The 84028-nt window shown below is 59.1% G+C and carries 76 protein-coding genes, 4 tRNA genes and 1 pseudogene; 36 read left to right on the top strand and 45 right to left on the bottom strand.

All coding sequences use genetic code 11. The features are described 5' to 3' along the window. Nucleotides 1-467: 467 nt before the first annotated feature. The 6 genes from pgi (at nt 468) to AACY18_RS23860 (ending at nt 9613) form a co-directional block, all read left to right on the top strand. Nucleotides 468-2132, top strand: a complete 1665-nt coding sequence (gene pgi / locus AACY18_RS23885) for a glucose-6-phosphate isomerase (protein WP_339432794.1) — start codon at nt 468-470, stop codon at nt 2130-2132. Nucleotides 2133-2285: 153 nt separating this feature from the next. Next, nucleotides 2286-4223 (top strand): acetate--CoA ligase, encoded by a 1938-nt coding sequence (gene acs / locus AACY18_RS23880; RefSeq protein WP_339466288.1) that lies wholly within the window; start codon nt 2286-2288, stop codon nt 4221-4223. Nucleotides 4224-4274: 51 nt separating this feature from the next. After that, nucleotides 4275-5144 (top strand): oxygenase MpaB family protein, encoded by an 870-nt coding sequence (locus tag AACY18_RS23875; protein ID WP_339432792.1) that lies wholly within the window; start codon nt 4275-4277, stop codon nt 5142-5144. Between the two features lie 110 nt (nt 5145-5254). After that, nucleotides 5255-6271 (top strand): class I SAM-dependent rRNA methyltransferase, encoded by a 1017-nt coding sequence (locus tag AACY18_RS23870; protein ID WP_339466287.1) that lies wholly within the window; start codon nt 5255-5257, stop codon nt 6269-6271. A 94-nt stretch (nt 6272-6365) separates the two neighbouring features. Next, nucleotides 6366-9317: a DUF748 domain-containing protein gene (locus AACY18_RS23865; protein WP_339432790.1), complete on the top strand. Its 2952-nt coding sequence runs from the start codon at nt 6366-6368 to the stop codon at nt 9315-9317. Next, on the top strand, nt 9317-9613 hold the full coding sequence (locus tag AACY18_RS23860) for a DUF2845 domain-containing protein (protein WP_339466290.1): 297 nt from the start codon (nt 9317-9319) through the stop codon (nt 9611-9613). The genes AACY18_RS23865 and AACY18_RS23860 overlap by 1 nt, the downstream gene beginning before the upstream one ends. Nucleotides 9614-9793: 180 nt before the next feature. Here AACY18_RS23860 and AACY18_RS23855 read toward each other — a convergent pair whose 3' ends face one another. Together AACY18_RS23855 and AACY18_RS23850 are read right to left on the bottom strand one after the other, a co-directional pair. After that, on the bottom strand, nt 9794-10150 hold the full coding sequence (locus AACY18_RS23855) for a BON domain-containing protein (protein ID WP_339466285.1): 357 nt from the start codon (nt 10148-10150) through the stop codon (nt 9794-9796). 297 nt (nt 10151-10447) lie between these two features. Further along, on the bottom strand, nt 10448-10888 hold the full coding sequence (locus AACY18_RS23850) for a pilin (protein WP_339432788.1): 441 nt from the start codon (nt 10886-10888) through the stop codon (nt 10448-10450). 226 nt (nt 10889-11114) lie between these two features. On the opposite strand from AACY18_RS23850, the gene pilB reads away from it, so the two are divergent. Genes pilB through yacG form a run of 5 tightly spaced genes read left to right on the top strand, consistent with a single transcriptional unit; the run spans nt 11115 to nt 15726 of the window. After that, on the top strand, nt 11115-12815 hold the full coding sequence (gene pilB, locus AACY18_RS23845; RefSeq protein ID WP_339432787.1) for a type IV-A pilus assembly ATPase PilB: 1701 nt from the start codon (nt 11115-11117) through the stop codon (nt 12813-12815). Nucleotides 12816-12817: 2 nt separating this feature from the next. After that, nucleotides 12818-14035 carry a type II secretion system F family protein gene (locus AACY18_RS23840; RefSeq protein WP_339432786.1) on the top strand — a complete coding sequence of 406 codons (1218 nt, stop codon included), beginning with the start codon at nt 12818-12820 and terminating at the stop codon, nt 14033-14035. Nucleotide 14036: 1 nt separating this feature from the next. Then, nucleotides 14037-14909 (top strand): prepilin peptidase, encoded by an 873-nt coding sequence (locus AACY18_RS23835; RefSeq protein ID WP_339466283.1) that lies wholly within the window; start codon nt 14037-14039, stop codon nt 14907-14909. Next, nucleotides 14906-15529, top strand: a complete 624-nt coding sequence (gene coaE, locus AACY18_RS23830) for a dephospho-CoA kinase (RefSeq protein WP_339432784.1) — start codon at nt 14906-14908, stop codon at nt 15527-15529. The genes AACY18_RS23835 and coaE overlap by 4 nt, the downstream gene beginning before the upstream one ends. Next, nucleotides 15526-15726, top strand: a complete 201-nt coding sequence (gene yacG / locus AACY18_RS23825; RefSeq protein WP_221733559.1) for a DNA gyrase inhibitor YacG — start codon at nt 15526-15528, stop codon at nt 15724-15726. The genes coaE and yacG overlap by 4 nt, the downstream gene beginning before the upstream one ends. Nucleotides 15727-15732: 6 nt before the next feature. On the opposite strand, the gene AACY18_RS23820 is transcribed toward yacG, so the two are convergent. The 3 genes from AACY18_RS23820 to AACY18_RS23810 all read right to left on the bottom strand — a co-directional run bounded on the left by AACY18_RS23820 (nt 15733) and on the right by AACY18_RS23810 (nt 17167). Next, on the bottom strand, nt 15733-15948 hold the full coding sequence (locus AACY18_RS23820) for a hypothetical protein (protein WP_339432783.1): 216 nt from the start codon (nt 15946-15948) through the stop codon (nt 15733-15735). 65 nt (nt 15949-16013) lie between these two features. Continuing rightward, nucleotides 16014-16703 (bottom strand): energy-coupling factor ABC transporter permease, encoded by a 690-nt coding sequence (locus AACY18_RS23815; protein ID WP_339466282.1) that lies wholly within the window; start codon nt 16701-16703, stop codon nt 16014-16016. Next, the gene (locus AACY18_RS23810) at nt 16700-17167 is read right to left on the bottom strand and encodes an FAD/FMN-containing dehydrogenase (RefSeq protein WP_339466280.1); all 468 of its coding nucleotides are present in this window, start codon (nt 17165-17167) and stop codon (nt 16700-16702) included. Before AACY18_RS23810 ends, AACY18_RS23815 begins: the two co-directional genes overlap by 4 nt. A gap of 130 nt (nt 17168-17297) precedes the next feature. On the opposite strand from AACY18_RS23810, the gene AACY18_RS23805 reads away from it, so the two are divergent. From AACY18_RS23805 to AACY18_RS23790, 4 genes are all read left to right on the top strand, one after another. Next, nucleotides 17298-17924: a DUF1780 domain-containing protein gene (locus tag AACY18_RS23805; RefSeq protein ID WP_003228301.1), complete on the top strand. Its 627-nt coding sequence runs from the start codon at nt 17298-17300 to the stop codon at nt 17922-17924. Then, nucleotides 17921-18448, top strand: a complete 528-nt coding sequence (locus AACY18_RS23800; RefSeq protein WP_339466279.1) for an MOSC domain-containing protein — start codon at nt 17921-17923, stop codon at nt 18446-18448. The genes AACY18_RS23805 and AACY18_RS23800 overlap by 4 nt, the downstream gene beginning before the upstream one ends. Nucleotides 18449-18499: 51 nt before the next feature. After that, the gene (locus tag AACY18_RS23795; RefSeq protein ID WP_007909875.1) at nt 18500-18673 is read left to right on the top strand and encodes a DUF3094 domain-containing protein; all 174 of its coding nucleotides are present in this window, start codon (nt 18500-18502) and stop codon (nt 18671-18673) included. 63 nt (nt 18674-18736) lie between these two features. Next, nucleotides 18737-20035, top strand: a complete 1299-nt coding sequence (locus AACY18_RS23790) for an NAD(P)/FAD-dependent oxidoreductase (protein WP_221733554.1) — start codon at nt 18737-18739, stop codon at nt 20033-20035. 166 nt (nt 20036-20201) lie between these two features. Here the strand turns inward: AACY18_RS23790 and AACY18_RS28200 are convergent, their stop codons facing one another. From AACY18_RS28200 to rluD, 9 genes and pseudogenes are all read right to left on the bottom strand, one after another. After that, nucleotides 20202-21065: a methyl-accepting chemotaxis protein gene (locus AACY18_RS28200; RefSeq protein WP_445261965.1), complete on the bottom strand. Its 864-nt coding sequence runs from the start codon at nt 21063-21065 to the stop codon at nt 20202-20204. Further along, nucleotides 21057-21827: pseudogene (locus AACY18_RS28195) on the bottom strand (MCP four helix bundle domain-containing protein); the annotation flags it as partial. The gene AACY18_RS28200 and the pseudogene AACY18_RS28195, both read right to left, overlap by 9 nt. A 162-nt stretch (nt 21828-21989) precedes the next feature. Then, nucleotides 21990-22066: transfer RNA gene (locus AACY18_RS23780), tRNA-Pro, on the bottom strand. A gap of 98 nt (nt 22067-22164) precedes the next feature. After that, nucleotides 22165-22240 (bottom strand) — tRNA-Lys (locus tag AACY18_RS23775). A gap of 5 nt (nt 22241-22245) precedes the next feature. Beyond that, a tRNA-Pro gene (locus AACY18_RS23770) sits at nt 22246-22322 on the bottom strand. A gap of 9 nt (nt 22323-22331) precedes the next feature. Continuing rightward, nucleotides 22332-22407 (bottom strand) — tRNA-Asn (locus tag AACY18_RS23765). A 296-nt stretch (nt 22408-22703) separates the two neighbouring features. After that, nucleotides 22704-25268: an ATP-dependent chaperone ClpB gene (gene clpB, locus AACY18_RS23760; RefSeq protein ID WP_339432778.1), complete on the bottom strand. Its 2565-nt coding sequence runs from the start codon at nt 25266-25268 to the stop codon at nt 22704-22706. 130 nt (nt 25269-25398) lie between these two features. Further along, complete coding sequence (gene pgeF / locus AACY18_RS23755) at nt 25399-26121, bottom strand: peptidoglycan editing factor PgeF (protein WP_339432777.1); 723 nt, start codon at nt 26119-26121, stop codon at nt 25399-25401. Beyond that, nucleotides 26118-27080 (bottom strand): 23S rRNA pseudouridine(1911/1915/1917) synthase RluD, encoded by a 963-nt coding sequence (gene rluD / locus AACY18_RS23750; RefSeq protein ID WP_003228314.1) that lies wholly within the window; start codon nt 27078-27080, stop codon nt 26118-26120. Before rluD ends, pgeF begins: the two co-directional genes overlap by 4 nt. A 151-nt stretch (nt 27081-27231) precedes the next feature. On the opposite strand from rluD, the gene AACY18_RS23745 reads away from it, so the two are divergent. From AACY18_RS23745 to AACY18_RS23730, 4 genes are all read left to right on the top strand, one after another. Continuing rightward, nucleotides 27232-28248, top strand: a complete 1017-nt coding sequence (locus AACY18_RS23745; RefSeq protein WP_339466274.1) for an outer membrane protein assembly factor BamD — start codon at nt 27232-27234, stop codon at nt 28246-28248. A gap of 125 nt (nt 28249-28373) precedes the next feature. Beyond that, nucleotides 28374-28616 carry a PP0621 family protein gene (locus AACY18_RS23740; protein ID WP_339432775.1) on the top strand — a complete coding sequence of 81 codons (243 nt, stop codon included), beginning with the start codon at nt 28374-28376 and terminating at the stop codon, nt 28614-28616. Next, entirely contained in the window at nt 28606-30195 is a 1590-nt protein-coding gene (locus AACY18_RS23735) for a sensor histidine kinase (protein WP_339466289.1), read from the top strand. The genes AACY18_RS23740 and AACY18_RS23735 overlap by 11 nt, the downstream gene beginning before the upstream one ends. Further along, a complete protein-coding gene (locus AACY18_RS23730) occupies nt 30192-31538 on the top strand; it encodes a sigma-54-dependent transcriptional regulator (RefSeq protein ID WP_339466273.1) in 1347 nt (448 codons plus the stop codon). Before AACY18_RS23735 ends, AACY18_RS23730 begins: the two co-directional genes overlap by 4 nt. A 127-nt stretch (nt 31539-31665) precedes the next feature. Here the strand turns inward: AACY18_RS23730 and thiO are convergent, their stop codons facing one another. Genes thiO through AACY18_RS23695 form a run of 7 tightly spaced genes read right to left on the bottom strand, consistent with a single transcriptional unit; the run spans nt 31666 to nt 38428 of the window. Next, nucleotides 31666-32766, bottom strand: coding sequence for a glycine oxidase ThiO (gene thiO, locus AACY18_RS23725; protein ID WP_339432773.1), 1101 nt, complete (start codon nt 32764-32766; stop codon nt 31666-31668). Nucleotides 32767-32823: 57 nt separating this feature from the next. After that, nucleotides 32824-33225: a type IV pilin protein gene (locus tag AACY18_RS23720; RefSeq protein ID WP_221730090.1), complete on the bottom strand. Its 402-nt coding sequence runs from the start codon at nt 33223-33225 to the stop codon at nt 32824-32826. 15 nt (nt 33226-33240) lie between these two features. Continuing rightward, nucleotides 33241-36321, bottom strand: a complete 3081-nt coding sequence (locus AACY18_RS23715; protein WP_339466272.1) for a pilus assembly protein — start codon at nt 36319-36321, stop codon at nt 33241-33243. Further along, nucleotides 36308-36748 (bottom strand): pilus assembly PilX family protein, encoded by a 441-nt coding sequence (locus tag AACY18_RS23710; protein ID WP_339432819.1) that lies wholly within the window; start codon nt 36746-36748, stop codon nt 36308-36310. The genes AACY18_RS23715 and AACY18_RS23710 overlap by 14 nt, the downstream gene beginning before the upstream one ends. Nucleotides 36749-36798: 50 nt before the next feature. Further along, nucleotides 36799-37512 (bottom strand): PilW family protein, encoded by a 714-nt coding sequence (locus AACY18_RS23705; protein ID WP_221730093.1) that lies wholly within the window; start codon nt 37510-37512, stop codon nt 36799-36801. Continuing rightward, the gene (gene pilV, locus AACY18_RS23700; RefSeq protein WP_339432771.1) at nt 37509-37958 is read right to left on the bottom strand and encodes a type IV pilus modification protein PilV; all 450 of its coding nucleotides are present in this window, start codon (nt 37956-37958) and stop codon (nt 37509-37511) included. Before pilV ends, AACY18_RS23705 begins: the two co-directional genes overlap by 4 nt. Beyond that, nucleotides 37955-38428: a GspH/FimT family pseudopilin gene (locus tag AACY18_RS23695; protein WP_221730095.1), complete on the bottom strand. Its 474-nt coding sequence runs from the start codon at nt 38426-38428 to the stop codon at nt 37955-37957. The genes pilV and AACY18_RS23695 overlap by 4 nt, the downstream gene beginning before the upstream one ends. Nucleotides 38429-38558: 130 nt before the next feature. Here AACY18_RS23695 and AACY18_RS23690 point away from each other — a divergent pair, with 130 nt between their 5' ends. Beyond that, complete coding sequence (locus AACY18_RS23690; RefSeq protein WP_339466271.1) at nt 38559-39113, top strand: GspH/FimT family pseudopilin; 555 nt, start codon at nt 38559-38561, stop codon at nt 39111-39113. On the opposite strand, the gene ispH is transcribed toward AACY18_RS23690, so the two are convergent. The 6 genes from ispH to murJ form a co-directional block, all read right to left on the bottom strand. Next, on the bottom strand, nt 39085-40029 hold the full coding sequence (gene ispH, locus AACY18_RS23685) for a 4-hydroxy-3-methylbut-2-enyl diphosphate reductase (RefSeq protein WP_221730097.1): 945 nt from the start codon (nt 40027-40029) through the stop codon (nt 39085-39087). The genes AACY18_RS23690 and ispH overlap by 29 nt on opposite strands. Before the next feature lie 137 nt (nt 40030-40166). After that, complete coding sequence (fkpB, locus tag AACY18_RS23680; RefSeq protein ID WP_339432818.1) at nt 40167-40604, bottom strand: FKBP-type peptidyl-prolyl cis-trans isomerase; 438 nt, start codon at nt 40602-40604, stop codon at nt 40167-40169. Between the two features lie 7 nt (nt 40605-40611). Beyond that, the gene (lspA, locus tag AACY18_RS23675; protein ID WP_221730098.1) at nt 40612-41124 is read right to left on the bottom strand and encodes a signal peptidase II; all 513 of its coding nucleotides are present in this window, start codon (nt 41122-41124) and stop codon (nt 40612-40614) included. Continuing rightward, a complete protein-coding gene (ileS, locus tag AACY18_RS23670) occupies nt 41117-43948 on the bottom strand; it encodes an isoleucine--tRNA ligase (protein ID WP_339466270.1) in 2832 nt (943 codons plus the stop codon). Before ileS ends, lspA begins: the two co-directional genes overlap by 8 nt. A 13-nt stretch (nt 43949-43961) precedes the next feature. Continuing rightward, nucleotides 43962-44900 (bottom strand): bifunctional riboflavin kinase/FAD synthetase, encoded by a 939-nt coding sequence (ribF, locus tag AACY18_RS23665; protein ID WP_339432768.1) that lies wholly within the window; start codon nt 44898-44900, stop codon nt 43962-43964. Nucleotides 44901-45029: 129 nt separating this feature from the next. Beyond that, nucleotides 45030-46568, bottom strand: coding sequence for a murein biosynthesis integral membrane protein MurJ (gene murJ / locus AACY18_RS23660; RefSeq protein ID WP_339432767.1), 1539 nt, complete (start codon nt 46566-46568; stop codon nt 45030-45032). A 252-nt stretch (nt 46569-46820) separates the two neighbouring features. Here murJ and rpsT point away from each other — a divergent pair, with 252 nt between their 5' ends. After that, nucleotides 46821-47093, top strand: coding sequence for a 30S ribosomal protein S20 (gene rpsT, locus AACY18_RS23655; RefSeq protein ID WP_166216506.1), 273 nt, complete (start codon nt 46821-46823; stop codon nt 47091-47093). 178 nt (nt 47094-47271) lie between these two features. Here the strand turns inward: rpsT and AACY18_RS23650 are convergent, their stop codons facing one another. The 5 genes from AACY18_RS23650 to rplU form a co-directional block, all read right to left on the bottom strand. Next, nucleotides 47272-47739 (bottom strand): CreA family protein, encoded by a 468-nt coding sequence (locus tag AACY18_RS23650; protein WP_221730102.1) that lies wholly within the window; start codon nt 47737-47739, stop codon nt 47272-47274. A 9-nt stretch (nt 47740-47748) separates the two neighbouring features. Then, the gene (gene proB / locus AACY18_RS23645; protein WP_339432817.1) at nt 47749-48867 is read right to left on the bottom strand and encodes a glutamate 5-kinase; all 1119 of its coding nucleotides are present in this window, start codon (nt 48865-48867) and stop codon (nt 47749-47751) included. A 137-nt stretch (nt 48868-49004) separates the two neighbouring features. Next, nucleotides 49005-50228, bottom strand: coding sequence for an Obg family GTPase CgtA (cgtA, locus tag AACY18_RS23640; protein WP_339432766.1), 1224 nt, complete (start codon nt 50226-50228; stop codon nt 49005-49007). Between the two features lie 193 nt (nt 50229-50421). Beyond that, entirely contained in the window at nt 50422-50679 is a 258-nt protein-coding gene (gene rpmA, locus AACY18_RS23635; protein WP_016773121.1) for a 50S ribosomal protein L27, read from the bottom strand. Between the two features lie 35 nt (nt 50680-50714). Beyond that, nucleotides 50715-51026: a 50S ribosomal protein L21 gene (gene rplU, locus AACY18_RS23630; protein WP_007924746.1), complete on the bottom strand. Its 312-nt coding sequence runs from the start codon at nt 51024-51026 to the stop codon at nt 50715-50717. Nucleotides 51027-51267: 241 nt separating this feature from the next. On the opposite strand from rplU, the gene AACY18_RS23625 reads away from it, so the two are divergent. The 3 genes from AACY18_RS23625 (at nt 51268) to AACY18_RS23615 (ending at nt 53167) form a co-directional block, all read left to right on the top strand. Further along, nucleotides 51268-52236, top strand: coding sequence for a polyprenyl synthetase family protein (locus tag AACY18_RS23625; RefSeq protein WP_339432765.1), 969 nt, complete (start codon nt 51268-51270; stop codon nt 52234-52236). 126 nt (nt 52237-52362) lie between these two features. Then, nucleotides 52363-52704 (top strand): zinc ribbon domain-containing protein YjdM, encoded by a 342-nt coding sequence (locus AACY18_RS23620; protein WP_339432764.1) that lies wholly within the window; start codon nt 52363-52365, stop codon nt 52702-52704. Between the two features lie 205 nt (nt 52705-52909). Next, nucleotides 52910-53167, top strand: a complete 258-nt coding sequence (locus AACY18_RS23615; protein ID WP_221730106.1) for a PA4570 family protein — start codon at nt 52910-52912, stop codon at nt 53165-53167. Nucleotides 53168-53298: 131 nt separating this feature from the next. Here the strand turns inward: AACY18_RS23615 and AACY18_RS23610 are convergent, their stop codons facing one another. From AACY18_RS23610 to AACY18_RS23600, 3 genes are all read right to left on the bottom strand, one after another. Next, the gene (locus AACY18_RS23610; protein ID WP_221730107.1) at nt 53299-53916 is read right to left on the bottom strand and encodes an FKBP-type peptidyl-prolyl cis-trans isomerase; all 618 of its coding nucleotides are present in this window, start codon (nt 53914-53916) and stop codon (nt 53299-53301) included. Between the two features lie 122 nt (nt 53917-54038). Then, nucleotides 54039-54344 carry a DUF6482 family protein gene (locus AACY18_RS23605; protein WP_339432763.1) on the bottom strand — a complete coding sequence of 102 codons (306 nt, stop codon included), beginning with the start codon at nt 54342-54344 and terminating at the stop codon, nt 54039-54041. A 134-nt stretch (nt 54345-54478) separates the two neighbouring features. Then, nucleotides 54479-54967, bottom strand: coding sequence for a TIGR00645 family protein (locus AACY18_RS23600; RefSeq protein WP_339432762.1), 489 nt, complete (start codon nt 54965-54967; stop codon nt 54479-54481). 161 nt (nt 54968-55128) lie between these two features. Between AACY18_RS23600 and AACY18_RS23595 the strand changes: the two genes are divergently transcribed. Further along, entirely contained in the window at nt 55129-56958 is a 1830-nt protein-coding gene (locus AACY18_RS23595; RefSeq protein ID WP_339466269.1) for a hypothetical protein, read from the top strand. Here the strand turns inward: AACY18_RS23595 and AACY18_RS23590 are convergent. Both AACY18_RS23590 and AACY18_RS23585 read right to left on the bottom strand, forming a co-directional pair. Beyond that, nucleotides 56955-57275, bottom strand: a complete 321-nt coding sequence (locus AACY18_RS23590) for a PA4575 family protein (protein ID WP_339432761.1) — start codon at nt 57273-57275, stop codon at nt 56955-56957. The genes AACY18_RS23595 and AACY18_RS23590 overlap by 4 nt on opposite strands. A 327-nt stretch (nt 57276-57602) precedes the next feature. Further along, the gene (locus tag AACY18_RS23585; protein WP_339432760.1) at nt 57603-60041 is read right to left on the bottom strand and encodes a Lon protease family protein; all 2439 of its coding nucleotides are present in this window, start codon (nt 60039-60041) and stop codon (nt 57603-57605) included. A gap of 300 nt (nt 60042-60341) precedes the next feature. Between AACY18_RS23585 and AACY18_RS23580 the strand changes: the two genes are divergently transcribed. From AACY18_RS23580 to AACY18_RS23565, 4 genes are all read left to right on the top strand, one after another. After that, nucleotides 60342-60830 (top strand): DUF3015 domain-containing protein, encoded by a 489-nt coding sequence (locus tag AACY18_RS23580; RefSeq protein WP_221730112.1) that lies wholly within the window; start codon nt 60342-60344, stop codon nt 60828-60830. Between the two features lie 95 nt (nt 60831-60925). Then, entirely contained in the window at nt 60926-62779 is a 1854-nt protein-coding gene (locus AACY18_RS23575) for an Lnb N-terminal periplasmic domain-containing protein (RefSeq protein WP_339466268.1), read from the top strand. A 216-nt stretch (nt 62780-62995) separates the two neighbouring features. Next, nucleotides 62996-63352 (top strand): hypothetical protein, encoded by a 357-nt coding sequence (locus AACY18_RS23570; RefSeq protein ID WP_339432758.1) that lies wholly within the window; start codon nt 62996-62998, stop codon nt 63350-63352. 71 nt (nt 63353-63423) lie between these two features. Then, a complete protein-coding gene (locus AACY18_RS23565; protein ID WP_339466267.1) occupies nt 63424-63918 on the top strand; it encodes a GreA/GreB family elongation factor in 495 nt (164 codons plus the stop codon). A gap of 135 nt (nt 63919-64053) precedes the next feature. Here AACY18_RS23565 and ettA read toward each other — a convergent pair whose 3' ends face one another. Further along, nucleotides 64054-65718: an energy-dependent translational throttle protein EttA gene (gene ettA, locus AACY18_RS23560; RefSeq protein ID WP_339432816.1), complete on the bottom strand. Its 1665-nt coding sequence runs from the start codon at nt 65716-65718 to the stop codon at nt 64054-64056. Nucleotides 65719-66004: 286 nt separating this feature from the next. Between ettA and AACY18_RS23555 the strand changes: the two genes are divergently transcribed. From AACY18_RS23555 to AACY18_RS23535, 5 genes are all read left to right on the top strand, one after another. Further along, entirely contained in the window at nt 66005-69853 is a 3849-nt protein-coding gene (locus tag AACY18_RS23555; protein WP_339432756.1) for a sensor domain-containing protein, read from the top strand. Between the two features lie 237 nt (nt 69854-70090). Continuing rightward, nucleotides 70091-71344, top strand: a complete 1254-nt coding sequence (glyA, locus tag AACY18_RS23550; protein WP_221730117.1) for a serine hydroxymethyltransferase — start codon at nt 70091-70093, stop codon at nt 71342-71344. Nucleotides 71345-71620: 276 nt separating this feature from the next. Further along, on the top strand, nt 71621-72934 hold the full coding sequence (locus tag AACY18_RS23545; RefSeq protein WP_339466265.1) for a C4-dicarboxylate transporter DctA: 1314 nt from the start codon (nt 71621-71623) through the stop codon (nt 72932-72934). Nucleotides 72935-72984: 50 nt separating this feature from the next. Then, nucleotides 72985-73689 carry a FadR/GntR family transcriptional regulator gene (locus AACY18_RS23540; protein ID WP_339432754.1) on the top strand — a complete coding sequence of 235 codons (705 nt, stop codon included), beginning with the start codon at nt 72985-72987 and terminating at the stop codon, nt 73687-73689. A gap of 24 nt (nt 73690-73713) precedes the next feature. After that, nucleotides 73714-74424: a GntR family transcriptional regulator gene (locus AACY18_RS23535; RefSeq protein ID WP_339432753.1), complete on the top strand. Its 711-nt coding sequence runs from the start codon at nt 73714-73716 to the stop codon at nt 74422-74424. A gap of 118 nt (nt 74425-74542) precedes the next feature. Here the strand turns inward: AACY18_RS23535 and yjiA are convergent, their stop codons facing one another. From yjiA to AACY18_RS23520, 3 genes are all read right to left on the bottom strand, one after another. Next, entirely contained in the window at nt 74543-75517 is a 975-nt protein-coding gene (yjiA, locus tag AACY18_RS23530) for a GTPase (RefSeq protein ID WP_339466263.1), read from the bottom strand. Nucleotides 75518-75670: 153 nt separating this feature from the next. Further along, nucleotides 75671-75868: a YbdD/YjiX family protein gene (locus AACY18_RS23525; protein WP_201228575.1), complete on the bottom strand. Its 198-nt coding sequence runs from the start codon at nt 75866-75868 to the stop codon at nt 75671-75673. A gap of 15 nt (nt 75869-75883) precedes the next feature. Next, on the bottom strand, nt 75884-77950 hold the full coding sequence (locus tag AACY18_RS23520; protein WP_221730122.1) for a carbon starvation CstA family protein: 2067 nt from the start codon (nt 77948-77950) through the stop codon (nt 75884-75886). Nucleotides 77951-78109: 159 nt separating this feature from the next. On the opposite strand from AACY18_RS23520, the gene AACY18_RS23515 reads away from it, so the two are divergent. Further along, on the top strand, nt 78110-78478 hold the full coding sequence (locus AACY18_RS23515; RefSeq protein ID WP_339431417.1) for a PilZ domain-containing protein: 369 nt from the start codon (nt 78110-78112) through the stop codon (nt 78476-78478). A gap of 34 nt (nt 78479-78512) precedes the next feature. Here the strand turns inward: AACY18_RS23515 and radA are convergent, their stop codons facing one another. From radA to katB, 3 genes are all read right to left on the bottom strand, one after another. Continuing rightward, the gene (gene radA, locus AACY18_RS23510; protein WP_007909773.1) at nt 78513-79880 is read right to left on the bottom strand and encodes a DNA repair protein RadA; all 1368 of its coding nucleotides are present in this window, start codon (nt 79878-79880) and stop codon (nt 78513-78515) included. 46 nt (nt 79881-79926) lie between these two features. Further along, the gene (locus tag AACY18_RS23505; protein ID WP_339431416.1) at nt 79927-80472 is read right to left on the bottom strand and encodes an ankyrin repeat domain-containing protein; all 546 of its coding nucleotides are present in this window, start codon (nt 80470-80472) and stop codon (nt 79927-79929) included. A 61-nt stretch (nt 80473-80533) separates the two neighbouring features. Next, a complete protein-coding gene (katB, locus tag AACY18_RS23500) occupies nt 80534-82075 on the bottom strand; it encodes a catalase KatB (RefSeq protein ID WP_339431415.1) in 1542 nt (513 codons plus the stop codon). A 285-nt stretch (nt 82076-82360) separates the two neighbouring features. Here katB and mscL point away from each other — a divergent pair, with 285 nt between their 5' ends. Beyond that, nucleotides 82361-82774, top strand: coding sequence for a large-conductance mechanosensitive channel protein MscL (mscL, locus tag AACY18_RS23495; RefSeq protein ID WP_339431414.1), 414 nt, complete (start codon nt 82361-82363; stop codon nt 82772-82774). Between the two features lie 43 nt (nt 82775-82817). Here the strand turns inward: mscL and AACY18_RS23490 are convergent, their stop codons facing one another. Then, nucleotides 82818-83594: a ferredoxin--NADP reductase gene (locus AACY18_RS23490; protein WP_339431413.1), complete on the bottom strand. Its 777-nt coding sequence runs from the start codon at nt 83592-83594 to the stop codon at nt 82818-82820. Nucleotides 83595-84028 lie beyond the last annotated feature (434 nt).

Genomic DNA, 84028 nt, shown 5'->3' with positions numbered 1-84028 from the left:
GCCAGATGCATTCTTTATCGGCGCTTGGGTGAAAGGAGGAGGGTGAAATCTCCCACGGTCTGTACTGCGCTAACAGTCAGAATCGAGCCTTGTCCCTCCTCCTCCCTTCAAGTCCTACCATACAAGCAAGCCTGCTCCCACAGTTGTTTCAGGCCCCCTCGCGGCCTGCATTGCCGGCCTCAAAGCCTTGGGGCACACTGCCCGCCGTTCGCTTCCAACCCGAAAAAACACTCATGTGCGCCATTAAGTCGCCTGTGCTCTTCCGTTTGTCGGCCCATTGCCGGCATCAATGTTAAAAAAGTACAGGGAATGGGTCAGACAAAGTCAAGACAGAACGCAGCGCGAGGTTTACTGTATTCGCCCTGTGTCCAAAAACCGTGTCGACGCAGTTGGCCTGCGCCCAACCAAGGCGTGCTGGCCTGTTCAGTGTTCAAAAGGCCGTTCAAGTAAAAAGGAAAACCGCAGCGATGGCGTACTACCGCACTCCTCACGACGTTACCGCTCTGCCTGCCTGGCAAGCGTTGAAAGATCACCGCCAAGCCATGCAGGATTTCAGCATGCGCGAAGCCTTCAACGCCGATCCGCAGCGCTTCAATCAGTTCACCCTCAGCAGCTGCGGACTGTTTCTCGACTATTCAAAGAATTTGATCAACGCCCAGACCCGCGATCTGTTGGTGGGTCTGGCCAATGAAGTCGATCTGAAGGGCGCGATCAAAGCGCTGTTCGACGGCGAAATGGTCAACTCGTCCGAAGGCCGCCCGGCGCTGCACACAGCCCTGCGCCGCCCGGTGGGCGACAAGTTGTCGGTCAATGGCGTCAACGTGATGCCCGAAGTTCACAAGGTACTCAACCAGATCACCGATCTGGTCGGCCGCATCCACGACGGTCTGTGGCGCGGTTACACCGAGAAGCCGATCACCGACGTGGTGAACATCGGCATCGGCGGCTCGTTCCTCGGCCCCGAGCTGGTCTCCGAAGCCTTGCTGTCATACGCGCAGAAAGGCGTGCGTTGCCACTATCTGGCGAACATCGACGGCAGTGAGTTCCACGAACTGACGCAAAAGCTGCGCGCCGAAACCACGCTGTTCATCGTTTCGTCGAAATCGTTCAACACCCTCGAAACCCTCAAGAACGCTCAGGCTGCACGCGCCTGGTATCTGGCTCAGGGGGGTTCGGAAGCCGAGCTGTATCGTCACTTCATTGCCGTATCGAGCAACAATGCGGCAGCCGTGGCGTTCGGTATCCGTGAAGAAAACATCTTCCCGATGTGGGACTGGGTCGGCGGCCGTTACTCGCTGTGGTCGGCCATCGGTTTGCCGATCGCCCTGGCCATCGGCATGTCCAACTTCAAGGAGCTGCTGTCCGGGGCCTACACCATGGACCAGCACTTCCAGACCGCACCGTTCGAACAGAACATGCCGGTACTGCTGGCGTTGCTCGGCGTGTGGTACGGCAACTTCTGGGGCGCGCAAAGCCACGCGATCCTGCCGTACGATCACTACCTGCGTAACATCACCAAGCACTTGCAGCAGTTGGACATGGAATCCAACGGCAAGAGCGTTCGTCAGGACGGCACCCCGGTGTCGACTGACACGGGCCCGGTGATCTGGGGCGGCGTCGGCTGCAACGGTCAGCACGCTTACCACCAGTTGCTGCACCAAGGCACCCAACTGATCCCGGCCGATTTCATCGTGCCGATCGTCAGCTTCAACCCGGTCGCCGACCACCATCAGTGGCTGTACGCCAACTGCCTGTCGCAGAGTCAGGCGCTGATGCTCGGCAAAACCTTGCCGGAAGCCGAAGCTGAACTGCGCGACAAAGGCATGAGCGAGCAAGAGGTGCACAAACTCGCACCGCACAAGGTGATCCCGGGTAACCGTCCAAGCAACACGCTTGTGGTGGAACGCATCAGCCCTCGTCGCCTCGGCGCGCTGGTGGCGATGTATGAACACAAAGTGTTCGTGCAAAGCGTGGTCTGGGGCATCAACGCCTTCGACCAGTGGGGTGTGGAATTGGGCAAGGAGCTGGGCAAAGGCGTTTACAACCGTCTGGTCGGCAGCGATGAAACCACCGCTGACGATCCATCGACCCAAGGCCTGATCAACTACTTCCGCGGTCGTCACCGCGGTTGATTTGAACGCACCGCTGTAACCCTGTGGGAGGGAGCAAGCCCCCTCCCACAGTTGTTTCCGGTGCATTCAAAATCAGATTCCGAATCTGGCTTGAACCTGTTGACCGCTCGGCGCATCTTTATCCTTGTCGCACCACAAGAATAAGGAACCGTCATGTTCGATATCAGCACGTTCCCCAAAGCCGATGCCGTCCGCCGGGCTGCGCAGTTGAGTCAAGACGACTACCGACGCCTGTATCGCGAATCCATTGAACACCCCAGCGCCTTCTGGGCCGAACAGGCCACGCGGTTCCTCGACTGGAGCACGCCGTGGCAGACCGTTCAGCGTTATGACCTGAAAACAGGCGAAGCCTCCTGGTTTACCGGCGGCCAACTGAACGTCAGTTACAACTGCATCGACCGCCATCTCGAACAACGCGGCGATCAGACCGCCCTGCTCTGGGAAGGCGATGACCCCGCCGAATCAGTGCAAATCACCTACAAAAAGCTCCATCACCATGTCTGCCGACTGGCCAACGTGTTGAAAAGCCGTGGCGTCAAGAAAGGCGACCGCGTGTGCATTTACATGCCGATGATCCCCGAAGCCGCGTACGCCATGCTCGCCTGCGCGCGGATCGGCGCCATTCATTCGGTAGTGTTTGGCGGCTTCTCCCCGGACTCCCTGCGTGACCGCATCCTCGATGCTGATTGCCGCACGGTGATCACCGCCGATGAAGGCGTGCGCGGCGGTAAATTCGTGCCACTGAAAAACAACGTCGACAAAGCCCTGCAAAGTTGCCCCGACGTCAGCACCGTCCTCGTGGTCGAGCGCACTCAGGGCAAAGTCGATTGGGTCGAAGGCCGCGATCTCTGGTATCACCAGGCCGTGCGCGAGGTCAGCGACGATTGTCCGCCGCAGGCGATGGACGCCGAAGATCCGCTGTTCATCCTCTACACCTCCGGCAGCACCGGCAAACCCAAAGGCGTGCTGCACACCACTGGCGGCTACCTGCTGCAAGCGGCGATGACCTTCAAGTACGTGCTCGATTACCGCGACGGCGAAGTGTTCTGGTGCACCGCCGATGTCGGCTGGGTGACCGGTCACAGCTACATCGTCTACGGTCCGCTGGCCAATGGCGCGACGACGTTGATGTTCGAGGGCGTGCCGAGCTATCCGAACAGTTCGCGCTTCTGGCAGGTGATCGATAAGCACAAGGTCAACATCTTCTACACCGCCCCCACCGCCCTGCGTGCATTGATGCGCGAAGGTGCCGAGCCGTTGAAGGACACTTCTCGCCAGAGCCTCAGATTACTCGGCAGCGTCGGTGAGCCAATCAACCCGCAAGCGTGGGAATGGTATTTCAACGTGGTCGGCGAACAGCGCTGCCCCATCGTCGACACCTGGTGGCAGACCGAAACCGGCGGCATCATGCTCAGCCCGTTGGTCAGCGCACAACGGATCAAACCCGGCTGCGCCTCGCAACCCATGTTCGGCGTACAACCGGTGCTGCTTGATGAGCACGGCAAGGAAATCAAAGGCGCCGGCAGCGGCGTGCTTGCCATCAAATCGAGCTGGCCGGCGCAGATCCGCAGCGTCTACGGCGACCCGCAACGGATGGTCGACACTTATTTCAAACCCTACCCCGGCTACTACTTCACCGGCGACGGCGCCCGTCGCGACGAGGACGGCGATTACTGGATCACCGGGCGTATCGACGATGTGATCAACGTTTCCGGCCACCGCATCGGCACCGCCGAAGTGGAAAGTGCGCTGGTGTTGCACGACAGCATCGCCGAAGCCGCGGTGGTCGGTTATCCCCACGACGTCAAAGGTCAGGGCATCTACGCCTTCGTCACGCCCATTAACGGCACCGAGCCGACCGATGACCTGAAGAAAGAACTGCTGGCCCACGTCAGCAAGGAAATCGGCAGTTTCGCCAAACCGGACCTGATCCAGTGGGCGCCGGCCTTGCCGAAAACCCGCTCAGGCAAGATCATGCGGCGCATCCTGCGCAAGATCGCTTGCAACGAACTCGACAGCCTCGGTGACACCTCGACCCTGGCCGACCCGAGCGTGGTGCAAGGCCTGATCGACAAGCGCCTCAACCAGTAACATCCCGGGCGCGGTCACCCGAGCGCGCCCGCCCTTTATCAATGAGTGGTCATGGAATTCATCCGCCGCCGTATCGAAAACCAACTCATGAGCCTGACCGGTCTGTCTCTCGGTCAGCTCGATCTGGAAAACCCCAAGGGCGATCCCGGCCTGTTCGGTCCCGACTCAATCAGTTGGCAGGTGCACGGCGACTTCAGCAGCATGCTGATCGGCGGCATCAGCGCGTTGTTGCTGCAAGCACTGCATCCGCTGGCCCTGGCCGGGGTGTGGGATCACTCGAACTTTCGAGAAGACATGCTCGGGCGCTTGCGCCGCACCAGTCAATTCGTTTCCGGCACGACCTTCGGTTCGCGCCGGGACGCCGACTGGCTGATCGAGAAAGTGCGCACCATTCACCTGCAAGTGGTCGGCACCGCGCCCGATGGCCGGCCTTACGCGGCCAGCGATCCCGATCTGCTGACGTGGGTGCATGTGGCAGAAGTCAGCAACTTCCTTGCCGCGCATGTGCGTTACCGCAATCCGCAATTGTCGCTGGCGGATCAGGATCGTTATTACGCCGAAATCGCGGTGATTGCTGAGCGCCTTGGCGCCCGGGATGTGCCGAAATCGCGAGAAGCTGTGGCGCACTACCTGCAACGCATGCGCCCGCAGTTGTTGTGTGATGAACGCAGCCGTGAAGTCCTGCGCCTGCTGCTCGACGCGCCAGCGCCGAGCGCTCTGGCCCGCCCGTTTGGCGATCTGATGATGAAGGCCGGTATCGACCTGCTGCCGGACTGGGCCAGCGACATGCTCAATGTCCGGCAGAATCCGCTGCAACGGCAACTGATCCGCGCCAGCGTCAAGCGCAGCGCGCCGATGCTGCGCTGGGCGATGCGCAATGGTTCGGTGCAGCGGGCCAAACGACGGATGGGGCTCAGCTGACGCTCAGAGCGATAAGCTGCAAGCTCATAGCTCGTAGCTCGTAGCTCGTAGCTTCCCCCCCAGTAACTGCTAAACTCCCGCGCCCCAATTCCCTCCAGCAAGGCGCCCGCATGTCTTCCTTGAATCAGGCGCTGCGCGCCGCCCTCGATCAACGCCAGGACCTGCTCGCTGAGTTGCACAGCCAGGGCACCGATTGCTATCGGCTGTTCCACGGCAGCCAGGAAGGCGCCGGCGGCCTGACCATCGACCGCTACGGCCCGCAATTGCTGGTGCAAAGCTTCCACCAGACGCTGGAGCGTGACGATCTGCTGCAACTGCACGCCATGGTCAATCAAACCCTGGGCCTTGAGACGCTGCTGGTCTACAACGACCGCTCCCGTGGCAACTCGCGTATCGACCGCCAAGACCCTGTCTACCGCGCTGACGACGCCGCGCTGATCGATCTGGTCGGTCATGAATGGGGCCTGAACTATCGCGTCCGCGGACGTCACGCCGGGCAGGATCCGCTGCTGTTCCTCGACCTGCGCAACACCCGTGGCTGGGTCAAGGATCACGCCAAAGGCAAATCCGTCCTCAACCTGTTTGCCTACACCTGTGGCGTTGGCCTCAGTGCCGCTGCCGGTGGCGCGAGTGAGGTGTGCAATCTGGACTTCGCCGAAGGCAATCTGGCGGTCGGTCGCGAAAACGGCCTGCTCAACCCGACATTGCCGACGATGCAATTCATCCAGTCCGATTACTTCCCGGCGATCCGTCAACTCGCCGGCCTGCCGATCAGTCAGCGCCGAGGGCAGAAACTGCCCAGCTATCAGCGCCTCGAACAGCGCCAATACGATCTGGTGCTGCTCGATCCACCGGCCTGGGCCAAGAGCGCGTTCGGCACCGTCGACCTGCTGCGCGACTACCAAAGCCTGCTCAAACCGGCCCTGCTGACCACCGCCGACAACGGCGTGCTGATCTGCTGCAACAACCTGGCAAAAGTCAGCATGGACGACTGGCGCGAACAGGTTTTGCGCTGCGCCGAAAAGGCCGGGCGCCCGGTGCGTGAATGGAGCGCAATGACCCCGGGCCGGGACTTTCCGTCGCAGGATCAACAGCCGCCATTGAAAACGCTGATCCTGCAATTCTGAGCCTCACTCACAACTTTCAGACACTTGCTGCAAGGCGTGAGCACTTCGGAACCAGAATCGCGTGCCATACTCCAAGGCACTCCGATTCAGACAGATGAAGCCGCACATGCACAAAGGATTGATTCGCGCGATTGGCGCCTTGTTGACCGCCCTGGCCCTCTACAGCCTGCTGGGGTTTCTGATTTTGCCGGGCATCGCCCTGCGCGTGGCCAATCAGCAACTGGCCAACTACGCGACGGTGCCTGCGCATATTCAGCGCATCGAACTCAATCCGTTCAGCCTTGAGGTCACCCTGTGGGGGTTGGGCATCGGCGAACCGGGCAAGGAACAGGTCGGCTTCGAGCGCCTGTATGCCAACCTGCAACTCGACAGCCTGTGGACAAAAGCGCTGCACCTGTCCGACATCGAACTCGACAAGCCCAAGACCGAAATCCTCTTCGCCAAGGACGGCAAGCTTAATCTGCTTGGGTTATTCAACATTCCCGCCAGCGAACCGACCCCGGCAGATCCAGATGCCAAGCCGTTTCCACTGCGCATAGAACGAATCAAGCTGGCCGACGGCTATGTCCACTTTGAAGACGCGCGGCCCAGCGAGCCCATCGAATTTCTCTACGACAAACTCGACTTCGAACTGAAAAACCTCAGCACCCTGCCCGAAGACAACGCCGACATGACACTGGTGGCCGCCGGCCCGGCCGGTGGGCAAATCGACTGGAAAGGCAACCTCAGCCTGATTCCATTCACCTCCCAAGGCACATTGAAAGTCACCGATGGCCAGATGAAATCCTTCTGGCCCTATGTGCGGGACGCGGTGCCGTTGGTATTGGAAAACGGCGTGGTCAGCCTCAGTACCGACTACAAACTCAATCTGTCGAAAGAAACCGAATTGCTGCTCAACAATGTCGCGGTGAGCATTGCGCCATTCGCGATCAAAGCGCCGGACGGACGCCCGCTGGCGAAACTCGAACGCCTCGATGTCAGCGAAACCACGGTCGATCTGGCCAAACAGCAGGTGGTGGTCGGCAAGATCCGCAGCCAGAAACTCGAAACCTGGGCCGCCCTTGAAGCCGACGGCCAACTGGACTGGCAGAAACTGTTCGCCAGCCAACCCTCGAAACCCGCCGCCCAAGCCGCCGCCGAACCCAAGGCTACCCCGGCCGCCGCCGACTCGCCGAAACCCGAGCCCAGCGCACCGAGCAAGCCGTGGCAAGTGCTGCTCAAAGACGTGCAATTGCGCAACTACCAAGTGCATCTGGCCGACCGCTCGGCCAATCCACCGGTGGCGCTGGACGTCGGCCCGCTGAACGCGGACCTGCAGGATTTCGACAGCCTCAACGGCTCGCCTTTCAAGGTCAAACTCGACACCGGACTGGGCAAGCAAGGCAAGATCATGGCCGACGGCGTGGTCAACCTCGCCCCGGTCACTGCCCAGCTCAACGTGAAAACCCGGGACATCGACCTGCGTGTCGCGCAGTCCTACATCAACCCGTTCATTCGCCTGGAACTGCGTAGCGGCATGCTCGGCAGTGACTTGAAGGTCAACCTCAAGAGCACCGAGCCTTTGGCACTCAGCGTCACGGGGCGCGCCCAGATCGATCAACTGCACACCCTGGACACCCTGAAAACCCGCGATTTCCTCAAGTGGCAGCAAGTGGTCGTCGAGGGCCTGAACTATCAGCACGGCGACAGCCTGTCGATCGACAAGGTCAATCTGTTCCAACCGTATGTGCGGTTCATGATCAACGATGACCGCACCACCAACATCGATGACTTGCTGATCCCGCAGCCTGCCGACAGTGGCGCCAAAACCGCAGCAGCCAAACCGGCCAGCAAAGACAAACCGCTGGGCATTCACATCGGCGCCATCGCCATCAATGACGGCTCGGCCAACTTCGCCGACTTCAGCCTGACCCCGAACTTCGCCACCGCCGTCCAGCAACTCAACGGCCAGATCGGCACCATCGACAGTCGCGAGGCGAAACCAGCCAGCGTCGACATCAAGGGCAAGGTCGACCGCTATGCGCCAGTGACCATCAAGGGCGCGGTCAACCCATTCGACCCGATGGCCAGCCTCGACATCGCCACCCGTTTCCAACGGGTTGAACTGACCACGCTGACGCCCTACTCCGGCAAGTTCGCCGGTTACCGCATCCGCAAGGGCCGCCTCAATCTCGACCTGCATTACCTGATCACCAAAGGCCAGTTGAAAGCCGAGAACAAAGTGGTGGTCGAACAGTTGCAGCTAGGCGAGAAAGTCGACAGTCCCGACGCCGTGAGCCTGCCGCTGAAACTGGCGATTGCCTTGCTCAAGGACGTCGACGGCAAGATCTCCATCGAATTGCCGGTAACGGGCGACTTGAACAACCCGCAGTTCAGCGTGATGCCAATTGTCTGGCAGACCCTGCGCAACCTGATCGTCAAAGCCGCCGCTGCGCCGTTCAAACTGATTGGCGGGCTGGTCAGCGGCGGTGGTTCGCAAGACCTCGGCACCGTGTCCTTTGCCCCCGGCTCCAGCGAACTGAACAAGGACGCTGAAGCGGCGCTGATCAAGCTGTCACAAGCGCTGAAGGAGCGTCCGGCCCTGCGCCTGGAAATCGAAGGCACCGCCGCGAAAAGCAGCGACGGCCCATTGCTTGCCGAACAGCGTCTGGAGCGTGAATACCAGTACAACTACTACAAGATGCTCCAGCGTCGTGGCGACAAAGTCCCGGCCCAAGCGTCCTTGATCAACGTCCCCGATGGCGAGAAAGGCCCGCTGCTTGAAGGCATCTACCGCACCCGTCTGAAAACCCAGCCACCGGCTCAATGGAAGGATCTGGGCAAGGAAGAGCGCACCGCGAAAATGCGCGAAGGCGTGATCAAGTTCTGGAGCGGCAGCGATGTGTTGCTGCGCCAGTTGGGCCAGGATCGCGCCAGCAGCATCAAGGATTATCTGGTGGACAAGGGCCAGTTGGCGGACGACCGCGTGTACTTCATCGACGCCAACCTTGGCGAGGCACAAAGCGACGGTCGAGTGGTCACGCAAATGCACCTGGATGCCGAATGATGAAGCGACAATGGCTGGCCGCGATGGCCCTGACACTCATTGCCGGAAACACTTGGGCGTCCGATACGCTGCGCTGCGGCAGCCAACTGGTCAGCATCGGTGACCGCGCAAGCGAAGTACTTCACAAGTGCGGTGAGCCGGTCAATCGTGACCTGTTGGGCTACAAGCGCAGCGCCAATCGCCGCGAAGAGTTTCAGGTCGAGGAATGGACTTACGGCCCGAACAACGGCATGTACCAATACCTGCACTTTGAGGGCAACCGCCTGCGCCAGATCAACAGCGAACGCGGGCATTAACCCCAGCCCCCCGCAGTTGTTTTTTGTGGCACCGCGAAATAGAACAGGCCCCGACACAAGTGTCGGGGCCTGTAATGGTCACATCCATGTGACCAGTCGCATGAACTCTAAAGTGGCGACAGACGTATGGCTCGGCCCGTCTGTCGCGCCTTCTCCCGGTCCAGGCGAGAAGCCTTTGCCTTACTCGGCTTTCAGGCCAGCAGCGGACACCGCTTTGACGCCTTCGATTTTCTCGGTGATGCTCACAGCCATTTCTTTTTGAGCATCGGTCACTGCAACAGTGGAGGACAGGGAAACGACGCCTTTGTTGGTTTCAACTTTGATGTCGGTGCCTGGGATGCCTTTTTCGGTCACCAGATCGCTTTTCACTTTGGTAGTGATCCAGGTATCGGAAGTAACTTCTTTAGCCTTGGTCATTTCACCGGCAGCCAGCGTCATGGGTGCCTGAGTAGCCTGGGTGGATTGTGCGAATGCACCGCAGGACATGGTCAGGGTCAGCGCGGTAGCAGCAGCGGCAGTGATAGCGAACTTCTTCATACGAGTAACTCCTGTTTTTCTGGAAAGTCTGCTGGATGTCTTGTCAGCAGGGTTACTGGAGATATTGCGAACGCTGTGCCAACTTTCATGAAGCAATAAAAACGATATGAATCAATAACTTACAATTAAGGCAAATTTTCGGATTCATGCAAATTGCATGACTTGCGCAATATGCACATGCAAGTTGCGGCTTTTGGAAAAGTTCCTAAGATGCTGAAATTATTGAGGCTTTTATAAAGCGCCGCGCCATGAAAAATGCCCCGCTGTGCGGGGCATTCCGTGACGCCGTTGAACGCCTCAGGCACCGCTGCCCGGGCAACCTTTAGGCGCGTAGTCGGGATTGACCGTGGACGCACAACTCCAAGTGCCAGAGGTACTGCCCGTTGCAGCGCCAGTGCGGGTCAATGTGATGGTTTTACCCAACACGGGCCCTGGCGCGTTCACCAAAGTACAGGTGATGGTGCCAGCGCCTGTGGACGCTGTACCCGAAGCGGCCAGCGTGCAGTTGGAGGTGGTGGCCGTGGCACTGCCGGCGACGTTCGTCAGTGACGGATCAGTACCTTGATTGATGGTGTCTTCGAAAGGGACTTTCAGAGCACTGATTTCCGCCAACCCCGCCGTCACTTTCGACCGTGCCTGATATTTCGAATACTGCGGCAACGCGATGGTCGCCAGAATCCCGATGATCGCCACCACGATCAGCAGTTCGATCAGCGTAAAACCTTGTTGTTTTTTCATAGACACGCTCCATGCATGAGTCGAAATCTCATGATCTGAGAAGGACCGAGCATAGCTCATGCCAATCGCCATAAAGCCCTGCTGACTGGGCGCGAGCAGCGGGCGGCGCGGTTTCCTACAACCTGTAACCGCACTATCTGACACTTTTTGTCACCTGCATGGGCCGTGTTTGGCGCTGTCACTTGACTAGGCTATAAGTCATGAACGGCAAGTGCGCGGAATCCCCATGAATGACATCGCTCTGAGCGGTCTGGCCAAGCAATTGGTGCAGGCCGAACTGCTGACGGAAAAAAGCGCCCAGCAAGCCTGGCAACAGGCCCAGCGCGACAGGCTGTCGCTGGTCACTTATCTGGTACAGAACAAACTGCTGAAAAGCGCTCAGGTGGCCGAGATCGCCTCGGAGCACTTCGGCATGGCGTTCCTTGATCTCAATTGCCTGGACTTGGAAACCCAGCCCAAAGATCTGGTCAGTGAAAAACTGGTGCGCCAGCACCACGCCCTGCCCTTGTGGCGTCGCGGCAACAAACTGTTCGTGGGCATTTGCGACCCGAGCAATCATCAAGCGATCAATGACATCCAGTTCAGCACCGGCCTGAGCACCGAAGCCATTCTGGTGGAGGACGACAAGCTCACCGACGCCATCGAAAAATTCTTCGACACCCACACCTCAGGCCTTGAAGACATGGCCGATGTCGATCTCGACGGTCTCGATGTCGAAGCCATCGACGACAGCAATCAGGACGCCATCGGCGGACTCGATGTCGACGATGCGCCAGTGGTGCGTTTCGTCCACAAGATGCTGCTCGATGCGATCAAGAGCGGCTCTTCCGACTTGCACTTCGAGCCCTACGAGAAAACCTATCGGGTACGGGTACGCACCGACGGCATTCTGCGCGAAGTGGCCAAACCACCCATTCAACTGGCCGGGCGCATCGCCGCACGCCTGAAAGTCATGGCCAGCCTCGATATCTCGGAGCGCCGTAAACCCCAGGACGGGCGAATCAAAATGCGCCTGTCGAAGAGCAAGTCGATCGATTTCCGGGTCAACACCCTGCCCACTCTGTGGGGCGAAAAAGTGGTGATCCGGATTCTCGACCCGTCCAGCGCGCAGATCGGGATCGATGCCCTGGGCTATGAGCCAGCGCAAAAAGACCTGTACATGGCCGCGCTCAAACAGCCGCAAGGGATGATTCTGGTCACCGGCCCTACCGGCTCGGGTAAAACCGTATCGCTGTATACCGGCCTGAACATCCTCAACACCGTCGACATCAATATTTCCACCGCCGAAGACCCGGTGGAGATCAACATGGAAGGCATCAATCAGGTCAACGTCAACCCCAAACAAGGGCTCGACTTTGCTCAGGCATTGCGTTCGTTTCTGCGCCAGGACCCGGACGTGATCATGGTCGGCGAGATCCGCGATCTGGAAACCGCCGAAATCGCGATCAAGGCAGCGCAAACCGGCCACCTCGTGTTGTCCACGCTGCACACCAACAGCGCAGCCGAAACCCTGACCCGCCTGCACAACATGGGCATCCCCGGTTTCAACATCGCCACCTCGGTCAGCCTGATCATCGCGCAACGGCTGGCGCGCAAGTTGTGCAGCCACTGCAAGAAACCCATCGAGATCCCGCGCGAAACGCTGATCAAGGAAGGCTTCCCCGAGGAACGCATTGGCAGTTTCACGATCTACGAGCCGGTCGGTTGCGATCATTGCAACGGCGGTTACAAGGGGCGTGTGGGGATTTATGAAGTGGTGAAAAACACACCGGAACTGCAACGGCTGATCATGGCCGAAGGCAACTCGCTGGAAATCGACAGCCAGATGCGCCGTGACGGCTTCGACGACCTGCGCACCTCAGGCTTGCACAAGGCCATGCAAGGCATCACCAGCCTTGAAGAAATCAACCGGGTCACCAAGGACTGAACATGGCGGGCAAGGCAGCGAAAATCAGCGTCTACGCCTGGGAAGGCACGGACAGGAAAGGCAGCAAGATCACTGGCGAATTGAGTGGACAGAATCCCGCGCTGATCAAGGCGCAATTGCGCAAGCAAGGTATCAACCCCGGTAAGGTGCGCAAGAAATCAGCTGTCCTGCTGAGTTTCGGCAACCGCATCAAGGCCCGGGACATCGCCCTGTTCACCCGGCAAATGGCAACCATGATGAAGGCCGGCGTCCCTCTGCTGCAGTCGTTCGACATCATCGGCGAGGGCTTTGAAAACCCGGCCATGCGCAAACTGGTCGACGACGTGAAACAGGAAGTCGCTGCGGGCAACAGTTTCGCCAACGCCCTGCGCAAAAAGCCGCAATATTTTGACGAGTTGTATTGCAACCTGGTGGACGCCGGCGAGCAGTCCGGCGCCCTCGACACCTTGCTCGAACGCGTCGCGACCTATAAAGAAAAAAGCGAAAGCCTGAAAGCCAAGATCAAGAAGGCCATGACCTATCCGACCGCCGTGGTGTTGGTGGCTGGGGTCGTGACCGGGATTCTGCTGGTGAAGGTGGTGCCGCAATTTCAGTCGGTGTTCGCAGGCTTCGGCGCCGAACTGCCGGCCTTCACCCTGATGGTGATCAGCCTCTCGGAATTCATGCAGCAATGGTGGTGGGCGGTACTCGGCGCACTGGTGGCGGCGGTGTTCGGCACCCGCCATGCGCTGAAAAAATCCCAGGGTTTGCGTGACCGTCGAGACACCTGGCTGCTGAAGCTGCCCTTGGTCGGCACGATGATGTACAAATCCGCCGTTGCGCGTTTCGCCCGAACCCTGTCAACCACATTCGCTGCCGGTGTACCGCTGGTGGAAGCCCTCGAATCGGTGGCAGGTGCCACCGGCAACGTGGTGTTCAAGCGTGCGGTGCTGCGGATTCGCCAGGACGTTTCTACCGGCATGCAGCTGAATTTTTCGATGCGCGCCACGGGCGTCTTTCCAAGCATGGCGGTGCAGATGACGGCGATCGGCGAAGAGTCCGGCGCACTGGACGACATGCTCGCCAAGGTCGCGGGGTTTTACGAGGACGAAGTGGACAACATGGTCGACAACCTCACCAGCCTCATGGAGCCGTTCATCATGGTGGTGCTCGGGGTAATCGTCGGCGGTCTGGTGGTGGCCATGTACTTGCCAATTTTCCAACTCGGCTCAGCGATCTGACATGCCTATCGACGAACTGTTTGCCCTGTATCCGCCGGCCTTTGTTTTCACTGCGCTGCTGCTCGGGCTGGTGGTCGGCAGCTTCCTCAATGTGCTGATCTGGCGCCTGCCGAAAATGCTCGAGCGTGATTGGCGCCAGCAGGCTCAGGATGTACTTGGCCTGCCCGGCGAAACGTCACGGCCGGCCTACAACCTCATGCTGCCTCACTCCGAGTGCCCGCATTGCGCTCATCGAATTCGCCCGTGGGAGAACATTCCGCTGCTCAGCTATCTGTGGCTGCGCGGACGCTGTTCTGCGTGCGCCGCGCCGATCAGCAAACGCTATCCGCTGACCGAACTGGCCTGCGGCCTGCTCTCGGCGTTCATCGCCTGGCATCTGGGTTTTGGCTGGCCGGCGTGCCTGTTGATCTTTCTGACCTGGGGCTTGCTGGCGATGAGTCTGATCGACACCGAGCACCAATTGCTGCCCGATGTGCTGGTACTTCCGCTGCTGTGGCTTGGGTTGATCGTCAACAGCTTCGGGCTGTTCGTGCCGTTGCACGACGCACTGTGGGGCGCGGTGGCCGGGTATATGGCGCTGTGGTCGGTGTTCTGGCTGTTCAAGCTGATCACCGGCAAGGACGGTATCGGTCACGGTGATTTCAAGCTGTTGGCGTTGCTCGGAGCGTGGGGGGGCTGGCAGATTCTGCCGCTGACAATTCTGCTGTCATCGCTGGTGGGCGCAATCATCGGCGTGATTTTGCTGCGTCTGCGTCAGCAGAAAACCTCGACGCCGATCCCCTTCGGCCCCTATCTGGCAATTGCCGGCTGGATTGCCTTGCTCTGGGGTGGTCAAATAACCGACTTCTATTGGCAGTTTGTCGGTTTGAAATGAATACCCCTGTGGAAAAACCCTGGATTCTCGGCCTGACCGGTGGCATCGGCAGCGGTAAAAGCGCCGCGGCGCAGCACTTCATCGACCTCGGCATCCATGTGGTCGACGCCGATCACGCGGCGCGCTGGGTGGTTGAACCGGGGCGCCCGGCGCTGGCCAAGATCGCCGAGCACTTCGGGGCAGGCGTGCTGCAGGCTGACGGAACGCTGGACCGCGCCGCCCTGCGCAAGCTGATCTTCGAAGTCCCCGAAGAACGCCGCTGGCTCGAATCCCTGCTCCATCCGTTGATCGCCGAGGAAATCGCCCATCATCTAGCGCTGGCAAAATCGCCCTACGCGATTCTGGTTTCGCCGTTGTTGATCGAATCCGGGCAATACGCGATGACTCAGCGCATTCTGGTGATCGACGCCCCGCAACAACTGCAAATCGAACGCACCTTGCAGCGTGACCAGACCAGCGAACAGCAGGTCCAGGCGATCCTCAAGGCCCAGTCGAGCCGCGAAGACCGCGTGAGCCGTGCCGACGACGTGGTGGTCAACGACCGCGACCTCGCCTGGCTGCACAGCGAGGTCGAGCGTCTGCATGACTTTTACCTGACTTTAAGTGGAGGCCAATCATGAGCCAGATCCCAACCGTAGAATGCCCAACTTGCGGCGCGCCCGTTGAATTCACGCCTGAGAACACCTTTCGGCCGTTCTGTTCCGATCGCTGCAAACTGATCGACCTCGGCGCCTGGGCATCCGAAGAACACAAGATTCCGGTCGCCCCGGATGCCGAAGATGAACTGTTTTCCGGCGACTTCGACCCGCGTCACTGATCCCGCTCAGGGCCGCATGAAACCGTAGTCCTGATCGTCGTCGAGGTTCTGCGCCAAAAAGCGCAACTCGTCGGCCAGGTCTTCGGCGTTGCGCACGGTCTTGCTCTGTTGCACCACTGCGCTGAGCAAGGCGCGCAGGCTCAAACCCGGATCGAACCCCACCTCCTGCGCCATCTCCAGACTCTGCCGGGTCTCCTGTCTTGCCCACTCGTAAACACTCATGCTGCTGCTCCTGAAGGGATTTGCACGAGCATGAAATTTCCCGCGTGTGGCGGGTTTGATATGGATCAAGATTTGGGATCGTCGTCCTTCCACGGCGCCGAAAGGTAGCGGGTGCGGTTGAATGTCTCCAGCCATTCCGGGCAGAACACCACCAGCGCACTGATGACCATGCCGTTGATGAATGCTTCGGGGAAGATGATCAGCCACACGTAGCCAATGAAGTCCTCCAGCCACTCTGGCATGGCAAAGAGGCCGTCATACCAGAGCAACGTCAGACTGAACAGCAGGCACATCAACGCCGACAACGCAGCCGCCAGAAACCCGGAACAGAAGATGTAAACAAATGGATTACGCGGCTGCGCACGCTCGACGAGGATCGCCACGCACTCAGTGACCAGCACGGGCAGCACTATGAACAATGCGCCGTTGACCCCAAGCGCTGCGAGGTCCTGACGTCCGAGCAGCACCAAGCCGACTTGCGCCACTAGCCCGCCGACAACCGCCAGCGGCCAGTCCAACAGCAACGTCACCGCTGTCATGCCGATGAAGTGATAAGACACTCCCGTGTCAAAATCCCTGCGCACCAGCCACAACAGAAACAGCGCGAACACGGTGCCGAACAGCAAATGCTGACGGCGGCGATCGCTGAACAATTCGACCCAAGGTGCGCGAAAGATCGCCCAGAGCAGCACCGGCGAATAAATCAGCCAGCCCAGTACCAGGCTTCCAGTGGACAGCACCTCGGCGCCGATCATGGCCGCGCGTTCTCCAGTGCCTCACGCAGTCCGGCGGCGTCGGCATATTCATGCTGTTCAAGCAATCGGCCATCCTTGAGTTGCAGCCACAACACCTGACCTTCTGCGCCGGGGTAGCGTGACGTGACGCGACCCTCGCGATCGAGCATGACCCGATAGCTGTAGTCACGCATGGCGGGCACAGCGAACATCCTGGCAATCAGCGTCGGCATACGCTGGATGTCGGCAACGAATACCGCGTGACGCGCCTCCAGATAGCCCTTGGGCTGATCCTTCAGCGCTTCCTTGATCAGTTTGGCGCCCTCCATGTCCCGGGCCACCAGCAGCGTCGTGGTTGTGTTGTCGAGCGTGTATGCCTGATCGTTCTGATCCAGCAACGTCCAGGGGGCGAGTTGCTCGCCGGTCTCAAGCGCATGAGCCAACAGCGGAACAAGAGCGAACAACAGTAACCAGCGTGATTTCACGTTCAATCCCCTCGGTTTACGTTCAATGGACGATTTCCGTCAGTCTACACCGCCCATCCAGACTGCCCACTGACGCACTTTGCCACGCAAGGCTTTCTGCTTGTCGCATTTGAACGCTAAGCTTGGGCCTATGGATGACTCAGATTATTTACGCCTGCTGACCATCGCGGCCGAGCAAGCCAACGCGTTCCTGTCCAATGCCCGCAAATGGGAGCGTGAGCGTTGGGTTTGCCAGCGCCTGCTGCAAGGCCTGAACATTCCCTACCGCGCCGACGAGTTCGCCCCGGCCGGCGAACCACCGGACGTGCTGTTTCGTGATGCCAATTTCGAGGTGTTCTTCGTTCTGGATGAAGGCCGGCGACTCAACGATGAATGGCGCGATGAATTGCAGCGTCGACGCAGTGCGTTCTCCCTCAGCCAACTGGTGCGCCGCGAGGCCAAGCCGCGACGAATTCCAGCCAATGAATTTCTGCTCAGACTGGCGCCGACCTTGCGCAAGAAAGCCCACAACTACAAGGAGCGCGGCATGGATCTGGGCGAACTGGACATCATCGCTTTCGCCAGCCTCAAGCGTGAGGTTCTGGACCTCAACAGCCACTTTCCGCCCCCCACCGAATATTTGCGCCAAGGCTGGCGCTCGTTGTCCCTCGTCGGCCCGACATTCGCCCGCGTGCTGTTCGCGCACCCCGATGCTCCGGATTTTCTGCGCAGCAACCTGGGCCGTAGCATCGTTTTCGACGTAGGAATCAGCCTGTGACGCCACTTCAACAATTGATCGCCGACGTACCGCAAACCGGCCGTGTGCGCTGGATCGGCGTGCGACCGGAATCCCGTGGGCCGATGATCGAACTCGATGCCGTGGAAGCGCGACTGGAGGCCGGACTGACTGGCGATCACGCTCGCCCCGGCATCCGCAACGCGCGGCAGGTGACGTTGATCCAGTGGGAGCACCTGGCGGTGATCAGTGCCTTGATGGGCCGCCCGGCGGAGCAACCGGTCAAGCCTGAAGATCTTCGGCGCAATCTCGTTATCAGCGGGATCAACCTGTTCAGCCTCAAGGGTCGGCGTTTTCGCATGGGTCAGGCGATTTTCGAAACCACTGGCTGGTGCCAGCCCTGCGCGCGCCTGCAGACCAACCTCGGCCCGGGCACCTTTCAAGCGGTGCGCGGGCATGGCGGAATCACCGCACGAGTGTTACAAAGCGGAATCATTCGCCTCGACGATGGCGTGTCCGTCGAACCGGTTCCGGACAGCGGCTATGCTGCGTTCAACCCCGGTTGAAAACCGCTGTAGCTTCTGCACATTCAGCAACGTCTATCTGACGAGGCCATTATGACCAGCCGCCTGAACCCCGAAGACCAGAAACATGTCGAAGAGTACCTGCAACTGTCCCAACACCGAGTCGAGCGCCGGCCTTTCCGGCCGTGGATGCTCCTGGTGCTGGTATTGGCAGTGACCATTGGTCTGGGCCTGCTGAGCCGATTTATCAGTTACCTGACGCTATGAGCTGCATCGCGCTCGCTCGGGTAACCGCACCGATTTCCTTTAAAAACCTTGCGAGTTATCCCCATGTCCCATCGTATTGTTATTGTCGGCGGCGGCGCCGGCGGTCTGGAGTTGGCTACCCGTCTGGGTAAGACGCTGGGCAAGCGCGGCACGGCCAGTGTGATGCTGGTCGACGCGAACCTGACGCACATCTGGAAACCGCTGTTGCACGAAGTGGCCGCCGGATCGCTGAACTCTTCCGAAGACGAACTCAACTATGTCGCCCAAGCCAAATGGAACCACTTCGAGTTCCAGTTGGGCCGCATGAGCGGGCTTGATCGCACACAGAAGAAAATCCAGCTGGCCGCGACCTACGACGAAAACGGCATCGAACTCGTGCCTGCGCGCGAAGTGCAGTACGACTCGCTGGTGATCAGCGTCGGCAGCACCACCAACGATTTCGGCACTGAGGGCGCAGCGCAGCACTGCCTGTTCCTCGACACCCGCAAACAAGCCGAGCGTTTCCACCAGCAACTGCTCAACCACTATTTGCGTGCGCACGCCGGGCAAACCGATGTGGTCGAGCAGATCAGCGTGGCGATCGTCGGCGCTGGCGCCACGGGCGTCGAACTGGCGGCAGAACTGCACAACGCCGCCCATGAACTGGCAGCCTACGGGCTGGACCGGATCAAACCGGAAAACATGCACATCACCCTGATCGAGGCTGGGCCACGGGTGTTGCCGGCCCTGCCGGAACGCATCAGCGGGCCAGTGCACAAGACCCTGGAGAAACTCGGGGTCAATGTGATGACCAACGCCGCAGTCAGCGAAGTGACGGCGGACAGCCTGATCACCGCCGACGGCAACGTGATCAACGCCAGCCTGAAAGTCTGGGCAGCCGGCATTCGTGCACCGGGCTTCCTCAAGGACATCGACGGCCTGGAAACCAATCGCATCAATCAACTGCAGGTGCTGCCAACCCTGCAGACCACCCGCGACGAGAACATCTTCGCCTTCGGTGACTGCGCCGCGTGCCCGCAACCGGGCTCCGACCGCAACGTACCGCCACGCGCGCAAGCCGCGCACCAACAAGCGTCGCTGCTGGCCAAATCGCTGAAACTGCGCATCGAAGGCAAGACCCTGCCGGAGTACAAATACACCGACTACGGCTCGCTGATCTCGCTGTCGCGTTTTTCGGCTGTGGGTAACTTGATGGGCAATCTGACCGGCAGCGTGATGCTCGAAGGCTGGCTGGCGCGGATGTTTTACGTGTCGCTGTATCGCATGCACCAGATGGCGCTGTACGGGCCGTTTCGCACGGCGATGCTGATGCTGGGCAGCAAGATTGGCCGCGGGACCGAGCCTCGCCTGAAACTGCATTGATATAAAAACCTGTGGGAGCGGGCATGCTCGCGAAGGCAGTGGATCAGTCGGCCAATGTGCTGGCTAATAGACCGCTTTCGCGAGCAAGCCCGCTCCCACGGGGTTTGTGTTGAGCGAAAGATGAGGTGCGTGACTGAGCTCACCACCGTTCTTTGCGCCGGCCAACTTACAACTGGAATCGCCGCACCATGCCCTGCAAGGCATTGGCCAGTTGCGACAACTCAAGACTGGCAGCGCTGGTCTGGTCGGCTCCGGCAGCGGAACGTACAGAAAGGTCGCGAATATTCACCAGGTTGCGATCCACCTCCCGCGCCACCTGAGCCTGTTCTTCGGCGGCACTGGCAATCACCAGGTTGCGCTCATGGATCTCATGCACCGAAGACGTGATGGTTTGTAGCGCCTCACCCGCACGCTCAGCCAATGTCAGCGTGGTCGTGGCTCTCGCGGCACTGGCCTGCATCGAATCGAGCGCCTGGCTCGAACCGTTGCGCATGCCTTGCACCATCTGCTCGATCTCTTGGGTCGATTGCTGCGTACGATAAGCCAGCGCTCGCACCTCATCGGCGACGACAGCAAAACCTCTACCGCTCTCGCCTGCCCGTGCCGCCTCAATGGCCGCATTGAGCGCCAGCAGGTTGGTCTGCTCGGCAATCGCCCGGATCACGTCCAGCACTTTGCCAATGTCCTGCGATTGGTTGGCCAATGACAACACCAGATCCCCCGTGTGTTGCACATCGCCGACCAGCGCATTGATGGCACTGGCAGTTTCACTGACCCGCTCTTGCCCCAGATGCGCCGATTCACTGGATTGCCGGGTGGCGTCAGACGTCGACACCGCGTTGCGTGCAACCTCTTCCACGGCCGTGGTCATCTCATTCACAGCCGTCGCTGCCTGCTCAATTTCGTTGTTTTGCTGTTGCAGGCCTTGTGTGCTGTCGAGCGTCACCGCACTGAGCTCGTCGGCAGCGGTCGCTAACTGCGTGGCCGAACCGCTGATCCCTTGCAGGGTTTCGCGCAGGTTCTGCTGCATGGTCGCCAACGCTTTGAGCAAGCGGCTGACTTCGTCGTTGCCGTGGGTCTCGATGGGGCGGGTCAGGTCCCCTTGCGCCACACTCTCCGCGGCGCTGACGGCGCTACTTAGCGGGCGCACGATGCTGCGGGTGAGCAACATCGCCAACGCAACGGTCGCCAGTGCCGCCAGAGCGATGAACACGCTAACGATCATTCGCGACGCTTCATAGTGCGCTGCAGAGTTCTGGCTTTCGACGGCAACTTGTTTGGCGAACAGATCCGCCAGGTCATTGAGTTGTTTGCCGGAGCCGTCGACCACGGTTTTCATATCGACCAGCAGCAGCTTGGTCAACTCGTCCCGCTTGCCCTGTTCTGCAAAGGTGAAGGATTGTGCAATGCCGGTACGGTAAGCCGCGAAGGTCTTTTTGAACTGCTCATAAATCTGCTGGCCTTCAGGGGTGGTGACCAGTTTGTCGTAGGCGGCGATTTTCTCGCTCAACTCTTTGTCACGGATGTCCATCTGGCCGCGGTAAGTGGCGATGTTCTTCGGATCCTGATCCAGCGCCATGCGCAAAGAAATGGTGCGAATACGCAACATCAGCTCGCGAATTTCGTCCCCGCCACGAATGCTCGGCAACCACTGATTTTCTACCGCAACCTCACTGTCGCGAATACTCGACATCTGTCCGAGCGCAAACACCCCAAGCAATGCCACCAGTACCGCGATCAGGGCAAAGCCCAATGCTGCTCGAGGAGCAATATTCAACTGACGAAGCAACATGACGAGCGCCCTTATTCTTGTAGTGGTCAGAATCAAGGGGCAAAGCAATGGCAGCCCCTCTTGTTAGCGGGCTATCGGCAAGTTGTACGATGACTTGAAGGGATTTGTCTTTCGTGAAGGCAAAAAAAATCCCCGTATCTTTCGATACGAGGATTTTTAATATGGTCGGGGTAAGGGGATTCGAACTCCTGACATCCTGCTCCCAAAGCAGGCGCGCTACCGGACTGCGCTATACCCCGGTAAAAAAAAGGCGATCCTTTCAAAGATCGCCTTCTTCGATCAGCGCTTTTGGCCTCTGATCTTAAGATTCGATCCCAGCGCTAACTGGTTTCAAAAATGGTGGGTCGTGTGGGATTCGAACCTACGACCAATTGGTTAAAAGCCAACTGCTCTACCAACTGAGCTAACGACCCAAAAATGGTCGGGGTAAGGGGATTCGAACTCCTGACATCCTGCTCCCAAAGCAGGCGCGCTACCGGACTGCGCTATACCCCGGTTTGAAATTGGCTCCGTGACCAGGACTCGAACCTGGGACCCAATGATTAACAGTCATTTGCTCTACCGACTGAGCTATCACGGAACTACATATTTCAATTTACAACGGTGAAACTTACAGCTCTTAGACCCTTGTTCGCATCGCTGCGTTCGTGTGTCTGAGGCGCGCTATTCTACAACCTAGATCACCTCTGTCAACCCCCTAAATCGCTTTCAAGTTAATGATTTGCAACTTATTTCAGATTTCTGCTCAGTGAGCTGAAACCTTGTGGGTGACTGACTGCGGGGCGCACTTTACAAGCCTTTTCCTTTGAGTTCAACAGCCTGGCGAAAAAAAGGCCTCGCAAAGCGAGGCCTTCCTTATTTCATTGACGCTGCGGCTCAGTTGAAAACGATTTCGTCGTCCGCAACGGTACCGGTTGCCGTGTCCCCCGGCATGAAATGCCCCGAGAGGATCAATTGTGCCAGCGGGTTTTCGATCCAGCGCTGGATCGCCCGTTTCAAAGGTCGCGCGCCGTAGACCGGGTCGTAACCGACGGCAATCAGCTTATCCATCGCTTGCGGACTCAGCTCCAGCTTCAATTCGCGCTCGGCCAGACGACTGCGCAGACGGCCCAACTGAATCTCGGTAATGCCCGCGATCTGATCCCGCGCCAAAGGCTCGAAGATCACCACTTCGTCAACCCGGTTGATGAACTCCGGACGGAAGTGACTGGTCAGCGCATCCATCACCGCCGCACGTTGCGCCTCACGATCACCGACCAGTTCCTGGATCTGCACTGACCCCAGGTTCGACGTCATGACGATCACGGTATTACGGAAGTCCACCGTACGACCGTGGCTGTCGGTCAGGCGACCATCCTCAAGCACTTGCAGGAGGATGTTGAACACATCCGGGTGCGCTTTCTCGACTTCGTCCAACAGGATCACCGAGTAAGGCTTGCGCCGTACCGCTTCGGTCAGATAACCGCCCTCTTCGTAACCGACGTATCCCGGTGGCGCACCGATCAATCGTGCCACGGAATGTTTCTCCATGAACTCGGACATGTCGATCCGCACCATCGCCTCTTCGGTATCAAAGAGGAATTCAGCCAGCGCCTTGCACAGCTCGGTTTTACCGACACCGGTCGGGCCGAGGAACATGAACGAGCCACTCGGGCGATTCGGATCCGACAACCCGGCGCGGGAACGCCGAACGGCATTGGCCACCGCCACGACCGCTTCGTCCTGGCCGATCACACGCTGGTGCAACAGGCTTTCCATCTTCATCAGCTTGTCGCGCTCGCCTTCGAGCATTTTCGACACGGGAATGCCGGTCCACTTCGACACGACTTCAGCGATTTCTTCCTCAGTCACCTTGCTGCGCAGCAACTGGTTTTCGCTCTTGCCGTGCTGATCGACCATTTGCAGGCTGCGCTCCAGATCCGGGATCACCCCGTACTGCAACTCGGCCATGCGGTTCAGGTCGCCTTTACGGCGCGCCGCTTCCAACTCCTGACGGGACTGTTCGATCTTCTGCTGAATCTGTGCAGAACCCTGTACCTCGGCTTTTTCCGAGTTCCAGATTTCTTCCAGATCCGAATACTCACGCTCGAGACGGACAATTTCCTCCTGAAGTTTTTCCAGGCGTTTCATCGCGGCTTCGTCGCTTTCTTTCTTCAGTGCCTGCGATTCCACCTTCAACTGAATCAGGCGGCGCTCCAGACGATCCAGCACTTCCGGCTTGGAGTCGATCTCCATACGGATACGGCTGGCGGCCTCGTCGATCAGGTCGATGGCCTTGTCCGGCAGTTGCCGATCAGTGATGTAGCGATGGCTCAGCTTGGCCGCTGCGATGATTGCACCGTCAGTGATCGCGACCTTGTGGTGAACCTCGTAACGCTCCTTGAGGCCACGCAGGATCGCGATGGTGTCTTCTTCGCTTGGCTCATCCACCAATACTTTCTGGAAGCGCCGTTCGAGGGCTGCGTCCTTCTCTATATATTGGCGGTACTCGTTGAGCGTGGTCGCGCCGACGCAGTGCAACTCGCCGCGAGCCAGCGCTGGCTTGAGCATGTTGCCAGCATCCATTGAGCCTTCGCCTTTACCGGCGCCGACCATGGTGTGCAGTTCGTCGATGAACAGAATGATCTGCCCTTCCTGCTTCGACAGCTCGTTAAGCAGCGATTTCAGGCGCTCTTCGAACTCACCGCGGTACTTGGCACCGGCAATCAATGCGCCCATATCCAGCGAGAGCAGACGCTTGCCCTTGAGGCCGTCCGGCACTTCGCCGTTGATGATGCGCTGGGCCAGGCCCTCGGCAATCGCGGTTTTACCCACACCGGGTTCACCGATCAGCACCGGGTTGTTCTTGGTACGGCGTTGCAGAACCTGAATGGTGCGACGAATTTCATCGTCACGACCGATCACCGGATCGAGCTTGCCTTCTTCGGCACGTTTGGTCAGGTCGACAGTGTATTTATCCAGCGCTTGACGCGACTCTTCATGGTTGGCGTCGTTGACCGCGTCGCCACCGCGCAGGTTGTTGATCGCGTTCTCCAGCGCTTTCTTGCTCACGCCTTGGCCAAGCAACAACTTGCCGAGTTTGCTGTTCTCATCCATCGAGGCGAGCAGCACCAGCTCGCTGGAGATGAACTGGTCGCCCTTCTGCTGAGCCAGACGGTCAGCCTGGTTGAGCAGACGCGCCAGGTCCTGCGACATGTTGACGTCGCCGGTGGGGTTCTGGATTTTCGGTAATTGGTCGAGCTCTTTGGTCAGCTCTTTACGCAAGCTATTGATGTCAAAGCCCACCTGCATCAGCAGAGGTTTGATCGAACCGCCCTGCTGCTCAAGCATGGCTTGCATCAAGTGCGCCGGCTCGATGGCCGGATGATCATGGCCGACAGCCAACGATTGGGCGTCGGACAAGGCCAACTGTAATTTGCTGGTTAAACGGTCTATACGCATGGGTCACCTTCCTTTTGAGCAGGCCGGACCTGAAAACCATCCTGAATGAAGAAACCTGCCAGATACCACTGTAGATGCGGTCGATTCTGCGAGATTCAAGCGGCGGAGAGTTGATGCAGGTCAGGCAAGTCTAGCGGGTGAGCCAAACCAGGGAGGCAAAGCGACCCGTGCGCGACGCACGGCGGTAAGAAAAGAAACGCGGATCGGTCACGGTGCAGAAATCGCCGCCGTAAACCGCAGTGACACCACGAACTGCAAGACGCAGGCGGGCCAGCTTATAGATGTCAGCCATGAACTTGCCCGCATTGTGGCTCGGGACAAAGGCTGTCGCCGCTTCGGGCAGTTGATCGATAAAGACCTCCCGCACTTCCGGGCCAACTTCAAACGCTTGCGGGCCGATGGCCGGACCGAGCCAGACCAGCACCTCTTGTGCCGGGACATCGAGCGTATCCAGCGTGGCTTCGAGCACACCGGCCGCCAGACCACGCCAACCGGCATGGGCCGCTGCAACGCGGGTGCCGGCGCGATCACAGAAAAGCGCCGGCAAACAATCGGCCGTCATTGCCGTGCAGGCAATACCGGGGGTTGCCGACCAACTGGCATCAGCCGTTGCAACCACGCCCGGATCAGCATGCGCCACGCAAATGCCGTGAACTTGCTGCAACCAGGCAGGCTTTATAGAGAAGTGATCAGTCAGACGCCGACGATTTTCGGCAACAGCCTCCGGGCGATCATCAACATGATCGCCCAGATTGAGGCTGTCGAACGGTGCCTCGCTGACACCACCCTCGCGGGTGGTGACACAGGCCCTGACGCTGGCCGGCGCAGGCCAGTCCGGCGTCAGCCAGTTCATCCGACGAAAGCCTCGCGATCCTGCTTGAGCAGGGTCAGCAACCAGACGAAGTCTTCCGGCAGCGGCGATTCCCAGCTCATGCGCTCACCGCTCGTCGGATGATCCAGTTCAAGGAAGCGCGCATGCAGGGCCTGACGCGGGAAGTGCTTGAGCGACTCGACCATGGTCGGGTTTGCGGCTGGCGGAATGCGGAAACGACCGCCGTACGCCGGGTCGCCGACCAACGGGAAGTTGATGTGCGACATGTGCACGCGGATCTGGTGGGTACGGCCGGTTTCCAGTTTCACCCGAACGTGGGTGTGGGAACGGAAACGCTCCAGCACGCGGTAGTGGCTGACGGCAGGCTTGCCGCCTTCCATCACCGCCATGCGCTGGCGCTGCTGGCCGTGACGGCCGATCGGGGCGTTGATCTTGCCACCGGCGGTCACCACGCCAATCACGATGCACTCGTAGATGCGGCTAACGCTGCGGCTCTGCAATTGTGCAACAAGCTTTGTCTGCGCCTGAATGGTCTTGGCCACCACCATCAAACCGGTGGTGTCCTTGTCCAGACGATGCACGATACCGGCGCGCGGGACATTGATGATGTCCGGCACGTGGTGCAGCAAAGCGTTGAGCAAAGTGCCGTCGGCGTGACCGGCAGCCGGGTGCACCACCAGGCCCGCAGGCTTGTTGATCACCAGAATGTCGTCGTCTTCATAGACGATGTCGAGTTCGATGTCCTGGGCGATCCACTCGCCCTGGGCTTCCTGCTCGGCAGTCAGCTCAAGGATGGCACCGCCATGCACGATGTCGCGAGGGCGGATGACCGCCCCGTCCACAGTCAGGCGACCTTCTTTGATCCAGGCGGATAGGCGCGAGCGTGAGTGCTCAGCGAAGAGTTGGGCGGCGACTTGATCGAGGCGTTGGCCGCCCAAATCGGACGGCACCTCTGCGCGAAGTTCAATTTTATCGGACATGCTCTGACTGGGCGTCGGCACAGCCTTTGGTTTCGGCTGCGCGCTTGTGGTTAAATACGGCGTCTTTTGCCCCGAGGCTTTTCAACGGGGCGCTCATCATAACAGGACGGCCCCGCCCAAGACAGCGGCCGTCATAGGGACGCAAGCCGCCATGCAAGTGAAACACCTGCTGCTGATCGCCATCCTCGCATTGACCGCTGCTTGCTCATCGAAGGAAGTCGTAGACGAAAACCTCAGCGAAGCCGAGCTGTATCAGCAGGCTCAGACTGACCTGGACAACAACAGCTACACCAGCGCCACAGCCAAGCTGAAGGCTCTGGAGTCGCGGTATCCGTTCGGTCGCTACGCCGATCAGGCACAGCTGGAGCTGATCTACGCCAACTATAAAAACGCCGAGCCGGAAGCTGCAAAGTCCGCTGCCGAGCGTTTCATTCGTTTGCATCCGCAGCACCCGAACGTGGATTACGCCTACTACCTGAAAGGTCTGACGTCTTTCGACCAGGACGTCGGCCTGCTGGCGCGCTTCCTGCCGCTGGACATGACCAAGCGTGACCCGGGCGCTGCCCGCGACTCCTACAACGAGTTCGCCCAGCTCACCAGCCGCTACCCGAACAGCCGCTACGCGCCGGACGCCAAGCAGCGCATGATTTACCTGCGCAACCTGCTGGCGGCCTACGAAATCCACGTCGCCGACTACTACCTGACCCGTCAGGCCTACGTTGCTGCGGCCAACCGTGGCCGTTATGTCGTGGAGAACTTCCAGGAAACCCCATCGGTCGGTGACGGCCTGGCGGTGATGACCGAAGCCTATCAGCGTCTGCACCTGGACGAACTGGCGGCCACCAGCCTGGAAACCCTGAAGCTCAACTACCCGAACCACCCGAGCCTGCAAGACGGTCAGTTCGTGCCATCGGTCGCCGAAGCCGACAACCGTTCGTTCCTGAGCAAGGCGACCCTCGGTCTGATCGAGTCGCGTCCACCGCTGCCGCCAGGCGAGACCCGCGCCAACCAGGACGTACAGAAGCAGTTCCTGGACGCCAAAGACGCGATCCCGAACGAGCTCAAGCCTAAAGACGAAAACGGCGACGTGATTGAAGAGCCGGAACCTGAGTCGAGCAACAGCGACCGTTCGTGGTTCAGCTACATGACTTTCGGCGTGTTCGACTGATCACACCGGATGGACAAAAAGGGAGATCTTCGGATCTCCCTTTTTCATTACCGCGCTTTAATAGGCTGTGCGCTTGTCAGGTCCTTGGCTAAACTGCCGGATCATCAGTCGGAAAGCCGCTCATCATGTTTCGTTTATTGTTCTGGATCGTCCTGATATTTGCTGCGGTATGGCTGTGGCGCAAATTCAAGGCATCCGCCTCGTCCACACAATCTCCACGCTCGCCTCGCGAACAGGATGCCGCACCAATGGTGCGTTGCGCCCATTGTGGCGTGCACCTGCCCCGCGACCGCGCGCTGAGCGTTCAACAACAGTGGTATTGCAGCCAGGCTCACCTTGAGCAAGGCCCAGGCCCCAGTGATCGCTGAGGCCGCCAACGCCAACAGCAAACAGGCTCAGCGTCTGCTGCGCCTCTATCATCTCTACCGTTTAAGTGTCGGCATCACGTTGGTGCTGTTGATCTCCAGCAACATGGACAACCGTCTGCTGACGTCGGCCAACGACGATCTGCTGCGCGGTGGCAGTTGGCTGTACCTGATCCTCAACATTCTGCTCGTGGTGTTTCTGGAAAACATCCGCCGCCCCGCGCAACTGTTCAGTCTCGCGCTGGTCGACGTATTACTGCTGTGCGGCCTGTTCTATGCAGCAGGTGGCGTTGCCAGCGCCCTGGGAAATTTGCTGATTGTCTCGGTGGCCATCAGCAATACCTTGCTACGACGACGCATCGGTCTGCTGATCGCCGCCATTGGGGCTCTCGGTATTGTCGGCCTGAGTTTTGTGCTGAATTTCAGCCATCCCCTGAGCGCCAACGAATACCTGCAGGCCGGCACTCTCGGCGCCCTGTGTTTTGCCGCGTCTCTGTTGGTGCAAGGACTGGCCCGGCGCTTGGAAGTCAGCGAAACACTGGCCGAACAGCGCGCCAGCGAAGTGGTAGGGCTGGAAGCCCTCAACGCGTTGATCCTGCAACGCATGCGCACCGGGATTCTGGTGCTCGACGAGCAACGGCGGGTACAACTGGCCAACCACAGCGCCCAGACGTTGCTCGCGCAAGCCCGTCTTCAAGGCCATTTGATCGACGACTACTCGCCGGCGCTGGTCGATCGCCTGCAACTGTGGATGAATAACCCGACCCTGCGCCCGCAGAGTCTGAAAATTCCCGGCAACGGTCTGGAGTTGCAACCGAACTTCATTGCACTCGAGCAAAGTCCGAACCAGCAAACCCTGGTGTTCCTCGAGGATCTGGCGCAGATCGCCCAACAGGCCCAGCAACTCAAACTCGCCGCCCTCGGGCGCTTGACTGCCGGCATCTCCCACGAGATTCGCAATCCGCTGGGCGCCATCAGTCATGCCGCGCAGCTATTGGGTGAATCCGAGGAACTCGACAGCGCGGATCGGCGTCTGACGCAGATTATTCAAGATCACTCCCAGCGCATGAACCGAGTCATCGAAAACGTCCTGCAACTGTCCCGCCGCCAGCAAAGCGCCCCCCAACGGCTGGAACTCAAGCCGTGGCTGGAAAACTTCGTCGCCGAAAGCCGCGAACAGGCCACCGAGCGCCAGCAGATTCATCTGCGAATCAACTCGGGTGACTTCACCACCCTGATGGACCCCAACCAACTCACGCAAATTCTCGACAATCTGTTACGCAACGGTTGGCGTCATAGCGCCTTGCTGCATGATCAGGCCGAGGTCTGGCTGGCACTGTTCATCGACGCCGATAGCCAGTTGGCGACACTCGAAGTGCAGGACAACGGCCCCGGCGTGCCGCCCGATGAACAGGCGCACCTGTTCGAACCCTTCTTCACCACCAGCAGCCAAGGCACCGGCCTTGGGCTTTATCTGTCCCGTGAGCTGTGCGAAAGCAACCAAGCGCGCCTAGACTTCAAACCACGCCAAGGCGGCGGCTGCTTTCGCATTACCTTTGCTCACGGACGGAAACAAAGTTGAACACGAGCCCACGGCAAAAAATCCTGATCGTCGACGACGAACCGGATATCCGCGAACTCCTGGAAATCACCTTGGGACGGATGAAACTCGACACCCTCAGCGCACGCAACTTCAGCGAAGCCCGGACGCTGTTACACAGCGAGTCGTTCGACCTGTGCCTGACCGACATGCGCTTGCCCGACGGTACGGGGCTGGAACTGGTGCAGCACATCCAGCAACGTTACCCGCAACTGCCGGTGGCGATGATTACCGCCTACGGCAGCCTGGAAACGGCGATCAACGCGCTCAAAGCCGGGGCGTTCGACTTTCTCACCAAACCTGTCGATCTCACTCGCCTGCGCGAACTGGTCGGCACGGCCCTGCGCATGCCTGCCTCTGGCGGACTCGGCACATCGATTGATCGACGCTTGCTGGGCGAATCGCCACCGATGCGCAACTTGCGCAAACAGATCGACAAACTCGCCCGCAGCCAGGCGCCGGTGTACATCAGTGGCGAGTCCGGTAGCGGCAAGGAATTGGTCGCAAGACTGATTCACGAACAAGGACCACGCGCCAGTCAGCCATTCGTGCCGGTGAACTGTGGGGCGATTCCTTCGGAGCTGATGGAAAGCGAATTCTTCGGTCATCGCAGAGGCAGCTTTACCGGCGCCGTCGAGGACAAACCCGGGTTGTTTCAAGCTGCGAATCGCGGCACGTTGTTCCTTGATGAAGTGGCGGACTTGCCTCTGTCGATGCAGGTAAAACTGCTGCGGGCGATTCAGGAAAAAGCCGTGCGCAGTGTTGGCGGCCAGCAGGAAAGCGTGGTCGACGTGCGGGTTCTTTGCGCCACACACAAAGATCTGGAGGCGCAGGTTACGGCCGAGCGTTTTCGTCAGGATCTCTATTACCGGCTAAACGTGATTGAACTGCGCGTACCGTCCCTGCGCGAACGACGCGATGACATTGAAGTGCTGGCCAGTCATATGCTCAAGCGCCTGGCCAGCGGCAGCGGCCAACCGGCGGCACGCTTGCACCCACAGGCCTTGGAAGCACTAAAAAGTTACCGGTTTCCGGGGAATGTCAGGGAACTGGAAAACGTCCTCGAACGCGCGCACACATTGTGCGAAAACCGAGTGATCGAGGTGGGGGACTTGCGACTGAGCGAAGGGAATTGCGCGGCCGAGAGCGGCCTTGCCGACCTCACGCAGATCGACAATCTTGAGGATTATCTGGAGAACGTCGAGCGCAAACTGATTTTGCAGGCGCTGGAGGAAACCCGCTGGAACCGCACGGCGGCGGCGCAGCGCTTGAGTCTGTCGTTTCGTTCGATGCGCTATCGCCTGAAGAAGCTCGGTCTGGATTGAGGCCCCTTCGCGAGCAGGCTCGCTTCCACAGGTTTAGAGGGTGTACATGAATAGTGTGGACAGCAAGCCCCCTGTGGGAGCGGGCTTGCTCGCGAAAGCGGTAACGCAAACGCCAACGAATACCTGACTAGATACGGCCTTCAGGTGCATACGGCGCCGGATCAATAATCGGCGTCCGTCCCAGCATTACATCGGCAAACAACTGGCACGACGCCGGTGCCAGCACCAGTCCGTTGCGGTAATGACCGCAGTTGAGCCACAACCGATCAAACCCCGGCACCCGGCCAATATAGGGAATACCTTCCGGCGATCCCGGACGCAACCCTGCCCAATGCCCGACCACTTCGGCATCCGCCAGCGCCGGCAACAACTCAACCGCCGAAGCCTTGAGGCTTTCGAGCGCCACGTCGGTCGGTGTCTTGTCGTAGCCCTCGTGCTCCAGCGTACTGCCGATCAGGATATGCCCGTCGCGGCGCGGAATCGCATAGCGCCCTTTGGCCAGCACCATGCTTGGCAGAAAATCCGCTGCGCACTTGTACAGAATCATCTGGCCTTTGACCGGCTCGACCGGCAGCGTCAGGTCCAGCGTCTTGAGCAAATCACCGCTCCATGCGCCCGCCGTCAGAACCACTTGATCGCCCGCGATCAGCCCATTGGATGTCTCGACACCCACGACGCGCTCACCCTCGCGAACAAATCCGCTGACTTCACATTGTTCGTGAATGGTCACGTTTGGCAGCGCCAGCAGCGCCGCTTTCAGCGACTTGACCAGCCGTGGGTTCCTGACATTGGCTACATCAGCCATGTAGATCGCCCGTGAGAAACCTTCACCGAGCACCGGCACCGCTTCGTGGGCAGCCGAGATATCCACAGCCTGCAGCGGACGGTTTTCCCGTTTGGCCCACGCCAGCGCTTCGGCCTCGTCATCGAGATCCAGCCAGTACAAGCCCGTGGTATGCACCTGGGGATCAACCCCGGTATCGGCAAACAAGCGCTCGCCCAGCTGTGGATAAAAATCCTGCGACCAATGCGCCAGCGCGGTAACGGCCGGGCTGTAGCGCCACGGATACAGCGGAGAAACAATGCCGCCGCCAGCCCAGGACGATTCCTGGCCGACGTTCGAGCGATCCAGCAGCACCACGCTGCGCACTTCGGAGGCGAGATTGTAGGCGGTTAGCAGGCCAATTACCCCGCCACCAACAATCACCACTTGCTGTTGCCTGGTCATGTTTGATCCAACCGTAAAAAAGACAGTGGGCGCAAAAGGCACCCTGAGAAAAGCGCTTCAGCGGCCCCAGCAATCCTTGGTGGTCAGCCCGGTAGTCGCGTTGTTCATGCTTCTGACACCGGTGTTGGTGAGGGTGAAGTCCCCGCACTTGTCGGTGGCCATGGCCGTGCCCGTTTTACGGGTGGCGGTCAGCAGGAAGGTCTGGTCAGCAATGGTCGGCGTGACGGTGTAGAAATCGTTGCCTGTGCTGAGCCCGGTAATGCCGGTGTAGACATTGTTCTTGGTGTAGAAACGCTCGAGGGTCTGCGCCTGCTCCGACAACAGCGATACCACCTCGGCACGGCGGCCCTTTTTAACGTACTCGGTGAGGCTTGGATAGCCGATGGTGATGACGATCCCGATGATCGCAATCACGATCATGATTTCGATCAGGGTAAAACCTCGGTTGAATCTGCGCATGCCTCAAACTCTCACTTACTGTATTTGTCGCCACATGATACGACGGCTGCCGCCGCCGGATTTTTCCACCAGGGTAGTCACGCCACCACTGGAGTCACTCACGATCTTGCGCGTTGCACCGTTGACGATGGCATTCAGGGTCGGGATACCGCCGGTAAACACAACGCCACTGGAAATCGTGTCGTTGCTGTCGACCACACCATCGGCGTTGGTATCGAGTACCGCGTAGTTAAGCATCTTACCGCTGAACGCATCGAGTTCGACCAGTTTGCCAGTGCCGAAACTGGCACAGGGATCGGAGGTATCGACGCTCGCCGTGGTGAAGATGATCCGACCGAGCACCAGGCTGGCCTGATTGATCACCCGCTCACCGGTCAGCGCGTTGTTATACACCAATGGCAGATACCAGCCCTTCTCCCCCGGATAAGTCGTGTCGTTCTGGGTGGTGGTAATGAATTGCCCGGAACTGCCGGAGAATACGCCCGTGACGGCCTGCGCCCGCAAACTGCTGACAGTGAGTTGCCCCGAGCCACCATCGGCATCCCACACCGAGTAGAACGCCTGCAAATCCTTGTTGGTCTTATCTGCCGTTTCGTTGAATTTACCGGTACCGACGAAAATCTGTTTGCCGCCCAGCGCGTTGTCTGCCAGCAACGGTTGCGCGGTAATCGGCTGAGTCGATCCACCTGCCGTGGTGAACAACGGTTTGCCGGAAAATGCTACACCCCAACTGCTGGTCGACGTCGCGCTCAAATCGAACTTCCACAATCGCCCTTTCAAGTCGCCGCCATAGGCAGCCTGTACCACATTGGACGAGTTGACCTTGAGTTTCACCGAGGACAGACCGTTAGTGGTTTCTGTACTGTCGATCACGATTTTCCTGATCAACGATCCATCACGTACATCCAGTACATACAAGGCGGCCACCCCGGAGTTGCTGCCATAACCGTTGGCAATGAACGCCGCCCAGCGCCCATCGGCCAAGCGTGCCACTTCCGGTCGGGCATAGGCGTAACCCAGATCATTAAAAGCGTTGGCGGTGCTGGCGGTGGCCGGTGCGCTGACTTCCCACAGAGCGCGTAAAACGTTGCCCGCAGACGCGTCAAACAGTTGCAGCGCATAGAACGTCTTGCCACCGGCACCGGTGCCACCGATGGCCAGGGTTTTCCAGGCGCTGTTGAGTTGGGCGTCATACACGCCGACCTGACCGTCGACCAGAAACTTGTGGCTGACACCGTTGATGTACGTCGGATCGGCAATAAAGCGCAGCGACGGCAACACACTGGACGGCATGTAGGCGTAGCGCCGAGTGCCGTTGGCCGAGTTGATGACGTTGACGAAACCGTCGTTGGCATTCACCACAAGGCTGGCGTTCATGTTCGCCGCTTTGGTGGTCAGGTAGGCGCTGTAAGTGGTGTCGCCGGACAGGTCTGAGGCGGTTTTATCTGTTGGCGACGCCAGCACCAGTGGCGAGTTGATGATGTCGCCCAACAACACACTGCGAACCTTGAACCCGGCCTTGTTGGTCCCTTTGCTCCATTCCACCAGATCGTTACCCGTCATGCCGGTGGGCAGGCCCTGACTGAGTGTCGTCTGTTGTGTGGCGGAAAAGTTACCGTAGGACAGCGTTACAGCGGCATTGCTGGATGTGTTCCAGGATTGGTAGATCGGCGCCGTAGCCCCCGGCACGATGGTCGTGTCAGTGGTCCAGAGTGTCGCCGACGTGTTCACCGCCCCGGCCGCTGTGAAGCCAAAGGACTTGATCGTGCCGCGCCAGTCCTTGGGGTCGTAGCTGGTCTGGAAATAGCTGGTGCCGCTGGCGAGTGTAGTGCCGCTGGTGACACCGCTGCCGCCGGAGCCGGCCTTGGACGTAATATCGCTGAGCGCCGACGACAATGCCGCGTTCAGCCCAGTGCTGTCGGTCGCTTGATAGTACTTGCCCTGTCCGTAACTGGCCGCATCGGAGAGCATCTCGTTGTCAGCGGTGAACCCCACGGTGTAGGTGTTCATGTTCTGTTTGGGAAAATCCACTGCATTCCAGCTCTTGCCCGCCGCGTCCGTACCGGTTGAACGCATGTCGATGTCAAAAGCGAATTTGGCGATGTCATCCAGATAGAGTGTGTCGCCCTCATCGTCGCCATTGAGGTTATTGCCGTCATTGTTGACGCCATCCCAGTTCGGTAAACGGCTGCCGCCTAACGGATCGTTGGTCGGGAAGGTACGGTCGAATGTCGGCAACCCGTCAGTGATCACCACACCGTAATTTTTCTGGCAGCGATAGTGGATCGGGCTGGTGTAGGTGCTCGGCGAATTGTTGTAGTACGGCGTCATACCGCGCATGTAGCGGGTGACTTCGTAATAGGTTTCCGCCAGCGGCGTGTTCGCCACAGCGCTCAGTCCGTTGATCGAGGAGATCAGAGCGTTGTAGTTGCTGTCGGCCTGGGCCTGGGTAACGCTGCCGGTCACCGGTGACAGATCGCTGATGGTGCGGGCGATGTAACCGCCATTGCCTGAGTTGTTGCTGGTGACCGGGTTGAACGTCGACAGGCCAATGCGCAGTGTACGATTGCTGGTCACCAGAGCTGTCGATACGTTGCGCGCGACGTTGATCCGGTAGTCGTTGGGAATCGCTCCGGTGGTGAAGTCACGGTTACTGCCGCTGGCCAGGCCGACCACGTAGGAAATGTAGTCTGCTGAGTATCGCGTGTTGCCACCACCCACCGGATCCGGCAATTTCAGGCAAAGCGGCGTCAGACTGTTGTTGTAAAACGCATACGCTCCGCCGGAGCACCCGGATGTCGACAGGCTCGACAAAAATACTGTGTTACCGCTGATCTCCGTCGAACTGAAGCACAACCCGAAAAAACCGTTGCACTGTCGTGCCGGTGTGCGGTCAACGGCAGGATCGAATCCCGGCGCATAAATGATGCTGTTCATGCTTCCCGAGTCGTCGATAAGCAGCATCACATTCGGCGCTACTGCTGCAGCGCTCAACAGCGGCGAGTCGGATGGTGTGAACGCATAGACCGGTGTTGCCAAATAGAAACCCAGCAGCATGCCGAACAGCAGCGATGCGCAGCGCTTAATACTTCGCATAGACACTCTCCACCACACTGCGCGAAGTGCCGGCAATGCCGACCGCGGTCACCCGATAAAGCGTTGCCGAGGTGTTGCTCGGCACGTTGACGGCGGTCAGCGTCGTGCCGATGTTCTGCACGCCATAGAAGCCGTTACCGGCGGTGATCCAGGTCACGCCCGATGTCGAATTGAACCCGGCCGCACTGACCACCGATGACTCTGCCGGCGGCGCACATTGTGTCGTGCCGCTGCACACTGCCAGCGTATAGGTATCGAGTTGCACCGCACTCTCACCCACCCGCAACGCGGCTTCAGCGGTCTGGAACGATTGATTGCGCAGGCTCACACTGCCCGCCATTTTTTCCTGAAGGGTGGCGCTTTGCATCGACGAAAGGCCGATCATCGTCAGCAACAACAGAAACACCAGGCTGACCAGCAGCACCATGCCGCGTTGCGCCTGACGTTGATGGAAAGAAATCCTCACAGGAGCAGCCCTCACTGCAAGCGGTTGCGGACAGCCGCAACCACGTTGAAGGTTTGATCGGCCACCCGTTTGCTCGGGTCGTTGAGGGTCAGGCTCAAGCGCACGCTGCGGATCCGTGCTGGATCACCGGGGTTGGTACTGTAAGTCGAAGCCGCCACATCGGTGGCTGAACTGGCCAGACCGAAAGTCACGTTGAAAGCGCTGACGTTATTCACCAACACTTGCTGAGCAGGTGTGCCGCTGCCGGTGCCCATCAGAATCTGATTGTTGCTGAAACTGTAGAGCAGACGGCGAATCGGGAAAGCGATCTGCCCGGTCGCCGGGCTTCGCAAACCGGTGTAAGCCGTTGCGCTGTTGCGGCAATCGGAGAGCACTGTCCAGGTCGGTGTGCCGCCGCTGCCGCCGATGTCGGCCGTGACCAGCGTCAGTTTCAGGTTCGCGTTGTCCCAACTGATCGGCGTGATCTGCGCCGCACTGAAATCCCCTGACGTGCTGGCGTCGGTGATCGTGCCAAGGCAGCCAAACATCCCGACCATACGGATTTCCTGAATCATTTTGCTCAACACGAAACGCGCATCTTCCTGCATGGCAGCGGCACTGTTCTGGCTGACGTAGGTATTCTTCGCGGCAATGAAAGTCTGAACCACGCCCAACACCACAATCAGCCCCAGTGCCAGGGCGACCAGCATCTCGATCAGGCCAAAACCGCGGTTGTGACGCTTCATGGCGTGGCCACCGGATCGACCGCAGCGCGACTGGTCAGCACGAAACTGCGTTGAGCGCTGGCCGTGTTGGCTGCCCGCGCGTCACTCCAGGTGATGGTGATGGTGTAAACCCGCTGGTTGAGCGTGATGCTGCCGGTCGCCGTCGGCCCGCCGAAACCGACGATGTTGGTGGTGAAATCGTAGAGATCCTGATCGCGGGCGACGCTGAGGTTGCCCGACGTCGGTGGCGTGACGGTGTAGTCGGCGCCGGAATTGGCGCGGATACGGTCCATCATGTCGTAGGCAATGAAACTGGCCTGACTGGTCATGCGCGAGCTGTCGGTGTACTTCAGGGCATTGAGTTGCACGGCCGCCGCCCCCAACAGCCCGACCGTAAGAATCAACAACGCGACCAGCACTTCGATCAGCGTCATGCCTTCCTGTGCGTTTTTACTCCCTGCCCTCATCCGCAACTTCCACCCAATTGAATTCGTCCGTTCAAACACACATTCAGCGTCCTGCTTTGCGTTCCCAAGGTGTAACTGAAGACCACCGCCGTCGATGGCGCGGCCAGACCGCCGAGATTGTTGAAGTCCAGTGCGGTCACCCCAGAGGTTAGCGCCAGAGTTGCGCCGCTGCTCATGGCTGGAACAACCCGCAACACATTGGCCGAAGTGCCAGTACTGTCGTAGACCGACAGTTCGCCGGTCCAGGCATTGCCCCCGGCCGTCGGCCGCAGCCGCGTCGTCACGCCCCGATCAATCGCTTCCAGTCGTGCGAAATTGATCGCTCGTTGCAGGTCGCCCATTTCGGTATCGGCCCTGCTGCCCTGTATCGAACGGGTAAACGCAGGCACCGCCAAAGTGATCAGGGTTACGAATATCGCGACCGCAACCAGCAACTCGATCAGCGTGAAACCTTTTGTACGAAGATCCATCGTTGCCCTCCGTTGCCGTCAGCTATACCTGCTTCTACACGCTAGAACATTCAACCGACCTGTGTCGGTTGATTTGCCCTGTGCGGCGCACGGATCGCCCCGCACATCACACGCCATGGAGGGAATTTTCATGCCGCAACGAGGCTTCAGCCTGATTGAACTGCTTATGGGACTGGCGATTGGCGCAATTGTTCTGCTGCTGGTCAGTCCGGCGTTTGCCACGCTCAGGGAGTCAAACCATCGGGATCAGGCCGCACAGTCGTTGCTCGACGGCATCCGCAATGCCCGCACAATGGCGATCACACGCAATCAAAGCGTGGTAATCCATGGCATCAATGGCGACTGGAGTCAGGGCTGGCGGATCATTCTGGATATCAGCGGCAAGGGGCCGGAGGACAGCAGCAATCCGCTGCTGGTGGAGCGTGCGAGTGACGCGAAGGTGCCGATTGTCGGCAACTGGTTGGTGAGCCGTTATGTGCGCTTCAGCAGCCTGGGGCAACCGCTGATGCCCGGTCGAGCCTTTCAGGCTGGGACATTACACATCTGTTCGACTCGTGAGCCGGTCAGCCAGCGCCAGGTGGTGCTGGCGGCGACCGGTCGAGTGCGCCTGAGCAGCAAAAACGCTGAACAGGCGTTGTGTCAGAAAACAAATACGCTTAAATCGAACGTACGCGCAGCTCTTTAGGCATCGAGAACGTGATGTTCTCTTCGCGGCCCGCCAGCTCATCGGCACCGGTAGCGCCCCAGGCCTGCAACTGTTGGATCACGCCACGCACCAGCACTTCAGGTGCGGAAGCACCGGCGGTGATGCCAATGCGCTCGACGCCATCGAACCAGCTCTTTTGCAGGTCTTCGGCACCGTCGATCAGGTAGGCCGGAGTGGACATGCGTTCGGCCAGTTCACGCAGGCGGTTGGAGTTGGAGCTGTTCGGGCTGCCGACCACCAGGACCACGTCGCATTCGTCGGCCAGTTGCTTGACCGCGTCTTGTCGGTTTTGCGTGGCATAGCAGATGTCGTCCTTGCGCGGGCCACCGATGGCAGGGAAACGCGTGCGCAAAGCATCGATAACGCGGCTGGTATCGTCCATCGACAGCGTGGTCTGTGTGACGAACGCCAGTTTTTCCGGGTCATGTACCTGCAACTCGGCCACGTCTTTCTCGTCTTCGACGAGGTAGATTGCACCGCCATTGCTGGCATCGTACTGGCCCATGGTGCCTTCAACTTCCGGGTGACCGGCGTGGCCGATGAGGATGCATTCGCGACCGTCGCGGCTGTATTTGGCGACTTCGATATGCACCTTGGTGACCAACGGGCAGGTGGCGTCGAAGACTTTCAGGCCACGGCCAGCGGCTTCGGTACGCACGGCTTGCGAAACACCGTGGGCACTGAAGATCACGATGACATCATCCGGAACCTGATCCAGTTCTTCGACGAAAATGGCGCCACGGCTGCGCAAATCCTCAACGACGAATTTGTTGTGCACTACTTCATGACGCACGTAGATCGGCGGCCCGAAGACCTCCAGGGCGCGGTTGACGATTTCTATCGCCCGGTCCACGCCGGCGCAGAAGCCACGGGGGTTGGCGAGTTTGATTTGCATGCTGTGCCTCGTGTCTTGCGCGCGAAAAAACAGTGAATAACGACTGTGGGAGCGGGCTTGCTCGCGAATGCTGACTGACATTCAACCTATAAGTTGCCTGACACACCGCTTTGGCGAGCAAGCCCGCGCCCACATTTTTACAACGCCTTGACGCTGATGATTTCCACGTCAAAGGCCAGCGTCTTGCCCGCCAGCGGGTGATTGAAGTCGATGGTCACTTGCGCGTCGTCGAACTCTTTCACCACACCCGGCAGCTCAGTATTGGCCGCATCGTTGAAGATCACCAGCAAACCCGGCGACAGCTCCATATCAGCAAACTGCGAACGTGGGATGATCTGCACATTCTGCGGATTCGGTTGACCGAAAGCGTTCTCCGGCTCGACGCTCAGCGTACGCTTGTCCCCGGCCTTGAAGCCAAACAAAGCAGCCTCGAAACCCGGCAGCAGGTTGCCGTCGCCGACCTTGAAAGTCGCTGGGGCCTTATCGAAGGTGCTATCGACCGTGTCGCCGTTCTCCAGGCGCAATGCAAAGTGCAAGGTGACTTCCGTGTTCTGGCCGATGCGTTGCTCAGCCAATACCTGTTCAGTCATGAACGGTTTCTCCGGTTTTCTTGGTTTTGAACATGTCCAGTGCCAGCATCACCGCGCCAACGGAGATGGCGCTGTCGGCGAAGTTGAACGCCGGGAAGTACCAGCGGTTCTGCCAGTGCACCAGAATGAAGTCGATCACATGGCCCAGGGCAATGCGGTCATACAGATTGCCCAACGCACCACCCAGCACCAGCGCCAAAGCGATGGCCAACCAGGTTTCGTTGCGCCCCAGTCGCTTGAGCCAGACCACCAGCACCGCGCTGACCACGATCGCGATCAGGGCGAACAGCCAGCGCTGCCAGCCGGAACCGTCAGCGAGAAAGCTGAACGCAGCACCGGTGTTGTAAGCCAGGGTCCAGCTGAAGTAATCGGGAATGATCACGATCTGCTGGAACATTTCGAGCTTGTTTTCGAAGTAGAACTTGCTGGCCTGGTCAATGACCAGAACCAGCAAACTCAACCAGAGCCAGCTCAACCGTCCGAAACGGCCAACGGCATTAGGCATAGTGACGAACCTCGCCGGCGCCGCTGATGTTATCAACGCAGCGACCGCAGATTTCCGGATGCTCCGGGTTTACGCCAACGTCTTCGCGGCAGTGCCAGCAACGGGCGCACTTGGCGAAGGCCGATTTGACGATCTTCAGCTTCAGGCCGCTGACTTCGGTCGCTACCGCGTCGGCCGGAGCCTGGACAAACGGTGCAACGCTGGCGGTCGAAGTGATCAGGACAAAGCGCAGTTCGTTGCTCAGCTTGGCCAGATCGGCGCTCAAGGCGTCTTCGGCGAACAGCGTCACTTCGGCTTGCAGGTTGCCACCGACGGCTTTCGCCGCGCGCTGGATTTCCATTTCTTTGTTGACCGCGACCTTCACTTGCATGATGCGATCCCAGTACTCGCGACCCAGCTCGAAGCCTTCCGGCAGCTCGGTCAGACCTTCGTACCAGGTGTTGAGCATGACCGATTCGTTACGCTCGCCCGGCAGGTATTGCCACAGCTCGTCGGCGGTGAACGCCAGGATCGGTGCGATCCAGCGCACCAGCGCTTCGGAGATGTGGAACAACGCGGTTTGCGCCGAACGGCGGGCCTTGCTGTTGGCGCCAGTGGTGTACTGACGATCCTTGATGATGTCGAGGTAGAAACCACCCAACTCCTGCACGCAGAAGTTGTGGATCTTGGAGTAGACGTTCCAGAAACGGTACTCACCGTAGTGCTCTTGCAACTCGCGTTGCAGCAGCAGCGTGCGATCCACCGCCCAGCGATCCAGTGCCAGCATCTCTTCGGCCGGCAGCAGGTCGGTGGCCGGGTTGAAACCGGTCAGGTTCGAGAGCAGGAAGCGCGCGGTGTTACGGATACGCCGGTAGGCGTCCGCGCTGCGCTGCAGGATCTGCTCGGACACGGCCATCTCGCCGGAGTAGTCGGTCGAAGCGACCCACAGACGCATGATGTCGGCGCCCAGGGTGTCGTTGACTTTCTGCGGTGCGATCACGTTGCCCAAAGACTTGGACATTTTGCGGCCGGACTCGTCGACGGTGAAGCCGTGGGTCAGCAACTCGCGGTACGGCGCGTGGTTATCGATGGCACAACCGGTCAGCAGCGACGAGTGGAACCAGCCACGGTGCTGATCGGAACCTTCCAGGTACAGGTCGGCACGCGGGCCGGTCTCGTGCCCCATCGGGTGCGAACCGCGCAGAACGTGCCAGTGAGTGGTACCCGAATCGAACCAGACGTCGAGGGTGTCGCTGATCTTGTCGTACAGCGGCGCATCGTCGCCAAGCAGTTCGGCAGCGTCCATCTTGAACCAGGCTTCGATGCCTTCGACTTCAACGCGCTTGGCGACTTCTTCCATCAGTTCAACGGTGCGTGGGTGCAGCTCGCCGCTTTCCTTGTTGAGGAAGAACGGGATCGGCACGCCCCAGTTGCGCTGACGGGAGATGCACCAGTCCGGACGGTTGGCGATCATCGAGTGCAGACGCGCCTGGCCCCAGGCCGGGACGAACTGGGTGTCTTCGATGGCTTTGAGCGAGCGTACACGCAGGGTGTCGCCGCTGACCGGCTCTTTGTCCATGCCGATGAACCACTGCGCGGTGGCGCGGTAGATCAATGGAGTCTTGTGGCGCCAGCAGTGCATGTAGCTGTGCTCGATGACGGTGGTGTGCATCAGCGCACCGACTTCGGTCAGCTTCTCGACGATGGCCGGGTTGGCCTTCCAGATGAACTGGCCGCCGAAGAGTTCCAGCGACGGCACGTACACACCGTTGCTCTGCACGGGATTGAGGATGTCGTCGTTGACCATGCCGTACTTCTTGCAGGTCACGAAGTCGTCCACGCCGTAGGCCGGAGCGGAGTGAACCACGCCGGTGCCAGCGCCCAGTTCGACGTAGTCGGCCAGATATACCGGCGACAGACGGTCGTAGAACGGGTGACGGAAGTTGATCAGCTCCAGCTCTTTGCCGGTAGTGGTGGCGATGACCGAACCTTCAACGCCGTAGCGAGCCAGGCAGGCTTCAACCAGCTCTTCAGCCAGCACCAGCAGCTTGTCGCCGACATCGACCAGGGCGTAGTTGAATTCCGGGTGAACGTTCAGCGCCTGGTTGGCCGGGATGGTCCACGGGGTGGTGGTCCAGATCACGATCGAGGCTGGTTTGCTCAGCGACGGCAAACCAAACGCGGCAGCCAGTTTGGCTTCGTCAGCGATCGGGAAGGCAACGTCGATGGTCGAGGACTTCTTGTTTTCGTACTCGACTTCGGCTTCAGCCAGGGCCGAGCCGCAATCGAAGCACCAGTTCACAGGCTTGAGGCCCTTGAACACGAAGCCGCCCTTGACGATTTCGGCGAGGGCACGTATTTCACCGGCCTCGTTCTTGAAATCCATGGTTTTGTACGGGTTGGCGAAGTCGCCCAGCACGCCGAGGCGGATGAACTCGGACTTCTGCCCTTCGATCTGCTCGGTGGCGTAGGCACGGCACAGCTCGCGGGTCTTGTCCGCGCCCAGGTTCTTGCCGTGGGTCACTTCAACCTTGTGCTCGATCGGCAGGCCGTGGCAGTCCCAGCCCGGAACGTACGGCGCGTCGAAACCCGACAGGGTTTTCGAGCGGATGATCATGTCCTTGAGAATCTTGTTCAGTGCGTGACCGATGTGGATCGTGCCGTTGGCATACGGAGGGCCGTCGTGCAGAACGAACTTCGGACGATCCTTGCCAATCTCGCGCAACTTTCCGTACAGGCCAATACTGTCCCAGCGCTGCAGGATCTGCGGTTCGCGCTGTGGCAGGCCGGCCTTCATTGGGAAGGCGGTGTCCGGAAGGTTTAGCGTGGCTTTATAGTCGGTCATTTAAGGCTCTTCATTAGCGATGGGCGCTAGGTGCGGCTAGTGCACGGGCGGTGGCGACATCCGCATTGATCGCCGTTTTCAGCGCCTCCAGGGAGGCAAATCGCTGCTCTTCACGCAGCTTTTGGTGGAAAACCACCGTCAAACGCCGGTCATACAGATCGCCGGCAAAATCTAAAAGATGGACTTCAAGGTGGGCCTTGCCATCACCTTGCACCGTGGGCCGCACGCCGATATTGGCGACGCCGGGCCAGGTCTTGCCGTCGATATCCACATCCACCAGATACACCCCGGTAAACGGCACGCGACGACGCTTGAGTTGAATATTGGCAGTGGGCGTCCCCAGTTGCCGGGCCAGTTTCTGGCCATGCAGCACGCGACCGACGATGCGGTAAGGGCGGCCGAGCAAGCGTTCGGCCAGGGCAAAATCGGCGGCGGCCAATGCGTTGCGCACCTGAGTGCTGCTGACGCGAATGCCGTCCAGCTCGACGGTTTGTGCAGCTTCGACGCTAAAACCGTGGACCTGCCCGGCCTGCAACAGGAAATCGAAATCACCGAGGCGGTCGCAGCCGAAGCGGAAGTCATCACCGACCTCCAGATGCTGTACGCCGAGGCCGTCTACCAGAATGGTGTCGACGAACTCACTGGCGCTGAGCTTGCTCAGACGCTGGTTGAAGGCCAGGCATAACACCCGGTCAACACCTTCGGCCGCCAGCAGTTGCAGCTTGTCGCGTAGCCGGGCCAGACGCGCCGGCGCGGTCTCGGGCGCAAAAAATTCCCGTGGCTGCGGCTCGAAAATCACCACGCAGCTGGGTACGCCCAACTCGAGCGCACGCTCACGCAGTCGGGCCAGGATAGCCTGGTGACCACGGTGAACACCGTCAAAGTTGCCAATAGTGGCGACGCAGCCCCGATGCTGGGGGCGCAAGTTGTGGAGGCCTCGAACCAGCTGCATAACGCGCTTCTTGCTCATAAAGTGGTCGATTATAACCACACCCGACGGCCGACGACAGGCAACACCGTAACGCAAAGTGATCGAGCCGACAAAACTGCCGGCCCGTGCCCACTCATAAAGGGTAAAACCTCAGCTCAAGGCTTTGCGATTGAAGTCGCGCAGACGAAAACCGAGCAGCAGCAACATACCAAAATACGCAACTACGCCGGCTGCCACCAAGGCCCCCAGACGCAGGAAGCGTTCAAGCATGTGCCCCTGATCCCAGGCTGGCATGAAATGCATGCCAATCAACAACACCGCCGACATCACCGCCACCGCCACCACCAGTTTGAAGCCGAACCTGGCCCAGCCTGGCTGCGGCTGGTACATCTGCTGTTTGCGCAGTTGATAGAACAGCAACCCGGCATTCAGGCAGGCGCCGGCACTGATCGCCAACGCCAGGCCGGCGTGAGCCAACGGACCAATCAAAACAAGGTTGAACAGTTGCGTGACGATCAGCGTGAAAATTGCGATTTTCACCGGAGTGCGAATGTTCTGTTGCGCATAAAAACCCGGGGCCAGCACTTTGATCACGATGATCCCGAGCAGGCCCACCGAATAGGCAATCAACGCGCGCTGGGTCATTTCAGCATCAAAGCCACTGAACTGGCCGTACTGGAACAACGAAACGGTCAACGGCTCGGCGAGAATCCCCAGCGCCAGCGAGCACGGCAGCACCAGCACAAAGCACAGACGAAGCCCCCAGTCGAGAATCCGCGAATATTCGTGGCGATCCTTGCTGGCGTAGGTTTTGGCCAAGGTCGGCAGCAGGATGGTACCCAGCGCCACACCCAGCACGCCGGACGGCAACTCCATCAAACGGTCAGCGTAATACATCCACGACACCGAACCTGCGACCAGAAACGAGGCGAAGATCGTGTTGATGATCAGCGAAATCTGACTGACCGACACCCCCAGGATCGCCGGCAGCATCTGCTTCATCACTCGCCAGACGCCGGTATCGCGCAGATTCAGGCGCGGCAGGACCAACATGCCGATCTTCTTCAGGTGCGGCAGTTGATAAAGCAACTGCGCCAGACCGCCCACCAGCACCGCCCAGCCCAAGGCCATGACTGGCGGATCGAAGTATGGCGTCAGGAACAGCGCAAACACGATCATGCTGACGTTGAGCAGGGTCGGTACGAATGCCGGCACCGAGAAACGGTTCCAGGTATTGAGGATCGCACCAGCCAGCGAGGACAGGGAGATCAGCAATATGTAAGGAAAGGTCACCCGCAAAAGGTCGGAGGTCAGCTGGAATTTTTCCGGCGTGTCGGTAAAACCGGGAGCTGTCGCCCAGATCACCCACGGCGCGGCGATCATGCCCAGCGCCGTTACCAGCGCCAGCACCAAGGTCAGCAACCCCGACACGTAAGCAATAAAGGTGCGCGTCGCCTCCTCGCCTTTCTGGCTTTTGTATTCGGCCAGAATCGGCACAAAAGCCTGAGAGAACGCACCCTCCGCGAAGATTCGCCGAAGCAGATTAGGCAGCTTGAAGGCAATAAAGAAGGCGTCCGTCGCCATCCCGGCCCCGAATATACGGGCGATGAGCGTGTCACGGACGAACCCGAGAACCCGCGAAAGCATCGTGATAGAGCTGACGGCGGCCAACGATTTGAGCAGATTCATTGAGGGAATTTGTGCCTGTCGATAAACAGCAGGCGAACAATGCGCCTACTTGTGCGATACTCTGCGCCGCAACAGCACAGAGCCAAAGCTCGCGAGTTTACAGGTCAAGCGCCGGAAATAAATATCCCGCCTCTTTATACCTACCACTTAGCGGAACGTTTCAAGCGCCCTTGACAAGACATCTCTTCATCGGCATGATTCGCGGCCTATTTTGTTTGCTATTTCCTAAAAAGTCTTTCGAGGAGCTCGACGGTGGCCAACTCACCTTCCGCCAAAAAACGTGCAAAACAGGCTGAGAAGCGTCGCAGCCACAACGCCAGCCTGCGTTCCATGGTTCGTACCTACATCAAGAATGTAGTTAAAGCCATCGACGCAAAAGACGCTGAAAAAGCTCAAGCTGCATACGTTCTGGCTGTGCCAGTTATCGACCGTATGGCCGATAAAGGCATCATCCACAAGAACAAGGCTGCTCGTCATAAGAGCCGTCTGAATGGCCACGTCAAAGCACTGAAAACTGCTGCTTAATCGACGTAGTCATTAAAAAGCCGACCTTAGGGTCGGTTTTTTATTGCCTGTAATTTGATAAAGGCAGAAAAAATGTGGGAGCAGGCTTGTTCGCGAATGCAATCTGTCAGCTGACATACCCAGCAACTGACACGACATCTTCGTGAGCAAGCCCGCCCCCACATTTAGATTGACGCTTTTACTGCCCGGCCGGCATCCACGGCAAAATCGGGATCGCCGTCACCGCATTCTGCGGACTGCCCTCGATCAAGCGATCGCTATAGACCAGGTACACCAGCGTATTGCGCTTCTTATCGAGGAAACGCACCACTTGCATGGTTTTGAATACCAGCGAAGTGCGCTCCTTGAACACCTCTTCGCCATCCTTAAGCTCGCCCTTGAACTTGATCGAACCGACCTGACGACAAGCAATCGATGCCTCGGCACGATCTTCAGCCAGCCCCAAGCCACCCTTCACGCCACCCGTCTTGGCGCGCGAGAGGTAACAGGTCACACCCTCGACTTTCGGATCATCGAAAGCCTCGACCACGATCCGGTCGTTCGGACCGACAAACTTGAACACTGTCGACACCTGACCAATTTCTTCAGCCGAAGCCAGCAATGGCAACACCATCAACAGACCCAACAATCCTTTTGCTACGCGCATGAGTTTTCCTTACACCAAAATCAGATTGTCACGGTGAACCAGTTCAGGTTCAGCCATGTAACCGAGCAAACCGACAATCGCATCCGACGATTGACCGATGATTTTTTGCGCCTCCAGCGCACTGTAGTTGGCCAGGCCACGAGCGATCTCACGACCATCCGGCGCCACGCAAACCACCATTTCACCGCGCCGGAAACTCCCCTGCACCAGTTTCACACCCACCGGCAACAGACTCTTGTTACCCCGGGACAGCGCCGACACCGCACCATCATCCAACACCAACGTACCACGGGTTTGCAGGTGCCCTGCCAACCACTGCTTACGCGCCGCCAGCATGCCGCGCTCAGGCGACAACAACGTGCCGATACGCTCACCCGCCTTCAAGCGATCAAGCACACGCTCAAGACGCCCACCCACGATGATGGTGTGTGCGCCGGAACGAGCCGCCAGACGCGCCGCACGCAGCTTGGTTTGCATACCACCACGCCCAAGCGCGCCACCTGTACCGCCCGCCACCGCATCCAGGCCCGGATCATCGGCACGCGCCTCGTAAATCAACTGAGCATCGGGATTGTTGCGCGGATCAGCATCGAACATGCCATCGCGATCCGTCAGGATCACCAGCAGATCAGCCTCGACCAGGTTGGCCACCAACGCCGCCAGCGTGTCGTTGTCGCCAAAACGGATTTCATCAGTGACCACGGTGTCGTTCTCGTTGATCACCGGAATGACTTTCAGCTCGACCAGCGCACGCAAGGTGCTGCGGGCATTCAGATAGCGCTTGCGGTCAGAGAGGTCGTCGTGAGTCAGGAGAATCTGCGCGGTGTGCCGACCATGCTCGGCAAAGCTTGATTCCCAAGCCTGCACCAAGCCCATCTGACCGATTGCCGCCGCAGCCTGAAGCTCGTGCATCGCACTGGGTCGTGCGGTCCAGCCCAGACGGCTCATGCCGGCCGCCACCGCCCCGGAAGACACCAGCACCAACTCGACACCCGCCTCATGCAGGGCCACCATCTGCTCGACCCAGACACTCATTGCCGCGCGATCCAGCCCTTTGCCATCAGCTGTCAGCAAAGCGCTGCCGATCTTCACGACCCAACGCTGCGCACCTGTCACCTTGCTCCGCATCATCTTCAACCTTAGCTTGAGGACAGCGCGACCTGGCACTGCCCGTGACGTTAATCGTGGCTATTGGTGACCAACGATCGATTTCCAGATACTAAAACGCCGCTCGATTGAGCGGCGCTTAAGTTTACTGCAACGAATCAGTCACGCACGTAAATGATTTCCGGACCGTCTTCGTCATCCACGTCTTCTTCATCCCAATCATCGTCGCCGATGTCGTGGACCGACTTCACGCCACTGCGACGCAGGGCACGCTTGTCATCCAGCGCCTGCAACTGCGCGCGGGCTTCGTCTTCAATGCGCTGATCGAGATCGGCCAGTTCTTCCTTGTAAGACGGGTCGGCAGCAAGGCGATCGGCACGATCTTCCATGTAACGCATGATGTCGTGGCACAGACGCTCCGTACCGATCTTGGCAATTGCCGAGATCACGTAGACCGGACCTGTCCACTCCAGACGATCAACGATCTCCTTGACGCGAGCATCGTGCTCCTCCTCAAGGATCTGGTCGCACTTGTTCAGCACCAACCAACGGTCACGCTCAGCCAGGGACGGACTGAACTTGATCAGCTCATTGACGATGACCTCAGCCGCATCCGGCGCACTGGTGTCATCCAGCGGCGCCATGTCCACGAGGTGCAGCAACAGACGCGTACGCGCCAAGTGCTTGAGGAAGCGAATCCCCAGGCCGGCACCGTCGGAAGCGCCTTCGATCAAGCCCGGGATGTCGGCAATGACGAAGCTCTTCCAGCGATCGACGCTGACCACACCCAGGTTCGGGACCAACGTGGTGAACGGGTAATCGGCGACCTTCGGCTTGGCGGCCGAAACCGAACGGATAAAGGTACTTTTACCGGCATTCGGCAAGCCCAGCAGACCTACGTCGGCCAACACTTTCATTTCCAGCTTCAGGTCGCGCTGCTCGCCCGGCTTGCCCGGCGTGGTCTGGCGCGGCGCACGGTTGGTACTGGATTTGAAACGGGTATTGCCCAGACCGTGCCAACCGCCCTGCACGACCATCAACTTCTGGCCAGCCTTGGTCAGGTCACCAATGACCTCCTGAGTCCCGGAGTCGATCACGGTCGTACCGACCGGAACACGCAGGATCAGGTCTTCACCCTTTTTGCCGGTGCAGTCGGTGCTGCCACCATTGGAGCCACGCTCAGCATCGAAATGCCGGGTGTAACGGTAGTCCACCAGGGTGTTGAGGTTTTCGTCGGCCATCATGTAGATGGAACCACCATCACCACCATCACCACCGTTCGGACCACCGTTCTCGATGAACTTTTCCCGACGGAAACTCATGGCGCCATTACCGCCATCACCAGCCTTTACGCGAATCGATACTTCATCAACAAACTTCATAACCAACGCCTCTCGCCGTACGGACGAGCCGAAAAACAATCAAGACATAAGACTCTTGCAAAAATGAGCGCAGCGACCCCAAAACACGACCTGCTTCGCACGCCGACAGCCCATACAAACAGCTTTGCAAGAGACTCACCCCACAAACGAAAAAGCCCCGTCGCAAGACAGGGCTCTTCCAGCGATCTCGCGATTAGGCCGCGATTACGCTCACGTAACGACGACCGAAGGCGCCTTTTACTTCAAACTTGATCACGCCTTCGATTTTGGCGAAGAGGGTGTGATCTTTACCCATGCCAACGCCGTAACCGGCGTGGAATTGGGTGCCGCGCTGACGCACGATGATGTTGCCGGCCTTGATGACCTGGCCGCCATACATCTTCACGCCAAGGCGTTTGGCTTCTGAGTCGCGACCGTTACGGGTACTACCACCAGCTTTTTTGTGTGCCATGAGTTCAATTCTCCTAGTGAGGAATTAGGCTGTAATTAAGCCTGAATACCGGTGATTTTGATCTCGGTGAACCACTGGCGGTGGCCCATACGCTTCATGTGGTGCTTACGGCGACGGAACTTGATGATGCGGACTTTATCGTGACGACCTTGGGAGATCACTTCAGCCTTGACGGTTGCGCCAGCAACAACAGGTGCGCCGATGTTCACGTCGTCGCCATTGGCGACCAGCAGAACGCGGTCAAAAGTCACGGACTCGCCAGTAGCGATTTCCAGTTTTTCGATCTTCAGGTATTCACCCTCAGCGACCTTGTATTGCTTACCGCCGGTAACGATTACTGCGTACATGGTATTTCTCCGATAATCCTGCTCACCCAGCTCTTTATAAGAAGAGGTATTGGCTGGCATGGCTGCATGGGGCTGGAACGGCCCAAGTGCAATTGCGTAAGGCAGGTGCTGCCCAGGAAGTTCAGGGTGCGCGATTGTACGCAAGCTACCGCGGTCATGCAAGTAGCCGTCCATCGTGCCTTGACAGGTCTGGATGGGGGTCCTAGCATGCCGCGCAACCCTTCTGGAGCGACTCTCGCTGATGCAACCCCAAGCTTTCTACCGCGCGGTGGCGGACGATTTTAGCGCCGTCGACGGCATCATCAAGAAGCAGCTGACTTCCCGAGTACCGCTGGTATCGAAAATCGGCGACTACATCACGTCGGCCGGCGGCAAACGTCTGCGTCCTTTATTGGTGTTGCTGTGTGGCAAGGCACTGGGTCGCGAAGGCGACGATATGCGTCTACTGGCCGCCACCATCGAATTCCTGCACACCGCCACCCTGCTGCATGACGACGTCGTCGACATGTCCGGCATGCGCCGCGGCCGCTCAACCGCCAACGCCATGTGGGGCAATGCTCCGAGCGTGCTGGTCGGCGACTTCCTGTACTCGCGCTCGTTCGAAATGATGGTTGAACTGGGCTCGATGCCAGTGATGAAGATCCTGTCCCAGGCCACCCGCATCATCGCCGAAGGCGAAGTGTTGCAGCTGTCCAAGGTGCGCGACGCCAGCACCACCGAAGAAACCTACATGGAAGTCATTCGCGGCAAAACCGCAATGCTCTTCGAAGCCTCGACCCACAGCGCCGCCGCGCTGGCCGGTGCCAGCGCCGGGCAGAGCGAAGCCCTGCGCACCTTCGGTGATCATCTGGGCGTGGCATTCCAACTGGTCGACGACTTGCTCGATTACAAGGGTGATGCTGAAACCCTGGGCAAGAACGTCGGTGACGATCTGGCCGAAGGCAAGCCGACCCTGCCGCTGATCTACACCATGCGTGAAGGCACGCCCGAGCAGGCTGCACTGGTGCGTCAGGCGATCCAGAAAGGCGGAATCGAAGATCTGGAAAGCATCCGCGCGGCCGTGCAAGCTTCCGGCTCGCTGGAGTACACCGCGCAACTGGCCCGCGATTACGTGGCCCGCGCGATCAAGTGCCTCGATGCACTGCCCGCCAGCGAATACCGCGACGCACTGGTTGAACTGAGCGAGTTTGCGGTCGCCCGCACACACTGATCGCCACGTAATCAAAGAGCCGCAGCCTTCCTTCGAAGCCTGCGGCTTTTTGTTGTCTGCCCTATCTCGGTTAAAACCCTATACAATGTGCGACTTTTAGCGAACCACATCCCTCAAGGAGCCTTAGTGAGCACGTTGCCACCCTGCCCGAAATGCAATTCCGAATACACCTACGAAGACGGCACTCAACTGGTTTGCCCCGAGTGCGCCCATGAATGGTCGGCCAGCGGCGATACCGAAGTGGCCTCTGATGATGCCGTGAAGAAAGATTCGGTCGGCAACGTCCTGCAGGACGGCGACACCATCACCGTGATCAAGGACTTGAAGGTCAAGGGCACCTCGCTGGTGGTCAAGGTCGGCACCAAGGTCAAGAACATCCGCCTGTGCGATGGCGACCATGACATCGACTGCAAGATCGACGGCATTGGCCCGATGAAGCTCAAATCCGAGTTCGTCAGAAAAGTCTGAATCCGCTGTCATCCATCCCGCGCCAGCCGTGGGATGGAGTCTCTCCCTCCCCGCCCTGCCCCAATCAATCCAAGCAATAGCCATACGCCAGCCGTTTTGACCTTACACAACCTTTACCCGGAAAAAACCAGAAACAGCCAATAGCCCCTTGCTATTTGACGAATAAGAATTATTCTCATTGAAACCCTTCAAGGAGATTAGAACCATGACTTATTTGATCGACGCTTGGCTGGATCGCCCACATCCGTACCTCAGAATCCTGCATCGGGAAACCGGTGAAGTCTGTGCAGTGCTTGAGGAGGAAGCCCTGCATGAGTTGCAGGATCAGGGGGATTTGGATGTCAGCAGCCTGAACTCCAGCGAGCCGCTGGTATTAAAGGAGCTGGTGCGTAATCTGTTCCTGTTCTGCTACGCCCGGGCCTTGCGCCCGACCGGTGAGATGCACAACAAGATTGAAGTATGAAACGCGATAAAACCGTGGGAGCGAGCTTGCCCGCGAAAATGGAGTCTCAGGCAACACCAGGTGTGACTCAAAGAACGCCTTCGCGAGCAGGCCCGCTCCCACATTAGCTTGTCATAAGGACAGGCCAGGTCTTACAGAACGTCCAGCAGCTCGACGTCGAATACCAGAACGCTGTGCGGCGGGATGCTGCCAACGCCTTGAGCGCCGTAAGCCAGTTCGCTCGGCACGTACAGACGCCATTTGCTGCCGGCATTCATCAGTTGCAGGGCCTCGGTCCAACCAGCGATCACGCCGCCGACCGGGAATTCGGCTGGCTGACCACGCTCGTAGGAGCTGTCGAACACAGTGCCGTCGATCAGCGTGCCGTGGTAGTGCGTACGCACTTGATCTTCACGGGATGGCTTGGCGCCTTCACCCTGAGTCAGTACTTCGAATTGCAGGCCGGAAGCCAGAGTGGTGATGCCGTCGCGCTTGGCGTTTTCAGCCAGGAACGCCAGGCCTTCGCCAGCAGCCGCTTCAGCTTTTGCAGCCGCTTCGGCTTGCATGATTTCGCGGATCACCTTGAAGCTGGCGGACATTTCTTCCTGACCCACACGGCTTGGCTTACCGGCGAAAGCGTCGGTCAGACCGGCCAGGATGGCATCCAGGCTAACGCCCGGTGGCGGGTTGTCACGCAACTGGTCACCCAACTGACGGCCGATGCCGTAGCTGACGCGGGTTTCGTCGGTGGACAGATTTACTTCGGACATGACACTGCTCCGCTGTGCGGACGGCCACAAGACTTGCCGTGCGTGCACAGCGCGTCCCGGCGCGCCCGGAACCAAAAGGGCGAGCAGACTAGCACAGATGCTCAGGCGATGGGACGCAGTGCCTACAGGACCGAGCGCCAGGCGATCGGCACCTTGAGGCTTTCCTCGCCACTGGCGCCAAGGCCACACATTTCATCGTGTACCGAGGTGTGGACGAGGTTGAACGGCAACACCGGGAAGTTATGCAACATATCCCGCGCATGCTCCACCGATCGCAGCGTCAACAGGTTGCCCTTGAGATCACTTAACGGATACGCCGCCCCATGCATCCGTGCTTCGAGCAGATAGATTCCGCCCTCCATGGAAATCAGGTTCAGTTCATCGACCTTCCTGGCGATAGCAAACGCATTCAACTCTTGCAGGTTCATGAACACACCTCACGCAATGGCGAGCCGGGATCTATACAGGGATAGGCCCACGCGCATCAAAGCACAAGCCACAAACGACACCGCCCGTCTGTTTCGCAACAGACGGGCGGTGTTTTGCAGCGCTCAAACCTTGATCAGTGTTTGGTGACCTTGTCGAGGTAGCCCATGGCGAACGCCGAGACGACAAACGTCATGTGGATGATCACGTACCACATCAGATGTTCGGGATCGACGTTCTTGGCGTCCATGAAGATCCGTAGCAAGTGGATCGAGGAAATCGCCACGATCGAGGCTGCCACTTTCATCTTCAACGAGGAAGAGTCCATGGTTCCCAGCCAACTGAGCTTTTCCTTGCCTTCGTCGATGTCCAGTTCAGAGACGAAGTTCTCGTAGCCGGAAATCATCACCATCACCAAGAGGCCGCCCACCAGCGCCATGTCGATCAGCGACAGCAGCACCAGTATCAGCTCCGACTCGGCCATCGAGAACACGTTGGGCAGGATATGGATGACTTCCTGGAAAAATTTCAACGCCAAGGCCAGCAGCCCGAGGGACAACCCGATATAGATCGGCGCCAGCAGCCAGCGCGAGGCGTACATTGCGTTTTCGATAAAGCGTTCCATTGAATCTCACACAAGGGGCTGGAAAATGGCGGCGAGTATACCAGCCACCGAGGACAGCCAGAAACTGCCCGCAAGTCCGGCACCTGCGTGTGTGTGCCAAAGTTTTTCTGCTAGTGTCCAAGCCAATGACAGCCCCGTGACAGTGGACAGGACGCGTGGAAATGGATGTGCGATTGCCGATAACGATTGCCGGAATGTGCCTTGTGCTATTGATGAGCGGTTGCTCGCCCGGCGACAAGAAGCACGCAGTCAGCCTTGAGGAAAAGACGGCAACGTTCGAACAGGCACTCGACGCCATCACTGATCCGAAGCTCAAGGACGCCGTCACCGAGCTCGGCGGCTCGCTGCTGTTGCTTGAACGGGCACAGCTCAAACTCGAAGGCAATCCACTGCGCACCGAATATGGCGAGGACGCCCTCGGCGTGCTCAAGCACTACCCGACCCCGCAGGCGCTGGTCGATACCTTCATCAGTGGCCTGTTCGTGCTGCACAAGGACGCGAGCTCCGATTACCTCACCGACCTGCAGCCAGTATTCCCGTTCAACCTCAACATTCCCGGCGGCTTCCTGTTTCCCCATCGTGTGGAATGGCAATCGGTGACGTTGAGCAACAAACGCGTCATCCCCTACCAGCCCGAGTGGTCGGAAACCGATCCCGGTATTCAGCTCAGCCCGTCCAGTTCCAACGTCACCAACCCCGATGACCTGACCGTAACCTACCCGTTCATCGAAGGTCTGGATGTGGACAAGAAAAGTCAGCCGCAACCGGTGAGCCTGCAGGGCAAGGTTGAAGTCATCGCGCCGCGACGCTTGTACAGCTTCGACCTGACGCAAAAGGACGTCGGCCAGACTCGCACCAACGACAACCTGAGCGTCAAACTGCTGAAGCTTGGAAAGAACTACGCCGAAGTCGAATTCAGCAACAACCTGCCCTTGCCAGCGCAAGTCGCCGATTCGCAACTCAATCCTTTGATCGTTCAGGCCCGCGACGCCACCGGGCAATACCTGGTGCGCGCCGGTTCAATCAATGAAAGTCCGGAACAAGTAGCCTTCTACGAAAAACAACTGGCGCACCTGCAACAACAGAAAACCTGGAGCGACGCGCTGGAAAAGCAACTCAGCGCCCATCAGCAAGCCTTCGAGCAACAACACCCGCAGCGCTATAACAAGGTCTATTTCAATGGCCCGATCGAGACGCTGGAGGTCAGCGCGCTGGACTTCTCATCCGCCACCGTCACCCGCCAGTCGCTCGATCTCCCCATTCGCGCCTTTCATCAGCACACCACGGACAAAGCCATCAAGCCGCTGGATCTGCCAGTGGTGGTGTATGACGATCTGGCCGAGAACTGGCTCAAGGGCGCGAGCCTGACTGAAGAACAGTTGAAAGCCGGCATCCGTGTCCACCAATCCGTGGAAGACCCGAGCGCCGCGCGCATCGAGTTTTCCCATCGCCGCACCTTCAACGACGAGTTGCTCGGCGACGACTTCAACCCCGGCGACAGCCCGGTGACGTTCTTCACCGAGAAACACAACGGCAAACTCGATGAGCCGATCGAACTGCCGCCCGAGGCCTATCAGGTCGATCCGCTGCGAGCGACGATCACTTACGATCTGAATCTGTTCCCGCAAACCCCAGCGATCGCCGTAGGCTCGATGCCGTTGTTCCTGGCAACGGTGGCCAAGCAAGCGTACGACGCCAAGTCCTTGCCCAAGGGGCTGGAGATCAAGAACAACATGCTGGTGGTAGACCTGAAACAGTTTCCGGCCAACGAATGGCGCTTCTTCGTCAAGGACGACAGCGGCAACTATCTCAAGCAGATTCTCTCGGTCAGCCACGATGCGAGCGCAGAGGGCCCGGCGTTGTTCGGCGTGCATTACTTCTATGGCCGCCCAACCCACGTGGAAACCTATCAGCGAACTGACCTCACCACCCTGCAATACGGCTTCGAGGTCAAACTCGACCCAGCACAGTTGACCGACCCTGCGCTCTAACTGTTGAGACTTCGTCCGCGCCCCCCGTTGATCTGCCGAAGCTGGGCTTGCAGGTGCAGGCTCCAGATCTGCGGATCGTCGGCCAGCTCATAGCCGTGCAGCGTCAGACTTTCGACGATGGTGTCGAGGATCGACTCGGCGGCGACTGGCCCGTGGAACGGGCCTTGGGCTTTGATAGCGGAAGGTTGTTCACCGGCCATGCCGGCAGCGAAGAGCAGCGTCCACATGCCGGTATCGCCGGCCAACGGTTTGATGACACATTCGATACGGGTCACGAGACCCAGGCATTGACGGGTGAGGCAGAGGTTGCGCGACATGGCGGCGACCCTCGGTGAAGCCGGTATTCAGCCCTCACGGGAGGACTGGCTCGATCCAGTGATACTGTCGATATCCTTGAGCTGAGAATAGAAGAAAAGTTCGCCGCGCAAGCCGCACGAAACCAAAATGCGCCGAATGGTCATTGTGTGAATATTGGCGCCAGAGTAGTGGCGCTTTCTATTGGCTGCACCCTGAAAAATATGGGAAGGGGCTTGCTCCCGAAGGCAGTGTGTCAGGCAACAGATTCGTTGGCTGATACTGCGCCTCCGGGAGCAAGCCCCCTCCCATTGTTTTGATGCCGTTGCAGTTTTTGACCTGGTTAAGGTTTACGCCGGTTTGGCTTCTACCAACGCCTCTTGCGCCAGTTCCTTCTCAGCCTCCTTCAAATCCTCTTCGCTGATCATCTCGGCAATCACCCGCAGACGCTCAACCACCCGCGCATTGACGCTGCCTTCAGGGAACTGACCGTCTGCATCCGGTTCACCGGCCGGCTCGCCGACCAGCAGGCTCAGCGCCTCGTCGGCCTGACGCACCGCGTAAACGTGGAACTGCCCGGCGCGCACCGCCGCCAGTACTTTTTCGTCGAGCATCAAGGTGGCGACGTTGGCCTGGGGAATGATCGCGCCCTGCTCGCCGGTCAGCCCGCGTGCCTCGCAGAGGCGGAAGAAGCCTTCGATCTTCTCGTTGACCCCACCGACCGCTTGCACTTCGCCGAACTGGTTGATGGAGCCGGTGATCGCAAAGCATTGCTTGAGCGGTGTTTTCGACAGCGCCGAAATCAACGTACAGGCCTCGCCCAACGAAGCACTGTCGCCATCGACGTAACCGTAGGACTGCTCCAGCGCGATGCTCGCGGAAATCGCCAACGGGAATTCCTGCGCATAACGGCTGCCCAGATAGCCGGTGAGGATCATCACGCCCTTGGAGTGAATCGGCTGGCCGAGGTTGACCTCGCGCTCGATGTCGACGATCCCGCTGCCGCCCGGATACACCGTGGCGGAAATCCGCGCCGGCACACCGAACGCCGAGTCGCCGACTTCCAGCACGGTCAAACCGTTACACTTGCCGACCGCCGCCCCGTCGGTGTCGATCAGGATGATCCCGGCGAGCATGTCGTCGAGAATTCGCGCCGACACACGCCCGGTGCGAGTGGCCTTGGCTTTCAGCGCACGCTCGATATGCCCGGCATCGGTCATTTCATCGCCGGCCAGATGACGGATGAAATCCGCCTCGCTGACCAACTGGAACAAATCACCGATTCGCGCCGACAAACGCCCCTGATGCTCGGCCAGACGGGCGCTGTACGTCGCCAGACGCGCGACCGCATCGGCGGTCAAAGGCGCCATGCCTTCTTCAGAAGTGCGGGTTTTGAGCAACTGGGCGAATTGCTCCAGGCTCTCGTCGACCATCGGAATGTCTTCGTCGAAGTCGACCAGGACGCGGAACATCTCCTGAAAGTCCGGATCGAGGTCTTGCAGCGTGTAATACAGCGAACGTGCGCCGATGATGATGACTTTGACCTGCAACGGAATGTGCTGCGGGTTGAGGGTCACGGTGGCGAAGCGGCCCATCTCGCCCAAAGGCGATTCCATTTTCAGCTTGCGCGATTGCAGAGCGCGCTTGAGCGCATCCCACACGAATGGCTCGCTGAGCATTTTTTCCGCTTCAAGAATCAGGAAGCCGCCATTGGCACGGTGCAGCGCGCCTGGACGCAACTGGCGATAAGTGGTGTAGAGCGCGCCCTGATCGGTGGTGTATTCGATACGACCGAACAGGTTTTCGTAAGTCGGGTGCGGTTCGAATACCACTGGCGCGCCGCCGCTGGCCGGATGCCCGACCACCAGACTCGGTGCGTATTGCTCCTCCAGCAGTTTGCGCGCAACGGCGTCAGTCTTGCTGTCATCGACCAGTTGCTCGACCACGGTTTTGAGCAGGTACACCTGCATCGCTTGCAGGTAACCGCAGACGGCGGCGTTCTCCGCGTATTTTTCCGACAGCGGCGACAACAGCGGCTGCAAGGCCAGGGTGATGGTTTCTTCGTTGAGCTGACGCAGCTGGTTGTTCGACTCACGCTTCCACTGCGGCAGGCTGGCGAGTTCTTCGTTCAGGCGTTCTTCGAGACCGGAGATGTCATCGTGAAAACGTTCGCGATCGGCTTCCGGCAATTGCGAAAACTCAGCCTCATCCAGCGCCTTGCCGTCGAGCATCGGCGTGAAGGCGATGTTGCTGCTGTCGCGGTACAGGGCGACGTCTTTTTCCAGAGCCAGTCGCTCGATGATGTCGAGGGCCTTGTCGTAGCGCTGGTTGAAAGCCCGGTCGATGGCGCTTTTCTTTTGCTGGTAGGACGGATGCTCGAACACGGCCGGGAAGGTCGCCAGCAGGTTGTCGATCAAGCCGTTGATGTCACCGATAAACGAGCCGGCCGTACCCGATGGCAGTTCCAGAACGCGAGGCTCGCGAGGCTCGTCGAAATTATTGACATAGACCCAGTCCGCCGGGGTCTGCAGGCGTTTGCCTTCGGCTTTCAGGTAGCGTTTGACGAACGAGAAACGACCGGTGCCGGGCTCGCCCATCACGAATACGTTGTAACCGGGGCGTGGCATGGCCACACCGAACTGCAAGGCTTCGACCGCACGTTCCTGGCCGAGCACACCGCGAAAGGGCTCCAGATCATTGGTGGTAGTGAAGCTGAACTGTTCAGCGGAAAACGGACGGGTCAGCGCTTCGGGCGCTATACGCAGGCTGGCAGCAACAGGATCAGGCATCGGGCTTCCTTAACAATCAGGCGGGGCAGATAGCGGCATTCTGGCGCTGCCCGTACCCCACTGGCAAGGCGCGCCCTATGACAAAGCATAGACAACCGGTCGCCCCCGCCCCCTCCCCTGTGAAATCGGGGTTATCGCCAAATCTTTTGTAAAAAATCACGGAACCCCAGGAACGTGCCTAAACTCCAAACTGCGCGGCTGGAACTAATACCGGCCCACTGGCTTCGTTTGGATCTGTTTCTACAGAGCTTGGGGGGCCAGAACCCTGTCCATTGGTATGCACACAAAGAGAACAAAGCTATGAAACGGATTCTTCTCGGTACTCTCTTCACCGCTGTATCCATCAACGCAATGGCGCAAGCCCCGGGCGGCCCGGATTGCGGTTGGGGCAACATGCTGTTCGAAGGTCAGCGTGGCACCCCGGCTCACTTCCTCGCTTCCACCACCAACGGCACGTCCGGTAACGCTACCTTCGGCATGACGTCCGGCACCAACGGTTGCTCGACCAACGCATCGCTGACCTACGGCGGCAAATCCTGGATTGCCATGAATGGCATGATGAACGAGCTGTCCGAAGACATGGCCAAAGGCAACGGCGAAGCGCTGACGACTTATGCCGTGGTGCTGGGCGTGGCGCCGCAAGACCGTGCGCACTTCGCGGCCGTCACTCACGAGCACTTCCAGCAGATCTTCAGCAAGGCTGACGTGACCGCTGAAGACGTGCACACCAACACCCTGGCCGTTCTGAAGTCAGACCCACGTCTGGCCAAGTACGCCACTCAGGCTTAAGCTCGACCCCACCCGCTTCTTTCGGGAAGCGGGTTTTGTTTTTTCGGCCCGTCCCTCCTTGGGTCTTTTTTTCTTTCCTGTTTAAGTTGCCGACTATGCTCAAACGCCTTGCCTGGCTGGCGCTCTGTGTCTGCGCCCCGCTGTCCGCCGCGCCAACCATCGATCCTCAACGTTTGCAGCAACTGGCCAATGACCGCTTCTGGATTTCCCTCGGCCACTACGAAACCGCCAAGCTCGGCGGCTGGCGCAGCTATGTCAGCGACAAGAAATTCTTCCTCGCGCCCGATGGCAATGAACATCCCGACCATGAACTGGCCGCCACGGTACAAGCGCTGTACGCCCCGGCCAGCCTCGGCGAGCAGCACGCGCAATGCGTCTACCCCGCCCGCACGCGCTGGCTCAAAACGCAACTCAACCTGAGCGACCTGCCAACGCCTGCGTGTGCCGAGTACAAAAAGTGGTTCAAGGACGTTTCGCCGCACAGCGCGGTGATGATCTTCCCCGCGGCTTATCTCAACAGCCCGTCATCGATGTTCGGCCACACGTTGCTGCGCATCGATCAGGCTGACGTGCAGACCGACAAGACCTCGCTGCTCAGTTACGCCATCAACTTCGGCGCCTACATCGAAGGTTCGGACAACAGCATTCTGTACGCCTGGAAAGGCTTGATGGGGGGCTACCCGGGGCTGTTTGCGCTGGTGCCGTATCAGGAAAAACTCTCCGAATACCGCAGCCTGGAAAACCGCGATCTGTGGGAGTACCGGCTCAATCTGACGCAAGAAGAAACCGCGCGCATGGTCGAGCATGTGTGGGAACTGAAACAGATCCAGTTCGACTATTTCTTCTTCGACGAAAACTGCTCCTACCGCTTGCTCGAATTGCTGCAGGTCGCGCGACCGAGTTTGCGCCTGACCGAACAATTCCCGCTGACGGCAATTCCCACCGACACGGTCAAAGCGGTGAAAGAAGCCGGGTTGGTGGAAAGCATTCAATACCGCCCCTCTCGTGAACGTGAACTGCTCAGTCGCGCCGAGCCTTTGACCGATGACGAACAGGCGTGGGTACTGAACGTCAGCGCCGATCAACAGCAACTGCAAGAGCCGACATTCAAAGCGCTGCCTCGCGAGCGCCAAGCGCTGATCATCGATGCGGCTTATCGCCTGGAACGCTACCGCGCCAACGGCCAGGAGCGCGATCCGCAACGAGCGCAACGCAGTTTCGAACTGCTGCGGGCAATCAACAAGAACCCCGCCCCCGAACTGGACATTGCGCAACCGGGCCTGCCTGAAGACGGCCACGAATCGCGCACCTGGCAGGCCGGTCTCGGCACCCGTGGTGATCGTGCGTTCGGCGAATACGGCTTGCGCATGGCCTATCACGACCTCAACGACAACGCCGAAAGTTTCCCGCTCGGCGCGCAGATCGAAATCCTGCAAATGAAGCTGCGCCAGTACGAAGGCAACCACTGGCAATTCCAGCAACTGGATCTGGCGACCATTCGCTCGCTGACGCCGCGCAATGAGTTGTTGCAGCCATTGTCGTGGCAAGTCACCGGCGGCCTTGAGCGTGTGCCGGGCAAGCATGATGACGAAACCCTGGTCAGCCACGTCAACGGTGGCGGCGGTGGTACGTGGCAGTTGGGCGAAGATGTGCTCGGGTTTGCCCTGGGCACGGTACGTGTCGAACACAACAATGACTTCGCCGGTTTCATTGCGCCAGCCGCAGGCTTCAACAGCGGCGTACTGTGGAAAAACCCGCTGGGCAACCTGAGCCTGGAGGCCAAGGGTGATTACTTCACCAACGGCGAAGTGCGCCGTAGCCTGAGCCTGAATCAGCAGTGGGAATTGTCGCGCAACCTTGGTTTGCGCCTGAGTGCGCAACGCGAGTTCAGTCATCTGGCCACGCCTGAAACCGAAGTCATGCTCGAGGTGAAGTGGTATCACTACTGATCTGAAGCCCAGCAAATAACCCCTGTGGGAGCGGGCCTGCTCGCGAAGGCGTCGTGTCAGGCGATTCAAATGTCGGCTGACACACCGGTTTCGCGAGCAAGCCCGCCTACAGGAATCTCCAGTGTTCAACGAATTACTCACACGCCTTTCACCAACGCCCGACGAATCCCCTTCTAGACTTTCCCTATCAGCCGAGAACCGGCGCGGGAGAGTGCGATGTGGCGGTGTGCGGGTTTGCTGGGTGTTTTGCTGATGCTGGGCGGTTGCCAGACCACTCACGAAGATTTCATCGCCAAAGGTTACCCACCGGCCTTCGCCGACGGTTTTGATGACGGTTGTGTCAGCGGCCGGCAAGCGGCCGGCTCGATCAGCGGCGAATTCCGCAAGAACGTGCCGCGCTATCTCAAGGACAACCAATACGCCGAAGGCTGGACCGACGGCTTTCGCCAGTGTCAGGCGATGCTGGAAAACAAGGGTCGCGAAGAGTATCGCAACGAACACTGGGACGAACGCGAACGCGCCTGGCAGCGCCAGAAAGATCAGGGCGCCGGGCGGGCTTACCGCTCGCAGTAGGTCGCTTCCAGACATCCAGTGAAACCAAATGCCGGCGACCATGGCCCAAACTCTATGAAGAGGAGGACACCATGAGCCGCGCTTTCGTTAACGAAGACAATGCCGCCGCGCAAGCCGATCAGCCCGTCGAACGGCAGGTCAGCACGCAACCCAATTACGTCACACCGCTGGGGCTCGCCCAGTTGCAGGGGAAAGTCGCCGAGCTGCAAGCCCTGCACGCCGAGCAATCGGCCAAGGGTGAACAGGCTGACAAACAACGTCTGGCCGATCTTGAACGTGATCTGCGTTACTTCAATCAACGTCTGGGCAGTGCCCAAGTCGCCGTCGCCGCGACCTCTACCGACAAGGTGCAGATCGGCAGTTGGGTGACCTATGCCGACGAACACAACACCGAGCGCCGCGTGCAACTGGTGGGTGAAGACCAGGCCGACGCCGCCAAAGGCTTGATCAACTGGGGCTCACCACTGGGCCGGGCATTGCTCGGCGCCCAGCTTAACGACGAGGTGCTGTGGCAGCGCCCCGCCGGTGACCAACTGATTGAAGTGATCCGTGTCGAACCTTCGTAAACCACGCCTTGGGCCCACATCGCATCGGCGACCAATGTTGCCCACCTCACCTGCCGCCCATCAAAGCCCTGCTAAAAAACCAGGCACAAAAAAGCGGAGCCCGAAGGCTCCGCTTTTTATGCAACCCGCCCAGTATCAGGCCAGTTTCTTGTGGCGTACCCGGTGTGGCTGGGCCGCTGCTTCGCCGAGGCGCTTTTTGCGATCAGCTTCGTACTCGGTGTAGTTGCCTTCGAAGAACACCGCCTGGGAGTCGTCTTCGTACGCCAGAATGTGCGTCGCGACGCGGTCAAGGAACCACCGATCGTGAGAGATCACAATGGCGGCGCCCGGGAAGTCCAGCAGGGCTTCTTCCAGCGAACGCAGGGTTTCAACGTCGAGGTCGTTGGACGGTTCGTCGAGCAGCAGGACGTTGCCGCCCTCTTTCAGGGTCAGCGCCAGGTGCAGACGACCGCGCTCACCACCGGACAGGTCCTTGACGAACTTTTGCTGATCGCCGCCCTTGAAGTTGAAACGACCGACGTAGGTACGCGACGGAATCTCGTAGTTGCCGATGCGGATCTGGTCCGAACCGTCGGAGATCTGCTGGAACACCGTCTTGCTGCCGTCGAGATCTTCGCGGCTCTGATCCACACAAGCCAGTTGCACGGTTTCGCCGACTTCGATGCTGCCCGAGTCTGGCGTTTCCTTGCCCATCAGCATGCGGAACAGGGTCGACTTACCGGCACCGTTACCGCCAATCACGCCGACAATGGCGCCTTTAGGCATGGAGAACGACAGGTTGTCGATCAACACGCGATCGCCGTAGCCCTTGGTGACGTTCTTGAACTCGATGACTTTGTCGCCCAGGCGCGGACCGGCCGGGATGTAGATCTCGTTGGTTTCGCTGCGCTTCTGGAATTCCTGCGACTGCATTTCTTCGAAGCGTTGCAGACGAGCCTTGGATTTCGACTGGCGGGCCTTGGCGCCTTTGCGCACCCACTCCAGTTCTTCTTTCATGGCTTTTTCGTGAGCCGACTGCTGCTTGGATTCGGCCGCCAGACGATCGGACTTGGCTTCGAGCCAACCCGAGTAGTTGCCCTCGTAAGGAATGCCCGCGCCGCGGTCGAGTTCCAGAATCCAGCCCGCGACGTTGTCGAGGAAGTAACGGTCGTGCGTGATCGCAACCACGGTGCCCGGGAAGTCGTGCAGGAAGTGCTCCAGCCACGCCACGGAGTCAGCGTCCAAGTGGTTGGTCGGTTCGTCGAGCAGCAGCATGTCCGGGGCGGACAGCAGCAGACGGCACAGGGCCACACGGCGTTTTTCACCGCCGGACAAATGTTCGACCTTGGCATCCCACGCCGGCAGACGCAGCGCATCGGCGGCGACTTCCAGTTGGCGATCCAGGTTGTGACCGTCGCTGGCTTGCAGGATGGCTTCGAGCTTGGCCTGTTCTGCCGCCAGTTTGTCGAAGTCGGCATCTTCTTCAGCGTAAGCCGCGTAGACCTCGTCCAGGCGCGCCTGGGCGTTCTTGATCACGCTGACCGCTTCCTCGACCACTTCACGCACGGTCTTGGTGGGGTCAAGTTGTGGCTCTTGCGGCAGATAACCGATGTTCAGGTCCGGCATCGGACGGGCTTCGCCCTCGAACTCAGTGTCGACGCCGGCCATGATTTTCAGCAGCGTGGACTTACCCGAACCGTTGAGGCCGAGTACGCCGATCTTGGCGCCGGGGAAGAACGACAGAGAAATGTTTTTCAGGATTTCCCGCTTCGGCGGAACAACTTTGCCCAGCCGATGCATGGTGAAGACGTATTGAGCCATGGAGAACCTTGGGTCAGTGACAGATGAATGATTGGAGCGCAGGCGATGCCCGGCCAGACCGTGCGCGTCGTTCACTTGATGTTGATCAATGCGTGCGCGCTGAAAAAAGTCTGAGTCTAGGAGCTGGAACGCTCCCGCGTAACCGGCAAAGCTACCTGAATGACCGGTGGCAGTCCAGCCGCGCGGGGCTGGCACTTCGCCACGACTCAAGGCATGCTAGCCGCCCTTCGGGCGTCCGGCTTATAGTGCACGTCGCGCCAGTCCAGCCAAACCGCAGGATTACAGCTTGTCCAAAGTCACTCCGCCAGCCTCCGTGAGCAGCTCCCAACCGGCGCCAGGCTCCCCCCTGCGCGGAACATTAAAGGGTGCGCTGGCCACATTGGTGCTCTTGTTGCTGGCGTTGCTGTTCTGGCAATTGCTTGATCAATTGCACGAAACCCAGAAAAACCAGCGCCAATACACCATCGATTACACCGCCGACCTCGCCTCTCAGGTCAGCCTGAACATGGCGCTGAATGCGCAAATTGCCCTCAATCTGCTACCGATCGTCGAACAACCGCAATCAGCCGACGAACAGCAGGCGCTGTTACGCAAGCTTCAAAAATCACTGCCGGACCTGCGCAGCCTGGCGTTGCTCAGCCCCTCCGGGAGAATCCTCAGCGACAGCAGTGCCGAAAGCTCCGACGCCGACTACCTTAGCGAACTGGTACGCCGCAGCCGCGCCCAAGCGCACTACTTCAGCAATGCCGACGATGGCTCGGTGGTACACCTGTTATTGCATCAGGCCAGCGGCAACGTTCGTGGTTATTGGGCACTGCGCCTGACCCCGACATTCTTCGACTCGCTGACCAAGCAGAGTGAAACCGGCCTGCGTCCGCTGTGGCTGGTGGAAAACCGCCTCAACCACCAGATCATCAGTCGCGACGAAATACTGTCATCCGCCAAGCCAGGCGTGCTGAGTCCCGACGATCTGGCCAACACCGTGCTCACCGTTGCGCTGAGCAGCAGCGATTGGCAACTGCGTGGTTTGTTCGACCGCCAGCGCGTGCTCGAAGAATTGCTGCCCGCGTTCATCGGCAAATGCCTACTGGGCCTGGCCTTCTCGCTGCTGCCGGTGATCGCACTATTGAACATGCGTCGCCGTCAGCGCCAGGTTCATGAGGGGCGCCGGCGTTATCAGGACATCTTCGACGGCACCGGCGTCGCCTTGTGCGTGCTGGACCTCTCCGGCCTGAAACAGTTTTTCGACAAGGCGCAGATCCAGAGCAGCGATCAACTCAAGGCCTGGCTCGACCAGCCGCAACAGCGTCAGCAGGTGTTGCAGGAATTGCGCGTTACCGAAGTCAATCAGGTAGCGCTGCAATTGCTCAACGTCAACTCCTGCGACGACGCCTGGCAACTGTTGATCGACGGTCATCCGCACCCTCACTGCGCGATCGGCAATCAGGTACTCGACGCCGTACTTCAACAGCAAAGTCAGCTGGAACTGGAAATCAAACTGCCGGACACCAACGGTCGCGATCAACACCTGTGGATGGTTTTACGCCTGCCGCAGGAGCAGCACGACTATAAAGCGGTGATCCTGAGCATCAACGACATCACCAGCCGTAAACTCATCGAACTGTCGCTGCTGGAGCGCGAAGGTTTCTGGTCGGACGTGGTGCGTACCGTGCCGGATCATCTGTATGTGCAAGACGTGGTCAGCCAACGGATGATTTTCAGCAACCACCACCTCGGCCAAACGCTGGGCTACAACCGCACCGAACTGCATCAAATGGGGGAGTACTTCTGGGAAATACTCCTGCATCCGGAAGACGCCGACTATTACCATCGCTCGCGTCAGATGCAGCGTCACGCCGGTTACAGTCAACTGCTTCAGTGCCAGTTGCGCTTCCGGCACCGCGACGGCGAATGGCGGCGCTTCGATATTCGTGAACAAGCGCTGGCCCGCGACAAACATGATCAGGTCACGCGGATCATCGGTGTGGCCAAAGACATCACCGAGCAAATCGAGGCCAGCGAATCGCTGCGCGACAGCGAACAGCGCTACCGCATGCTCGCCGAAAGCATCAGCGACGTGATTTTTTCCACCGACAGCAAGCTCTCGCTGAACTACGTCAGCCCGTCGGTGCAAGCGGTGCTGGGTTACGACGCCGAGTGGATTTTCCAGAACGGCTGGCAATCGACCATCGCCAATCCGCAGCAACTGAGCGGTATTTACACCCTGATGGATCGGGTCAGCAAGGCGCTGGACAAACCCGAGCAACTGGCAATCTTGCGCAATCAAGTGCAGACGCAGTTATTCCTGTTCGACTGCCTGCGCGCCGATGGCCGCAAGATCCCGATCGAGTTGCGACTGGTGCTGGTGTGGGACGAGCACGGCGCGTTTGAAGGCGTGCTCGGCGTCGGACGCGACATCAGCCAACAGCGCCGCGCCGAGAAAGACCTGCGCATGGCGGCCACCGTATTCGAGCATTCTACGTCGGCGATCCTGATCACCGACCCGGCCGGGTACATCGTCCAGGCCAACGAAGCCTTCAGCCGCGTCAGTGGTTATGCGGTCAGCGAAGTGCTCGACCAGTTGCCGAACATGCTCACCGTCGACGAGCAACAGGATGCGCACCTGCGTTACGTGCTCAAGCAACTGCATCAGCACAACACCTGGGAAGGCGAGGTCTGGCTCAAGCGCCGTAACGGCGAACATTACCCGGCATGGGTCGGCATCACTGCCGTGCTCGATGACGAAGGCGACCTGGCCAGTTACGTGTGCTTCTTCAGCGACATCAGTGAGCGCAAGGCCAGCGAGCAACGGATTCATCGTCTCGCCTATTACGACGCCCTGACCCACCTGCCGAACCGCACACTGTTCCAGGATCGTCTGCACACCGCACTGCAATCGGCCGAGCGGCAGAAGTCCTGGGTGGTGTTGATGTTCCTCGACCTCGACCGCTTCAAGCCAATCAACGACTCCCTCGGCCACGCCGCCGGCGACCGCATGCTCAAGGACATGGCCACGCGCCTGCTGGCCTGCGTCGACGATGACGACACCGTGGCGCGGATGGGCGGCGACGAATTCACCCTGCTGCTGCAACATCGCTCCAGCCGCGAGATGGCGCTGAACCGCGCGATCCATGTGGCCGAGCAAATTCTTGCGAGTCTGGTGCGCCCGTTCGTGCTTGAAGGCCGCGAGTTCTTCGTCACGGCCAGTATCGGCATCGCCCTGAGCCCGCAGGATGGCAACGAGCTCAGCCAGTTGATGAAGAACGCCGACACCGCGATGTACCACGCCAAGGAACGCGGCAAGAACAACTTCCAGTTCTATCAGGCCGACATGAACGCCAGTGCGCTTGAGCGCCTGGAGCTGGAAAGCGACCTGCGCCATGCCTTGGAGCAGAACGAATTCGTCCTGTATTACCAGCCGCAATTCAGTGGCGACGGCAAACGCCTGACCGGCGCCGAAGCGCTGCTGCGCTGGCGTCATCCGCGTCGCGGACTGGTGCCGCCGGGAGATTTCATTCCGGTACTGGAAGAACTCGGGCTGGTGGTAGACGTCGGTGATTGGGTGATCGGCGAAGCATGTCGCCAACTCAAGACCTGGCACCAGAACCGCGTGCGTGTGCCCAAAGTGTCGGTGAACATCTCGGCGCGGCAGTTCTCCGACGGCCAACTTGGCACGCGAATCGCCAATATCCTCAAGGAAACCGGCCTGCCGCCGGCGTGCCTGGAGCTGGAACTGACCGAAAGCATCCTGATGCGCGAAGTCTGCGAGGCGATGCAGATTCTCGACGGGCTGAAAAACCTCGGCCTGAGCATTGCGGTCGACGACTTCGGCACCGGTTATTCATCGCTCAACTACCTCAAGCAATTCCCGATCGACGTGCTGAAGATCGACCGCACCTTCGTTGACGGCCTGCCGTCCGGCGAGCAGGACGCACAGATTGCCCGGGCGATCATCGCCATGGCCCACAGCCTGAACCTGGCGGTGATCGCCGAAGGTGTGGAAACCCATGAGCAATTGGACTTCCTGCGTGAGCATGGCTGCGATGAGGTGCAGGGGTATCTGTTTGGAAGGCCAATGCCGGCGAGCCGGTTCGAGGCGCAATTCAGTAACGATGCGCTCTTCATGTTCGACTGAAAATCTGTGGCGCGGCCTTCGCGAGCAGGCTCGCTTCCACAAGGATTGATGTCGATCACAAAATCGCAGGCTGGCCTCGGTTAGCGTGAGCGAGCCGGCTCGCGAAGCGGCCAGTAAAAACACCGCACATCTGTCATGAATGCCACTTGTCTGCGACATGATGTCGTTTCATATGCCATCCAAAACCCATTGGGTTAGAATGCCCCCCTTTTCTGCCCCCGATCCTTGAGGACCGCCATGTTCAGCCGTGATTTGACTATTGCCAAGTACGACGCCGATCTTTTTGCCGCCATGGAGCAAGAAGCTCAGCGCCAGGAAGAACACATCGAGCTGATCGCTTCGGAAAACTACACCAGCCCTGCGGTGATGGAGGCTCAAGGCTCGGTACTGACCAACAAGTACGCCGAAGGTTATCCGGGCAAGCGCTACTACGGTGGTTGCGAGTTCGTCGACGTGGTTGAGCAACTGGCCATCGACCGCGCCAAAGAACTGTTCGGCGCCGATTACGCCAACGTTCAGCCGCACGCCGGTTCCCAAGCCAACGCCGCTGTCTACCTGGCGCTGCTGCAAGGTGGCGACACCATTCTGGGCATGAGCCTGGCCCACGGTGGTCACCTGACCCACGGCGCCAGCGTTTCCTCCTCCGGCAAGCTGTACAACGCGGTGCAGTACGGCATCGACGCCAACGGCCTGATCGACTACGACGAAGTCGAGCGTCTGGCTGTTGAGCACAAGCCGAAAATGATCGTGGCCGGTTTCTCTGCCTACTCGCAGATTCTGGATTTCCCACGCTTTCGCGCGATCGCTGACAAGGTTGGCGCTTACCTGTTCGTCGACATGGCTCACGTGGCCGGTCTGGTCGCCGCGGGCGTCTACCCGAACCCGGTGCCTTTCGCTGACGTGGTGACCACCACCACCCACAAGACCCTGCGCGGTCCGCGTGGCGGCCTGATCCTGGCTCGCGCCAACGCCGACATCGAGAAGAAGCTGAACTCCGCCGTATTCCCGGGCGCCCAGGGTGGCCCGCTGGAGCACGTGATTGCCGCCAAAGCGATCTGCTTCAAGGAAGCGCTGCAGCCTGAGTTCAAGACTTACCAGCAACAAGTGGTGAAAAACGCCAAAGCCATGGCCGGCGTGTTCATCGAGCGCGGTTTCGACGTGGTCTCCGGCGGTACTGAAAACCACCTGTTCCTGCTGTCGCTGATCAAGCAGGACATCTCCGGTAAAGACGCCGACGCCGCGCTGGGCAAAGCGTTCATCACCGTGAACAAGAACTCCGTGCCTAACGATCCACGCTCGCCATTCGTCACCTCCGGCCTGCGCTTCGGTACGCCGGCTGTGACCACGCGTGGCTTCAAGGAAGCAGAGTGCAAAGAACTGGCCGGCTGGATCTGCGACATCCTGGCTGACCTGAACAACGAAGCGGTGATCGACGCCGTTCGTGAGAAAGTCAAAGCCATCTGCAAGAAACTGCCGGTCTACGGCGCTTAAGTGCGACGTTAAACCCGCAGCATGAAGAACCGGCCAGTGATGGCCGGTTTTTTTTCGCCTGCAAAAAAGTTTCGGGTCAACAACCGCTCAAGATCGGGGGATTGCGCACAACTGGTAAGACCGGTCATGCCAATTCGTCATTTTTAACTTGCGATCCGTAAAAAACAGCGCCTAGACTGCGCCTGCACTGGACATACCGGTAAGACCACAATAATTAAGTCCTGAATCTGATGTGCCCCGCACACGGCAGCCAGGACACCGACCAGGATTCCTCCCATGCTCAGATGGTGCTCGCGTTCAATCTTCCTCCAAGTGGTTCTCGGACTGGTGCTCGGCATCGTCTGCGGGCTGACCCTTCCCGAATATTCCGCCCAGCTCAAACCCCTAGGCGACGGTTTCATCAAACTGATCAAGATGCTCATCGGCCTGATCGTCTTCTGCGTAGTGGTCAGCGGCATCAGTGGCGCGGGCGACCTGAAGAAGGTCGGGCGCATCGGCCTCAAGTCAGTCATCTATTTTGAAGTGCTCACCACCATCGCCTTGGTGATCGGCCTGGTGTTTGCGTTCAGCACCGGGATCGGCAGCGGCGCCAATATCCATCTGGAGCAACTGTCCGCCGCCGACATCGGCGATATCGCCGAACGCGGCCAGCACATACACACCACTACGCAGTTCCTGATGGATCTGATCCCGACCTCCGTCATCGGTGCCTTTGCCAACAACAACATTTTGCAAGTGCTGTTGTTCTCGGTGCTGTTCGGCAGCGCATTGAATCTGGTCGGCGAAGCCGCCTCCGGGATCTCGCGGCTGATCAACGAGCTGAGCCATGTGATCTTCCGGATCATGGGCATGATCGTGCGTCTGGCGCCGATTGGCGTGTTCGGCGCCATCGCGTTTACCACCAGCAAATATGGCCTGGATTCGCTGCAGCATCTGGGCAGTCTGGTCGGTTTGTTCTATCTGACGTGCATGGCCTTTGTCGCTTTGATTCTTGGCTTGGTAATGCGCTTGTCCGGACTGCGCCTGTGGCCGCTGCTCAAGTACCTGCGTGAAGAAATGCTGATCGTCATGGGCACCGCGTCCTCCGACGCCGTATTGCCACAGATCATGCGCAAACTGGAACATCTGGGCATCGGCAGCTCGACCGTCGGGCTGGTGATTCCGACCGGTTACTCGTTCAACCTCGACGGTTTCTCGATCTACCTGACCCTGGCCATCGTGTTCATCGCCAACGCCACCGGCACACCGCTGGCCATGACCGATCTGCTGACCATTCTGCTGGTATCGCTGATCACCTCCAAAGGTGCCCACGGCATTCCCGGTTCGGCGCTGGTGATTCTCGCCGCAACGCTGACGGCGATTCCCGCCATCCCCGTGGTCGGTCTGGTGTTGGTGTTGGCGGTGGACTGGTTCATGGGCATCGGCCGAGCGCTGACCAACCTGATCGGCAACTGCGTCGCCACCGTCGCCATCGCGCGCTGGGAAAAGGACATCGATGTGCAACGCGCGAACAAGGTGCTCAGCGGTCAGCAGGGCTATACCTTTCAAGCGAGAAAACCGGTCGCTCAAGCAGCCGCCAAAGAATTTTGAATGACCGCCGTGCCTGCTGACCCGCAGGCACGGCTCATGGAGCAAGACAAGTGATTACCACCTCAACCGTCGTCAACTCAGTCGTAGAAAAACTCCGGGCCGCGCTGGCCCGTGGTCAGTGGCGCTCCGGCGACATGCTGCCCGGCCAGCGCGAACTGGCCGAACAACTGGGCATCAGCCGCCCGAGCCTGCGCGAAGCGGTGATCGTCCTGGAAACCCTCGGCCTGGTGCGCTCGATGCCGGGCAAAGGCGTGGTGGTGCTCGACGCGCAACGGAGTGACAGCCAAAGCCACGACAGCGCAGTGGCCGGCGCCAGCCTCGAAGACGTGCTGCAACTGCGCTACACCCTGGAGCCGTTCATTGTCGGCCTCGTGGCCCAATCGATCAGCAGCAAGGAAGTCGGCCAGTTGCGCCTGACCCTGATGGACATGCGCGAAGCCCTGGAGGCCGGCGACAGCGAAGCCGGGGTCAGCGCCTACATCGCCTTCCACGAAGAATTGTTCACCCTGACCTCAAACCCGATTTTCCAAAGCGTGGTGCAACAGACCAGCAACGCCCTCAAGCAAAGTGCCGACGTGCTGCGCAATTCCCCGGAACATCTGGCCGAACGCCTCGAAGAAAACGAAGCGGTGGTGCGCGCGATCCGCAGCAAAAACAGCGCTCAGGCCAGTGCCGAAATGCGTCGACACATCCTGCGCGAAGGCCAGCGGATGGGCATCGAGCTGAACATTCCGGAAGACCACTTGAACACCTGAATTTCTTCACACTGGAGACCGGCCATGAACAGTCTTGCCACGCCGTCGCACCCTCGCCAGACCTCGGCGGCCCTGCCCTTCTCCCGCCTGCAAGTGCCGGTGGGCGATCTGTATCCGCGACTGTTCGACGCGATCCTCGAACAGCGTCTCGATGCTGCCAGCCGTTTCACCGAAGACAGCCTCAGGCAGATGTTCGGTGTCAGCCGTGCGGACGTGCGGCGGGTGCTGACGCAGCTGTCCCATGAACACATCATTGTGTTGCGCGCCAATCATCGCCCGCGTGTCACCGCGCTGAATGCCGAACAAACGCGGCAAACCCTGCATGCACGGCGCCTGACCGAAAGCACGCTGGTGCGCCTGGCTTGTCAGCGGCCACAGGCCGAAGAATTGAAGCGCCTGCGAGCGTTGATCGAGCGTGAACGCCAGGCTGTCGAGCAGGATCGGCGGGCGATGGCGATTCGGTTGTCCGGGGAGTTCCACCTGCAACTGGCACACATGGCGGGGAATGCACCGCTGGCGCATTTTCTCGGCAGTCTGGTGCCGCTGACGTCATTGGCGATTGCGCGCAGCGCAGGGCTCACGCGAGGTTGTTGCGCGTGGCAGGAGCATTTGGCGATTGTTGAGGCAGTGGAATGTGGGGATGCTTGCAAAGCCGGGATGCTGATGAACCAACATCTGGATCATCTGGAAGACACTCTGTTGTATTGCGTCAATGAACAGTGCGCCACCGGATGATCGCCATCGCGGGCCCGCCCCCACAGTGATTGAGGGTGACCACAGATTTTGTGACCAACCCCATAACCTGTGGGAGCGGGCTTGTTCGCGAAGAGGCCCTTAATGCCTGCGCAAACATTTAGCCTTGCGCCGCCACCCTGGCAAACCCCGCCCGAATTTTCTCTTCCGGCAAATCATCGGCAATAAACACGATCACACTGTCCCGCGCCTCACCCTCGGCCCACTCCGTATCCCAGTCGAAACCGTAGAGTTTCAAAACGCCCTGAAACACCAACCGTCGATCTTCACCGGCAATGTGCAGCACGCCTTTGTAGCGCAGCAATTGCTTGCCGTGCGCCTCCAGCAATTCATTCATGAATTCACTGAGCTGATCGATATCCAGCGGTTGCTCAGTGCGCAGCACCAGACTGCAGATGCGGTCGATGGACGGCGCCTGGCTCACCGGCCGCAGACTCAGCCCGCCACCCAGGTCGGCATTGAGGTTGAAGCCGCGCACATCGAGCAACTCGGCCAGATCGATATTGCCGTGTTCGACCACACGAATCGGTGCACGACGGTTGATCCGCGTCAGCCGTTCGCTCAGCGCCGTGAATGCCGCTTCGTCGACCAGATCGGTCTTGCTCACCAGCAAGCGGTCGGCGAAACCAATCTGCGCCTGGGCGATGGTCTGGGTCAGGTGCTGCTCGGCGTGGGCCGCGTCGACCAGTGTGATGATGCCGTCGAGAATGTAGCGCTCACGCAATTCTTCATCAATGAAGAAGGTTTGCGCGACTGGCGCCGGATCGGCCAGACCGGTGCATTCGATCACCAGGCGGTCGAAAGCGATTTCGCCGCTATCCAACCGTTCGAGCAGCAGGTACAGCGCTTTGGTCAGATCGGTGTGGATGGTGCAGCAGACGCAGCCATTGGCCAGGGTCATGACTTGCACCGGCTCGTCGCCCAGCAACTGCGTGTCGATGCCGGCGTCGCTGAATTCGTTTTCGATCACGGCGATTTTCAGGCCGTGCTCGGCTTTCAATAGATGGCGCAGCAAGGTGGTTTTGCCGGCACCGAGGAAACCACTGAGTACCGTGACCGGAATGGGAGAGGACAAAACTCGATCTCCTTAAAAGAAACACAAAACAAATGTGGGAGCGGACTTGCTCGCGAAGACGGTGCATCAGTCAGAACAATCATCAACTGACACTGCGCTTTCGCGAGCAAGCCCGCTCCCACAGGGGGATTGCAGCAACCTCAGGCTGTCAGCTCAACAGCACTTGGGCCCACCCTTGCCACCGTAACGGGCCTCCTGACGTTCGCGGAAGAACATCTCGTAGCTCATCATCGGTTTGTCCGGGTGCTTGGTTTGCATATGCTCGACGTAGGTGTCGTAGTCGGGCATGCCGACCATCAAGCGCGCAGCCTGACCGAGGTATTTACCGAGGCGACTCAGGTCATTGAACATGGTGCAATCCTCTGGTTACGCATCCGGCAGAGCCTGGAATGGCGATTCTTTATCCGTACGCTCTTTTTTGCCCCAGGCGGCGATGCCGACTTTGAGCGCATAGAACAGGATGCTGAATACCACGAACAGGAACAGCGCGGTCAGCGTGGCATTGGTGTAAGCATTGAAAATGACGTGCTGCATCTGATCGATGCTCTTGGCCGGGGCAATAATCTGACCGTTGGCCAAGGCATCGCTGTACTTCTTGGCCAGCGACAGGAAACCGATTGCCGGGTTGGCGTCGAACAGTTTGATGAAACCCGCCGTCGTGGTGCAGATCAGCAGCCAGGTGGCTGGCAGCAGCGTGACCCAAATGTAGCGCTGACGCTTCATTTTGATCAGAACCACAGTGCCGAGCATCAGCGCGATACCGGCCAGCATCTGGTTGGAGATACCGAACAGCGGCCACAAGGTGTTGATGCCGCCCAGTGGATCGATCACGCCTTGGTACAGCAACCAGCCCCACATTGCCACACAACCGGCGGTGGCAATCAGGTTGGCCGTCCACGACTCGGTACGCTTGAGCGCCGGAACGAAAGAGCCGAGCAGATCCTGGAGCATGAAACGTCCGGCACGGGTGCCAGCGTCCACAGCGGTAAGGATGAACAGCGCTTCGAACAGGATCGCAAAGTGGTACCAGAACGCCATGGTGTTTTCACCCGGCAGGACACTGTGCAGGATTTGCGCGATCCCCACCGCCAGGGTCGGCGCACCACCGGCACGGGCCAGAATGGTGGTTTCACCGATGTCATGGGCGACGGCTTGCAGCGCCTCAGGCGTGATCGCAAAGCCCCAACTGCTGACCATCTGCGCCACTGACGCAACATCCCCACCCACCACGGCGGCCGGGCTGTTCATGGCGAAGTAGACGCCCGGTTCGATCACCGAAGCCGCCACCATGGCCATGATGGCGACGAACGATTCCATCAGCATGCCGCCGTAACCGATGTAACGGGCGTTGGTTTCGTTATCCAGCAGCTTCGGCGTGGTGCCGGAGGAGATCAGCGCGTGGAAACCCGACACCGCACCACAGGCAATGGTGATGAACAGGAACGGGAACAGACCGCCCTTCCACACAGGGCCGGTGCCGTCGACGAACTGGGTCAATGCCGGCATTTTCAGCTCAGGCATGGTCACCAGAATGCCAATCGCCAACGCGATGATCGTACCGATCTTGAGGAAGGTCGACAGGTAGTCACGCGGCGCAAGGATCAGCCATACCGGCAGAACCGCCGCCACGAAGCCGTAACCGATCAGCATCCAGGTGATTTGAATGCCGGTGAAACTGAAGGCCTTGGCCCACACCGGATCAGCGGCAATCTGCCCGCCCAGCCAGATCGAACCGAGCAGCAGCACCACGCCAATCACCGAAATCTCGCCGATGCGACCCGGACGGATGTAGCGCATGTAGATGCCCATGAACATCGCGATCGGGATGGTCGCCATCACGGTGAAGATGCCCCACGGGCTCTCCGCCAGCGCTTTCACCACGATCAGCGCCAGCACCGCAAGGATGATGATCATGATCAGGAAGCAGCCGAACAGTGCGATGGTGCCGGGAATGCGGCCCATTTCTTCACGCACCATGTCGCCCAGGGATCGGCCGTTGCGACGGGTCGACATGAACAGAACCATGAAGTCCTGCACCGCGCCCGCCAGCACCACACCGGCAATCAGCCAAAGCGTGCCAGGCAAATACCCCATCTGCGCTGCCAATACCGGGCCGACCAACGGCCCCGCGCCAGCAATGGCCGCGAAGTGGTGACCGAAGAGAATGTGTTTGTTGGTTGGAACGTAGTCCAGACCGTCGTTGTTGAGCACGGCGGGGGTGGCCCGACGCGCATCGAGTTGCATCACATTGTTCGCGATGAACAGGCTGTAGTAACGATACGCAACCAGATAAATGGCCACGGCAGCGACCACAATCCACAAGGCGTTGATCGCCTCGCCTCGGCGCAATGCCACTACGCCCAGGGCGCACGCTCCTACGATTGCCAGCACTAGCCAGGGTAAGTGGCGTAGCAGGCTATTATTATTTTTCATTTTTTTATTCCAGCCAGGGTGGACAAGAAAGACAGCCACCCCGAGTTTAGCGCTACTGGCGACAAAGGCCATACCCCGACGTTGGTCTAGACGCTTGTCTGCACTGGCACGGTTGAAGAATGCGGGTCTATAGTCAGCGAACATCCGGAGGATTGCGCCATGAGCGAACAACCTGACGAGCGTCGCCGTTTCAAACGCATCGCGTTCGATGCCAAAACCGAGCTGAGACAGGGTGAGTACATCTGGCCAGTGAAGTTGATCGACCTGTCGTTAAAGGGTCTGTTGATCGAAAAGCCTGAGCCGTGGCCAGGTGATCGGGAGCGGCATTTCCTGGTCGATATCCATCTCAACGATGAGGTCGTCATCAAGATGGATGCGCAACTGACCCATGACGACCATGGCCAGCTCGGCTTCGTCTGCAAGCACATCAACCTGGAGTCCATCGAACGCCTGCGGCGCTTGATTGAGTTCAACCTGGGCGATCCGCAGGAGCTGGAGCGCGAGTTGGGCGCTCTGATCGAAATCTAGAAGCCACTACCGCTCCCACCAAGGTGCTGAGTGTTTATTCGAAGAGCGCGTCGAGGGCCTGTTCCAGGCGGGTCACGGCGATGATCTGCAGCCCCGGCGGTGACTCCTTCGGCGCATTACCCTTGGGCACGATCGCCCGTTTGAAGCCATGCTTGGCCGCTTCCTTCAAACGTTCCTGCCCACTCGGCACCGGACGCACTTCGCCAGACAAGCCTACTTCACCAAACACCAGCAGATCATGGGGCAATGGCCGATTACGCAAGCTCGACATCACCGCCGCCATCAATGCCAGGTCAGAGGCCGTCTCCAGCACCTTCACCCCGCCGACCACATTGAGAAACACGTCCTGATCGTGAGTCGGAATACCGCCGTGCCGATGCAAAACCGCCAGTAACATCGCCAACCGGTTCTGATCCAGCCCCAACGTTACCCGGCGCGGGTTGGCCAAGTGGCTGTCATCGACCAACGCCTGCACTTCCACCAACATCGGCCGAGTGCCTTCCCACGTTGCCATCACCACGCTGCCCGGGACTTCTTCCTGAGCACGCGTCAGAAAAATCGCCGAAGGATTAGAGACTTCTTTCAACCCCTTGTCGGTCATGCCGAACACGCCCAACTCATTGACCGCGCCAAAACGGTTCTTCACCGCGCGCAACAACCGCAAGCGTCCGTCGGACTCGCCTTCGAAATACAGCACCGTATCGACCATGTGCTCCAGCACGCGAGGCCCGGCAAGCGCGCCCTCCTTGGTGACATGACCGACAAGGAAAATCGCCGTGCCGCTTTGCTTGGCATAACGCACCAGCAGCGCCGCACTCTCCCGCACCTGGGAGACACCACCAGGCGCCGACTGCAATTGTTCGGTGAAGATCGTCTGGATCGAGTCGATCACCATCACCTTGGGTTTTTCCTGACGGGCGGTGGCGATGATGGTTTCGATACAGGTTTCAGTCATCACCCGCAGTTGATCCTGGGGCAAGCCGAGACGGCGCGCGCGCATGGCCACTTGTTGCTGGGACTCTTCGCCGGTGACGTACAGCGCCGGCATGCTCTTGGCAAGGTTACACAGGGTCTGCAACAGAATTGTCGATTTGCCGATCCCCGGATCGCCGCCAATCAGCACCACCGAACCATCTACCAGACCGCCGCCGAGCACGCGATCGAGTTCGCCCGACGCGGTGGAAAACCGCGGAATCTCTTCAATGCTGACTTCGGCCAGCGTCTTGATCTGCGCCTGCTGCCCGGCCCAACCGGTACGACCGGTGGGCGCGGTGGCCCCGCCGCTTTCGATCATGGTTTCAGTCAGGGTGTTCCAGGCACCACACTCACCGCACTGGCCGGCCCATTTGGGAAAAGTGGCGCCGCACTCGGTGCAGCCGTACATGCGCTTGGCCTTGGCCATCTGAACCCCCGGGGCAAAACCGCGATGATAACGCAGCCATCACCGATCAGCGCGGCGCGGCGGTGCGGATTTCTCCGCCGGCCAGACGCGTGGGGCTGTTGCCCAGCGGATCTTCGGCATTCAGGTCGGCACCTTTGGCCTTGAGTGCGTCGAGCAACTCAAGGCGTTTGAACAATCCGGCGTACATGGCTGCCGTCTGCCCGGCGCCGTTACGCTGGTCGGGGCTGCAGTCGGTCGCCATCAGGCGGCGAGCAATCTGCAACTCGCCCTTGAAAATCGCCCCCATCAACGCCGTGTTACCGCGTTGATCCTGAGCACAGGCATCGGCCCCGGCGGCGAGCAACCTTTCAACCGCCGGCGCCTGACCGTGATACGCCGCCAGAATCAGCGCGGTGTAACCCTTGCTGTCGCGGGTATCGAGGGAGTAACCGGACTCGATGAAGGTGTCCAGCATCGGTACGTCGCCGCGTCGGGCCGCGTCGAAATAGTAATCCTGAAGTTGAGCCTTGATCGCGTCGGGCCCCTGTTCAGGGGAGGCCGCCCACGCGGCGAACGACAGACAACCCGATAGCCACAAAAGACAGATACGCATAAGCACTCTCCTTGAGCGAAACGAGGCCCGGATTCAGACCCCGCGTCGCATCAACGCTGAATCAGTCGACCAGTTTGGCCGCCAGCGCCTTGACTCGGCTCAGGTCGCCCATGGCCACTTTAGTCACGCCGGTGCCGTATTCGGGATCAGCCTTATAAAGGAAGGACAGGATGATGTGCTTGCTCTCGTCATCAGTGGTGGCCAGCGAGCCGCCAAAGCTGTCGATCAGATCACGACGTTCCTTTTTGCTGAACGAGCGATACAGATCGCCGGCCTGCCTGAAGTTCTGCTCACGCTGAATTTTCGCCTGCTGGGTGCTGCCCGATAGCGCCGATGGGCTGTAACGCGCGCTTTGCGTCTCTTCGCGCGGTTGCAAACGGCTCGGCTGATAGTTCACGCCGGAGTGGCTGGCACCCCCATTCATCGCACCGTCCTGATTGCCATTATTCACCGCAACTTTTGGCGCGTTGATCGGTAGTTGCAGGGCGTTGGCACCCAGGCGATACATTTGCGTGTCGGCATAAGAGAATACTCGGCCTTGCAATAAACGGTCTTCCGACGGCTCGATACCCGGCACAACATTGGCCGGCGCCATGGCAACTTGTTCGGTTTCCTGAAACACGTTTGCCGGATTACGGTTCAGTACCATTTGTCCAACTTTTCGCTCTGGAATACCCGGCCAGATCTTGGTTGCATCCAGCGGATCGAAATCAAACTTGGACAAGTCTTGCGGTTTCAGAACCTGAATGTACAAGTCCCACTTCGGAAAATTGCCTTTATTGATGTTTGTCACCAAGTCATTGGTCATATGACTGTAGTCCTGACCTTGAACTTTCGTCACTTCTTTAGGCGCCAGATTCTTTATGCCTTGCAAACTCTTCCAGTGAAACTTTACGTAATGCACTTCACCTTTTGAATTGATCAACTTATAAGCATGTACGCCGTTGCCGTCCATTTCCCGATAACTGGCTGGCGTGCCTGAGTTGGAATACAACTCGGTCAGCGTGCGCGTGGCTTCCGGTACATGGGAGAAGAAGTCGAACCGGCGAGAGTCGTCATCAAGGTTGGTACGCGGATCAGGTTTGAAGGCGTGCACCATGTCCGGGAACTTGATCGCATCGCGAATGAAGAACGTCGGGAAGTTGTTGCCCACCAGATCCCAGTTGCCATCGGCGGTGTAGAACTTGGTGGCGAAACCGCGCGGGTCGCGCAGGGTTTCCGGGGAGTGATTACCGTGCACCACGGCGGAAAAACGCACGAAAACCGGCGTGCTCTGGCCGGCGGCAAAGACCTTGGCCTTGCTCAGGTCACTGAGGTCATTGGTGACCGTGAAAGTGCCGTGGGCGCCAGCGCCGCGTGCATGTACCACACGCTCGGGAATGCGCTCGCGGTCGAAACGCTGCAGCTTCTGGATCAGTTGCACATCCTGCAGCAGCACCGGGCCATTGGCACCGGCAGTCTGCGAATTCTGATTGTCACCCACCGCTGCGCCGTTATCCCGGGTCAGGGGCGCGGCATGCACGGAGAAGGTCAGAAGGCTGGCGGTGAGTACGCCAAGGGTGCGGCGATGGGGAAAAGCCCCTAAGCCAAGCGTGGAAGTCATATCAGGTTCCTCTGGTTTTTTGGGCGCATCCAGGTGCGCCAAACAGAGGCTAGAGGGCAAAACCGGCGAACATAAATAGAAAGTTCGTAACTCGATGATTGATAGATTTTTCTTCCTTTTCATGGTGTTACGGCGTATTTCGCGCGCGATTAGTGGCACTTTGCAAACTAATCGTCGATTAGTGTGTCGATAAAAACGGGCATTGTAAGAAGGTGTTTCGCGCAGGACGCGTTTTGCTGATTTACACTGCGTACACCAAACTCATCTGTAACAAGGAAATAACCTATGGGCGTGCTAAGCGAGTTCAAGGCCTTCGCGGTCAAAGGCAATGTGGTCGACATGGCCGTCGGTATCATCATCGGTGCCGCCTTCGGCAAAATCGTTTCGTCGTTTGTCGGTGACGTGATCATGCCGCCGATCGGCCTGCTGATCGGTGGTGTCGACTTCAGTGACCTGACCATTACGCTGAAAGCCGCCGAGGGCAGCGCCCCTGCGGTAGTGATGGCTTACGGCAAATTCATTCAGACCGTGCTCGACTTCATAATCGTCGCCTTCGCGATCTTCATGGGCGTCAAAGCCATCAACCGCCTCAAACGCGAAGAAGCCGTGGCCCCGACCCTGCCTCCGGTGCCAACCAAAGAAGAAGAATTGCTGGGCGAGATCCGCGATCTGCTCAAGGCCCAGAACAATCAGCCCTGAACGTTGCACGCGATAAACAACGGCGCCTTCGGGCGCCGTTTGTTTACCAGTAGTTTTCCACGGCCACCTGGCCAGGGCGGCGAGTGAGGCTTAAGCTCATCCCCCGTTTTTTCAACAGTGCACGAGTGTCGTCGATCATCTGCGGATTGCCACACAACATGACCCGCGAGTGTTCTGCAGATAGCTCGACACCCGCGACACGCTCAAGCTCTCCGTTCTCGATCAGCGCAGTGATGCGACCGCTCAGCGCGCCGGGATGCGCTTGTCGCGTGACTGTCGGGATGAATTGCAACTTGTGTGCGTGCTCGCTCAGGTATTCACGTTGCGCCAGCCCGGCAATAAGCGGCTGATACGCTAACTCCCGCACTTCGCGCACGCTGTACACCAGAATGATCCGTTCGAATTTTTCCCAGACCTCGAAGTCCTGCAGAATCGACAGAAAAGGCGCCACCCCCGTGCCTGTGGATAACAACCACAGGTCCCGACCGTCGACGAAGCGATCAAGGGTCAGATAGCCGAATGCCTGCCGATCCACCAGCAAGCTATCGCCGATCTGCAGCCGACTTAATTCACTGGTGAATTCACCGCCCGGTACCACGATCGAAAAAAACTCAAGAAACTCGTCGAAGGGTGACGACACCATCGAATAAGCGCGCCACACGGTGCTGCCATCGGCCCTGGTTACGCCAAGCCTGGCAAACTGCCCCGCACGGAAGCGAAAGCCTGCATCACGACAGGTGCGCAAGGTGAATAGACTGGGGGTCAACGGCTGCACGTCGATCAATGTCTGAACCGTGTACTTCTCTGCACTGGCGGTCATGGAGCGCTCCGATAAACGATTGACACCAGTGTCCCGCAATTCCCCCCGTCTAAACACCGATGATTGGTAATGGCATTCGAAAAACCCACCCTTTAGTTAAAATCCAGAATGACCACATGAGTTAAAAATCTTTCGTCGCTAAGAACATTTACTGAACACACCGACATCTTCAAGAGCGAAATAATTTAAAACCACACGCAGGAAATATCCTACACTTCGACCCGTGCCGGGTTTTTGGATCCATTCGGCGCCCCCTATGCAACACCAACGGAGAGTTTCTAATGGAAACTTGGAAGGAGTCGCAGTTAACGGCGTTTTTCAAGGTTGTTGTCGCGTCGCCGTCTAACTATGCCGCTCTTTTCTCGGTCTGCTGCTGCCGATCCGGGTTCAACATCACAGTGCCCATCGGCTCCCAGTTTCTTGTCTGGCCAGAC

This window comes from Pseudomonas sp. EA_65y_Pfl2_P74, from assembly GCF_963970575.1.
GTDB lineage: Bacteria > Pseudomonadota > Gammaproteobacteria > Pseudomonadales > Pseudomonadaceae > Aquipseudomonas > Aquipseudomonas baetica_A.
This window is presented reverse-complemented; position numbering and strand designations above follow the sequence as displayed.

What these genes read in the sequence shown, in the direction of transcription:
- pgi (WP_339432794.1), top strand. Translation starts at nt 468, where the DNA reads ATGGCGTACTACCGCACTCCTCACGACGTTACCGCTCTGCCTGCCTGG.
- acs (WP_339466288.1), top strand. Translation starts at nt 2,286, where the DNA reads ATGTTCGATATCAGCACGTTCCCCAAAGCCGATGCCGTCCGCCGGGCT.
- AACY18_RS23875 (WP_339432792.1), top strand. Translation starts at nt 4,275, where the DNA reads ATGGAATTCATCCGCCGCCGTATCGAAAACCAACTCATGAGCCTGACC.
- AACY18_RS23870 (WP_339466287.1), top strand. Translation starts at nt 5,255, where the DNA reads ATGTCTTCCTTGAATCAGGCGCTGCGCGCCGCCCTCGATCAACGCCAG.
- AACY18_RS23865 (WP_339432790.1), top strand. Translation starts at nt 6,366, where the DNA reads ATGAAGCCGCACATGCACAAAGGATTGATTCGCGCGATTGGCGCCTTG.
- AACY18_RS23860 (WP_339466290.1), top strand. Translation starts at nt 9,317, where the DNA reads ATGAAGCGACAATGGCTGGCCGCGATGGCCCTGACACTCATTGCCGGA.
- AACY18_RS23855 (WP_339466285.1), bottom strand. Translation starts at nt 10,150, where the DNA reads ATGAAGAAGTTCGCTATCACTGCCGCTGCTGCTACCGCGCTGACCCTG.
- AACY18_RS23850 (WP_339432788.1), bottom strand. Translation starts at nt 10,888, where the DNA reads ATGAAAAAACAACAAGGTTTTACGCTGATCGAACTGCTGATCGTGGTG.
- pilB (WP_339432787.1), top strand. Translation starts at nt 11,115, where the DNA reads ATGAATGACATCGCTCTGAGCGGTCTGGCCAAGCAATTGGTGCAGGCC.
- AACY18_RS23840 (WP_339432786.1), top strand. Translation starts at nt 12,818, where the DNA reads ATGGCGGGCAAGGCAGCGAAAATCAGCGTCTACGCCTGGGAAGGCACG.
- AACY18_RS23835 (WP_339466283.1), top strand. Translation starts at nt 14,037, where the DNA reads ATGCCTATCGACGAACTGTTTGCCCTGTATCCGCCGGCCTTTGTTTTC.
- coaE (WP_339432784.1), top strand. Translation starts at nt 14,906, where the DNA reads ATGAATACCCCTGTGGAAAAACCCTGGATTCTCGGCCTGACCGGTGGC.
- yacG (WP_221733559.1), top strand. Translation starts at nt 15,526, where the DNA reads ATGAGCCAGATCCCAACCGTAGAATGCCCAACTTGCGGCGCGCCCGTT.
- AACY18_RS23820 (WP_339432783.1), bottom strand. Translation starts at nt 15,948, where the DNA reads ATGAGTGTTTACGAGTGGGCAAGACAGGAGACCCGGCAGAGTCTGGAG.
- AACY18_RS23815 (WP_339466282.1), bottom strand. Translation starts at nt 16,703, where the DNA reads ATGATCGGCGCCGAGGTGCTGTCCACTGGAAGCCTGGTACTGGGCTGG.
- AACY18_RS23805 (WP_003228301.1), top strand. Translation starts at nt 17,298, where the DNA reads ATGGATGACTCAGATTATTTACGCCTGCTGACCATCGCGGCCGAGCAA.
- AACY18_RS23795 (WP_007909875.1), top strand. Translation starts at nt 18,500, where the DNA reads ATGACCAGCCGCCTGAACCCCGAAGACCAGAAACATGTCGAAGAGTAC.
- AACY18_RS23790 (WP_221733554.1), top strand. Translation starts at nt 18,737, where the DNA reads ATGTCCCATCGTATTGTTATTGTCGGCGGCGGCGCCGGCGGTCTGGAG.
- AACY18_RS28200 (WP_445261965.1), bottom strand. Translation starts at nt 21,065, where the DNA reads ATGCAGCAGAACCTGCGCGAAACCCTGCAAGGGATCAGCGGTTCGGCC.
- clpB (WP_339432778.1), bottom strand. Translation starts at nt 25,268, where the DNA reads ATGCGTATAGACCGTTTAACCAGCAAATTACAGTTGGCCTTGTCCGAC.
- pgeF (WP_339432777.1), bottom strand. Translation starts at nt 26,121, where the DNA reads ATGAACTGGCTGACGCCGGACTGGCCTGCGCCGGCCAGCGTCAGGGCC.
- rluD (WP_003228314.1), bottom strand. Translation starts at nt 27,080, where the DNA reads ATGTCCGATAAAATTGAACTTCGCGCAGAGGTGCCGTCCGATTTGGGC.
- AACY18_RS23745 (WP_339466274.1), top strand. Translation starts at nt 27,232, where the DNA reads ATGCAAGTGAAACACCTGCTGCTGATCGCCATCCTCGCATTGACCGCT.
- AACY18_RS23740 (WP_339432775.1), top strand. Translation starts at nt 28,374, where the DNA reads ATGTTTCGTTTATTGTTCTGGATCGTCCTGATATTTGCTGCGGTATGG.
- thiO (WP_339432773.1), bottom strand. Translation starts at nt 32,766, where the DNA reads ATGACCAGGCAACAGCAAGTGGTGATTGTTGGTGGCGGGGTAATTGGC.
- AACY18_RS23720 (WP_221730090.1), bottom strand. Translation starts at nt 33,225, where the DNA reads ATGCGCAGATTCAACCGAGGTTTTACCCTGATCGAAATCATGATCGTG.
- AACY18_RS23715 (WP_339466272.1), bottom strand. Translation starts at nt 36,321, where the DNA reads ATGCGAAGTATTAAGCGCTGCGCATCGCTGCTGTTCGGCATGCTGCTG.
- AACY18_RS23710 (WP_339432819.1), bottom strand. Translation starts at nt 36,748, where the DNA reads ATGGTGCTGCTGGTCAGCCTGGTGTTTCTGTTGTTGCTGACGATGATC.
- AACY18_RS23705 (WP_221730093.1), bottom strand. Translation starts at nt 37,512, where the DNA reads ATGAAGCGTCACAACCGCGGTTTTGGCCTGATCGAGATGCTGGTCGCC.
- pilV (WP_339432771.1), bottom strand. Translation starts at nt 37,958, where the DNA reads ATGAGGGCAGGGAGTAAAAACGCACAGGAAGGCATGACGCTGATCGAA.
- AACY18_RS23695 (WP_221730095.1), bottom strand. Translation starts at nt 38,428, where the DNA reads ATGGATCTTCGTACAAAAGGTTTCACGCTGATCGAGTTGCTGGTTGCG.
- AACY18_RS23690 (WP_339466271.1), top strand. Translation starts at nt 38,559, where the DNA reads ATGCCGCAACGAGGCTTCAGCCTGATTGAACTGCTTATGGGACTGGCG.
- ispH (WP_221730097.1), bottom strand. Translation starts at nt 40,029, where the DNA reads ATGCAAATCAAACTCGCCAACCCCCGTGGCTTCTGCGCCGGCGTGGAC.
- lspA (WP_221730098.1), bottom strand. Translation starts at nt 41,124, where the DNA reads ATGCCTAATGCCGTTGGCCGTTTCGGACGGTTGAGCTGGCTCTGGTTG.
- ileS (WP_339466270.1), bottom strand. Translation starts at nt 43,948, where the DNA reads ATGACCGACTATAAAGCCACGCTAAACCTTCCGGACACCGCCTTCCCA.
- ribF (WP_339432768.1), bottom strand. Translation starts at nt 44,900, where the DNA reads ATGCAGCTGGTTCGAGGCCTCCACAACTTGCGCCCCCAGCATCGGGGC.
- murJ (WP_339432767.1), bottom strand. Translation starts at nt 46,568, where the DNA reads ATGAATCTGCTCAAATCGTTGGCCGCCGTCAGCTCTATCACGATGCTT.
- AACY18_RS23650 (WP_221730102.1), bottom strand. Translation starts at nt 47,739, where the DNA reads ATGCGCGTAGCAAAAGGATTGTTGGGTCTGTTGATGGTGTTGCCATTG.
- proB (WP_339432817.1), bottom strand. Translation starts at nt 48,867, where the DNA reads ATGCGGAGCAAGGTGACAGGTGCGCAGCGTTGGGTCGTGAAGATCGGC.
- cgtA (WP_339432766.1), bottom strand. Translation starts at nt 50,228, where the DNA reads ATGAAGTTTGTTGATGAAGTATCGATTCGCGTAAAGGCTGGTGATGGC.
- rpmA (WP_016773121.1), bottom strand. Translation starts at nt 50,679, where the DNA reads ATGGCACACAAAAAAGCTGGTGGTAGTACCCGTAACGGTCGCGACTCA.
- rplU (WP_007924746.1), bottom strand. Translation starts at nt 51,026, where the DNA reads ATGTACGCAGTAATCGTTACCGGCGGTAAGCAATACAAGGTCGCTGAG.
- AACY18_RS23625 (WP_339432765.1), top strand. Translation starts at nt 51,268, where the DNA reads ATGCAACCCCAAGCTTTCTACCGCGCGGTGGCGGACGATTTTAGCGCC.
- AACY18_RS23615 (WP_221730106.1), top strand. Translation starts at nt 52,910, where the DNA reads ATGACTTATTTGATCGACGCTTGGCTGGATCGCCCACATCCGTACCTC.
- AACY18_RS23610 (WP_221730107.1), bottom strand. Translation starts at nt 53,916, where the DNA reads ATGTCCGAAGTAAATCTGTCCACCGACGAAACCCGCGTCAGCTACGGC.
- AACY18_RS23605 (WP_339432763.1), bottom strand. Translation starts at nt 54,344, where the DNA reads ATGAACCTGCAAGAGTTGAATGCGTTTGCTATCGCCAGGAAGGTCGAT.
- AACY18_RS23600 (WP_339432762.1), bottom strand. Translation starts at nt 54,967, where the DNA reads ATGGAACGCTTTATCGAAAACGCAATGTACGCCTCGCGCTGGCTGCTG.
- AACY18_RS23595 (WP_339466269.1), top strand. Translation starts at nt 55,129, where the DNA reads ATGGATGTGCGATTGCCGATAACGATTGCCGGAATGTGCCTTGTGCTA.
- AACY18_RS23590 (WP_339432761.1), bottom strand. Translation starts at nt 57,275, where the DNA reads ATGTCGCGCAACCTCTGCCTCACCCGTCAATGCCTGGGTCTCGTGACC.
- AACY18_RS23585 (WP_339432760.1), bottom strand. Translation starts at nt 60,041, where the DNA reads ATGCCTGATCCTGTTGCTGCCAGCCTGCGTATAGCGCCCGAAGCGCTG.
- AACY18_RS23580 (WP_221730112.1), top strand. Translation starts at nt 60,342, where the DNA reads ATGAAACGGATTCTTCTCGGTACTCTCTTCACCGCTGTATCCATCAAC.
- AACY18_RS23575 (WP_339466268.1), top strand. Translation starts at nt 60,926, where the DNA reads ATGCTCAAACGCCTTGCCTGGCTGGCGCTCTGTGTCTGCGCCCCGCTG.
- AACY18_RS23570 (WP_339432758.1), top strand. Translation starts at nt 62,996, where the DNA reads ATGTGGCGGTGTGCGGGTTTGCTGGGTGTTTTGCTGATGCTGGGCGGT.
- AACY18_RS23565 (WP_339466267.1), top strand. Translation starts at nt 63,424, where the DNA reads ATGAGCCGCGCTTTCGTTAACGAAGACAATGCCGCCGCGCAAGCCGAT.
- ettA (WP_339432816.1), bottom strand. Translation starts at nt 65,718, where the DNA reads ATGGCTCAATACGTCTTCACCATGCATCGGCTGGGCAAAGTTGTTCCG.
- glyA (WP_221730117.1), top strand. Translation starts at nt 70,091, where the DNA reads ATGTTCAGCCGTGATTTGACTATTGCCAAGTACGACGCCGATCTTTTT.
- AACY18_RS23545 (WP_339466265.1), top strand. Translation starts at nt 71,621, where the DNA reads ATGCTCAGATGGTGCTCGCGTTCAATCTTCCTCCAAGTGGTTCTCGGA.
- AACY18_RS23535 (WP_339432753.1), top strand. Translation starts at nt 73,714, where the DNA reads ATGAACAGTCTTGCCACGCCGTCGCACCCTCGCCAGACCTCGGCGGCC.
- AACY18_RS23525 (WP_201228575.1), bottom strand. Translation starts at nt 75,868, where the DNA reads ATGTTCAATGACCTGAGTCGCCTCGGTAAATACCTCGGTCAGGCTGCG.
- AACY18_RS23520 (WP_221730122.1), bottom strand. Translation starts at nt 77,950, where the DNA reads ATGAAAAATAATAATAGCCTGCTACGCCACTTACCCTGGCTAGTGCTG.
- AACY18_RS23515 (WP_339431417.1), top strand. Translation starts at nt 78,110, where the DNA reads ATGAGCGAACAACCTGACGAGCGTCGCCGTTTCAAACGCATCGCGTTC.
- radA (WP_007909773.1), bottom strand. Translation starts at nt 79,880, where the DNA reads ATGGCCAAGGCCAAGCGCATGTACGGCTGCACCGAGTGCGGCGCCACT.
- AACY18_RS23505 (WP_339431416.1), bottom strand. Translation starts at nt 80,472, where the DNA reads ATGCGTATCTGTCTTTTGTGGCTATCGGGTTGTCTGTCGTTCGCCGCG.
- katB (WP_339431415.1), bottom strand. Translation starts at nt 82,075, where the DNA reads ATGACTTCCACGCTTGGCTTAGGGGCTTTTCCCCATCGCCGCACCCTT.
- mscL (WP_339431414.1), top strand. Translation starts at nt 82,361, where the DNA reads ATGGGCGTGCTAAGCGAGTTCAAGGCCTTCGCGGTCAAAGGCAATGTG.
- AACY18_RS23490 (WP_339431413.1), bottom strand. Translation starts at nt 83,594, where the DNA reads ATGACCGCCAGTGCAGAGAAGTACACGGTTCAGACATTGATCGACGTG.